This window comes from Finegoldia magna, assembly GCF_002243175.1.
In the GTDB taxonomy this organism is placed as follows: Bacteria; Bacillota; Clostridia; order Tissierellales; family Peptoniphilaceae; genus Finegoldia; species Finegoldia magna_J.
The window spans coordinates 1-111,921 of the sequence record NZ_NDYF01000002.1; the positions used below are offsets into that span (position 1 = coordinate 1).

General features: G+C 33.1%; 122 protein-coding genes, 2 tRNA genes, 1 rRNA gene and 1 pseudogene. 105 read left to right on the top strand and 21 right to left on the bottom strand.

Features of this window, described 5'->3' with window-relative positions; translation table 11 throughout:
• From tuf to B9N53_RS00245, 22 genes and pseudogenes are all read left to right on the top strand, one after another.
• Positions 1 to 170, top strand: a pseudogene (tuf, locus tag B9N53_RS00140) (elongation factor Tu); the annotation flags it as partial.
• Positions 171 to 252: 82 nt separating this feature from the next.
• The gene (locus B9N53_RS00145) at positions 253 to 636 is read left to right on the top strand and encodes an ATP cone domain-containing protein (RefSeq protein WP_094203181.1); all 384 of its coding nucleotides are present in this window, start codon (positions 253 to 255) and stop codon (positions 634 to 636) included.
• Between the two features lie 107 nt (positions 637 to 743).
• Positions 744 to 1,013 carry a hypothetical protein gene (locus B9N53_RS00150; protein ID WP_094203182.1) on the top strand — a complete coding sequence of 90 codons (270 nt, stop codon included), beginning with the start codon at positions 744 to 746 and terminating at the stop codon, positions 1,011 to 1,013.
• Between the two features lie 79 nt (positions 1,014 to 1,092).
• A complete protein-coding gene (locus tag B9N53_RS00155) occupies positions 1,093 to 2,331 on the top strand; it encodes a cell wall-binding repeat-containing protein (protein WP_094203183.1) in 1,239 nt (412 codons plus the stop codon).
• Between the two features lie 85 nt (positions 2,332 to 2,416).
• Positions 2,417 to 2,959 carry a hypothetical protein gene (locus B9N53_RS00160; RefSeq protein ID WP_094203184.1) on the top strand — a complete coding sequence of 181 codons (543 nt, stop codon included), beginning with the start codon at positions 2,417 to 2,419 and terminating at the stop codon, positions 2,957 to 2,959.
• 100 nt (positions 2,960 to 3,059) lie between these two features.
• On the top strand, positions 3,060 to 3,929 hold the full coding sequence (locus B9N53_RS00165) for a DUF2232 domain-containing protein (protein WP_094203185.1): 870 nt from the start codon (positions 3,060 to 3,062) through the stop codon (positions 3,927 to 3,929).
• On the top strand, positions 3,916 to 5,904 hold the full coding sequence (locus B9N53_RS00170; protein ID WP_094203186.1) for a DHH family phosphoesterase: 1,989 nt from the start codon (positions 3,916 to 3,918) through the stop codon (positions 5,902 to 5,904). Before B9N53_RS00165 ends, B9N53_RS00170 begins: the two co-directional genes overlap by 14 nt.
• A complete protein-coding gene (rplI, locus tag B9N53_RS00175) occupies positions 5,885 to 6,331 on the top strand; it encodes a 50S ribosomal protein L9 (RefSeq protein WP_094203187.1) in 447 nt (148 codons plus the stop codon). Before B9N53_RS00170 ends, rplI begins: the two co-directional genes overlap by 20 nt.
• A 33-nt stretch (positions 6,332 to 6,364) precedes the next feature.
• The gene (dnaB, locus tag B9N53_RS00180; protein WP_094203188.1) at positions 6,365 to 7,702 is read left to right on the top strand and encodes a replicative DNA helicase; all 1,338 of its coding nucleotides are present in this window, start codon (positions 6,365 to 6,367) and stop codon (positions 7,700 to 7,702) included.
• Positions 7,699 to 8,262, top strand: a complete 564-nt coding sequence (locus B9N53_RS00185; RefSeq protein ID WP_094203189.1) for a GNAT family N-acetyltransferase — start codon at positions 7,699 to 7,701, stop codon at positions 8,260 to 8,262. Before dnaB ends, B9N53_RS00185 begins: the two co-directional genes overlap by 4 nt.
• 4 nt (positions 8,263 to 8,266) lie before the next feature.
• Complete coding sequence (locus B9N53_RS00190; RefSeq protein ID WP_094203190.1) at positions 8,267 to 9,025, top strand: DnaD domain protein; 759 nt, start codon at positions 8,267 to 8,269, stop codon at positions 9,023 to 9,025.
• Between the two features lie 2 nt (positions 9,026 to 9,027).
• On the top strand, positions 9,028 to 10,005 hold the full coding sequence (locus B9N53_RS00195; protein ID WP_094203191.1) for an ATP-binding protein: 978 nt from the start codon (positions 9,028 to 9,030) through the stop codon (positions 10,003 to 10,005).
• On the top strand, positions 10,002 to 10,646 hold the full coding sequence (locus B9N53_RS00200; protein ID WP_094203192.1) for an NAD(P)H-hydrate epimerase: 645 nt from the start codon (positions 10,002 to 10,004) through the stop codon (positions 10,644 to 10,646). The genes B9N53_RS00195 and B9N53_RS00200 overlap by 4 nt, the downstream gene beginning before the upstream one ends.
• Before the next feature lie 721 nt (positions 10,647 to 11,367).
• Entirely contained in the window at positions 11,368 to 11,910 is a 543-nt protein-coding gene (locus B9N53_RS00205) for an ECF transporter S component (protein ID WP_094203193.1), read from the top strand.
• Complete coding sequence (locus tag B9N53_RS00210) at positions 11,894 to 12,580, top strand: radical SAM protein (RefSeq protein ID WP_094203194.1); 687 nt, start codon at positions 11,894 to 11,896, stop codon at positions 12,578 to 12,580. The genes B9N53_RS00205 and B9N53_RS00210 overlap by 17 nt, the downstream gene beginning before the upstream one ends.
• Before the next feature lie 64 nt (positions 12,581 to 12,644).
• A complete protein-coding gene (locus B9N53_RS00215; protein ID WP_094203195.1) occupies positions 12,645 to 13,349 on the top strand; it encodes a hypothetical protein in 705 nt (234 codons plus the stop codon).
• A gap of 57 nt (positions 13,350 to 13,406) precedes the next feature.
• The gene (locus B9N53_RS00220; RefSeq protein ID WP_094203196.1) at positions 13,407 to 13,634 is read left to right on the top strand and encodes a hypothetical protein; all 228 of its coding nucleotides are present in this window, start codon (positions 13,407 to 13,409) and stop codon (positions 13,632 to 13,634) included.
• Positions 13,635 to 13,646: 12 nt separating this feature from the next.
• Positions 13,647 to 13,829 (top strand): hypothetical protein, encoded by a 183-nt coding sequence (locus B9N53_RS00225; protein ID WP_094203197.1) that lies wholly within the window; start codon positions 13,647 to 13,649, stop codon positions 13,827 to 13,829.
• A 614-nt stretch (positions 13,830 to 14,443) separates the two neighbouring features.
• Positions 14,444 to 15,709, top strand: coding sequence for a serine--tRNA ligase (serS, locus tag B9N53_RS00230; RefSeq protein WP_094203198.1), 1,266 nt, complete (start codon positions 14,444 to 14,446; stop codon positions 15,707 to 15,709).
• A 27-nt stretch (positions 15,710 to 15,736) separates the two neighbouring features.
• Entirely contained in the window at positions 15,737 to 16,873 is a 1,137-nt protein-coding gene (locus tag B9N53_RS00235) for a glycosyltransferase (protein WP_094203199.1), read from the top strand.
• Positions 16,874 to 16,881: 8 nt separating this feature from the next.
• Positions 16,882 to 18,066 (top strand): D-alanyl-D-alanine carboxypeptidase family protein, encoded by a 1,185-nt coding sequence (locus B9N53_RS00240; protein WP_094203200.1) that lies wholly within the window; start codon positions 16,882 to 16,884, stop codon positions 18,064 to 18,066.
• Positions 18,067 to 18,089: 23 nt separating this feature from the next.
• Positions 18,090 to 18,165 (top strand) — tRNA-Arg (locus B9N53_RS00245).
• Between the two features lie 54 nt (positions 18,166 to 18,219).
• On the opposite strand, the gene B9N53_RS09160 is transcribed toward B9N53_RS00245, so the two are convergent.
• The 3 genes from B9N53_RS09160 to B9N53_RS00260 all read right to left on the bottom strand — a co-directional run bounded on the left by B9N53_RS09160 (position 18,220) and on the right by B9N53_RS00260 (position 20,768).
• Positions 18,220 to 18,714 carry an FxLYD domain-containing protein gene (locus B9N53_RS09160; RefSeq protein WP_094203201.1) on the bottom strand — a complete coding sequence of 165 codons (495 nt, stop codon included), beginning with the start codon at positions 18,712 to 18,714 and terminating at the stop codon, positions 18,220 to 18,222.
• Between the two features lie 87 nt (positions 18,715 to 18,801).
• Positions 18,802 to 19,530 carry a TIGR03915 family putative DNA repair protein gene (locus B9N53_RS00255; protein WP_094203202.1) on the bottom strand — a complete coding sequence of 243 codons (729 nt, stop codon included), beginning with the start codon at positions 19,528 to 19,530 and terminating at the stop codon, positions 18,802 to 18,804.
• Positions 19,531 to 19,532: 2 nt separating this feature from the next.
• Positions 19,533 to 20,768, bottom strand: coding sequence for a putative DNA modification/repair radical SAM protein (locus tag B9N53_RS00260; RefSeq protein WP_094203203.1), 1,236 nt, complete (start codon positions 20,766 to 20,768; stop codon positions 19,533 to 19,535).
• Between the two features lie 138 nt (positions 20,769 to 20,906).
• On the opposite strand from B9N53_RS00260, the gene brnQ reads away from it, so the two are divergent.
• The 6 genes from brnQ to B9N53_RS00290 all read left to right on the top strand — a co-directional run bounded on the left by brnQ (position 20,907) and on the right by B9N53_RS00290 (position 26,326).
• On the top strand, positions 20,907 to 22,184 hold the full coding sequence (gene brnQ / locus B9N53_RS00265) for a branched-chain amino acid transport system II carrier protein (RefSeq protein ID WP_094203204.1): 1,278 nt from the start codon (positions 20,907 to 20,909) through the stop codon (positions 22,182 to 22,184).
• Between the two features lie 65 nt (positions 22,185 to 22,249).
• Positions 22,250 to 22,603 carry a YkvA family protein gene (locus B9N53_RS00270; RefSeq protein ID WP_094203205.1) on the top strand — a complete coding sequence of 118 codons (354 nt, stop codon included), beginning with the start codon at positions 22,250 to 22,252 and terminating at the stop codon, positions 22,601 to 22,603.
• Between the two features lie 406 nt (positions 22,604 to 23,009).
• Positions 23,010 to 23,792 carry an ABC transporter ATP-binding protein gene (locus tag B9N53_RS00275; protein WP_094203206.1) on the top strand — a complete coding sequence of 261 codons (783 nt, stop codon included), beginning with the start codon at positions 23,010 to 23,012 and terminating at the stop codon, positions 23,790 to 23,792.
• Between the two features lie 47 nt (positions 23,793 to 23,839).
• Positions 23,840 to 24,961 carry an ABC transporter substrate-binding protein gene (locus B9N53_RS00280; RefSeq protein WP_094203207.1) on the top strand — a complete coding sequence of 374 codons (1,122 nt, stop codon included), beginning with the start codon at positions 23,840 to 23,842 and terminating at the stop codon, positions 24,959 to 24,961.
• A 9-nt stretch (positions 24,962 to 24,970) separates the two neighbouring features.
• Positions 24,971 to 25,729: an ABC transporter permease gene (locus tag B9N53_RS00285; RefSeq protein ID WP_094203208.1), complete on the top strand. Its 759-nt coding sequence runs from the start codon at positions 24,971 to 24,973 to the stop codon at positions 25,727 to 25,729.
• A gap of 57 nt (positions 25,730 to 25,786) precedes the next feature.
• A complete protein-coding gene (locus B9N53_RS00290; RefSeq protein ID WP_094203209.1) occupies positions 25,787 to 26,326 on the top strand; it encodes an isochorismatase family protein in 540 nt (179 codons plus the stop codon).
• 46 nt (positions 26,327 to 26,372) lie between these two features.
• Here the strand turns inward: B9N53_RS00290 and B9N53_RS00295 are convergent, their stop codons facing one another.
• Both B9N53_RS00295 and B9N53_RS00300 read right to left on the bottom strand, forming a co-directional pair.
• The gene (locus B9N53_RS00295) at positions 26,373 to 27,521 is read right to left on the bottom strand and encodes a hypothetical protein (RefSeq protein WP_094203210.1); all 1,149 of its coding nucleotides are present in this window, start codon (positions 27,519 to 27,521) and stop codon (positions 26,373 to 26,375) included.
• 59 nt (positions 27,522 to 27,580) lie between these two features.
• Positions 27,581 to 28,357 (bottom strand): TraX family protein, encoded by a 777-nt coding sequence (locus B9N53_RS00300; protein ID WP_094203211.1) that lies wholly within the window; start codon positions 28,355 to 28,357, stop codon positions 27,581 to 27,583.
• A gap of 82 nt (positions 28,358 to 28,439) precedes the next feature.
• Between B9N53_RS00300 and B9N53_RS00305 the strand changes: the two genes are divergently transcribed.
• The gene (locus B9N53_RS00305) at positions 28,440 to 28,778 is read left to right on the top strand and encodes an arsenic metallochaperone ArsD family protein (RefSeq protein ID WP_094203212.1); all 339 of its coding nucleotides are present in this window, start codon (positions 28,440 to 28,442) and stop codon (positions 28,776 to 28,778) included.
• 73 nt (positions 28,779 to 28,851) lie between these two features.
• Here B9N53_RS00305 and B9N53_RS00310 read toward each other — a convergent pair whose 3' ends face one another.
• Complete coding sequence (locus tag B9N53_RS00310; RefSeq protein WP_094203213.1) at positions 28,852 to 29,541, bottom strand: gamma-glutamyl-gamma-aminobutyrate hydrolase family protein; 690 nt, start codon at positions 29,539 to 29,541, stop codon at positions 28,852 to 28,854.
• Between the two features lie 98 nt (positions 29,542 to 29,639).
• Between B9N53_RS00310 and B9N53_RS00315 the strand changes: the two genes are divergently transcribed.
• A tRNA-Ser gene (locus tag B9N53_RS00315) sits at positions 29,640 to 29,729 on the top strand.
• 59 nt (positions 29,730 to 29,788) lie between these two features.
• Here the strand turns inward: B9N53_RS00315 and B9N53_RS00320 are convergent.
• Complete coding sequence (locus tag B9N53_RS00320) at positions 29,789 to 30,703, bottom strand: site-specific integrase (RefSeq protein ID WP_094203214.1); 915 nt, start codon at positions 30,701 to 30,703, stop codon at positions 29,789 to 29,791.
• A gap of 126 nt (positions 30,704 to 30,829) precedes the next feature.
• A complete protein-coding gene (locus B9N53_RS00325; protein ID WP_094203215.1) occupies positions 30,830 to 31,414 on the bottom strand; it encodes a helix-turn-helix domain-containing protein in 585 nt (194 codons plus the stop codon).
• A 112-nt stretch (positions 31,415 to 31,526) separates the two neighbouring features.
• Between B9N53_RS00325 and B9N53_RS00330 the strand changes: the two genes are divergently transcribed.
• From B9N53_RS00330 to B9N53_RS00370, 9 genes are all read left to right on the top strand, one after another.
• Positions 31,527 to 31,736 (top strand): helix-turn-helix transcriptional regulator, encoded by a 210-nt coding sequence (locus B9N53_RS00330; RefSeq protein ID WP_094203216.1) that lies wholly within the window; start codon positions 31,527 to 31,529, stop codon positions 31,734 to 31,736.
• 2 nt (positions 31,737 to 31,738) lie between these two features.
• Complete coding sequence (locus B9N53_RS00335; RefSeq protein ID WP_094203217.1) at positions 31,739 to 31,924, top strand: hypothetical protein; 186 nt, start codon at positions 31,739 to 31,741, stop codon at positions 31,922 to 31,924.
• On the top strand, positions 31,899 to 34,124 hold the full coding sequence (locus B9N53_RS00340; RefSeq protein ID WP_094203218.1) for a DNA primase family protein: 2,226 nt from the start codon (positions 31,899 to 31,901) through the stop codon (positions 34,122 to 34,124). Before B9N53_RS00335 ends, B9N53_RS00340 begins: the two co-directional genes overlap by 26 nt.
• Positions 34,125 to 34,422: 298 nt before the next feature.
• Positions 34,423 to 34,611: a hypothetical protein gene (locus tag B9N53_RS00345; RefSeq protein ID WP_094203219.1), complete on the top strand. Its 189-nt coding sequence runs from the start codon at positions 34,423 to 34,425 to the stop codon at positions 34,609 to 34,611.
• On the top strand, positions 34,605 to 34,802 hold the full coding sequence (locus B9N53_RS00350) for a hypothetical protein (RefSeq protein ID WP_094203220.1): 198 nt from the start codon (positions 34,605 to 34,607) through the stop codon (positions 34,800 to 34,802). Before B9N53_RS00345 ends, B9N53_RS00350 begins: the two co-directional genes overlap by 7 nt.
• A gap of 11 nt (positions 34,803 to 34,813) precedes the next feature.
• Positions 34,814 to 35,041, top strand: coding sequence for a hypothetical protein (locus tag B9N53_RS00355; RefSeq protein WP_094203221.1), 228 nt, complete (start codon positions 34,814 to 34,816; stop codon positions 35,039 to 35,041).
• A gap of 549 nt (positions 35,042 to 35,590) precedes the next feature.
• Positions 35,591 to 36,085: a capsid assembly scaffolding protein Gp46 family protein gene (locus B9N53_RS00360; protein ID WP_094203222.1), complete on the top strand. Its 495-nt coding sequence runs from the start codon at positions 35,591 to 35,593 to the stop codon at positions 36,083 to 36,085.
• Positions 36,086 to 36,101: 16 nt separating this feature from the next.
• Positions 36,102 to 36,941: a hypothetical protein gene (locus B9N53_RS00365; RefSeq protein ID WP_094203223.1), complete on the top strand. Its 840-nt coding sequence runs from the start codon at positions 36,102 to 36,104 to the stop codon at positions 36,939 to 36,941.
• Between the two features lie 86 nt (positions 36,942 to 37,027).
• Complete coding sequence (locus B9N53_RS00370) at positions 37,028 to 37,849, top strand: sigma factor (RefSeq protein WP_094203224.1); 822 nt, start codon at positions 37,028 to 37,030, stop codon at positions 37,847 to 37,849.
• 191 nt (positions 37,850 to 38,040) lie between these two features.
• Here B9N53_RS00370 and B9N53_RS00375 read toward each other — a convergent pair whose 3' ends face one another.
• The 5 genes from B9N53_RS00375 to B9N53_RS00395 form a co-directional block, all read right to left on the bottom strand.
• The gene (locus B9N53_RS00375) at positions 38,041 to 38,952 is read right to left on the bottom strand and encodes a DMT family transporter (RefSeq protein ID WP_094203225.1); all 912 of its coding nucleotides are present in this window, start codon (positions 38,950 to 38,952) and stop codon (positions 38,041 to 38,043) included.
• Between the two features lie 132 nt (positions 38,953 to 39,084).
• On the bottom strand, positions 39,085 to 40,029 hold the full coding sequence (gene msrB / locus B9N53_RS00380) for a peptide-methionine (R)-S-oxide reductase MsrB (RefSeq protein WP_094203226.1): 945 nt from the start codon (positions 40,027 to 40,029) through the stop codon (positions 39,085 to 39,087).
• 94 nt (positions 40,030 to 40,123) lie between these two features.
• The gene (locus B9N53_RS00385) at positions 40,124 to 41,521 is read right to left on the bottom strand and encodes a radical SAM protein (RefSeq protein WP_094203227.1); all 1,398 of its coding nucleotides are present in this window, start codon (positions 41,519 to 41,521) and stop codon (positions 40,124 to 40,126) included.
• Positions 41,522 to 41,671: 150 nt separating this feature from the next.
• Positions 41,672 to 42,229, bottom strand: coding sequence for a TetR/AcrR family transcriptional regulator C-terminal domain-containing protein (locus B9N53_RS00390; RefSeq protein WP_094203228.1), 558 nt, complete (start codon positions 42,227 to 42,229; stop codon positions 41,672 to 41,674).
• Between the two features lie 90 nt (positions 42,230 to 42,319).
• Positions 42,320 to 42,646, bottom strand: coding sequence for a carboxymuconolactone decarboxylase family protein (locus B9N53_RS00395; RefSeq protein WP_094203229.1), 327 nt, complete (start codon positions 42,644 to 42,646; stop codon positions 42,320 to 42,322).
• A 181-nt stretch (positions 42,647 to 42,827) separates the two neighbouring features.
• Between B9N53_RS00395 and B9N53_RS00400 the strand changes: the two genes are divergently transcribed.
• From B9N53_RS00400 to wecB, 12 genes are all read left to right on the top strand, one after another.
• Positions 42,828 to 43,781 (top strand): phosphate ABC transporter substrate-binding protein, encoded by a 954-nt coding sequence (locus tag B9N53_RS00400; RefSeq protein WP_094203230.1) that lies wholly within the window; start codon positions 42,828 to 42,830, stop codon positions 43,779 to 43,781.
• 62 nt (positions 43,782 to 43,843) lie between these two features.
• Positions 43,844 to 44,710: a phosphate ABC transporter permease subunit PstC gene (pstC, locus tag B9N53_RS00405; protein WP_094203231.1), complete on the top strand. Its 867-nt coding sequence runs from the start codon at positions 43,844 to 43,846 to the stop codon at positions 44,708 to 44,710.
• The gene (locus B9N53_RS00410; RefSeq protein WP_094203232.1) at positions 44,697 to 45,548 is read left to right on the top strand and encodes a PstA family ABC transporter permease; all 852 of its coding nucleotides are present in this window, start codon (positions 44,697 to 44,699) and stop codon (positions 45,546 to 45,548) included. The genes pstC and B9N53_RS00410 overlap by 14 nt, the downstream gene beginning before the upstream one ends.
• A complete protein-coding gene (locus B9N53_RS00415; RefSeq protein ID WP_094203233.1) occupies positions 45,526 to 46,203 on the top strand; it encodes a phosphate ABC transporter ATP-binding protein in 678 nt (225 codons plus the stop codon). Before B9N53_RS00410 ends, B9N53_RS00415 begins: the two co-directional genes overlap by 23 nt.
• Positions 46,204 to 46,229: 26 nt before the next feature.
• On the top strand, positions 46,230 to 46,931 hold the full coding sequence (locus B9N53_RS00420; RefSeq protein ID WP_094203234.1) for a response regulator transcription factor: 702 nt from the start codon (positions 46,230 to 46,232) through the stop codon (positions 46,929 to 46,931).
• On the top strand, positions 46,924 to 48,006 hold the full coding sequence (locus B9N53_RS00425) for a sensor histidine kinase (RefSeq protein WP_094203235.1): 1,083 nt from the start codon (positions 46,924 to 46,926) through the stop codon (positions 48,004 to 48,006). Before B9N53_RS00420 ends, B9N53_RS00425 begins: the two co-directional genes overlap by 8 nt.
• A gap of 251 nt (positions 48,007 to 48,257) precedes the next feature.
• Entirely contained in the window at positions 48,258 to 48,644 is a 387-nt protein-coding gene (locus tag B9N53_RS00430; protein WP_094203236.1) for a lactococcin 972 family bacteriocin, read from the top strand.
• An 86-nt stretch (positions 48,645 to 48,730) separates the two neighbouring features.
• On the top strand, positions 48,731 to 50,890 hold the full coding sequence (locus B9N53_RS00435; protein ID WP_094203237.1) for a hypothetical protein: 2,160 nt from the start codon (positions 48,731 to 48,733) through the stop codon (positions 50,888 to 50,890).
• Positions 50,891 to 51,574: an ATP-binding cassette domain-containing protein gene (locus B9N53_RS00440; RefSeq protein WP_094203238.1), complete on the top strand. Its 684-nt coding sequence runs from the start codon at positions 50,891 to 50,893 to the stop codon at positions 51,572 to 51,574.
• Between the two features lie 213 nt (positions 51,575 to 51,787).
• Entirely contained in the window at positions 51,788 to 52,930 is a 1,143-nt protein-coding gene (locus B9N53_RS00445; RefSeq protein WP_094203239.1) for a glycosyltransferase, read from the top strand.
• 13 nt (positions 52,931 to 52,943) lie between these two features.
• Entirely contained in the window at positions 52,944 to 54,170 is a 1,227-nt protein-coding gene (locus tag B9N53_RS00450; RefSeq protein ID WP_094203240.1) for a nucleotide sugar dehydrogenase, read from the top strand.
• A 54-nt stretch (positions 54,171 to 54,224) separates the two neighbouring features.
• Positions 54,225 to 55,316 carry a non-hydrolyzing UDP-N-acetylglucosamine 2-epimerase gene (wecB, locus tag B9N53_RS00455; RefSeq protein WP_094203241.1) on the top strand — a complete coding sequence of 364 codons (1,092 nt, stop codon included), beginning with the start codon at positions 54,225 to 54,227 and terminating at the stop codon, positions 55,314 to 55,316.
• Between the two features lie 114 nt (positions 55,317 to 55,430).
• Here wecB and B9N53_RS09195 read toward each other — a convergent pair whose 3' ends face one another.
• The 3 genes from B9N53_RS09195 to B9N53_RS00465 all read right to left on the bottom strand — a co-directional run bounded on the left by B9N53_RS09195 (position 55,431) and on the right by B9N53_RS00465 (position 56,001).
• Positions 55,431 to 55,604, bottom strand: coding sequence for a hypothetical protein (locus tag B9N53_RS09195; protein ID WP_002837401.1), 174 nt, complete (start codon positions 55,602 to 55,604; stop codon positions 55,431 to 55,433).
• 70 nt (positions 55,605 to 55,674) lie between these two features.
• Positions 55,675 to 55,824 (bottom strand): NADH azoreductase, encoded by a 150-nt coding sequence (locus B9N53_RS00460; RefSeq protein ID WP_094203242.1) that lies wholly within the window; start codon positions 55,822 to 55,824, stop codon positions 55,675 to 55,677.
• A 12-nt stretch (positions 55,825 to 55,836) separates the two neighbouring features.
• On the bottom strand, positions 55,837 to 56,001 hold the full coding sequence (locus B9N53_RS00465; RefSeq protein ID WP_002835797.1) for a hypothetical protein: 165 nt from the start codon (positions 55,999 to 56,001) through the stop codon (positions 55,837 to 55,839).
• Between the two features lie 810 nt (positions 56,002 to 56,811).
• On the opposite strand from B9N53_RS00465, the gene B9N53_RS00475 reads away from it, so the two are divergent.
• The 3 genes from B9N53_RS00475 to B9N53_RS00485 all read left to right on the top strand — a co-directional run bounded on the left by B9N53_RS00475 (position 56,812) and on the right by B9N53_RS00485 (position 59,271).
• Entirely contained in the window at positions 56,812 to 57,639 is an 828-nt protein-coding gene (locus B9N53_RS00475; protein WP_094203244.1) for a polysaccharide biosynthesis protein, read from the top strand.
• Positions 57,640 to 58,077: 438 nt separating this feature from the next.
• Complete coding sequence (locus tag B9N53_RS00480) at positions 58,078 to 58,689, top strand: MFS transporter (RefSeq protein ID WP_094203245.1); 612 nt, start codon at positions 58,078 to 58,080, stop codon at positions 58,687 to 58,689.
• A gap of 6 nt (positions 58,690 to 58,695) precedes the next feature.
• The gene (locus B9N53_RS00485; RefSeq protein WP_094203246.1) at positions 58,696 to 59,271 is read left to right on the top strand and encodes a hypothetical protein; all 576 of its coding nucleotides are present in this window, start codon (positions 58,696 to 58,698) and stop codon (positions 59,269 to 59,271) included.
• Positions 59,272 to 59,361: 90 nt separating this feature from the next.
• Here B9N53_RS00485 and B9N53_RS00490 read toward each other — a convergent pair whose 3' ends face one another.
• A complete protein-coding gene (locus tag B9N53_RS00490; protein WP_094203247.1) occupies positions 59,362 to 60,393 on the bottom strand; it encodes a M42 family metallopeptidase in 1,032 nt (343 codons plus the stop codon).
• Between the two features lie 133 nt (positions 60,394 to 60,526).
• Between B9N53_RS00490 and B9N53_RS00495 the strand changes: the two genes are divergently transcribed.
• From B9N53_RS00495 to B9N53_RS00535, 8 genes are all read left to right on the top strand, one after another.
• Entirely contained in the window at positions 60,527 to 61,024 is a 498-nt protein-coding gene (locus B9N53_RS00495) for a nucleoside 2-deoxyribosyltransferase (protein WP_094203248.1), read from the top strand.
• Positions 61,025 to 61,901: 877 nt separating this feature from the next.
• Entirely contained in the window at positions 61,902 to 63,158 is a 1,257-nt protein-coding gene (locus B9N53_RS00505; RefSeq protein ID WP_094203250.1) for an adenylosuccinate synthase, read from the top strand.
• A gap of 306 nt (positions 63,159 to 63,464) precedes the next feature.
• A complete protein-coding gene (locus B9N53_RS00510) occupies positions 63,465 to 64,055 on the top strand; it encodes a TetR/AcrR family transcriptional regulator (RefSeq protein ID WP_094203251.1) in 591 nt (196 codons plus the stop codon).
• 13 nt (positions 64,056 to 64,068) lie between these two features.
• Positions 64,069 to 66,123, top strand: a complete 2,055-nt coding sequence (locus B9N53_RS00515) for an efflux RND transporter permease subunit (protein ID WP_094203252.1) — start codon at positions 64,069 to 64,071, stop codon at positions 66,121 to 66,123.
• 11 nt (positions 66,124 to 66,134) lie between these two features.
• Entirely contained in the window at positions 66,135 to 68,468 is a 2,334-nt protein-coding gene (locus B9N53_RS00520; protein ID WP_094203253.1) for a hypothetical protein, read from the top strand.
• Positions 68,469 to 68,734: 266 nt separating this feature from the next.
• Complete coding sequence (locus B9N53_RS00525) at positions 68,735 to 70,465, top strand: proline--tRNA ligase (RefSeq protein WP_094203254.1); 1,731 nt, start codon at positions 68,735 to 68,737, stop codon at positions 70,463 to 70,465.
• Between the two features lie 141 nt (positions 70,466 to 70,606).
• Entirely contained in the window at positions 70,607 to 70,807 is a 201-nt protein-coding gene (locus tag B9N53_RS00530; protein ID WP_002837368.1) for a helix-turn-helix transcriptional regulator, read from the top strand.
• Positions 70,808 to 71,257: a hypothetical protein gene (locus B9N53_RS00535; protein WP_094203255.1), complete on the top strand. Its 450-nt coding sequence runs from the start codon at positions 70,808 to 70,810 to the stop codon at positions 71,255 to 71,257.
• A gap of 123 nt (positions 71,258 to 71,380) precedes the next feature.
• Here the strand turns inward: B9N53_RS00535 and B9N53_RS00540 are convergent, their stop codons facing one another.
• The 3 genes from B9N53_RS00540 to B9N53_RS09165 form a co-directional block, all read right to left on the bottom strand.
• The gene (locus B9N53_RS00540) at positions 71,381 to 72,445 is read right to left on the bottom strand and encodes a methyltransferase domain-containing protein (protein ID WP_094203256.1); all 1,065 of its coding nucleotides are present in this window, start codon (positions 72,443 to 72,445) and stop codon (positions 71,381 to 71,383) included.
• A gap of 37 nt (positions 72,446 to 72,482) precedes the next feature.
• Positions 72,483 to 73,319, bottom strand: coding sequence for an MIP/aquaporin family protein (locus B9N53_RS00545; RefSeq protein ID WP_094203257.1), 837 nt, complete (start codon positions 73,317 to 73,319; stop codon positions 72,483 to 72,485).
• A gap of 92 nt (positions 73,320 to 73,411) precedes the next feature.
• Positions 73,412 to 74,347 (bottom strand): helix-turn-helix domain-containing protein, encoded by a 936-nt coding sequence (locus B9N53_RS09165; RefSeq protein WP_158520782.1) that lies wholly within the window; start codon positions 74,345 to 74,347, stop codon positions 73,412 to 73,414.
• Positions 74,348 to 74,523: 176 nt separating this feature from the next.
• Here B9N53_RS09165 and B9N53_RS00555 point away from each other — a divergent pair, with 176 nt between their 5' ends.
• From B9N53_RS00555 to B9N53_RS00590, 8 genes are all read left to right on the top strand, one after another.
• A complete protein-coding gene (locus tag B9N53_RS00555; protein WP_094203259.1) occupies positions 74,524 to 76,284 on the top strand; it encodes an ABC transporter ATP-binding protein in 1,761 nt (586 codons plus the stop codon).
• The gene (locus B9N53_RS00560; protein WP_094203260.1) at positions 76,262 to 77,983 is read left to right on the top strand and encodes an ABC transporter ATP-binding protein; all 1,722 of its coding nucleotides are present in this window, start codon (positions 76,262 to 76,264) and stop codon (positions 77,981 to 77,983) included. The genes B9N53_RS00555 and B9N53_RS00560 overlap by 23 nt, the downstream gene beginning before the upstream one ends.
• 9 nt (positions 77,984 to 77,992) lie before the next feature.
• Positions 77,993 to 78,577: an MptD family putative ECF transporter S component gene (locus B9N53_RS00565; protein ID WP_094203261.1), complete on the top strand. Its 585-nt coding sequence runs from the start codon at positions 77,993 to 77,995 to the stop codon at positions 78,575 to 78,577.
• Positions 78,577 to 79,263, top strand: coding sequence for an energy-coupling factor transporter transmembrane component T (locus B9N53_RS00570; protein WP_094203262.1), 687 nt, complete (start codon positions 78,577 to 78,579; stop codon positions 79,261 to 79,263). The genes B9N53_RS00565 and B9N53_RS00570 overlap by 1 nt, the downstream gene beginning before the upstream one ends.
• On the top strand, positions 79,257 to 80,645 hold the full coding sequence (locus tag B9N53_RS00575) for an ATP-binding cassette domain-containing protein (protein WP_094203263.1): 1,389 nt from the start codon (positions 79,257 to 79,259) through the stop codon (positions 80,643 to 80,645). Before B9N53_RS00570 ends, B9N53_RS00575 begins: the two co-directional genes overlap by 7 nt.
• 53 nt (positions 80,646 to 80,698) lie before the next feature.
• Positions 80,699 to 81,661: a GNAT family N-acetyltransferase gene (locus B9N53_RS00580; protein WP_094203264.1), complete on the top strand. Its 963-nt coding sequence runs from the start codon at positions 80,699 to 80,701 to the stop codon at positions 81,659 to 81,661.
• Between the two features lie 96 nt (positions 81,662 to 81,757).
• Positions 81,758 to 83,098: an MATE family efflux transporter gene (locus B9N53_RS00585; RefSeq protein ID WP_094203265.1), complete on the top strand. Its 1,341-nt coding sequence runs from the start codon at positions 81,758 to 81,760 to the stop codon at positions 83,096 to 83,098.
• A 385-nt stretch (positions 83,099 to 83,483) separates the two neighbouring features.
• Complete coding sequence (locus B9N53_RS00590) at positions 83,484 to 88,871, top strand: Cna B-type domain-containing protein (RefSeq protein ID WP_158520783.1); 5,388 nt, start codon at positions 83,484 to 83,486, stop codon at positions 88,869 to 88,871.
• Positions 88,872 to 89,875: 1,004 nt separating this feature from the next.
• On the opposite strand, the gene B9N53_RS00595 is transcribed toward B9N53_RS00590, so the two are convergent.
• A complete protein-coding gene (locus tag B9N53_RS00595; protein ID WP_094203267.1) occupies positions 89,876 to 90,421 on the bottom strand; it encodes an HdeD family acid-resistance protein in 546 nt (181 codons plus the stop codon).
• Positions 90,422 to 91,229: 808 nt separating this feature from the next.
• On the opposite strand from B9N53_RS00595, the gene rpsJ reads away from it, so the two are divergent.
• The 35 genes from rpsJ to B9N53_RS00770 form a co-directional block, all read left to right on the top strand.
• Positions 91,230 to 91,538, top strand: a complete 309-nt coding sequence (gene rpsJ / locus B9N53_RS00600; RefSeq protein WP_094203268.1) for a 30S ribosomal protein S10 — start codon at positions 91,230 to 91,232, stop codon at positions 91,536 to 91,538.
• A gap of 74 nt (positions 91,539 to 91,612) precedes the next feature.
• Positions 91,613 to 92,242, top strand: coding sequence for a 50S ribosomal protein L3 (rplC, locus tag B9N53_RS00605; RefSeq protein ID WP_094203269.1), 630 nt, complete (start codon positions 91,613 to 91,615; stop codon positions 92,240 to 92,242).
• 15 nt (positions 92,243 to 92,257) lie between these two features.
• Complete coding sequence (gene rplD / locus B9N53_RS00610) at positions 92,258 to 92,881, top strand: 50S ribosomal protein L4 (RefSeq protein WP_002836109.1); 624 nt, start codon at positions 92,258 to 92,260, stop codon at positions 92,879 to 92,881.
• Entirely contained in the window at positions 92,881 to 93,171 is a 291-nt protein-coding gene (gene rplW / locus B9N53_RS00615; protein WP_002836110.1) for a 50S ribosomal protein L23, read from the top strand. The genes rplD and rplW overlap by 1 nt, the downstream gene beginning before the upstream one ends.
• Before the next feature lie 16 nt (positions 93,172 to 93,187).
• Complete coding sequence (gene rplB, locus B9N53_RS00620) at positions 93,188 to 94,018, top strand: 50S ribosomal protein L2 (RefSeq protein WP_094203270.1); 831 nt, start codon at positions 93,188 to 93,190, stop codon at positions 94,016 to 94,018.
• A gap of 12 nt (positions 94,019 to 94,030) precedes the next feature.
• Entirely contained in the window at positions 94,031 to 94,315 is a 285-nt protein-coding gene (gene rpsS, locus B9N53_RS00625; protein ID WP_002836113.1) for a 30S ribosomal protein S19, read from the top strand.
• 17 nt (positions 94,316 to 94,332) lie between these two features.
• A complete protein-coding gene (gene rplV, locus B9N53_RS00630; RefSeq protein ID WP_002836114.1) occupies positions 94,333 to 94,671 on the top strand; it encodes a 50S ribosomal protein L22 in 339 nt (112 codons plus the stop codon).
• A gap of 11 nt (positions 94,672 to 94,682) precedes the next feature.
• On the top strand, positions 94,683 to 95,417 hold the full coding sequence (gene rpsC, locus B9N53_RS00635) for a 30S ribosomal protein S3 (RefSeq protein WP_002836115.1): 735 nt from the start codon (positions 94,683 to 94,685) through the stop codon (positions 95,415 to 95,417).
• A gap of 21 nt (positions 95,418 to 95,438) precedes the next feature.
• On the top strand, positions 95,439 to 95,882 hold the full coding sequence (gene rplP, locus B9N53_RS00640) for a 50S ribosomal protein L16 (protein ID WP_094203271.1): 444 nt from the start codon (positions 95,439 to 95,441) through the stop codon (positions 95,880 to 95,882).
• Complete coding sequence (rpmC, locus tag B9N53_RS00645; protein ID WP_002836118.1) at positions 95,872 to 96,078, top strand: 50S ribosomal protein L29; 207 nt, start codon at positions 95,872 to 95,874, stop codon at positions 96,076 to 96,078. Before rplP ends, rpmC begins: the two co-directional genes overlap by 11 nt.
• A 5-nt stretch (positions 96,079 to 96,083) precedes the next feature.
• On the top strand, positions 96,084 to 96,338 hold the full coding sequence (rpsQ, locus tag B9N53_RS00650; protein WP_002836119.1) for a 30S ribosomal protein S17: 255 nt from the start codon (positions 96,084 to 96,086) through the stop codon (positions 96,336 to 96,338).
• A 24-nt stretch (positions 96,339 to 96,362) separates the two neighbouring features.
• Positions 96,363 to 96,731, top strand: a complete 369-nt coding sequence (gene rplN, locus B9N53_RS00655; RefSeq protein ID WP_002836120.1) for a 50S ribosomal protein L14 — start codon at positions 96,363 to 96,365, stop codon at positions 96,729 to 96,731.
• Between the two features lie 18 nt (positions 96,732 to 96,749).
• A complete protein-coding gene (gene rplX, locus B9N53_RS00660; protein WP_002841124.1) occupies positions 96,750 to 97,058 on the top strand; it encodes a 50S ribosomal protein L24 in 309 nt (102 codons plus the stop codon).
• A gap of 18 nt (positions 97,059 to 97,076) precedes the next feature.
• The gene (gene rplE / locus B9N53_RS00665) at positions 97,077 to 97,619 is read left to right on the top strand and encodes a 50S ribosomal protein L5 (protein ID WP_002836122.1); all 543 of its coding nucleotides are present in this window, start codon (positions 97,077 to 97,079) and stop codon (positions 97,617 to 97,619) included.
• A gap of 12 nt (positions 97,620 to 97,631) precedes the next feature.
• Positions 97,632 to 97,817: a type Z 30S ribosomal protein S14 gene (locus B9N53_RS00670; RefSeq protein WP_002836123.1), complete on the top strand. Its 186-nt coding sequence runs from the start codon at positions 97,632 to 97,634 to the stop codon at positions 97,815 to 97,817.
• 21 nt (positions 97,818 to 97,838) lie between these two features.
• The gene (gene rpsH, locus B9N53_RS00675) at positions 97,839 to 98,234 is read left to right on the top strand and encodes a 30S ribosomal protein S8 (RefSeq protein WP_002836125.1); all 396 of its coding nucleotides are present in this window, start codon (positions 97,839 to 97,841) and stop codon (positions 98,232 to 98,234) included.
• A gap of 26 nt (positions 98,235 to 98,260) precedes the next feature.
• Positions 98,261 to 98,800, top strand: a complete 540-nt coding sequence (gene rplF / locus B9N53_RS00680) for a 50S ribosomal protein L6 (protein WP_094203272.1) — start codon at positions 98,261 to 98,263, stop codon at positions 98,798 to 98,800.
• A gap of 14 nt (positions 98,801 to 98,814) precedes the next feature.
• The gene (gene rplR, locus B9N53_RS00685) at positions 98,815 to 99,177 is read left to right on the top strand and encodes a 50S ribosomal protein L18 (protein ID WP_094203273.1); all 363 of its coding nucleotides are present in this window, start codon (positions 98,815 to 98,817) and stop codon (positions 99,175 to 99,177) included.
• A gap of 20 nt (positions 99,178 to 99,197) precedes the next feature.
• The gene (gene rpsE, locus B9N53_RS00690; RefSeq protein WP_002837356.1) at positions 99,198 to 99,704 is read left to right on the top strand and encodes a 30S ribosomal protein S5; all 507 of its coding nucleotides are present in this window, start codon (positions 99,198 to 99,200) and stop codon (positions 99,702 to 99,704) included.
• 13 nt (positions 99,705 to 99,717) lie between these two features.
• Entirely contained in the window at positions 99,718 to 99,900 is a 183-nt protein-coding gene (gene rpmD, locus B9N53_RS00695) for a 50S ribosomal protein L30 (RefSeq protein WP_094203274.1), read from the top strand.
• A gap of 11 nt (positions 99,901 to 99,911) precedes the next feature.
• Entirely contained in the window at positions 99,912 to 100,361 is a 450-nt protein-coding gene (gene rplO / locus B9N53_RS00700) for a 50S ribosomal protein L15 (protein WP_002836133.1), read from the top strand.
• A gap of 1 nt (position 100,362) precedes the next feature.
• A complete protein-coding gene (secY, locus tag B9N53_RS00705) occupies positions 100,363 to 101,637 on the top strand; it encodes a preprotein translocase subunit SecY (RefSeq protein WP_094203275.1) in 1,275 nt (424 codons plus the stop codon).
• A gap of 10 nt (positions 101,638 to 101,647) precedes the next feature.
• Complete coding sequence (locus B9N53_RS00710) at positions 101,648 to 102,295, top strand: adenylate kinase (RefSeq protein WP_094203276.1); 648 nt, start codon at positions 101,648 to 101,650, stop codon at positions 102,293 to 102,295.
• 5 nt (positions 102,296 to 102,300) lie between these two features.
• Entirely contained in the window at positions 102,301 to 102,585 is a 285-nt protein-coding gene (locus B9N53_RS00715; RefSeq protein ID WP_002836136.1) for a KOW domain-containing RNA-binding protein, read from the top strand.
• A complete protein-coding gene (infA, locus tag B9N53_RS00720; RefSeq protein WP_002836137.1) occupies positions 102,566 to 102,781 on the top strand; it encodes a translation initiation factor IF-1 in 216 nt (71 codons plus the stop codon). Before B9N53_RS00715 ends, infA begins: the two co-directional genes overlap by 20 nt.
• 14 nt (positions 102,782 to 102,795) lie before the next feature.
• Entirely contained in the window at positions 102,796 to 102,909 is a 114-nt protein-coding gene (gene rpmJ, locus B9N53_RS00725; protein WP_002836138.1) for a 50S ribosomal protein L36, read from the top strand.
• 12 nt (positions 102,910 to 102,921) lie between these two features.
• Positions 102,922 to 103,272: a 30S ribosomal protein S13 gene (gene rpsM / locus B9N53_RS00730; protein WP_002836139.1), complete on the top strand. Its 351-nt coding sequence runs from the start codon at positions 102,922 to 102,924 to the stop codon at positions 103,270 to 103,272.
• Positions 103,273 to 103,287: 15 nt separating this feature from the next.
• The gene (gene rpsK / locus B9N53_RS00735) at positions 103,288 to 103,695 is read left to right on the top strand and encodes a 30S ribosomal protein S11 (RefSeq protein ID WP_002836140.1); all 408 of its coding nucleotides are present in this window, start codon (positions 103,288 to 103,290) and stop codon (positions 103,693 to 103,695) included.
• A gap of 55 nt (positions 103,696 to 103,750) precedes the next feature.
• A complete protein-coding gene (locus B9N53_RS00740) occupies positions 103,751 to 104,704 on the top strand; it encodes a DNA-directed RNA polymerase subunit alpha (protein WP_002836141.1) in 954 nt (317 codons plus the stop codon).
• A 13-nt stretch (positions 104,705 to 104,717) separates the two neighbouring features.
• On the top strand, positions 104,718 to 105,113 hold the full coding sequence (gene rplQ / locus B9N53_RS00745) for a 50S ribosomal protein L17 (protein ID WP_094203277.1): 396 nt from the start codon (positions 104,718 to 104,720) through the stop codon (positions 105,111 to 105,113).
• Positions 105,114 to 105,525: 412 nt separating this feature from the next.
• Positions 105,526 to 107,319: a serine hydrolase domain-containing protein gene (locus B9N53_RS00750; RefSeq protein WP_158520784.1), complete on the top strand. Its 1,794-nt coding sequence runs from the start codon at positions 105,526 to 105,528 to the stop codon at positions 107,317 to 107,319.
• A 154-nt stretch (positions 107,320 to 107,473) separates the two neighbouring features.
• Positions 107,474 to 109,447, top strand: a complete 1,974-nt coding sequence (locus B9N53_RS00755; protein WP_094203279.1) for a cell wall-binding repeat-containing protein — start codon at positions 107,474 to 107,476, stop codon at positions 109,445 to 109,447.
• 96 nt (positions 109,448 to 109,543) lie between these two features.
• The gene (gene rpsD / locus B9N53_RS00760; RefSeq protein WP_002836144.1) at positions 109,544 to 110,140 is read left to right on the top strand and encodes a 30S ribosomal protein S4; all 597 of its coding nucleotides are present in this window, start codon (positions 109,544 to 109,546) and stop codon (positions 110,138 to 110,140) included.
• A 100-nt stretch (positions 110,141 to 110,240) separates the two neighbouring features.
• Positions 110,241 to 111,476 carry a peptidoglycan binding domain-containing protein gene (locus B9N53_RS00765; protein ID WP_094203280.1) on the top strand — a complete coding sequence of 412 codons (1,236 nt, stop codon included), beginning with the start codon at positions 110,241 to 110,243 and terminating at the stop codon, positions 111,474 to 111,476.
• A 339-nt stretch (positions 111,477 to 111,815) separates the two neighbouring features.
• Positions 111,816 to 111,921, top strand: a 16S ribosomal RNA gene (locus B9N53_RS00770); the annotation flags it as partial.

Sequence of the window (111,921 nt, forward strand, 5' to 3'; positions counted from 1 at the left end):
CAGGAAATATCGCATTAGAAGAAGGCGTAGAAATGGTAATGCCAGGAGATAACGCAAAATTCATAATCGAATTAATCACTCCAATCGCAATCGAAGAAGGATTAAGATTTGCCATCAGAGAAGGCGGTAGAACAGTAGGAGCTGGCGTTGTTTCTAAAATTATAGAATAATTAAACCTTATTTAAGGTAGTAAATTTGACAAGCTGAGCATCCGTTTTTAATGGATGCTCTCATTTTTTAAAGGAGGATTTTATGAACGATTTAACAAAAATATTGTTTGACTATTTTAAGGATAACGATATAGACCCAAACAAAGTTGCAAATTTAATTGAAGATGCAAAGATCAATGTGCTTGATGAAATGTTCGGAGAAGAAGGAGAATGGGTGCTTAAAAAACTTGGCAGCGTTGAAAGCTTTGACAAGGAAAAAATCTTCCATTCAATAGCTCAAACATCCGATTCTGCTGGAGCAAAGATGAATACTTCTGATGTGAACATTATCGTTGAAGATGTGTTGAAGAAAATGAAATCCATCAAGAGAAACGTCTATCCAACAAAAGAAATCAGAGGATATGTCGAAGAAGCATTGAGAGAAGAAGGCTACAAAAAAGTATTAGAAGAATACCAAGATAATTAATGTGAAATGTGAGAGTGTAGATTATTCTACACTCTTTTTTGATAAAATTAAATATTAAAAAAATCTCAAATAGTGTATAATAATATTAAATATCAAAGGAGGAGTTTATGAACAAAACGAAAAACAAAAGCTTGTGGACACTTATCATTGGTGTGGTGTGTCTTGTCATTGCTTTTATATTGAAGGATTTTGAGTTTGGTTTCTTGGGGAATTTGAGACCGATAGGTTTTGTAACGATATATATTTGTCCGATTTTGGGAATAATTGGAATTGTGTTTTCTTTGATTGAAAAGAGCGTTGCGAGAGCTATTTTGAATTTTTTGTTGGTATTAGCTTTCCCAATAATAATGCTTTTGGGGCATTTATTTATTAAGTAATAAAAATCTAAAAATAATTAGTTAGAAATTTTAATATATTATGGTATCATAATAATATATTAAATTATCGGAGGAGAAAATGTTTATTAAAAATTTGAAAAAATTGACGGTAGCCGCATTGGCTGTTGTGTGTATGATTCCAGCTGGTGTGTCGAGCGCAAATGTTGAAAATGTGTCGAGAATTGCAGGAGAAGACAGGATTGCAACTTCTATTGAAATTTCAAAAGCGATGTTCAATGAATCGGATAATGTAGTGCTTGCTAGTGGATTTAACTTTGCGGATGCTTTGTCAGCGGGTCAACTTGCTGCGGCGTTAAATGCGCCACTTATTTTGTCAAATGATCAATTGGACAGTAGAACTAGCGATGAAATTGCTAAGTTAAAGCCAAAAAATGTGTACATTGTTGGCGGAGAAAATGCGTTGGGCTCAAATATTGAAGAATCTGTAAAATCCGTTGTTAATGATATTAACATTGAAAGACTTAAAGGAAACGACAGATACGAAACTTCAGTGAAGGTTATGGAAAAAACTAAAGAGTTTGTCGATGCAGAATATTTATTGATAGCAAGCGGCAAAAACTTCCCTGATGCTCTTAGTGCTACTAGTTTCATGGCTGATCACAAGGCTTTAATGGTTCTTAGCGATGGTAATTCTTATCCAAAATCCGATTTACAAGAAATCGCAATTGGTGGAGTTAACCAACTTCCTTTGAATGGTTTTACTGGTGAAAGAATTGCTGGAAATGACAGATACCAAACAGCGTTGGCTATAGCAAGACGTTCATTTGAAAATAATGAAAATGCTATATTGGCAAATTCAAAAGTTTTTGCAGATAGTTTGTCAGCAGTAAGCGTTGCGAAAAATTACAAAGCGCCTATTATTTTGACTGACAATGAAAATTTGACACAATCAACTAAGAGTTATTTAGAAAATATGAATTCTGTAACTATTATTGGTGGAGAAAAGTCTGTATCGAGCAATATATTTTCTAATCCTACTGCTGAAGAAGTAAATGAAATGAAAAGAATCGAAAATGAAAGAAAAGCTAGGGAAGAACAAGCTAGAAAGCAAAGGGAATTAGAACTTAAAAAGCAAGAACAAGCCAAAAAAGAAGCTTCTAAACCAACAAAACCTAACTACATTTACCAAGATGGATACGGCCCTGTAGGCGAAGGAAGAATTAAAGGAAATATGAATTCGATGATTTATCATCTTCCTGGACAAAGAGACTACAACAAGATTAAACCTAGTCATATAAGATATTTTAGAACAGAAAAAGAAGCTCGTGCTGCAGGTTTCAGAAGAGCTTTGAGATAATAGAGAGTGCTTCGTTATTAACGGAGCATTTTTTTATTGCAATAACAAATCTCATTTGGGTATATATATTGAAGGAAGTGATTGAATGAGAATTTTGTATGCGATTAAAAATATGGAGATTTGTATCAACAGTGTTGGTGCGAGAATTGAACATTTTAAAATAGAAGATGTGGATATGATTGACGATTTGAAAATCTGCATTCCAAATTACGGTGTGGACAAGACTTTTCGCTATCCAGAAGACGGACTTTTCGTAAATGAAGAATACGATGTTGTGAGCAAGTCTGAGGATATGTGCGTTCTAAGATGTGTGCGTGAGGGGATTGAAAGTTTTGTTGTGTACCAATTCACAAATGACAGTGTAGGCGTGAATGTAAATGTGATTAACGATTCTGATCGTACGATTAAGATGAATCCGGCAGTTGTGATTGACTGGAAAAATAATTTGGATAATCAAAATATTGTAAGTGAGATTTCTGGATACAAATTAGAATCTACAAGTGATTTTGTGGATGGAAATTGTTCGTATTATGTGTCAAATTTGAACAAGGATGCAGTTGGTTCGAAGTTTGCTTTGAAAAGCGGTGAGAAATGTTCTATTTCTGCTAAGATTAGGATAGTTTCGTGATTTATCGCCACACGTGGGATATAAATTTCTGTGATATTTTATGATATAATAATATGACAACGGAGGTGGGATTATTAATACGATTGATTATAGATCTTTAATGAGAATTTCATTAAAAGCTCTGATGATTTATGTTGTGAGCTTGTTTGTATTTCCATTTGGATTTATTGTGTTGCCTTCTTATTTTATTAAGTTAGGATTGGAAAAAGATAACAGGATGGCTCTGATATCTTTTGGTATATTTTTCGTGTTGAGTTTGCTTGTGTCAAGCCCTATGATTGCGATTCCTATCGGATTGTACATAATTTTGGTGTTTTATTCGATTTTGAATTTAATAAGTTCGGGATTTTCTGACACACAAGCTATAACGATTAGTTTTGTTGGGATATGTGCGTTCGTTGTGTTGACGAATTTGCTTTTGAAATTAAACGCGGACATGTCGATTGCAGATGTGATTAGCGTGAAGTTGAATGATTTCATGAAGGTTTTGAGTTCTGTGAAGATGGACGAAGAATTGATGAAGACTTTGACGGATTTGATGAATCAATCATCTAAGCTTATTGTAAGAGCTGTGTATGCAATTTTGGGAATTATCGCTTTTTACTCAAGTGTGTTGAATGTGTATATTCCACAAAAATCTAAGGAGCATCAATTTCACGATTTCAGAATAGATATGAAATTCACAAGCGCAATTGTTGGATTGGTGTTGATTTCGGGAATTGTTTATTTTGTGAACAGAGATTTGGGAAATTATTTGTTGTATAATTTGTCGATTTTCGGAATTTATTCATACTTATTGGGCGGGATTGCTTTGATGTTTTCTTATTTGAAATCTTTGTCGACGCCATTTAAGGTGTTGACTGTGGCGATTTCTGTTGCAATTCAACCGTTTATTTATATTTTGGCAGTCTTGGGAGCTTTGAACAGCTTCAAGGATTTGAGAAAGAAGGAAAGCAATGCAAGAGCTTAAATATTCACTGAAACATTTGATTGTGGAAGCAGTTTTGTTGGTGATACTTTCTACGATTTTATTTTATTTTCAAAATATCATAGGAACGTTGGCTTTTATCGCTTCGGCTTTTATGATTGTGGATCAATACACATACATCAACAAGAAGAACAAAAGGGTTGAGGACAAGATTATTAATCTTAACAACGAGTTTACAGATATTACTAAGAATGCTGTGTTCAAGGTTCCTTTTCCACTTTTGATTATCAACGATAAGAACAAAATCAGCTGGTTTAACACTTATTTTAAGGATTTGGCTGACGATGAGATTGAGATTTTTAACAATGAAATCGAAAAAATTCTGGATTTGAAGACTGTAAAAGACGACCAAGATCGCTTGGATTATTACGAAACGCAAGTTGACGGCAAGTATTACAGATTTTATCCAGTGACGATAAAAGACAGTGAAGACAAGGATTTGACTTTGCTTTACGGTATCGACAACACTGCTTTTATGGATGTTGTGACGCTTTTGGACGAAAAAAGACTGGGACTTGTCGATATTTTCATCGACAATTACGACGAAGCTCGTAACAGCATCAAAGAAGAGGAAAGAACGAGAGTGTTTTCTGATGTGGAAAATATTATGCAAGATTTTGCCAGAGAACACAACGCGTATATTAGAAAATACGAATCGGACAAATTCGTGATGATTGTCGAAAAGCACGAACTTGAAAATATTATGCAACAAAAATTTTCGGTGTTGGATATGATTAAGGATATCAAGAACACTAATAATGTTCCCGTTACTTTGAGTATTGGGGCGTCGATTATTGGCGATAATCCTTACGAAATTCACGAAAAATCCAGATCATGCTTGGATGTTGCATTAGGCCGTGGTGGTGACCAAGCGGTTGTCGACACGGGAGAATTGAAATATTTCGGCGGCAAGAACAAGGCTGTTGAAAAACGTAACAAGGTTAAGGCAAGGGTTGTGTCACATGCGTTGAAGAAGCTTATCGAACAAAGCTCGAATGTGTTTATTATGGGACACAAAAACCCAGACATGGACTCTATTGGGTCTTGTTTGGGAATGTTAGAAGCGTGCAAGATTAACCACAAGGAATGTTACATTATTTTGAATGAGGTTGGTCCTCAAATCGAAAATATTTACAATGCGGTTTTTGAAGAAAAACCAGATTACAAGAAATATTTTGTGAAGAATGCATTTGCGAAGGAAAATTGCAACAGCAATAGTTTGGTGATTATTTGCGACAATCACAGGAGAAATTCTGTTGAGTGTCAAGAAATTATGGATATTTCTAAAAATATCGTGGTTATCGATCACCACAGAAGGAGTTCCGATTATATCAAGGAAACTTCGTTGACTTATTTGGAACCTTACGCATCCAGTGCGTCTGAAATGGTGACAGAAGTGTTGTTCTATATGACAGAAAAACTAGAGATACCAAAGGTTGTGGCAGAGGCATTACTTGCAGGAATTACTGTGGATACGAAGAATTTCTTCTATCAAACAGGTGTTAGAACTTTTGAAGCGGCATCTATTTTGAAAAGACAAGGCGCTGACAGTGTCAAAGTTAAGAAACTTTTCAAGGATGATGAGAGAACTATCAAACTAAAATCAGATGTTATCGCTTCATCAAAAATGTACAAGAACAATATCGCCATCGGAAGATTGGAAGAAGAAGTGGACGAATCCATTTTGGTTGCGGCACAATCAGCAGATGATTTGCTCAACATTTTGGGAGTGGAAGCTTCGTTTGTGTTGGCGAAAATAAAGGATAAAATCCATGTTAGTGCGAGAAGTTTGGGCAAAATCTCCGTGCAATTGATTTTGGAAAAAGTCGGTGGCGGAGGTCACCTTACAAGTGCAGGTGCGCAACTAGAATGCAGCATGGATGAAGCAGAAGAAAAGATAAAACAAGCAATTGATGAATATATCAAGGAGGATACGGATGAAAGTTATATTGACTAGTGATGTAGATAAGTTGGGAAAAGCTGGCGAAATGGTTAATGCAAAGACTGGTTTTGCGAGAAATTTTCTACTACCAAATAAATTAGCTGTAGAAGCAACAAAAGAAAATATCAAAATTTGGGAAGAAAAACAAGCAGAACTAAGAGCGATTGAAAGGGAAAACATTAAAAACGCTAATGAATTAAAAGAAAAAATCGAAAATACAAAAGTTAAGATTATCGCCAAAACGGGTGAAGGCGACAGACTTTTCGGTTCAATCACTTCAATGGATATCGAAAAAGCATTGAAAGAGCAACACGGTTTGGATGTTGATAAGAAAAAAATTGAAATGAAAGACAACATCAAATCTTTGGGAACATTTAACGTTATAGTTAAGGTATACCCTGACATTAACGCTAACTTGGAAGTAATTGTAGACAAAGAATAATTTTAGAATACACGACAGAAAGGCGGTGAGGTAATGGAAAATCAACAAAATATTATGCCGTGCGATTTGGAAGCTGAGAGAAGTGTAATCGGTGCGATGATAATCGACGAGAGAGCTGTGGATGATGCGGCAGAAATTGTGGAGCCAGTGGATTTTTATTCTACGAAGTACCAAGAAATCTACAAGGCGATTTTGCAAGTAATTGACGAGAAAAAGCCTGTGGATTATATTACATTGGAAGATAAATTAAAATCCAATAATATGTACGAAATTATCGGCGGGATTGATGAGCTTATAAGCATTTCGGAAGCTGTAGGAAGTGCTGTGAATGTAAAATACTATGCAGATATTATCAAAAGCAAGGCGATTATCAGAAATTTGATGCGCGTGTCGCAAGATGTGATTGATATGTCCATTGCCAACAATTCCGTTGGCGAAGTTTTAGAATACGCTGAAAGCAATATTTTCAAAATCAGTCAGAACAGAAACCACCAAGATTTGGTTAAAATTCAAGAAATGTTGGAACCAACTCTTGCAAAGATTGGCGAAATGAGTATGAGCCAAGGACAATTAACTGGAGTTACAACTGGGTTGATTGACTTGGATAGACAACTTTCGGGGCTACAAAACTCAGATTTGATTTTACTTGCAGCGCGTCCTGCAATGGGTAAAACCTCACTTGCACTTAACATTGCATACAAGGCGAGTGTCAAACATCACGTTGCAATTTTTTCTCTTGAAATGAGCAAGATGCAATTGACTCAAAGATTATTGTCCGCACTTAGTAACATTAACTTGTCAGAACTTGTGTCTGGTAGAGTTACTGAGTGGACAAATTTGGGACAAGCAGCACAATTATTAGCAGAAACAAATATGCATGTCGATGATACTTCATCGATTTCATTGAATGAGCTTCGTTCTAAATGCAGAAAATTAAAAGCGCGTGGCGAATTGGATTTGGTGATTATAGATTATTTGCAACTTATGACGACAAACTCCAGAAGTGAGAACAGACAACAAGAAATCTCCACGATTTCAAGAGGACTCAAAGGATTGGCGAAGGAATTAAATTGCCCGATTCTAGCGTTGAGTCAGTTGTCACGTGCGCCTGACCAAAGACCGAACCACAGACCGGTCATGAGTGACCTTCGTGAATCTGGGGCGATCGAACAAGACGCGGATGTTGTGTTGATGTTGTATCGTGATGATTATTACGATCCTGAAACTGACAAGCCAAACATCGCAGAAATTATCGTCGCAAAACACAGAAACGGTCCAACGGGAACTGTGGATACTTTATTCGACAAGGAACACACGAAGTTTATGGATTTGGACAAACAAATGCCCGATGTAGGAGCGTTTGACAAATGATAACTACTGATAGGTTAACGTTAGAAGATTTTACATTGGACGATGCATTTGAAATCGAGCAATGGGGAAAACACACAGACGAACGACTAATCGATTACAACTTGTCCGATTTGGACGATTTTGAAATAAAAATGTGGTATCGCCAAAAAAGAGAAATGAAAACGCAAAAATATTTTGCGATTAGGGATAAATCCCGAAAATTGGTGGGATATGTGGGGCTGAAACAATACGACAAGTTCACGAAAACGGCGTTTTTGGGTATTGTTTTGGATCCAAATGAAATGGACAAATCATACGGCGAAGAATCCATAAAAGCTTTGATTAACATGGGATTTACAGTTTACGGGCTGGACAGGATTTTCTTAAATGTGAATAATTTCAACAAAAGAGCGATAAAATGTTACGAAAAATGTGGATTCAGGAAGTTTTGTAGTTACGAAGAAGTGTTCGAAAATCAAAGATTGGACACACATGATGAAGAATTCGATGAGTTTTTCATAGTCAAAGACGGGACAATTTTTTCGAAGAACACTACGATGGCGATTGATAATAAGAGGTGATTTTATGAAATATAGTGTAGAAAAATTTAAAATAGATTTGGGCGAAACACCTATTGAAAATATATTTTTGAATCAATATCTTCAAGTGGCCACAGGAAATCAACTAAAAGTGTATTTGTATGCCTACAAGCTTGCCAAGGATACCTCGGCGAATGTGGATATTTCAGACGAAGAAATCGCGAAGGCGTTGGATTTGACTGAAAGTGAAGTATCTGAGTGTTGGAATTTTTGGTTGGATGAGGGAATTATCAAACGATACACTGACGCACAAACGCAAACTAACCACACGGTTTTTTTGAGTTTGAGACAATTGTATCTTGGAATTACAAATCCTGAACCAGATGAATCTCAGAAGACTTACATTCCACAAAACAGTCAAGAAATCAAAGAAATGTTCAGAGACATCGAAGACATCAGAGATATGGAATTATCCAAATCAGAAATGGAAAGAATTTTGGAACACATTTCCACTTATCACCAAACACCCGAGTTGGTGGTTACGGCTTTTCATTATTGCACAACTAATCCGAATACGAAAAACAACACGAATTACGTTTTACAAGTTCTCAGAAATTGGAAGCTCGACGGTATCATGACGTTGGAACAATGGCAAGAAGAAAACAACAAAAAGCAACAAAGAAAAACCAAAAAGAGAACTTATTACAGACCGAAGACTAATGATATTGAAAACAAGGCTACAAATATTAACTCAAAATTTTTGAACGATTTTATCAAGAAATCAAAAGAGCAAAAGGATAAATAATAATGAGCTACGCAAAAGAAGCCAACAGAATATTGGAAGATTATAGAAATCAATCCAAAAAAGAATTGGACATGAGATTTGAGGAAGTTTTTCGAAATGTTCCAGAATACCAGGATTTGCTCCAACATAGAAATGAGCTTGGATACGAATATTTGAAAAAAAGCATCGGTGGCGACAAGGAAGAATTAAAAAACTTGGAATATGAAATCAAATCCATTGAAGAAAAAATGCACAAAATGCTCATACTAAGTGGATATCCGAGTGATTATTTGGAATTGAAGCATCACTGCGACAAGTGTGAGGATACTGGAGTTTACAACGGCAAAATGTGTTCTTGCAAGAAGACCATTATGGTCAACATTGCGCGTGATAAAAGCTCCCTTAACGAGCAAATGAAACAACAAAATTTCGAAAGATTTGATATAAACGTGTTTGACACGAAAAAAGACAGCTCACAAGGAATGTCCCAACGTGAAAACATGGAAGCAATCAGTGAGAATTTGAAATACTATTCCAAAAATTACACTAAAAATGCGAAGTCGCTATTGTTGTACGGACAAGTTGGAACTGGTAAAACATATTTGTTATCCTGCATGGCGAAAGAAATCATTGAAAACGGATATTCTGTGATTTATTTGTCCGCGATGCAATTGTTGAAGCAACTTTTTTCGATAAGATATCAGAATTTCAACGAAAAACCACAACCAGAAGTTGAGGATATTATCTACAACTGCGATGTGCTTATGATTGACGATTTGGGAACGGAAAATTCTACAGAAACCAACATCAGTTTATTGTTTGATCTGTTAAATTACAGAATTCAAAACCAAAAAACTACGATAATTTCGACAAATATCGACCTTGATGATTTGACAACACAATACGATCAGAGAATTTCATCCAGAATCAAGGGAGAATTTATACCGATACAATTTTTCGGCAGGGATATAAGAGAAGAGAGGTTCAAAAACGGACTATGATTTATGTAACAGCTGAACAAATGAGACAAATCGACCATTACACGATAAATGAAATCGGAATTCCATCGATTGTGTTGATGGAAAACGCCAAAGCACAAATCTCCAAACACGTTTTGGACAAAAAGTTTGCCAAAGCGTACGTGTTCGCATCTGTTGGAAATAACGGTGGAGATGGATTGGCAGTTGCAAGAGATATCTACAACGAAGACCGATTTGTGAAAGTGTATGTGATTGGGAAGATAGAAAAAGCGTCGACGGATTTTAAAATCAACTACGATATTTTGAAAAAATTGGACGTGGAGATAGAATTTGTAGACGAAAACACGAAATTCGACATCACAGAAAATGATTTGATAGTCGACAGCATTTTTGGAACGGGACTCAAAAGAGATATCGAAGGGATTTACAAAGATGTAATCGATATGATTAACGACACACAAGCATTTGTTGTGAGCGTGGACATGCCATCGGGACTGGATTCTGACGAAAATAAAATCCACAACGTGGCAGTAAAGGCTGACCTTCTGGTGACATTGCAATTACCGAAAAAGTCGTTACAAGACTATGAGGGAGAATATGTCGTGGAAAATATAGGTATACCAGAAAAATCAATTAAACATGTATTAAATAACGCTTCGTAAGAGGCGTTTTTTTAGTGGGGCAGGGGAAATAAAAGTTGCAAAACGCTTAATCGACTACGAAAATTGGTAAATTCTAATCTTGAAATCCTAAAATTTGAAGCATGCTTCGCTCAAGCGGTCAAATTTTGGCCGGATTTCTTCGATTGAATTTACTGCAATTTTCTCCGTATGATACGCTTATTTGCAAGCTTTTATTTGCTCATAAGTGAAAACACCTTACTAAGCTTTGCGCACTACATGTTTAATTGATAGAAAAAAAGAGGGAGATGTGTGTGGAATTTTACGAAATTTTCAACTCAAAATATGGTAGCAATAAAAAGTAGAAACCGATTTGGATAGGAATTTGTTATAACCAAAAACGTCGTAATAGAGCGAATCGTTCGGAAAAAATTGTTTTAAATTCAAGCGAAATAGAACGTAAAAATCGCGCTGTTTGAGCGTTAGCGAGTTCGCGATTTTAGTTTCATAAGCGTTGAATTTATCAATTTTTGTAGTCAGATGAGCGATTTACGAGTTTTTGAGGTTAATTTTTTTATATACAAACAAATCGGTTTCTACTTTTTTGCAACAAACTAATTTGCAATGAATTTTATTATTTGATAAAATTAGTGTTGCCTAGTTAAAGCTGAAATTTATTTCAGGACTTGTTTGAGAGCTCCAAGTATAAAAAAACAAGGCGTTATTTTTGAGTTCTCCTATATTTTATTAGGAGGTTTTTTTATTGAGAAAAACGAATACGAAATTGTTGACTACTATAGCGATTTGCATTGCAATCAACTGCCTTGGTGCTTTTATCGCTGTTAGTACGAAGGTTCCTTTGTTATTGGATCACATAGGATCTTTATTGGTGTGTATGTTATTTGGATGGAAATACGGTGTTGTGACTGCACTTTTATCGTCTGTTATGAACCAAATTCTTTTCGATCCATTTGCGCTTCCATTTGCACCTACGGGTATGCTTATGGTGTTTATGGTTGGTATTTTATACGAAAAAGGATATTTCAAGAAATTGCACACTATTCCTGCACTTTTATTGGCTGTGCTTCCAGGCGCTATTTTGGGTGCTATTATTCAAGGTTATATTTTTGGTGGGGTTACAAGCTCAGGAAGTGATGTTATTGTAAGATTTATGATTAACAAGGGAGTCAATCCAGCTGCGGCATCTTTTATCAACCAATATTTTATGGAATTTGTGGACAGACTTATTTCATTTACTGTTGTGATGACTGCTGTCAAGAGGATTAAGCTTGAATCGATACGCTAAGATTGAGGAAAAATTAAAACGCGAGATTGTGCTTTTGAAAGGCAGACCATGTTTTTGGGGCAAATGCACTTTTTGCGATTACATTGAAGACAATACGGTGGATATAGATGATGCTGTTCGTGAAAATCATGAGATTCTTCAAAATGTGACTGGTGAATTCGGTGTTTTGGAATGTATTAATTCGGGAAATGTGTTCGAACTTCAAGAACAGACGAAAATCGACATCAGAAATTTAATTCACGAAAAAAACATTCATACTTTGGTTTTCGAAGCGCATTATATTTTCAAGAATAGACTCCACGAAATCAGGGAATTTTTCGGATGCGAAGTTTTGTTTAAGACTGGAATTGAAACGTTCGATTACGATTTTAGAGAAAATGTCCTCAACAAAAATGCAAAATTTACTGATGTAAAAGAGGTGTCCGATTATTTTGATTCGGCGTGTTTAATGGTTGGAATCAAGGGTCAAACGAAGGAAATGATTGAGCGCGATATCGAGATTGGCCTTTCGAATTTCAAATGGATTACTATTAATATTTTCATCAATAATTCTACGCCGATTAAAAGAGATGATGAGCTTGTGAAGTGGTTTTTGGAAAATCACTACGATTTGAAAGACCATCCGAAGGTTGAAATGTTAGTTGAAAACACTGATTTGGGAGTTGGTTAAACTTCCGTCAGTGTTTTTTTGTTGGGTTTTAATATATAATAAGTTTAATAAGATTGGAGGGGTTATGAAGGACAAATTATTTAAAATCGTACTTGTGATTTTGAGTGTCGTATTTGTTGCATCTTGTTCGAAGAAAATGCCAGAAATGCCTGAAGAAAAAAAGGCGTATGTGGCAGATTATTTGAACGATGGGTTCAAGGGTGTGGACATTTCAAAAGACGGTAGGTTGGAAAAATCCGATGTCAAAAAAATCGCAGCAAATTTCAACAAGCCGTACGATTATAATGGCGAAGAGGTTGTAAATTCGTTGGATACATTTTTCTACGGGGAGAGCTTCGCATCACCACAAGATATTACGCTTAAAAATTTCGTGGCGAATTTTCCAAGCAAAGCGCTGGATCCAGAAAAGGATAAATCCCAAATAGATGAACTTAAAAAACAAAATCCAGATGCACTCAAACAAACAAGAGAAAACGCTAAGATTTTGAAAGTTGACAAGAATTTGGTGGATGCAGTTTTATTGAAATACGCAAATATTTCATCAGATGATGTCACAAACAAAGAAAATGTCGTGTATTCTAAGGATGACAATTCGTATTATGTAATGGAAAATGATGAAGAATGGGCGTTTGAGCCAGTGGTGTGCAAAGTCAATTCCAAGGAAATTATCTTGGAAGATGATATAAAATCAGAACTTAAACTGATACAAAAAGGTGGTAAGTTTTTTATAAAATCTTTTGAATTATCTCCTAATGCTTGTTGTGAATAAGAGATTATTGTGCTATAATGTAATAAAAGGTACTATACAAAGCAAAGGTAGGCAGTTATGATTACTTTAGCATTCGTAACATTGATAGTTATTTTATCAATAGTTTTCGCAGCTATTTTGGGAACTTTTGGTTTGATATTGGGATTAGGCGGCGCAATTGTAGGAATTTTGGTAGCGATTGGAGCTGTTGCCTACTCATTTTTGAAAGTTTTCATTAAAATAGCGTTAGCAGTGTTGGTAATTAGATTTATTTACAGAAGATTTTTCGCAAAAGAAGAAGTATAAAGGAAGTGGAGTATGGATAACAAATATTTAAAATACATTTTGTATATATTCTTGGCTATTTTGGCTTTGAATATTTTAATGGGAATTATGGGAATAACTGTTAGTATTTTGAAATTCTTGATGAAAGTATTCTTGGTTTTAGTTGTAATAGGATATGTGGCAAAATTTTTCCAAAATGCAGACAAAGATATTTAACTAATAACACTGAGCAAATCTTGTGAGATGAGCTTGGTGTTTTTTGTTAGCGAAAAAGTTTATTAATGGTGTTGCTAAGACTTAATAAAGCTTACAAATCTGATTAACATTTTGTACGTTTGTGTTTTTTTTTGAAAATTTATTGTATTCGTTAAATCATATTAGCGTTTTTGCTAAGAACATCATACGGAAAAAACAATCAGAAATTACAGCGAAGAGAACCGTCAAAAATCTCACTCGCGCCAAAGCGGAGCTTGCGCTTGAGATTTTAGGTTCACAAGCGATGAATTTCTTTGTTTTTGTAGTCAGATGTTCGTGCAAAATGCTAATATGAATATAAAAAACGTTGTAATTATGCTATACATTGACACAACAAGATTGTTTGTGGTAAAATATACATTAATATAGTTGAATATTGCAGTTGATGAAGAAATAGTAATTATTGGAGTAATTCAGAGAGCTTATGTGTGGTGAGAATAAGTTTATGAAAATAATGAATCTAACTTCTATGCGTTATTAGTTGAGAGAGCTTATGCTAATTAGGGTGGCAGTCGCGGAAACGTAATTTTCGTCCCTTGGTATGAGTTTTTTTATTGTTTTATAAGGAGAAAGTTATGTTAGATATTAAAAGAATTAGAAACAATCCAGAAGAAATCGTTGAAGCGCTTAAAAAAAGAAGAGGAGAATATCCTATTCAAAAACTTTTGGATACTGATGAAAAAAGACGTGAAGTTATTCAAAAAGTAGAATCAATGAAGGCGGAACAAAATAAGCTTTCTAAACAAGTTCCACAAATGAAGAAAAACGGAGAAGATACTACAGAACTTTTCAAAAACTTGAAGAAGTTGTCTGATGATATCAAATCTATGGATGATGATTTGAAAAACATCGACGAAGAAATCAGAGAATATTTGATGGAAATCCCAAACACTCCTAACAAAGATGTTCCGGTTGGTTTGGATGATACTGAAAACTTGGAAATGAGAAAATGGGGAGAACCTCGTAAATTTGATTTTGATATAAAAGCTCATTGGGATTTGGGTGTTGATTTGGATATTTTGGATTTCGAAAGAGCAACTAAGATTTCCAAATCAAGATTTAGTGTATTCAAAGGAAAAGGCGCACGACTTGAAAGAGCTTTGATGAATTTCATGGTTGATCTTCACACTGACAAGCAAGGTTACACTGAAATGAATACACCAGTGTTGATGAGTCCAAGTGCGATGATGGGTACAGGTCAAATTCCAAAATTCAAAGAAGATATGTTTTATTGCGAAAAAGACGATATGTATCTTGCTCCTACAGCAGAAGTTCCAGTAACTAATTTATTGGGAGGAGAAATTTTGGAACAAGGAAGCTTGCCAATTTACTACACGGCATTTACTCAATGTTTTAGAAGAGAAGCTGGAAGTGCTGGACGTGACACAAGAGGCTTGATTAGAAATCACCAATTTGAAAAAGTTGAAATGGTAAAATTCGTTGAACCAGCTACAAGTTATGACGAATTAGAAAAACTTACAAATAACGCAGAAGAAATCTTGCAATTATTGGAAATTCCATACAGAGTTGTTAGACTTTGTTCTGGGGATTTGGGATTCTCATCAGCAATGACTTACGACATTGAAGTGTGGATGCCAAGTTATAATAGATACGTTGAAATATCAAGTTGTTCTAACTTTGAAGATTTCCAAGCAAGACGTGCAAATATTAGATATCGTGACGAAAATAATAAGCCACAATACGTTCACACATTAAACGGTTCAGGACTTGCTATTGGACGTTGCTTTGCAGCTGTAATCGAAAACTATCAACAAGCTGACGGAAGTATAAAAATTCCTGAAGTGCTACAAAAATACACAGGATTTGATATAATAGACTAGTAAACTAAAATTAAGATAGGAAAAGAAATGAAGGCTTATATAATCGCTAGAGGATATCCGACGGATAAATACAAAATGAACGGAATATTTGAATTGGATCAGGCAATTGCACTAGCCAAAAAAGGCGTTGAAGTTGTGTTGATTGCACTTGATTTCAGATCACTTAGACGTTTTCGCAAATATAAAAGTGAATATTTTATAAAAGACAATGTCAAAGTGTATTCCTTTCATTTTCCGATTGGAAGATATATCTTCAAAAGCCTTTATGACTTTTCTTATTTGGTACTTAGACATTTCTACAAAAAAGTGGAGCAAATCGAAGGAAGACCGGATGTAATTCACACTTATTTTACAGACCAGGGATATTATACATCCAAACTTGCAAAAGAGTTGAACATTCCATTCGTACTTACAGAATGCAATTCCGTTGTAAACCAAGATACTATCAAACCTTCTTATAGGAAAATCGCCGAAGAAACATACGACAGAACTGACGGACTTATAACTGTAAGCCCCAAATTCAAAGAGAAAATCAAAGAAGAATTTGGAAAAGATTCTACAGAAATTGCGATTATTCCAAACCTTACGATTTTCAAAAACAACGAGAATTTCAAACGAGGAGAAATCTTCAACATCGTATCCACTGGAAATGTAATAACGACAAAAGGTCCGAAAGAATTAATCGAAGCTTTTAACATAGCTTTTTCAGAAGATAAACATGTGAAGCTTACGATTTACGGGGACGGATTTTTGAGAAAACCGTTACTTAAAATGGTCGAAGAGTTGAATTTGACAGACCAAGTATTTCTTCCTGGACTTACTAAAAGAGAAAAAATCGTTGAAGGCTACAATAATGCGGATATGTTTTGTTTGTATTCGTATTCAGAAACTTTTGGGTTGGCGTATTTGGAGGCATTGTCCGCAGGTCTTCCTGTGGTCGCAAGTAAATGCGGTGGGCCAGAACATTTAATAAATGAAGAAAATGGAATATTGGTTGATAGATTTAACGTTGAGAAGTTAGCCGAAGCGTTAAGATATATGCACGACAATATTGAAAAATACGACAGAGAGAAAATATCACACGATATCAAAAAAGTATATTCCGAAGAAAATATTACAGATGATGTAATAAAAGTGTACGAAGAAGTTATATCGAAAAGATGAGGTGAGAAATGAAGAGTATTAAAAAAATAATACCCTTAATGTTAATACTTGCTATTGTATTTCAACCTGCATTATCTAAAGCGGACTCGAAGTTGGGATTTGAAGACAAAGTAAACTCGTATTACACAATTGAACAGGATTATTCCCAAGAGTTGTTGAATTACAACGAAAACAAGCCTTTTGCTATAGCATCCTTAACTAAAATAATGACTTATGTTTTGGTTATGGAAGACATCAACGCAAACAAATACAAACTCGACGATAAAATCAAAATCCAAACACAATACAATAAGCCTGAAGCGAGTACTATACAACTTAAAAAAGGCGAAGAATTAACTGTAAATGATTTGATAAGAGGAATGATGATAGTCAGTGGGAATGATGCCGCAGACGAATTAGCTGTGAAATCAGAAGGATCTGTGGGGAAATTTGTCGAAAGAATGAACAAAAAAGCAGCCGAATTGGAATTGAAATCTGCGAAGTTTTATTCTGCATCAGGTTATCCTGAAAACGACAAGGAAAATATGATGAGCGCAAAAGATTTGGCGAAATTAACCACATATACAATCAACAATTACCCACAAGTTTTAAATTACACAAAGACACAAAAACTTAGTATGCCGACTAGAAAATACGAAGGCGTGACTACAGTTCCATTTTTAGGCAAAATCGAAGGTGTCGACGGATTTAAAACAGGAACAACAGAAAAAGCTGGATACTGTTTGATAACTACGATGAGCTTGAAACCAGACAAACCCAACAACAAAATAGTATCTGTTTTGATGGGAGCTCCCACAAAATATGATAGAAATACTTACCAAAAAATAATACTGGAATACGTCAGAAATTCATTTGAACCAATGAATATATTAAACAGCGAAAAGCCAATCGAAACGAAATCAGTCAACAGCGTTGTGGACAAAAACGTTGAGATTTATCCGACAGAAGACGTATCCATTTTGTATAATACAAAAACTGGTCTGCAACAAAAAGTCGACATCAAAAAAGATTTGAAAGCTCCTTTGAAAAAAGGACAAATCGTAGGGAAAGTTGTAATCGACACTGGAAAAGGTGACAAAAGAGAAGTAAGTCTCGTTGTCAAAAAACCTTACGAAAAAGCAGATACATTAACTAGAATAAAAAGAAGTGCCAAATACACTTACGAATTGTTAGAAGCACTTCTTGCATCATAAGCCGATTTGATTCGGTTTTATGTGCTTCCATAATTAAGCTGGATATAATACCCCCCTCCTAAGGGGGCATCCCCGGTTCGAATCCGGGTGGGAGTACCAAAAATCCCTGAGCATTGTTGCTCAGGGATTTTTTTGAAGTTTATTAGCATTGTATTAAAATCCTGATACTTTAGGATCTTTTAAGTCAACTTTTACATCTTTTTCTGTTCCTAAATATACAGCTTTGAATTTCCATGTTTTGTCTTTCTTTAGTTCCGTAACATTAGCGAAAGCTGAATCTAATTTATTTCCGTCTTTATCATATACAGGAAATTCAATTTGAATATATCCTTTATCAGAACCGGAGTTATTTTTTAATACACCAGTTACATATGTTGAAAATTCATCTGATTCTTGTTTTACTTGAGTCAATTCATATTTTGGTTTTTCTGGTTCCTTAGTTTCTTCTTTTTTTTCTGTTTTATTAGCAGATTCTTCCGTTTTAGTTTGTTCACCATTAACTGTAGTTTCTGGCTTCTTGCTGCCTTGAGATGCTACTGCAATAATAACTATAACTATAAGTGCCCAAAACCATACCTTTTTATAAAAAGGTTTTTTCTCTTTCATTGTGTATTCTTTTCCGTCTTCTCCCTTAACTGTCTTCTTCATTTTTTTCCTCCTAAAATTTTATCAATAAATGAAAATATGTAACATTTATTAATACTATTATACAAAAAATTTAGGGAAAATCAAAATTTATACTTTATTTTTCTCCGGTAAATATTTCCAGTATCTTTTAGGCATATTATTCTGCATAAGTTTGAGGTTTTGACGTTCTTTTATCCCGACTGAATTGTAGAATTCTATCCAGCAATCTTCAAACATTTTCTCTTCATCAGATTCTTCTTTGAAAATTTCTTCTACATCGTAAAATGCCAAATCATTGTCCACATATATTGCACACTTATTTCTTTTTTTGTCGTAAATCACAAACTTTTCATTTCTCAATCTGTTTTTGAAATGATAGGTGAGTAATTCCAAAATGTCGTTGTTTGGTTCGAATTCTGCGAATAAGAAGTTGTCTTGGATTTCTTTGAATCTAAGAAGTCCTTTATATGCGTGAAGTTCTCTTGTTGAATATTTGCACAGACTATTGAATAGGACAGCGATTTTGTCGGAAGAGTTGATGAAGTTGTAGCCGTATGTGTACATATTTTTGATTGTCTTAGCGATAATGGTCGATTTGTCGGGATTTTCTGAGACGAATGCGTAGTTGATGCTACGATAAAAGTTGAATCCGAATTTGTCTATTATCGATTTTTTCACACGTGATGATTTTTCAGTATTTGTTTCAACGTATATGTCATCATTCAAAAAATCCAATTGATCTGATTTCACAACGATAATTGAATTTTCAATGTGTTTGTACTGTTCAAAAATCACCGTAAACAAGCCGTCTAAGCTGTTGTCATAACTGTATCTCATATTTACTCCAAAAAACTAAGTTGTGTTACATTTTTTCCTTCTTGTATTCTCAAAATATCCAGCAAATCGTCTTTTGTGCTGTATTTTTGTCCGCGGTATACTCCGTTTACAAGTATGAAGTTCTTCGCTTTTTTCAGTGAGATTTTAAGAGAGATCAAATCGTCGTAGCTGAGGTTGGCAAATTTTCTCGCATTTATAATTCTCATAGCATATGTTGGACCGAATCCTGGAACACGCAGAAGTTCTTCATAAGATGCGCGATTTATTTCTATTGGAAAGTTCGCTACATTTTGCACTGCCCAGAATGCTTTGGGATCTAATGTCAAATCAAAAAACGGGTTTTGTTCGTTCAAAATTTCGTTTGATTTGAATTTGTAAAATCGCATCAGCCAATCTGCTTGATACAACCTATGTTCACGTAGCATGGGAACTTTTTTGATTCCATCTGTATATTTCGATTTGATTACAGGGACAAATCCCGAATAGAAAACTCTTTTGAGCTTGTAATCTTCATAAAGGCTACTTGCTTTGTTGATAATTGTAAGATCCGATTCACGACCTGCTCCGACTATCATTTGAGTGGATTGACCAGCTGGTAAAAACAAAGGAGTTTTTCTGATAGTTTTCCTGTCGATTTTGTACTGAGTTATGGATTCGTTAATAAAATCCATCGGTTTTTCGATGGACTCATAAGTTTTCTGAGGAGCGAGCATCTTCAAGCTGGATTTTGTTGGAAGTTCTATGTTGATACTCATACGATCGATAAGTTTTCCTAGTCTTTCGATTAATTCTTCACTTGCTCCGGGGATTGCCTTCATGTGAATGTATCCGTTGAATTTTTTCTCATTACGAAGAATTTCCGCAACTCTTATAAGCTTTATCATCGTATGGTCGGGACTTTTTACAACTCCACTTGACAGGAATAATCCTTCTATGTAATTTCTTTTGTAAAAATTTATAGTCAAATCAGCTACTTCTTCTGGAGTGAATTCTGCTCTTTCGATGTCGTTTTCTTTTCTGTTGACGCAGTATTCACAACTGTAAATGCATTTGTTTGTGAGTAAAATTTTAAGTAGTGAAATGCACCTTCCGTCTTCAGACCAGCTGTGACATATTCCAGAATTGTGTGCTGCTCCGATTCCGTCAGAGGTATTTTTCCTTTTTGAACCACTAGAAGAACAACTGACATCGTACTTGGCAGCGTCTGATAATATTGATAATTTGCGTTTTAATTCCATAAGATCACCTATTCGTATTTTATAATAAAACAAACATTCGCACAAGTTTGTTTTTTATAAAAATGTTGTTATCTGGAAGAAATTGTGGTAGAATTGTAAGAACTAATAAAATTTTAAAATATTTATACAGAGGTAATCATGAAAAATAAGAAATTAATATTCGTTAGTGGATTCGCACTATTTTCGATGTTTTTTGGAGCGGGGAATTTGATATTTCCACCGTTTTTGGGTAACAAAGTAGGAGATCAGTATTTGATTGCGACATTAGGATTTTTGCTAAGCGCAGTAGGACTGGTTTTCTTGGGATTACTCGCAGCGACAAAAAGCGGAGGAACAATTGAAAAAATCGGCAACACTATAAGTCCGCGATTTTCACTAATATTCTCGACGATAATTATGCTTGCGATTGGACCTGGACTTGCAATTCCAAGGACTGCAGCAACAACAGTAGAAATAATTCAAAAAGGATTTTTCAAAGGAGCAAATTCTGTTTTGCTCACGGTAGTATTTTTTGCTTGTGTGTATTTATTCGTCAGAAAACCAAGCAGCATAATAGATAATTTGGGAAAAATTTTGACGCCGTTGTTGATTGCAACTCTTGTCGTGATTATTTTCAAAGGAATAATATCTCCCGTTGCAACGCCCGTGAATACATATCAAATTCAAGTCTTCCAATCAAGCTTTGAAGAAGGATACCAAACCATGGATGCGTTGGCATCATTAGTATTTGCTATTGTAGTTACCAAAGGATTTATGGGAAACGGAATTACAGATGACAAAACAATCAAACAATACACAATAAAAGCATCAATCATAGCAGCTATAGGACTTTGCTTCGTATACGGAGGATTGATTTACCTCGGAGCTGCCACATCCAAGTTCAACCTAGGAAATGTCGAAAGAGTTGATTTGTTGTTATACATTTGCTATCAACATTTGGGGATTTTGGGAAAAGCATTAATCTGCGTTGCAATGGCATTGGCATGCCTCACAACAGCGATTGGACTTACAACAACAGTCGGACAATTCTTCAGTGATATGCTAAAAGACAAAACAAACGGAGTTATCTCATACGATTTAATCATAATAATATCCACAGTTTTCAGTGCGTTCTTCGCAGTAGTTGGCGTCGAAAAAATACTAAAAATTTCAGCGCCATTTTTGACAGCGATATATCCTGTGGCAATAGTTTTGATTTTCTTGAATTTGTTCAAGCAAAATACATTTTCACGAAACGTAAAATTAGGCTCCATAATAGGAGTGTCGATTTACGCGGTTATAGTATTACTTAACGGATTCAAATTGGATTTCGGTTTGTTGAAAACAATCGAATCAGTATTTCCAATGCAAGTCAAAAGTTTTATTTGGATAATTCCAGCAATCATCGGTGGATTTATAGGAAAAATCAAAAAATAAATTGTAACTATTATGTAATACGATATATCGTGCAATGTATGGTATAATATATTTGAGGTGAGTTAATGATTAAAAAATTATTAGGATTGAAGAATGAAATACCAACATTGTGGTATGCATTTTTTAATAAACAAACACCATTATTGTCGAAAATCGTATTGGCATTGTCAGTGCTTTATGTAGTAAGCCCAGTGGATTTCGTGCCAGATTTCGTCGCTGGATTGGGAATCTTGGATGATTTAATCCTCGCTCCATCATTAATGATGGTCGCAAAGAAATTCATCCCAGAAGACATCATCGACACCAGTGAACAAAAAGCAGAGCAACTAAACTCCAAACTAAAAATAGTTGGAATAGTCGCAGGAGTAGGGATATTACTATTGATAAGCTTTTTGATTTACAAAAATGTGGTGAAATAGTTATTGAAATTTTAAATAAATAAAGCATAATTTGAAACAAAAATAGATTCATAAGTTATTTTAAGCTGCAGATATTCATTATCTGTGGCTTTTTTCATGTGTGTAAGTAAGAAAAACGATAAATTTATGTAAAATATTAAGGAATATTTATTGTAATTTTAAATAAATGACGAAAAATACATTGGGAAATTCAAGAAAAATAGGAAGTTAATTTATAAATATAAGTAAAATCATGAATTTAAGGAGTATAAGTTCAATTTTAGGTATTTTAATAAAATAGAAATGATAAATAATTTATAGGCTAGATTTATAAATGATTTTATGAAAAGATGACAAATCATCGAAACGTGATAGACTAGATAAGTAAATTTATGAGATAGAAAAATATTTATCAAGCAGGTGCTAAATGAGTTATATTACTGTAGAAAATTTGGGATTTTCTTACGAGAATAATTCTAGGAAGATTTTGGAAGGATTAAATTTAGAGGTTGATTCTGGAGAATTTGTGTGCATTTTGGGGAAATCAGGATGTGGCAAGAGCACTCTTCTTAGGCTTTTATCTGGTTTGGAGATGCCTACATATGGATCTATAAAATTAAATGACACAGAAATCAAAGAGGCAGGACTTGATAGGGCTGTAGTATTTCAAGATTATGGATTATTTCCATGGTTTAGTGCTGGTGATAATATCTCGTTGGCATTGAAACAAAAATATCCAGACAAATCAAAGTCTGAAATCAAAAACATGGCAATGGAAGCTTTGAAAAGTGTTGGCTTGGAAGAAGATATTTACTATAAACTTCCTAAGGAGCTTTCAGGTGGTATGCAACAAAGGTGTGCGATTGCACAAGCTTTTTCACTGGATTCTCCAGTGCTTTTGATGGATGAGCCGTTTGGAGCTATTGATGCTGTTACTAGGGCGAATCTTCAGGATTTAATTATTAATCTATATAATAATGAAGATCAGAAGAAAACTGTGTTCTTTGTAACACATGATGTTGACGAGGCTATTTTGTTGGCAAACAGAATTGTCGTTTTGGGACAATCTCCCAGCAAGATTATTTTTGATTTGAAGTTGGATAAGTCTACTGTTATGACTAGGGAAAATCAATTCAACGATAAGAAAACTATTGAGCTTAGGAATCTTTTGATTAAAAAGATTAATGAGGATATTTCAAATAAATTATAGTAGACTATTGATTTAGTTTATTTAAATAAAATTTTATGGGGGTACTTATGAAAAAGAAATTATTGATTGTAATGAGTCTTATTTGTTGCTTAGTATTTGCTTCATGTTCTAATAACAACGATAAAAAAGACAGTGAAACACAAAATAAGACAGAAGAAAAGAAGGAAGAAACTTCAAAGGATTCTTCTTCTAATGATGAGAAGGAAGAAACTGTAGTTAAATGGAATTACGGAACAAGTGGTAATGTATTGGTAACTATAGCTGAACAAAAAGGTTTCTTTAAGGACGAAGGAATCAAAATAGAACCTGTATTTGCTACAGAAAATGCAGATGCGTTATCTCTTTTAGCATCAGACAAGGTTGATGTTGTATCAAACGCCGGTACTTCAAATCCACTTCAACAAATTTCAGCTGGTGTAGATTTGACAATTTTTGGTGGTCATATGTTAAATGGTGCAATGCCTGTTATCGCTAAAAAAGGAACTAAATGGAATGGAATTACTGATTTAGTTGGTAAGAAAGCAGCAATTAACCCACAATACTACGCATTTACTGGTGCGTTGATGGATGCAGGTGTTAAAGATCCATTGAAGGAAGTTGATTGGGTACAAATCACAAAATACAATGATGCAATGGCAGCTGTTGTTAGGGGAGATGTTGATTACGCACTTTTAGGAACTCAACAAAACCAAGCAGTTAAAAATATGAAAGACATTGAAGTGGTTACTTATCAAAGTGATGTAATGCCTAACTATTCTTGTTGTAGATTGGTAGCTAAGACAAAATACATCAACGAAAATCCAGACACTGTTAAGGCTATTTTGAGAGCTTTAATCAGAGCACAACAATATTATGAAAGCAACAAACAAGAAGCTGTTCATATGTTAGCAAAACAAATCAAAGCTGACGATGCATTTGTAGCAGCTTATATGCTTGACGAACACTACGATGTTCACATTGACCCATTGAAAAAAGGTGTTATCAGAGCTTGGGATATTTTGGACAAGACTAATTTCTTAGATGCAAAAGCAAAATCAATTAACATTGAAGACAAAATCAATACTGATTTGTACAAACAAGCCTTAGAAGAAACTAAAGAAAAATACGGAAAAGAAGATCCTAAATTCTACGAAAGCTTAGAAAAATTCTTTGAAGAAAACGACAAATAGAGGTTTGTTTTGGATAAGGTAAAGGAGTTTATTCGAAAATATTGGATTACTGTGTTGATTTTCGTATCATTAATAGTTGTGTATATATTTTTGACAGACAATCACATGGTAAATCCATACCTTTTTCCGAGTAAAGAATCGATAGCTCAAGCATTTCACGAAGATAAATCAGTTTTGTTGATTAATATGTTTTCATCATTCGGTTTAATGATTCCATCCATCGTTTTATCGTTGATAATAGCGATAGGTTTGGGAACATTATTGGGAATGAGCGAAAGATTAAGAGAAGTTTTACATCCTGTAATATATGCTTTTAGTGTTATTCCATCGATTTTATTGTCACCATTTGTGTTGATGTTAGCGCCAAATTTGTGGTCTGCTTCATTGTTTTTGATAATTTATGGAACGGTGTGGACTACGATTTTTGCGACAATCACTGGAATAATGACAATTGACAAAAGATATTTGGACAAGGCGAAGACATTAGAAATCAAAGGATTTGACAAACTTGTCAAAGTTATACTTCCAGCAGCAAGTCCTTCAATATTAGCAGGGTTTGTAAGTTCGTTGAGAAGTACATTTGTAATGTTGGTTTACGCAGAAATGTACGGCTCCAAATACGGAATGGGATTTTTCGTAAAAAAATACACTGATTTTGGATTGTTTAATCATGCTTGGGTAGGATTTATATTTTTGGTTATAGTTTTAGTTGTGGTAATGCAAATATTTGAACTAATCAAAAAAAGAATTCTAAGCTGGACAATTTAAATCAAAGCGCGCTGTGTGGCGTGCTTTTTTTATGGTATGATAGTTTTGAGGTGAGATATGGAAAAGTTTAATGTGAATAAAGACGATATGATAATTTTGTTGATCGATTTGCAAGAAAAATTGGTGCCTGTTCTTCACGACAATGAATACGTGCTTAATCACACTAAGGCTGTGTTGGAGATGGCGAGAATTTACGATATTCCTGTGATTACGACACGTCAATATCCGAAAGGACTTGGAGATACTGTAGAATGCTTGAAAGAATATGAAACGAAGGTATTCGACAAGGTAGATTTAACTGCAAAGCTTGATGATGTTATGAATGAAATCGAAAAAACTGGAAGGAAACAAATCGTAGTTGTCGGAGCGGAAGCTCACATTTGTGTCTACCAAACGATACGTGATTTGATTGACGAATATAAAATGATTGTGCTTGAAGATTGCGTTACAAGCAGACGTGTTGAAAATAAAATGAATGCTATTCAAAATTATAGAGAGATGGACTGTTTGGTAATCAATTCTGAAACGTTGATTTTCGATATTTTGAAAAGAGCGGGAAGTCCTGAATTTAAAACTTTGTCCAAACTAATCAAATAAAAAAACAAATCCAACTTTACTTTCTAAAAAGCAAAGTTGGATTTTTTTATCCTAACAATAAATACAAGAAATGTGCGCTGATTCCAGCTGCTACTCCTCCTATCGTGTGAGATAGAATTGCTTTTGGTGCGAGTTTTCTGGCGTTTAATGTGTCCATCATTCCAACATGTGTGGACAAATATCCTGACCAGCACATTCCAAGGGCTGTGAAAACTGCGATATCATTTCCAGTGATTAAATTTTTCTCCAATAATTTTGGAACGAGTCCAAGCGCTGCTCCGACACTTCCCAAAGCTGTAAGAGGAAATGCAATGCATTCTGATGAGGTGAACCCAAACAATGGTTTCAAAATGGGATTTAGCAATGCTCCAAGTTTTGGAATCAAACCGACTCCTTCGTAAGCCGCTCCAGTGTAGACTACGGTTCCGTTTTCAACAGTTCCAGTTGATGTGAGTATCATAACCAATGTGCAAATCACAACTACTCCAGGAATAATGTCCATCCCAGCTTGTACACCGGATTTTCCACCCTCAAGCATTGAATTTAAAATTCTCTCCATCAAAGTCGAATCTTCTTTTTCTTCGACGATTTGTTTTTCTTCAAATTCCACTTGTTCATCTGTATCGGCGTAGTATTTTTTCGTGAAATGCATCATAATTCTTACAGAAACAACAGATCCCACGACTGCTCCCAAAACTCCGAGGGACGCCGCCTTGAAAAATTCCGTACCATTTCCAAGAGAAGACATAAAAGTCCACACGATAAATCCCATTCCGAATGAAGTTCCCAAATTGCACAACGTAGGAAGCTGATAATTCTTAAAATATTTGGCAAATCCTTTGTCCTTTGCAAGTCCAATGATTGCCGGATTATCCGACAAAAAAGTCGTCAATATACCAAGCGCCGAAGCACCAGGTAAATTGTAAAGTGGTTTCATAATAGGGCTGATGATCTTGTTGATTAGCGCAATAACTCCAAATTCGCTTAAAAGCTTGGATAACGCACCTGTTAAAACTGCGATTGCCATTATGAAAAACACAGTGTTAAGCAGCAAATCGTGCGCCGTTTTCATCAAAGTATTAAACATATTGCCAAGACCCATAACTTTTGCAATGTAGCCGAAAAGTCCGAAAACGACAGCGATTGTCACAAAAGATTCCAGCGAAATTTCACTTTGTTTTTTAGTTTTTTTCATAAAATTCTCCATTAAAAGTATAATATATAATTCTAATGTATTTCAGCTTAAAATTCAAACTATAAAATGAAATCACGAACGAAACTTATCAATAACAAATGAGCTGGATAGAAAATGTAGAATGCCCATTTGTTGATGTTACCTTTTTTGCCGTTGTAAAAGTGAATAATGGGAATCGACAGATACACGAACAAATACATATACGCTTCGAAAAAATATCCGAACAATATCGCTATGTAAGTGTTTCTTCTGGAAGATGAGCCCAAATACAACAAAAACACAGCTAAAATTCCAAGCATAGAATAATCTGTGTGGTAGTAATTGGCGATTACACAGAATATGGCTACGGAAATTAATTTTAAAATCGCCTTCACGAAATTTGATTGGTCGAATTTATCGATTTTTTCTATGACAAATATAAGACATGCAGAAAGTGCCAACGTGAAGAACACATTTTGGTGATAAAAATCGAACATTTCACCACTAATCGCCAAATCAAAAGGAATTTCCGAAATAATCGCAAACGAAAACAACCTTACGATGTATTTCTCCACGCTTCTAGTTAGAAACATTCCATTTACGATTAAAAATGCGAAAATCGGAAACGCAATTCTTCCGATAAAAAGCATTAACGCTCCTACTGTGACTCTCCAATCAGATGATGTGAGTGTCATCGCAGGATAAATGTTGAATTTTTGAAGCATATTGCATTGCACAATGTGACTGATAAGCATGGATATGCAGGCAATTACTTTCAGCCCAGAACTTGATATTCCATTGTCTCTGTGCCAAATATCCAAATATTTTTTCCTTTGGGTTTCGTTTAAAAGTTGCATGATAATCTCCTTGAATTTGTTACAACTATTTTATCACAAATAAAGCACATTATTATCTGATATAATTATAATAGGTGATAGTATGAAAATGATGATTTTTGAGAACAAAGTAGACGAGAATAATTTGTTCGAAAATGAAATGGATAATAGAAATTCTGTTATGTTGTCATTTTTCTTGCAACAATTGAAAACGAAGAAAGTTGTTGTCGACAGGTTCAAATTAAACAAGAATCCCGAAATGTTCGAACAACATGATATTTCACAGAAAATTGACGACGGAATGAAACTTCCAATCACAGTTGTAGATGGAAATGTTGTGCTTTCGGGAAGATATCCAAAAAGCTATGAAATATTGGATTTTCTTCACATAGACAGAAATATTTTCAACCAAGCTTACGTGAACGATAAGCGTAAATTCTGATAAGATTTTTTCCTAAGTTTTAGGAAAATAAAAAACCTGTGACAATCACAGGTTTACATAACACTTTTTGAATCTATTCTATTGAATCCAAAAACATTTTGACAATTTCATGACCTTGGGATAAAGTATCTAACGCCATTTCGGGATGGTATTGCACTCCCAGGAAGAACTTTTTGTCCTTAACGTATGCCGCTTCCACTATATCATCAGAAGATTTTTGCAACACTTCTAACTCATCTGCCACATCTTTGATCGCTTGATGATGAAGGCTATTCACATAAAACTTGTCGCCGAATTTTTCTTTGAACATTTCGTAATTTGTAACTTCGTGAACCAAATCATTGTATGGTTTGTCTTGGGAATGAATGATGGAAATGTCCTTTTGTTTTTTCAAATCTTGGTACAAAGTTCCGCCCAAATACACATTCATTATTTGTAGTCCACGACAAATTCCCAATGTTGGAATGTCTTTTTTGTAGCAAATATCCATCAAATTAAACTCCAATTCATCGCGTACGTTTGAAGAAATTCCACATTCCAAAATTTTGTCTTCGCCATAATATGATGGAGCGACATCAATTCCACCTGTGAACACAATTCCGTCCAATCTGTCGACGATTTCTTCCAAGAATTTCCTGTCAGAATTAAACGAAAGAATCACTGCGTAAGCTCCGTTTTTTTCAATAAGTTCAATGTATTTTCTAAGCATAAAAAGTCTGTTTTCTGCCACATCGTAAAGTGGTGTTAGTCCTATTATTTTCATATTTCCTCCAATTATATTTCAATATTATTATATCAAAGATAAAACAAAAACACATTTTTTGATTAAATCAACAAAAGTGCTATAATATTATTATATTTGGAGAAATATCGAAGTGGTCATAACGGGGCGCACTCGAAATGCGTTTGGGATTATTTCCCACGTGGGTTCGAATCCCACTTTCTCCGCCAAAAACACCTATAGACCGCTATTTTTAGCGGTCTATTTTTTTAAAGGTACTAAAAAGGTACTAATTGTTTAATTTATTTATATTTTCTATCAGATTATTTTCATCAGTTGGAAAGAAATGACTATAAGTATTTAATGTCATTTTTATATCTTTATGTCCCAGTCTTTTAGCGACCAGTACTACATTTACCCCTTGACTAATTAAAAAACTTGCATGGCTATGTCTAAGTCCGTGAACGTGTATTCTAGATATTCCTGCTGTTGCACTTGCTTGTCTAATACCTTTTTCAATGAATTGTTTTTCCCAATCAAATACATAGTCTGATGAATCTATATTATAACAATGGTCTTTATATTCTTTTAATTGGTTTATCGTCGTATCAGGTAGTTTAATGATTCTACTCTCATAGGTTTTTGTTGTTGTTACAATGCTTTTACCGTTTATTCGTTGTAGTGATCTATCTATTAGTATTGTCTTATCGTTAAAATCTATTTTATTCCATGTGAGAGCGTATAATTCGCCCTTACGCATACCAGTCCAATATAATAAATTAATAGCTGTTTTTGATTTTAAATCTGTTATATTGTCTATAGCTTTTAGGTATTCATCATATGTCCAGTATCTCATTTTGTTTGGTATTTCATTAGGTACTTTAGCGTAACCAACTATTTTACATGGGTTAATTCTTAATCCATAGAATCTAACAGCATGATTCAACACTGCTGATATTTCGCCCTGTAGTCCTTTTATGTATGTTGATCTAAAGCCTGATTCTATCATTTTGTTTTGCCAATTAGATATATCTTTATTGGAGATTTTATTAATTGGTTTGTTTTTGAAATATGGTAATATTCTTTTATACCTACATTCTTTTTTATCTCTTGATGATATTCTTAATTTGGGGTATTTATCTTTTTTGTATATTTCTAGAAATGATCCAAATGTTATATCGGGTTCAAATTGTTTTGATAACAAAAAATCTCTTTCCCATTGTTGAGCGTCTTTTTTGAATGTAAATCCTGATTTTTTTTTTTTTGCTTTTTATTTCCCTCGTGATCAAAATAATAAAATTTACAGTACCATTTATTGGTCTCACTGTTTTTATATGTTGGCATTCTTATCCTCGTCTAATAGCTTTTTAAGTTCATCTATTTGATCGTAAATAAAAGATTTACCATTAACTGATAATTCTATTGCGTTCCATAGTTCGGTCAATTTTTCAGAAATTTCTTTAAATTCATCAGAAACGCCCCATCTTACTACGGATTCTATTTTATCGGATTTTAAGTTTGAATAATACAAACCATTCTGTAGTCTTAAAGGGATCACGTCCGCATGAATTATAAGATAGCGAGTATCATTTACAATTGAGACGTATTTAACTGGATCAGGACCATAATATTCATCACCATGTTGAGCTATGCTCCATATAATCTTATTACTTTTAGTTAGTTGAATTAATATTTCTATTAATTCAATTTCAGGAGTTTTATTTTTTGCTGCGAGAAGAATTTCTATTGGAACGTCAAGGGCATTAGCTATTTTTTGTAAATTTTCTTCGCTTGGATTGTTGGTACCTTTTTCAATTAAAGACATAAAAGCACCCGATATTCCGACTTTATCGGCTAACTGTTTTTGTGTCATGCCTTTTTCTTCTCTAATCCTTTTTATATTTTCATTCAACATTATAAATCACCTCTTAATATTAACTTAATTATATAATCTAAATTAATACTTGACAAGACTTAATTATTAAGTTAATATATAATTAAGTTAACAAGAAAAGGAGGTGCAAACATTGAGAGTTTTTTTAAATTGTAGAAAAATCAATATCCTGTTATATGATAGGAGAATGACGCAAAAAGAATTAGCTAAAAGAATCAATAAGAACAAGATACACATTAATCAAGTCATTAATCGTGGATCATGTAACTATGATACAGCTATTTCTATAGCTGAAGGCTTGGGTGTATCTATTGATGAAATACTAGAATATAAGGAGGTTTAATTATGTTATTGAATGTAGCACAGGTACAAGATTTATTGAGTATTCCACAATCTACAGCATACAAGATTATAAGGGATTTAAATGCTGAATTAAAAGAGCAAGGGTACATTGTACTACGTGGTAGAGTTGAAGAAAAGTATTTAAAAGAAAGGTTTAGATTAGATGACAGAAAGGGAATTGAATGTTAGTTTTGGCGAAGATTTTAGAACAAAATCTGTAGAATCAAAACATATCACATGGAGTGATTTTATTGATGAGATAAAAGAGTTCAGGGTTATTAATTACAGTCACGAAGATTACAAACAACTTGATAGGAATACTAAAAGTAATTTGAAGAATGGGAAGTATTTTATATTTGGTAAGTCTAATGGTGGAAGATGTGAAAAGGACATAATAAGCCGTGAAGGTTTAACTTTAGATTTTGATGAGTGCAGTTTTGAAGATATGAATAACACGATTACAAGGTTAAAAGAATCAAAAATAAACTATTGTCTATATACTACAGCAAGTTATAACGGAAATAATGGAAAGTTCAGAATCGTTATTCCGTTTAATAAAGCTATAGACACAAAAGATTATAGAAGTATAGCGATAAATTTTACTAAGAGCCTAAATTTACCTGTAATTGATGAAGCAAGTTACAAACCTGCTCAATTATTCTTTTATCCTTGTTCTTTGCTTAATGTCAATCCTATTTTTGATTATAGAATTGATGGAGAGTATATAGACGTTAGTTTATATCATAATAATATTACACATGGAAATAATAAGCAAGAAGAACAAAAAGAAAGCAATACAACGGCTAATAATACGTTAAATGTACCCAAGCCATATGATGATACCAATGTGTATAAATATGACCGTGAGACAGCTTTATTGTTGGTAAAAAAATATGTTGATAATGAGATTAACAAGGCTGATAATTACGAATTTTTCATTCCAATGCTGATGAGTATAGTCAAAGGTGTTAGGGATAAAGAAATATCATATTATACGGGATTAGCAGCAGTTGAAGTATTAGCTAAAGGTAATAGTGATTGGGCAGAAGATAATAGAAAGAAATTCATATATGAATACAAAAACACGGATATTAAAACAAAATACGGTTTTAGTGATAGATACGATTTTAATCCAATAGATAATAAGGGTAAAAAGAATCTAAAGCTATTAGCTGAAAATATTTCAAATCTTATAATGAGCGATTTTAAGGTTGTGAAATATGGGGAAGATATCTATTTCTATAACGGTAAAATCTATTCAAATGATTTGAACCAATTAAAAAGAATCATATATAACAAGGCAAAGGGCGAAAGGAGTACCTTTATTGATGAAGTTCTAAAACAAATCGATTATAGATGTCGCTATATTCCTGCTGATACACCCATGAAAATAGCTTTAAAAAATGGATATTTGGATAATGGAGAGTTTTTCCCAGTTATTTATGAGGATTTTACACCATATAGGATAGATGTTAATTATTATGAGGATTGTGAACCCGTTAAAATTGTTGATGATTACATTGACAAGTTGACAGATAATGATTCAGAATACAAAAACCTATTGCTGGAAGTGTTAGGACATACATTGATAGTTAATAGTGAGTTCAAGAGGGCTGTTGGTAAATTTTTTATTTTTATTGGAGACGGTGGAAATGGAAAAGGCACATTATTAGAAATCATTACTGAAATTTTAGGGAGAGATAATGTGTGTTTTTTATCTATAAAAGACCTTGCAGATGATCGTTATTCTAGTTCAATACGTGGTAAACTTGCTAATCTAGGAGACGATTTACAAGACCAATCAATAAACGATAAAGACATGAAGATTTTAAAAAACATTTCTACATGCGACAGTTTTACAACTAGAAGATTATACAAGGATCCCGAAAAGATAAAACCTACTACTACATTGATATTCACATCAAACCATTTGATTAAATCATTTGAAAAAGGAAAATCCTACCGTAGGCGTGTAATGTGGTTACCCATGTATTCAAAAGTTGAAAAGGTAGATCCTTATTTCATCAGCAAGCTTACTACTGATAAAGCACTAGAATATTGGATATTCTTGTTCATAAAAGGTTACAAGAGATTATACTCAAATCGTAATTTTACAAGTAGTATGTCCGTAAATAACTTTAATGAGAACTACCACAAGGAAAATAACCCAGCTTTTTTGTATATTGAGGATAAAACAATAGATGACTTTTTACACAAACCTGTTAATGAGGTTAATTGGGACTATGAGGTATGGTGCAATAGAAATGATTATTCTTGTAATAAAAATTTTTTGCGAGAGGCATTGAGCGAGAAATGGGGATTAACTAACCTAGGACTTAAAAGGATTAACGGAATACCAACAAGAGTTTACGAGAGTACAGCAGTGTAAAAAATATATTTTAAAATGTTACTTTGTAACGAAAATGTTACACACCATATTGGTGAAATTTAAACGTTTACAGGGTTAATGTAACATGTAACATTACTATTCTATAAAAATAAAAAAAATATATATACACCTATATAACAACATGCTGAGATTACAGCGTAGAAATATATAGGAAAAAACTTTTATAGTGTATTTTTGTGTTACTTTGTTACAGTTAACAGAAATGGCTAAATGGCAACAACACAAACAACATGCTGAGGTAACAAAGGTTACACCATAAAAAAATGAGGAGGTAATAATGCGACAAATAATGATTTTAGATTCGCCAACTATGCAAGCATTACAAGAAAAAGTTAATAGTAGGATATTAAAAAATAATATTCAATATGTTAGAGATATTCAAATAAAAAATATAAGTGATAGATGGATAGCGTTTATAATTTATGATAAACCATATAATCAATTGAGGAGTGAAAAACAATGTTAGAGATTAAGGGATTTATGGCAGATAACCAAGATGATTTAGATAATCAAGTAAAAGATTTTGTTATTAATACAATTGATAAGGATTGGGGATGTATCGATGATGTAATGATCATTGACAATAGATTCACCGGAGGTATGCTGATTTGCATATTGATTTATGACCCAGTAGGCGTGGTAACAGATATAAATTAGGGGTATTTAATATGAGTAATATAAAAACAAATAAAAGTGATGTACTTGATAATGTAATGGTTGATTTATTGTATTTGAGAACATTTGCGAGAGTATGCGAGGACAATATGATTGAAATAATTGACGAAATCAATCAAGGAATTACTCCAGTGGAGAGATTGGAAGATGTATTGCATTTAACGGAATTAAATTGCAGTAAAGTAAATAATTTGATTAATGTTTTAAATAATGCAAAATAATAAGGATTACGGGGTACTATGATATGTACCCTGTTTTATTTCTTTAATTTGAAAATTACACACAAAAAAGTCAAAAAAAGTCAAAAAATGTCAAGTTTGGGGGGGTACTATAATGTACTCCCTTTATTTTTTTACCGATAAGAGTTACACGCCCTAAAAGATTATTATAAAATTGTTGGAAAATGTTGGTATAAAATCCTACATAGACGGGAGGCTAATAAAACCTAAGTTTTATGTGTAGGTTTTTATTGGATTTTATTGAATTGTTTTTACTACTACATTTTACTGCATTTTACTGCATTTTACTATATATCGCTGTATTTAACCTGATAAAACCTAACATTTTATCTGGAACGTTATCATTTGATAATAGGAAAACCTACGAAAACCTACGATTAAATTAGTATTATAACTGTATGTGATACATTAAACTACATATAATTATTTTAGTTAAAAAGATGATTAAAAAAACAAGAAGTAATAAAATATAATTGTAAATAATTTTTTCTTTTCAATAATTTACAAATACTATTTTAGGAGGATTCCACGATGGAAGAATTAAAAACTCAAGATACAGAGGAATTAAAAACTGATGAACAGGTAGAAGACGTTACAGACGATAACAACGATGAACAAGCTAGGTTATACACACAGGAAGAGGTTGATAAAATCGTTAAGAAGAGATTAGGGAGAGAACGTAACAAGTTCGAGAAGACTAAGAATAAACTTATCAATGAAAGTGAGTTTTCAAGCGATTTAATAGAACGTGAAAAAGCTGTAACATTAAAAGAGATGAAATTTGAATACGCTTTAAAAGTACAAGACGAGGGCTTGCCTTTGGAACTTGTAGATTATATTGACTATTCAGATCCAGAAAACGCTAATAATAGCTATAACGGGATTGTAGGGTTGTTTAAAGAAAAGCTTAATAAAGCCGTCGAGGTTAGAGTTAAAGAACAGCTTAGGGGTAGTACTCCAAAAAGGATGAGTTCATCATATAATCCTGTTGATTCTAGAATTAGCGAAATATTTAAAAAGAAATGAGGAAGTAATAAAATAAATGGCTATAGATTTAGTAACAAAATTTAGTACTAAAGTTGATGAACAGTTTGCTGAACAATCCAAAACGTCATTAGTAACTAATAATGATTATAATTGGAATGGAGCAAAAACAGTAAAGGTATATACTGTTAACACTGTTGCGATGAATGACTATGACAGGAACGGAACAGAAGTCAACGGTACTAAAATATCAAGATATGGAGATGTTAAGAGTTTAGATGCAACAACAAAAGATTATACAGTTACAAAAGATAGATCTTTTACATTTGCAATTGATAAACTTGATAATGACGAGACACAGGCTGTTTTGGAAGGTGCTACAGCATTGGCGAGACAGCAAAGAGAAGTTGTCATTCCTGAAGTTGATAGCTATGTATTTAATAAAATGACAAGCGACGCGGGAACAACTGTTAAAATAGCATTAACAGAAAAAAATATTTATAATGAGATTTTAAAGGCTAATGAGGTATTAGATGATAATCTAGTACCTGAAAGTAATAGAATTCTTATTGTAACACCATCTACCTATGTTATGTTAAAAAAGAGTGGTTTCATTAAAGACAATGAAATTTCACAAGATATGTTGAATAAGGGTGTTGTTGCCATGATAGATGGTTTAGCTGTTATGAAAGTACCAAAAACGAGATTGCCAAAAGACTTTGGTTTTATGGTTTGCCATCCAGTTGCAACGGTTGCCCCTGTAAAATTAGAAGAATACAAAATACATGAAGACCCACCATATATAAGTGGATCACTGGTTGAAGGAAGAATTGCATACGACGCATTCGTATTGGAAAATAAGAAAAAAGCTATATATTATGCGTCTATCGGTGCATAAATAATTATGTCTTTTCAATTTTATATTTTGACACATTAGGCGGTACTGATATTGAGGTATCGTCTAATTTTATTGTGAGGTAGATAATGGAAATTACATCAAAGGATATCAATCAGTCTATAAAAGAATATCAGGAGTTAGGGAGACCACAGGCATATAGGAATATTATTGCCATGTCTAATATTAACCTAATGAAATGGGTTTTAAATCGTTTAGGGTACTATAATCTACCTAATATTGATAATGAGGAATTAGAACAAGAATCATTTATATTAATGCTGAACGCTATAGATAAATTTGATGTATCGAGAGGTAGTTTCTCAACTTATTTATTAGTGTATCTAAAAAACTCATTAAGAAAAGTACTACAATATAATCAAGATGTATCACTAGAACAGCCTATAAATGACCTAGACGGAGAAGAAATAACGCTCCAGGACACCATGCAAGACGATAAAACAACATCAGAGGTATTAAACATTGAGCATAAAACATTAGATACTTATGTTAGAAATGAAATAAAAATAACTTTAGGCAAAGAAATTACGGATATAGTTTTTTATAAATATGGTATTGGTTCATCTGTTAAAACTATAAAACAATTAGCACACATTTATAATATGACTGAAAAAGATATTAATAAAATACTCATAAAAGCAAGGCGAAGATTGAGGAATAATAAGGATCTATATTATTACTTAATGGACTACACAAACAGAGAGTATCATTATGGAGGGTCTATTATATTATATAGCGGTAGGACAAACAAAATAAAGGATACTACAGGGGACAGTGCTGTATGGTTTTCAGAATTAAAAACAAGAATAGAAAATGATTACTACATAAGAGAAGAAAAAAAAGAATTACAAAAACAAATTGACGATTGGTTAAAGAAAAAAAGGTACTAAAAAGGTACTAAAATATTTGATAGACTGTTAAAACTGATAAAAAAACACGTATAATAGAAAAAACAAACGTGTATTTTACAACGTATTGACGGTATGGGAAATAAATCCTTGTTCCCACTTTCTCCGCCAAAACAAAGACAGATAGCTGTAATTAGCTATCTGTTTTTTAATTGGTACAAAAAAAGTACTATTTATTCTACAGTTATTGTGTTATTTTTCAAAAACGAAAGTTTTGTTTCGCTGACCAAAATCGCTGCGAAAATAAAAACAAATCCGATTACTGAGAAAACTGTCAATGATTCGATTCCGATAAGTACAGGAATTAAAATTCCAAATATGGATTCGAATCCCAAAATAATTGCAGCAGTGGATGGGTTTGTGTATTTTTGTCCGATGTTTTGAAGTAATAGTGCAACGGCGGTACACATTACTGCTAAGTACAATAATTCCATCACAGATCTTGAAGTTACGACAAGATTTGAATTGTCTTCTACTACAATTGTAGTTATCCAAGACAACACAGCCGCCATTATAAATTGCAATATCGTCATGACGATAGGATCACGACCTCTTGCAAGTGCACTTACTGCGATTATGTGCGATGCGAACAACAACCCGCTAAGTAAAGCTAGTAAATCTCCAAGCCATGCCAATGGATTATCCACGTGAGCGCTTGATCCTGAAAGCGATATGAAAAATATTCCAGTTATACACAAAGCTGCCGCCGACAAATTATATCTGTCTGGTCTTTGCTTGAACACAATCCAACCCAAAAACGGTACGATTACGCAATAAGATGCAGACAAGAATCCACTTCTTCCTGGATCTGCGAATTTTACGCCCAGAGTTTGTGATGAATACGCCATGAACAAAAATATTCCTATCAAAAGTCCGTTTTTTATGTCGTCAAATTTTGCTTGGCGAAGTCTCTTCCAGAAAATGATTGATAATAAAATAGCTGCCAACGTAAATCTTATCGCCAAAATAAAGTTGGGATTGAATGTTTTGGAAGATTGCTTAACCACAGTCAAAGAACTTCCCCAAAGGATAGCTACTATTAATAACGCTAATTTAGCAAGTAAATCTGCTTTCTTTTTATCCATTTTTTCCTCCTCTTATTTAATTTCAGATATATTATCCCAGTTTTCGTACGATTTGTAAACACCTAAACATGCACAATAAATTAATTTGCACACAAAAAAGGAGGAACAGTGTCCTCCTTGTGATTTTCCGATTTATACGAACGGAATATATTGTGAATATCCTTCTTCTTCCATCTTTTCTAATGGGACAAATCTCAAACTTGCACCGTTGATGCAATATCTAAGACCGCCCTTTTCACTAGGACCATCGTCGAACACGTGACCCAAATGACTGTCAGCGTGTTTGCTTCTAACTTCAGTTCTAACTCTGGATAATTTGTGATCGTCAGAATAATTTACAGAACTTGAAGTGATAGTTTTCGTAAATGATGGCCAACCACAACCCGCATCGTATTTGTCCTTTGAAGAAAACAACGGCTCACCGCTTACGATGTCGACGTAGATTCCTCTTTTGTCAAAATCGTTATACGAAGATGTGTGAGGGCGTTCAGTCGCTTCGTTTTGAGTAACCCTGTAGCTCACATCGGATAGATTTTGTTTCAATTCTTCATCGGACATTTTTTTGTATTCAGTCGTATCCAAATCCTCATCAAAAGCATTCAAATTGATGTGACAATATCCGCCAGGATTTTTGTCCAAATAATCTTGGTGATAATCTTCTGCTAACACAAAGTTTTCTAATCTTTCAACCAAAACAGTTAGCTTTTCATCGTATTTTGTTTGAATGTAATTCATAACGGAATTGATGATTTCCAAATCTTTTTCATCTTCGTAGAAAATACCAGTTCTGTATTGTTCGCCAACATCATTTCCTTGTTTATTTACAGAAATTGGATTGATAATTCTGAAATAGTGAAGCAAAATTTCTGCCAAATCCAATCTGTTTTTATCGTAGACAATTCTCACCGTTTCTGCGTGATGAGTTTGTTTTACTTTTCTGTAGTCGGTGTCTGTTCCGTCGCCATTCGCATAGCCTGTGTCAGTATCAATGACGCCTTGTAATTTTTTGAAATAAGCTTCCACTCCCCAAAAACATCCACCAGCCAAATAAATTGTACTTTTTTCAATAAATCTCATATTACACCTCTTAGAAAATTATACCCAGTTAAATATTTTTTATTCAAGAAAAATTTGCATATAAAAAGCAGCTATTAAAAGCTGCTCATTGAAATTATTTTGATTTCATTGTTTCTTGGCGATTCATTGTGTGATATGAACCCTTGAATCTTTCCTTCTTTGGGCTTTTGTCCCAGATTTCTTCTGCTTCAACTTCCCAGTTTTTCGCATATTCATCGCAGTTACCACAAAGTGAATCTACAGTTTGCTTAGATTCCAAATCAGTAGACTGAGCATCAGTGCTATGAACCATTTCTCTAAGTTCGTTTGGATTTTCAAGCATTGGACAAGGCATCAACATATTATCGTTGAATGGTTGACCGTCGTGATATTTTGTAAATAGGGGAGCTCTCAAACAATCCAACAAAGATTTTTCTCTGATATTTGAATCACTGTAGTGAATGAAAACGCAAGGTTCTACATCGCCGGATGCATTAATGTGAAGATATCTTCTTCCACCTGCAATACAACCTCCAACATATTCAGCATCGTTTTGGAAATCCAATGCGAATAATGGTTTTTCAGCTCTGTATTTTCTTAGACGTTCGATAGTTTGTTTTCTTTGCTCAGGAGTTGGTAATAATTCTGTTACCGCAGCATTTCCAACTGGCATATAGTGGAAGTACCACACGAAATACGCACCTAACTCTATTAGGTAATCGTAGTATTCTTCGCTTGTAATTGAATCAAAGTTTTGGGAAGTGTAGCAACAAGAAATACCGTAAATCAAATGGCGTTCTTGTAGCATCTTCATAGCCTTGATTACTTTTTTATAAACACCTTCGCCACGTCTACCATCAGTTGCTTCTTCAAAACCTTCAAGTGAAATTGCAGGAATGAAATTACCAACTCTTTGCATCTCATCAACGAAATCTTCGTCAATTAAAGTTGCATTAGTAAAAGATAAGAATACACAGTCGTTGTGTTTTTCACATAATTTGATCAAATCATCTTTACGCACAAGAGGTTCACCGCCTGTGTATATGTACATGTAAGTTCCCAATTCTTTTCCTTGAGTGATGATAGAATCAATCTCATCATAGCTTAGGTTTTGTTTGTAGCCGTATTCAGCAGCCCAACATCCAGTACATTTTAAGTTACATGCAGATGTAGGATCCAACAAAATCGCCCATGGAATATTGCAATTGTATTTTTCTCTGTATTTTTGTTGAGTTTGCCATCCCAAAACAGACGCATTCATAAAAAAGTTATACGCTACTTTTTTCATTTGGTTTTTGTCTACTTCTTGAAAAATTTTCATCACAAAACTATGGTAAGGGTGATTTTCGTCTTCAAAAACTTCCTTAATAGTTTTAATTTGTGGTGCAAAATCTCCGTGAGAAAGGTTTTCGGCCCATTCGACTAATTGTACACCTCTTTTTTGGGGATCCTTCGCAACGTAATCGAATACCTTATCAAATCCATATCTTTTTCCAGCTTCTAGAATTTTCATATAACCACCTTTTCATATATTAAAATTTTTAAGAATCAGTTCAATAGATATATATCTTAACTTCATTGTATCGCAAACGTTAATCAAAGTCTTTGGGCAAAACTATATATTTGCCTAAAAATCTAACAAAAACTACAAAAAATCCAATAATTAATTCATTTTACTCCTTGTTAATGAAGATTTAACAGTATCTTTTAATAAAAATCCAATCCTTTTAATCTTCTCTTCGATATCCTCATCCATTCCAGAATTCAGCCATCTGATAACTAAATCCGTAATCGCACTTTGAAAAAACTTAATAACAATCTCCTTATCATCCTTCTTCGCATGAATCTCCTTGTCCACATTTTCTACGTAAGTTCTCATAATCTGTCCCGATTTATTGTACAAATAATCAGACAAAGTTTTTCTGGAAATAGAATTGTAAATGTGGAAAATCGCAGTTTTGTTCTCCACAGCAAACTGAAACTCTTCTATAAAATTATCCTCCCAAGAAATATTATCCGATTCATTCAACACTCTCTTAAGTCTTATTTCAAAAATCGTGTCGATAATCTCGTTCAAATCTCTGAAGTGATAGTAAATCGTGTTTCTATTAATACCACATTCTTCAGCTAATTTTCCCACCGTAATTTTATTCAGAGGCATTCTATTGAGAAGATTGATTAAATTTTCCATTATCATTTTCTTCGTGTAATTCGCGTTCATAAACTCCCCCTTTTAACATAATCATATTCCAAATCCAGAAAAATTTCCACAAAAAAACTAGCTGCAGACAATGCAGCCAGTCAACCACAATTATTTTAATAATTCTTCAGCAATTCTCAAAGATTTTCCAGCGTAAACTGTAGCAGGGCCACCACCCATAGCAACGCAAACTTCCATCATTTCTGAGATTTCTTCGATTGTACAACCAGCATCAATACATCCCTTAGTGTGATGAACGATACATCCGTCGCATTTTACAGTAATTCCGATTGCAAGAGCTATCAATTCTTTTTCCTTCAAAGATAATTTTCCGTCTTTAAAAATTTCTCCACACATACCAGTAAAATTCTTAGCTACATCTGGTAAATGTTCTCCAAATAATTTTGAGTTTTCAGCCAATACTTCTTTACTATCCATAAATTACCTCCTATTTTTTCGACAATTTGCATTGCCTTTGTAATATAATCTTATCAAATACAACGTACAAAATCTTAATTATAGAAGATTTCAATAAATGATGGAGGATTTATAGCGTTTTCATATAAATAAAAATAAAGTTTATGTGATATAATATAACTATAAAATTTAGGAGGGTAATATGAAAAAGCTTTACAAATTATTAGTTTTGATGATGGTTATGGCGATAGGATTCACAGGATGTGCCAATAATTCTGACAAAACTAATTCTAATGAAAAAACCGCAGAAAAAACTGAAGAAAAAGAATCAAAAGAAGATTCAAAAGCAAAAGAAAACTACGAAATCAGCTTCAGTGGTTCATCTACTCTAGCACCTGTTATCAGTAAGATTTCAACAACTTTTATCGAAAAGAATGTTACTTGGGATAAGGTAGATTCTTCATTACCAGACAAGAACATAACTATTTATGTATCAGCTGGTGGATCTGGTGCAGGAGTAAAGGCTGTGTTGGACAACGTTGCAAACTTCGGAATGTTAGCGCGTGAAGTAAAAGACAAGGAAAAAGAAAAAGTTAAAGATTACAAAGAATACAACTTGGGATTAGACGCATTGACACTTGCTGTTAATCCAAAAAATAATGTAATTGCAGCAAAACAAGGTAACTTAACTAAGGAAGAAATTGTGAAGATTTTCTCCGGAGAATACAAAAAATGGAGCGATGTAGACCCATCACTTCCACAAGAAGATATCGTAGTTGTAACTCGTGATTTAAGTGGTGGTGCACACGAAGTATTCCAAAAGAAAGTTATGAAAGATGTAAAAGTTAGACAAGATGCAATACAAGCACCAACTATGGGAGCTTTGGTTTCTAAGATTATCGAAAATCCAAATGCAATTGGATACGCATCATTTGGTATCGCAAATCAAAACAAAGGCAAACTAATTCCTTTGAAAGTTGATGGCGTTGAACCTACAGAAGAAAATATTTTGAATAAATCATATTACATTTCAAGACCTTTAGTCATTATGAAGAGCGGCGATTTGACAAAAACGGAACAACTTTTCATAGATTATCTAAACTCAAAAGAAGGTAAGGAAACTATAAAAGATATGGGATTCATTCCTAACAAATAAATTCAAAAGCAAAGTGATATCACTTTGCTTTTTGTACATAATAGCAAAGTTGAGGGGTCGTTATGAGAACAAAAAACAACATATTTAAAACTTTGGTGTATATTTTTGCTTTCTTTTCCATAGCTTTATTATTGATACTGATAGGATTTATGTTCAAAGAATCACTTCCTTTTTTCAAACAATACAGCGTTAATAAGTTTTTGTTAGGAAATTTGTGGGATTCTATGGATGGAAGTTTCGGAGCTTTCAATATAATTCTGGCAAGTTTTTATATTGCACTGTTGGCTTGTGTATTTTCATTTCCAATTAGCTACGGATTATCGCTTATGATTGTGTTTTACACAAACAATAAAGTGAAAACTTTAGTGAGTTGGATAATCAGAATTCTTGCGGGAATTCCTTCGATTATTTACGGATTTTTCGGGTTGTTTGTAATCGTGAAATTCTTTGAGAAAAACTTCGAAATGGCAGCAGGAGAATCGGTGTTCGCAGGAAGCGTTATATTATCCATAATGATTTTGCCTTATTTTGTGGAAGTGTTGACTGAAACTTTTGAAAAGATAAAACAAAAATACAAAAGACAATCGGACTGTTTTGGAATTAGCAAGGAATATTTCATCAGAAAAATCGTACTCAAACAAAGTCTACGAAGTGCATTCAGTGGCTTCGTACTTGCGTTTTCAAGAGCGATTGGAGAGACTATGGCAGTGATGATGGTGATAGGAAACGCGCCAATATTTCCGAAATTTTCCTCGAAAGCAGAGACTATCGCTTCATTGATTGCATTGGAAGTGGGAATGAGTGAAGCGGGAAGTTTGCACTATCACGCGCTTTATGCGTGTTCATTTGTGCTTTTGGTTTTCGTGATTATACTGGATATAATACTTTTTGTTACTAAAAAGAGGACTGATAATTATGACGAAGTTTAAGGATTTTTTGATTAAATTGTGGGTGTATTTATCATTTGCAGTAGTGTTTTTCTTCGTGTTCAAGATTTTTTATTTTTTAATATCAAAAGGGATATCGTCTGTTAATTTAAAATTTCTGACACAAAATCCTCAAGGACTTCCTCTTGGAACTACGGGTGGAATAAAATCCAGCATAATTGGATCTTTTTGGTTGATGATAATTGCAATGGGAATTTCAACATTATTGGGTGTTTTTTGTGCGATTTACAGAGTTTTTTATTGCAAATCTGAAATTTTGAAATCAGTAATTACATTAATAATACAATGCATCGCATCCATTCCTTCAATAATAATTGGGATGTTTGTGTACGGATTTTTCATAGTAACACTTAACATATCCAAAAGTTTACTCACAGCATCCATCGCACTTTCGTTGATTGTGTTTCCATTTGTAGAAGTGAATATCGAAAAATCAATCGCAGAAATCAACAAAAACACAATCAAAGACAGTTTTTCACTCGGAATTGACAAGACTTATATGATAAGAAAACTCGTAATGCCAATGATTTCTAGAAATATCATCACGATTTCGCTATTGGCAGGAAGTTATGCGATAGGAGCGACAGCGCCACTTCTACTCACAGGAGCGGTGTTCATGAATAATTCCGTTGGATTGTTCAAGCCAGTAACAGCGCTGCCTTTTCATTTGCACATGCTACTTAGCCAATCGATCGCAATCGAGAAAGCCTACGCGACGGCTTTGGTGCTTATCATGATATTGATAATTCTACACATATTAGCTTATGTGGTGCTAGTATTTTCGGGAGGTAAAATAGTTGAGCATATTACAAATAAATAACCTAAACATATCCTACAAAGAAAAAAATATATTACAAAATGTGAATTTGACCGTTGAAGAAAACGAAATAATCAGCATAATGGGAAATTCTGGATCGGGCAAATCCACATTCTTGTCTTGTTTGAACGGATTTTTGACAGAAAATGGCGGACAATATTCGGGACAAATATTATTCGACGGCACAGACATCTCACAATACAAACTAATTGATTTGAGAAGACAAATCTCAATGTTGTTTCAAGATTCCACAGTATTTGACATGTCCATTGAAAAAAATCTCACATATACATTGGAATATTTTTTAGGCAAAAATTACGACAAAAAATCAAAAATAGAACAAATACTCAAAAGCGTGAACTTGTACGAAGAATTAAAAGACAATCTGAAAATGAATGCCAACAAACTATCCGGAGGACAAAAACAAAGACTTTGTATCGCCAGAATGCTCACGACAAATCCAAAAATATTAATATTTGATGAACCTTGCTCATCTTTGGATTTGCAAAACACATTGGCAATAGAAAATCTTTTGAAAAACTTGTCGCAAAACTACACCATCATAATTTCAACCCATAATACAGACCAAGCAAAAAGAATTTCTGATAGAATTCTTTTCATTGAGGATAAAAAACTGGTTGAACACAATGAAATATAATAAAAGATTTAAGGACGAGAGAAAATATGAGAATTATGGTAGTTGAAGATGATATTGATTTATCAGAATTAATTAAGATGTATTTGATTCCAGAAGGATGGGAGATAGATATTTTTCATACAGGTAAAAAAGCAGTAGAAAGTTTCGATCAAAATCACTATGATTTAATATTATTGGACTTATTGCTTCCAGATATTAATGGATTTGAGATATGCAAACAAATACGAGAAAAATCTACAATTCCAATAATTATGCTGACGGCTTTGGAAGATTCGATTCATAAAGCGCAAGGATTAAACATGGGTGCAGACGACTATATCATAAAACCATTTGATCCAACAGAATTAGTCGCTAGGATTAAATCCAATCTTAGAAGAAGTTATGAATTTTCTGCTGTAAAATCTGTAAACTATGAAGAATACGAACCTGACGAACTAGTTGTAGGAAATTTGCGTTTAAACAGAAAAACTCATAAAAGCTTTTACAATGAAATAGAAATAACTTTAACGCCGAAAGAATTCGAAATTTTGTGGCTGTTGATGGAAAAACCTGATGATGTTCATAATATGGACGAAATACATTATAGAATATGGAAAGATGAAGTGCTATCAACAGAGGTAAATCCTGTTATGGTGCATATAAGAAGAATACGAAGTAAATTTGAAAAACATGGAATACGTTCAATAATAAAGACAATTTGGGGAGTGGGGTATAAGATTAATGCGTAAAGAAAATTCATATATTAAAAGAATTATTCTGTATCAATGTTTATGGATAGCTGTTGGAATTTTTATTACATTTGCTTTTCATCAATTGATAGATAGTTTGATAATTTATAATATCGATACAGAAGCCGAGTTAAGTCCAATATATAAGATTTATTTTGGATTTGGTAATTACTTTTTCATTATGCTAGGGGTAATCTTCATAATCATCGGATGCTTTTACATTCAGAATAAAGAATTCGAAAAATATCGCGAGTATTTTGAATCTGGAATTAAATATATTAAAGGCGAAGTACCTACTATTGGAGAATTCCACGAATCTTTATCTAACGAAAGATTGGATTTCATTAATATTAGAAAACTCATTTTAGAGATGGAAAATAATTATGAACTAGCATATAAGGAAAAAACAGATTTGCTGACGTATTTGGCACACGATATCAAAACTCCACTATCAAATTTATTGGGTTATTCTACTTTGCTTTACGATGAAGATAATTTAACTGATGAACAGCAACGAAAGTTTATAAAAGTTATCTATGAAAATGTGAAATCATTAAATAGTTTGAGCGAGGATTTCTTCTCTTATTTGAAATTCAATTTGAATGAAATCCCTATTAATATCAAAAAGTTTGATGCAGAGCTATTTTTAAAACAATGGGAAGAAGAAAGAAAAACATTGGTAAACGATAACGTTTTGGATATTAGATTTGCAAATGCTTCCGGCAAAGAAATTAATACAGACCCTGAATTACTCGTGAGGATTTTGGATAATTTGGTATCGAACGCGACCAAATACTCAAAAAAGGGTACGACCATAATTGTTGAAGTTGAGATAAAGGATAAATCATTAAATTTGACGGTTAAAAATGAAATCGAAAATAATTTAAACGTAGATTGGAAATTGGTGAAAAATAAATTTTATCGCGGAGATATGTCACGAAATCGCATAAAAAACAATGGATCTGGAGTTGGACTTACAATTGTAAATGATATTGTGACACATTTGAATGGAAAATTTGATTTGTGCAATAAAGATAATTGGGTAATTGCAAATGTAATTATTCCCGTATATTAAAAAGAAAGAAAAAAGCAAGAATTAATACAAGAAAACTTAATCTCTTATTTTCAAGACTAACCTATAATGAATTTATAAGGTTAGTTTTTTATTTACATAGCTATAGTAAATCAAATAATTGTTTATAAAACATAAAAAGGGGATGATTTGTTATGTGATTTTCTGCATTTATCAGATGAAAAATAACATTAAAAATCTATTACAATTATTTTATTATTGACTAATGAATATATTTGAAGGGAGAAAATTATATGAAAAAACTAGTATTATCAGCTTTATTATTGTCGGGATTGTTGTTTACTTCTACAGGAACTGTTTATGCACAAAATAATAGTGACTTACCATATGTTAAAGGGTTAGGATATGAAGTAGAAGTATTGGAAAATGATGAAAATGAAATTACTTTTTATAGCTATGATAGTGGATGGAAAAATTTCTTAGGTGGTAGATGGAGACATGGAGTTAATTCAAGTCAAGTATGGTCAAATTTTGATCATAGCTACAAAACACACAAGACTACTGTAAGAGGTTCACAAGGGAAATACTCTTATTCAGGATGGGTTGGTGCTGGTAGAAGGGCATCAGCTTCATGGGAAAAAGCATTTACAGGAAACAGAGCATGGGCTGACGTTAAATAAACTATGTAATGATTCAGAAGTTCCAATTTGAGATTACGAAGATTGGAACTTCTGTTTTTAAATAGATTCATAGAAGGGAATAGGTTATGAAAAAAGTAATAGGCTTATTAACATTTTTATTTGTTTTTGTTGTAGGATTAGGATTTTTCTATAGTAAAGATTCATGTGTTATGGAGTTTTTTATAAGAGAATTTAATACTACCGTAAATGTAACTACTAAGCCACAAAATATTGAAAATAATATCATTGAAATTCAGAAAATTGCGAAGAAAAATAAAATTAGTTTCATCAAAGAAGTATACATACCTAAAAATTCTTTAAAAGAAAAACAAAAAATAAATATATTTATTTACCTTGATGATGCTACGTGGTTTAAGAAATCATTTAAGAATATTGATATCGATGAAAATGACAATGGTATTAATAAGTTCAAAAATGTAAATAAGAATAGCCTTTTGACTAGTAAAAAAATTGATTTTATTGATTATTCTAAAATTGAAAATCTTACTTTTAATGGAGATTATCATATTAAAGGAACACCTTCTAATGTTCAGAAATTTATCAATGAATTAAATAGTAGACAAGATTTGGGCATTGATACGAGTGTTGATAAATCTTTTTCAGTTGCCAGTGAAGTTACTCAAAAACAAGCCATATTATACGTAATGCTTATTTTAGTAATTATTTTTGCTTTATTATTTAGCATTGTAATTTATAATTCATCACTTTCTAAGGAAATATCGATAATTTCTCTATTGGGTCATGATAAATTGAGTTTTTGCTATAAAAAGGCAATGAATTTGTTGGAAATTCCAATATTGATTTCTTTGATAGGAATGTTTAGCTTTTTATTTTATTTGACAAACCCAGACTCAATGATCGGATTTTTAATATCTATCAAACCGATATTATTATTACTTGGAGTAATAGGATTTACATTGATACTATTCTATTTTCTTATGCTTTACTTTAGAGTTAAGAATGTTAGCACTATTTCGTGGTTAAAAGGCTACAAAAAAAGATATAAAATAAGTCCTGTGATTTTTAAAGTTATTTCATTTTCTGTTGTCCTGTATCTTTTTGTAGTAACAGTGTTTGGATTAAGCGATTATGTTACTTCTACTTCATATTTTGATGCATGGGAGAAATCGAAGAATTATGCAAATATAGCTTGTGCATGGCCGTGGACTTATGTTGAAAATGATGATAAATTTGAAAAAATAGTAGTACCTAAATTAAATAATTTATGGGATGAATTAGATTCTAAAGGGGCAATACTATTTTTCGCACCAAATATCCAATATGTAAATGATGATGAATACTTAAATAATCAGGTTTTTATGGGAAGGTATGCTTATATCAACAAAAATTACCTTGAACTAAATAACTTAGTTGATGAAAAAGACAAACCATTAGCTAAATATACGCCTAATTCTAATGAATGGATTATATTTGTACCTGAAAATATTTCAATAACTGATAATGATAGGCAAAATATAAGAAAATCACATGTGCTTAATTGTACGACTAAACAAGACAATGTCAGTGAGAAGTATATTAAAATTAAGGAAAAGCAGCATGTTTTTACATTTGATAGTCAGCAAAAAATAAATAATCCAGATATATTGAATTATGCTTTGATTATGGTTAATGGAAAAGAATTAGTGCCTACTGGAGAGATTAAACTACCATCATTGGTTAACGGGAAGTTTCATCCTTATATTTCAAATCCTACTAAATGCTATGAATATTTAAAACCAGTTATTCAAAAAACAGGATCGTCTCCTTATATACTTTACGTTACAAGCGTTTATGATGAAGTCATTGAAAAAATAGAAATGTATAAGACGGAAACTATTATTTATCTTTTAGGGTTTTTACTATCGGTTTTAGTATTGTTTGTAACGATAAAAATAGATGGAGAATCATATTTTTATAATTACGGACAAAAAATCTACGTTTCTAGATTGCTGGGATATGGTTTTAAATCTATCCATAAATCTAAATTAATTCAGATTATAGTTGGATTTATCGTAAGTGTTATTATTTGTTTTATGATAATACTTTTTACGATATATTTTAGAAGTTTTGGATTTTTTGAACCAAGAGATGGATGGAATTTAAGAAAATTATTAATTTGTCTAATAATGTCAATTATTAGCATTATTATTTGTTTCATGTATGAAATTATTAACGTAAAAAAGAACGAAAAAAGTTTAGTGACAAAGATAAAGGAAGGTAATTAAATGAATATTGATAAACCTCAAATATCATTGAAAAACATATCGAAAAAATATGGGAACCATAAAATATTAGAAAATATTAATCTTGACATTTATCAAGGAGATTTTATTTGCATTTTTGGGAAAAGTGGTGGTGGCAAGACAACGCTATTAAATATAATTGGAACGCTTGAAGAATATGATGAAGGGGAATTGATTTGCTTTTCTAAACATAATCCAATTAGAAATGGAAAAGAATCTGAACTTTTACGAAGGTATAAAATAGCATATCTTTTTCAAAACTTTGCTTTAGTTGATAATATGACAGTTCAAGAAAATTTGAATTTGGCAGTAAAATACAGTAGAAGTACAGATAAAAAATCAATTATAAAAAAAGCTCTTATGAATATGGGAATAGAAGACAAGCTTAAATCAAAAATATTTGAATTATCAGGTGGAGAGCAGCAAAGAGTAGCTCTTGCGAGAAATATGGTTAAGCCATACGAAATAATGTTAGCAGACGAACCGACAGGATCGTTAGATAGTGAAAACAAAAAGATTGTAATTGATACACTTGTAAAACTAAACAAACTGGGGAAAACTATAATTGTTGTTAGTCATGATAAAGAATTTGAAAAAATTGCGCACAAGAATTATATTATTGAAAACGGAACATTAAAACAGCTGAGATTTACTGTGGAGAAATAATAGAATATTTGGAATTATAATATCAGGTTATTATTTCAAGGATCTGATACACAAAACTTTTCACATACTTCAATTATCCTACGTGCTATTTTTGCAGGTAGGATTTTTTTATTCAATCCCTAAGAAATTCTAAAGATTACAGAAAAAATAAGCAAATTTAATGAAGTTGTGATATAATTTTAACTGTTAAATATATTAATAGGATGATGAAAAATGGAAAAATTAAATCAAAAAAAATACACTTTTTTGATTAATACGACGCCTCCTCCTAGACTTATCAAAAGAATGGATCTAGTAAAAGAAAAGTTCGATTTGTATGCTATTTGTTGGGATAAGGGGACAGATGAAAAATATGATTTCAAGCGTGATTTTTGCAAGAAGGAAATAATCAACATAGATGCTGACAACAGTAACCCTATGAAAAGACTTATTCCAACTTACAAATTCTCACAAAAAGCTTATAAAATATTGGAGAGAATTAAACCGGATTTAATTCACGTCCAAAGTTATGATATGCTAGAGATAGCTACAAAATACAAGAAAAATAACGACAACAAGGTTAAGATTATATACGAAGTACCGGATATTCACAGATATTTGACTGATGACAAGAAGAATTTCCCGATGAATATTGTGTCTTCTGTCTTGAAAAAAAGAGAGAACAATATGCTTTCATTCGTGGATTTGATGATTGTGACTAGTATGAAATTCTGGGAACATTTTGAAGGGAAATACAGCAAGGATAATTTGGTGTTCATGCCTAACATTCCAAATTTGGAATTATTCAAGGATTATGATAAGTTAAGGGTGAAAAACCAACACGATACTTTCACTGTAGGATACATTGGTGGGCTAAGATATTTAAACGAATTGAAAAAGCTTACGAAAGCTATGGATGGTTTGGGAATGAATTTGATGATGGCAGGTTTTGAGAGTGGAACTTACTTCAAAGAGCTTGCTGAAACAAAAGATTTCATTGAATATCGTGGCAAATTTTACTATGACGATGAGATTGCAGAGCTTTATTCGAAATGCGATTGCATATTCTCAGTGTACGATGCGTCGATGAAGAATGTTAGGATTGCACTTCCGAACAAATTATACGAATCCATTCACGCAGAGCTTCCTATAATTGTCGCAAGAGACACTTATTTGTCGGAGGTTGTGAACGAATGGAATGTGGGAGTTGCGGTTGATCACGAATCAGATGAGGAAATGAGAAATGTTTTGCTCAAACTTAGAGATGACCAATCATTCTACCACACGCTTCAAGAAAACTGCAGAAAGATGCAATCAGAATTAAATCCACAAAAAAATAACGAAAGATTATTAAATAGAATAGAAAATTTATTTTAAAGGAGAGAATATTATGATTAATGTAATTGGTTTAGGTTACATAGGTCTACCTACAGCGTTGATGCTATCAACATCAGGCAACAAGGTGGTTGGAACAGATATTAAAGAAGAAGTAATTGAAAAATTAAAGCATAAAGAATTAACTTTCGAAGAAAAAGGAATGGATGAGCTTTTCGAAAAAGCTTTGAATTCAGACATCACTTTTTCATTAAAACCAGTGTCCACTTCTTTCTATATTATTACAGCACCAACTCCATACGATCCTGTATCTAAGAAATTGGATTGTTCTTATGTAGTAAAAGCTGTAGAATCAGTTTTGGAACCTGCAGAAGAAGATGCGATTATAGTTGTTGAATCAACAGTTTCACCGGGAGCTATCGACACATATGTCAGACCTGTTGTTAATAAATACATGGAAAAATCAGGCAAGAAATTAAACTTGGTTCACGCTCCAGAAAGAATTATTCCTGGTAACATGGTTTATGAATTGGAACACAACGCTAGAACAATCGGAGCTGACGATCCAAAATACGGCGAAAAAGTTAAAGAAGTGTACTCAACGTTCTGCAAAGGTGAAATCAATCTAACTAACATCAAAACTGCTGAAATGACAAAGGTTGTTGAAAATACATTCAGAGACATCAACATTGCATTCGCAAACGAATTGGCTAAGATTTGTCGTCAAGGTGGACTTGATGTCAATGAAGTTATCAAAATTTCTAACAAACACCCAAGAGTTAACATTCTTTCACCAGGACCTGGTGTAGGTGGACATTGTATTTCAGTTGACCCATGGTTTTTAGTTGGAGATTATCCACTTCTTACTGAAATAATCTACAAAGCTCGTCAAATCAACGATTCAATGCCAGAATATGTTCTTAGACGTGCTTACAATATTATGCAAGAAAACAACTTAAAAGATTTTTCAAGAGTTGGTATTTACGGATTGACTTACAAAGAAAACGTAGACGATGTCAGAGAATCTCCAACACTTCAATTGTTACAACACCAAAAAGAACATTTGGGAGATGGACTAAAAGTTTACGATCCAATGGTAAAAAGAGAAGTTGTGGAAAATCAATACCACGATTTGAACAAATTCTTAGACGATGTTGATTTTGTAATCGTGATGATTGGTCACGACGAAATCAGAGAAAACATGGATGTATTAAAAGACAAAGTTGTACTTGATACAAGAAACATCGATGTTGATAACAAATACAATTTCTACAAATTATAAAACAAATCAAAGGGCGCTAAATTTGCAGCGCCTTTTTTTCAAAAGAGGTAAAAAATGAAAAAAGTAATGGTGGTTTTTGGGACAAGACCAGAAGCGATTAAAATGTGTCCACTTGTAAAAGAACTCAAAAAAAGAGACGAATTCGAAGTTTGTGTACTTGTAACTGGACAACACAAAGAAATGCTACGCCAAGTATTGGACGTTTTTGAAATCAAAGAAGACTATAACTTGGATATCATGAAAGAAAAACAAAGCTTGTTCGATGTTACCACAACTATTTTAGACAAAATAAAATCTATATTAGAAGAAGAAAAACCAGACATTGTCTTGGTTCATGGGGACACTTCGACAAGTTTTGTTGCAGGGCTTGCAGCATTTTATTTGAGAATACCAGTAGGTCATGTGGAAGCTGGACTTAGAACTTACAACAAATACTCTCCATATCCAGAAGAATTCAACAGACAAGCAATAGGATCGTTGGCAGATTTCCACTTCGCACCGACTACGACTGCAAGGGATAATTTGCTACGAGAAAACAAAGACGAATCCAAAGTTTTCGTAACAGGAAACACAGTAATAGATGCACTTCAAACAACGGTGCGTGACAATTATTCTAACGAAAATTTGATTGAAGACAAAAAAATGATTCTTCTAACAATGCACAGAAGGGAAAACTTGGGAGAATCTATGAAGAATTCCTTTAGAGCAATCAAAAGAGTTGTCAACGAAAACGAAGATATTTATGTGATTTATCCGATACATTTGAATCCAAAAGTACGAGAAATCGCAAACGAAGTATTCGACAATCATCCTAGAATCAAACTCATCGAACCATTGAATGTAGTTGATTTTCACAACTTTATGCAACAATCATTCTTCGTAATGACAGATTCAGGAGGAATTCAAGAAGAAGCCCCAGCACTTGGAAAGCCAGTCTTGGTGATGAGAGACACAACAGAAAGACCAGAAGGGGTAGAGGCAGGAACACTAAAATTAACCGGACTTTGTGAAGAAGACATTTACAACGAAATGACAAAGCTTCTTTCCGACAAAAATGAATACGACAAAATGAGTGAAGCCACAAACCCTTACGGAGATGGCCACGCATCGGAAAGAATCTGCGACATTTTATCAAAAAATCTATAAATCAAAAAATCCAACTTCGTACGAAGTTGGATTTTAAATTTAAACGTCAAATAAATTTGATATGTTAACAGATTGGATTTTCTCAATATCTTAATCTGGAATTGAATTATTTAACTAAGCTTGTTTTCTGCTCTTTCTTGATTTTCTTTCAGAATTGAAAAGAGGATTAACTCTTTCGTAGAAGTCATTCATTTGTGCAAAATTCATACTTGCCATGTTTGAGCTTAAGCTTACTGTACAGTTTTTACCGAAATTTCTGATTTGTTTTTGTGTTGTTTTTGTGAACATATTATTTTCCCCCTTATTAATTGTTTATTATTCTTTTAAGATGTTACTATTTGTTTAATTTGTTTAGTTATTACGCTTGTTTTTTGTTCTTCTTTAATTTTCTTGAACCAAATAGAGGTGCTATTCTTTCGTATAAATTATCCGCTTGAGCAAAATTCATGCTCGCCATACTTGTGTTAAAACTAATTTGTGAACTTTTTCTAATAATATTTTTTCTCATAAATTTTACCCCCTATGCGTTTTTTCTGTTTTTGAAGATTCTTCTTGATCCAAACAATGGAGAGAATCTTTCATTAAAATGATCGACACTTGCGAATGTCATTGAAGACATATTTGTGTTCAAACCAAGAGATGTTTTCTTTGCAAAATCTAAATATTTTCTGTTATTCTTAATCATTTTAGTTCCCCCTCATTTAATATTTATATGTTATTTTCCATTCGATAATAAATGAATATTCAACGAACAGAAATTATCGAGTTTAATATTCATGGGATATCCAAATGATAATTCATTTCATATCCCTCATTGCATTAAGTATTATATAACCATAAAACAGCTATGTCAAGCACTTTTTCAAAGTTTTTTGAAAAATTTTTGTAAAGAAAAATTAGGAAAACGAATGATTTTTGTGAGTACCGTTTTCACAGAAGGCTTATTTTTATTCGATAAATATTTTTTTAGGAAAACAAATGTTGATATGTTCAAGTTTCCTAAGAAAAATAAAAATTTCCCAGTTACTCAATGTTTTCCTGCAATTTTCCTGAAAGAAAACAGATAGCATTTTAAAAAATTGGGAAAATTTTTTGAAAAGTTGATAATGTATATTGGTGGTTGCGAAAAAATTTAGCAGAATAAAGCTGAATTCAGTTTTAAAAATAATATGATTTTTTATATAGACAATTTAAAAACAATATGCTATAATTTAAAAATCTAAAAAATAAGTAGGGATATATGTTAATTGACGATGAAAGTAAAATAAAAATGTTATCTAAAGAGATGGTAGAAGTTATATCATATTTAATATAGAATTGGATTTGATTTATTTATCTTTATGAATCAAACAAACGCTTCCAATAAATTCTGCGGAAAATGTTTTACTCACCCATAGATGCCGTTAATACATATAATTATAGCTAAAATTCTGAAAATATTATAGGGAATTTGACGATAGGGTTTTGAAAATATAAATGATATAAGGAGTAAAAAATGAAGGAAAGAGTACTTATTACAGGAGCTTGTGGAACTGTTGGTAAAGAACTTTTAAAGTATTATATAGATAAAGATGATTATATCATAGCTATAGATAATAATGAAAATGATACTGCCATTTTAGAAAAAAGTATTAAACATGAAAAGATTAAATTTATTCCATTAGATGTATATGATGAATATACACTAAACATTATTGATAAATTAAGGCCGACTGTAATCATACATTCCGCTGTACTGAAAAATACTTATTACAATGAAATCTATAATAAGTATTATCATGATATTAATGTAAATGGGACAATAAAACTTATATACAGAATGATTGATTCGAAAGATTTAAAAAGATTTATTTTTCTTTCCAGTGATGAAGCGTATAATCCAACCAATTTTTTTGGAAAAGATAAACTAGAAGTTGAAAATATTTTAAAAAAAATTAAGATAAATGGAAAAGTAATACAATCAGTTAGATTTCCGTTTATAGTCGAAAGTAAAGGTTCAGTTTATAATATTTTTAAGAAGCAGGCTGAGAATAATTTACCACTTACAGTAACTGATAAGAACGTAAAAAAGATTGCAGCTAATTTAAGTAGTTTTATTGTTACATGGAATGATTTTTACAATAATGTATGTGAAAATGGAGTATTTAACTTTGATATTGGAAAGGAAATATCGATATATAACTTAGCTAGTGACATAATAGCTAAGACTAATTCAAATAGTAAGATAGAGATTATCGGGTTAAGAGAAGGAGAAGTTTTAAAAAAGAACATAATAAAATCAAAAGAGCATAAGGTTCGAAATAATATTTTTAAAATACATTAATAAATGTATCATTTAAAATTTGTTGATAAATGAGATTGCGAGATAGTTTATATATAAAAAATATAATAAAAAAACGATGTAAATAAATTTAATGTTTTCAGTGAAATATCAGAAATAAAGATAAAAACTATTTAAGATTCTAATTCGAGAATATAAACTTTAAACAATAATGACTTTCAAGAAGCATTGAACGATATTATAGGTGATAAAATAAAAAAACGTTAAAAGTAGAAAATATTTATGTATTTGTGATGTAAACTTTGTAAGTGTATAACACTTTAATATATTAAATTTAAGAAATATAAGGAGTATGAAATTAAAGAAAGAACAAATTTTATTATAGACATAGGAATGCCACCGTTGGTAGAAGAATTAAAATCGTATGGAGGAAATGTTGTAATCTTAAAAGAAAGAGAAAACATGACCGAAGATTAGTTTATGAATAAAAAAAACAATAAAAAATTTCTTTTTGTTGGGGCTACAACTACGATATTGGGCAATAAAATCTTTGATTTTGCAAATAATTTTCTGATTTCGAAGATTAGTCCTAAAACATCATTTCTATTGGCGCTGTATCAGTCATCAGAATTAATCATATCTATTCTATTAAATTTAATAGGAGGAGCGATATCAGACTTTACAAGCAAGAAGAATAAAATAGTTATAATATCAGACCTCTTATCAGGTATTTTTGTTTTATCTATATTATTTTTACAAAAAACAAGTTTACCAATGTCTGCTGTTATTATTTCAGTAAATATATTACTTAGTATAATTTCATCGTTTAATGCGCCATCGGCAAAGGCATTAATTAAACACTATATTGATAAAGATGAGATTTCTAAGTTTAACTCATGTTTGCAAATAGCAATTCAAATCATAAAAGTAATTACTCCTATATTCACGATTTCATTGATAAAAGTCATAGGATATAGGAATATTATTCTGATAAATGCATTTACATTTTTCTTATCATCGTTTTGTGAATACAATTTAAAAAGTGATGAAGAAATACAGTTTAAGAGTAAGAGTGAGAAGAAAATCATTTAAAATATCGTGGAAGGTATCCAATATCTACTGCAACAAAAGAAAATATTAAATCTTATAGTAACATCATCACTAGTAAACTTCTTTTTAGCTGGATATAATTTATTTTCACCTTATTCAAGAAATTTGTTTGAAAGTTCTATTGATCCGTATGCGATTTTTCTTTCGGCAGAAGCTGCGGGAGGTATGATAGGGGGAATAATAGCTTTAAAAATCATTAGCTCAAATTATTCACGAAAATCGTACGATTTTTTAATTCTTTCAGGGTTATTCATAGTATTATATTATTTTGTTATGAAACTTTTTAAGAACATTATAATTGCTATGATTTGTATAGTATTGTTTAATTTGTTCCTTACTATTTATAATATTTCATTTTTTACAGGAATAAATGAAGATGTTGATTCGAATTATATAGGAAGAATATTTTCAATAGTTTTTACAGCCGCTCTAGCCTTTATGCCTATTGGATCATTCGTTTTTTCATGGGCATTTAGTGTAAAATCAATGAACCAATATTTGTTTATTGGTATTGGAGTTGTTGCTATATCAATGGTTGCAAAGAAAATTTATATAAAAGGTTGATTTACTAAATTTTAGAATAGTAAAAATAAAACCAAGAATGTATTGGATTATTAATACGTTCTTGGTTTTTTATTTAAAGTAAGATAAAATTTATTTCTTGTCTTCGATGTATTTTATACACAAATCGATAGATGCTTGTAATCCTTCTTGGTGAGTTCTTTCCATTGCGTGTGATGCATCAACACCAGGGCCAATCAAAGCAACTCTTAGATTATATCCTGCAGCTAAGGCTGCTGATCCGTCTGATCCGTAGAATGGATAGATGTCAACTGCGTGAGGAATATTATTTTCTTCGCAAATTCTAACTAATCTTTCTTTTAATTCTAAATCGTAAGGACCTGTAGAATCTGCTGCACAAATTGTTGTCTTAAATTCAGAAGATGTTTGACCGTCTCCAGGAGCAGCCATGTCAACAACGATGAATTCGTCAGTTTCTTCTGGAATTCCGTAACATGCACCGTGTCCAACTTCTTCGTAGTTTGAGATGAAGAAGTTAAGTGTGTGTTTTGGAGTTATGTTGTTTTCTACAAAATATCTTACAGTTTCATACAATACGTATACACAAGCTTTGTCATCTAAGTGTCTTGATTTTACGAATCCACTTTCTGTTAATTGAGTTCTTGAATCTAAATAGATGAAATCACCAACGTTGATTCCAAGTTTTTTTACATCTTCAGCTGATTCAACTTTTTCGTCGATTCTGATTTCCATTGTCTTGGCGTTTCTTTCGTTGCTTTTAGCTTCTGGGCCGTAAACGTGAACTGATTGTTTGTCGTTTAAGCAAGTTCCAGTGTATTTCTTGCCAGACATTGTGGAGATAGTTACATATTCATTTTCAACAGAGTTGTATGCGTAACCACCAACCAAGAAAGTTTTTAATCTTCCATTAGGTTTGATTTCTTTGACCATCAATCCCAACGTATCCACGTGAGCTGCGAATGTAGATTGTTTTTCGTCAGTTTCTCCACGAAGAGTAACAACCATTGCACCTTTGTTAGTGAAGTTGATTTCAACTTTTCCTAATTCTTCGAATTTTTTTCTAACTTTTTCCATAACGACTTTAGTGTCGCCAGATGGAGAAGAAGTCATTAAAATTTCTTGTAAAAAACCTAAATTTTCCATATTGAGAACCTCCTAAAATATATTTTTATGATACCACATATAATCACATTGTTTCAATCGTTTAAAGTGAGGGTTAATGTTTTAACTAAAATTTTACGCACTAAATATATGATAAAATTAATTGAGGTGAAAAATGAAAGGATATTTTGCATCGCATTTCTTCAACGACGCTATGTTTCGTTGGACTGAAGATTTGGCGAGATTTATAGAGAAAGAAGTGGACATTGATTTGTATGTGCCACAACGAAATGATTCGATAAACAACAAAAAAGACAATGATGCTACAATTACTGACATCGACATCGCAAGAAATGACATGGCGAAGTTAAAAGAAGCTGACGTTTTGATAGCTTGTCTTGACGGATTGTCGATTGATGATGGTGTTGCAGGAGAAATCATGGCTTTTTCGGTGATGAAAGATTACGAAGAAGAATACAAATTGACTGACAAGAAGAGAATTATCATTGGATTTGTCACAGATATGAGATATTTGGGAACTGGCGAGAACAAATTATACAGAAACCAAATGATAATTGGCCAAGTTAAAGATAAGGGATACTTCATTGTTGGATATCCAAATACCGACGATTACAAAAAAGAAATCGTAGATATTATTAAAAGAGAATATTAGAAAAAGCTAGCTAGAAATAGCTAGTTTTTTTATTGACAAATGATAAATCAAAATTTATTATATAAGTGATAAGAATATTCACTATCAAAAAGGAGAAGAATGAAAAGCAAATACTTATCTACAATAAGCAAATTAGTTTATTTGGTAACATTAATTTTACTGTTTATAATTAGTAAAAAAAATATTCAGATACAAAAATTTACATTGATTCTTATCATGGGAATTAATATTTTTAGTTTTGTAGCAGCTTTATTTTTATCGGAAATATCAAAAAAGTTAAAATTTGGATTAATTTTGGCTTTGGTAATTTTTTATATAGTTTTCGTGACTTTAAATATGATTTAATAGAAAATTGAAATATTCTTATCGTAAGATATCGAAGTTCTCATTAAATTTGTTGCAGTAGCAATTTAATGAGAACTTTTTGTTTTAACTTTAAGGGAAAAAGAGTTTATATTATAAGTAGCAAATGATGTAGACAAACCTTCATGCACGAATATCTAGACTACAAAATTTGTTGATTTCTAAATCTCAAAATCCTAAAATCGCAAGCACACTTCGTTCATGCGATGCGATTTTTTGACGGATTTCTTCGATTTGAAATCAAATCAAATTTTTCCGTATGATATTCTTAGCATGAACGGTTTGCTACTTTTTCTCTGAAAATTAATTTTAATCACAGAAAACGGGAAGGATTTATAATAGAAAATTTCCACTTGGGGTATAATATTGTTGAAAATGTAGTTTCAAAATAACAAATTGGATAAATTACGGATTTTACACTATTTTTAAATGGCGGAATATGGTATAATTAGTAGTTGTGATTTGTAGTTAACTTAACAGTTAAATGAATCTAATAATTTGAAAGGAAGTTGTTATGAATAAATTAGCGATAATTGGTGCACAATGGGGAGACGAAGGTAAGGGAAAGGTTGTAAATTACTTTTCCAAATTTAATGATATTATTGTAAGATCTTCAGGTGGTGCCAACGCAGGACATACTATTTATTTTAAAGACAAAAAGTACGTACATCATTTACTACCATCAATAACTTTTGACACAGATTCTAAGGGATTCTTGGCAAAAGGAATGGTAATCGAATTAGAACAAATGATTGAAGAGTTGAAGGTTTTGGAAGCTGATTTCCCAGGAATTTCCAAGAGATTTATGGTCGATGTAGAAACATTTATCGTTCTACCTTACCACAAAGAAGAAGACGGATTGTTGGAATCTATGAGAAAAAATCCTATCGGAACTACAAAAAGAGGTATCGGACCAGCTTATCAAGACAAAGCTGCTAGACAAAACGTTAGAATTATTGATTTGTTTGACGATGAATTGTTAAGAGAACGCGTTGAAGAAATAGTTTATTTGAAAAACAACATCTACGAAAGCAAAATGCACATCGATGTCGATGAAACAGTAAATTATTTGCTTGACAAGTTCGACCAATTATTAAAATTGGGCGTTACATTCACATCAGCATCTGAAATCGAAGAAGAAATCAAAAATAAAAAAGTTCTTTTCGAAGGTGCACAAGGAATCATGCTTGACTTAGATTCAGGAACATACCCATACGTTACATCAAGCACAACAACTGCTTACAGCGCATCAGCAGCAGATGTTACATTGACTGATGATGACACAATCATGGGAGTTGTAAAAGCATACACATCCAGAGTTGGAGAAGGAGAATTCCCAACAGAATTGTTCGATGAAGAAGCAGATAAGCTTAGAAAATTAGGCAATGAATTCGGAGCTACAACTGGAAGAAACAGACGTGTAGGTTGGATTGACCTTGCACAATTACGTTATGCAATCAAAAAGAGCAAAATCAACTCAATTGTCATGACAAAAGCAGACGTATTAAACGGCTACGATAAAGTAAAAGTATGCGTTGGATATGAAATTGACGGCGTTGAACAAAAAATGCCATTCATTTCAAATGATTTCAAAAAAGCAAAACCAATCTACAAAGAATTTGACGGTTGGAATGATGTGTTTGAAGTAAACTTCTTGAAATACATGACATTCATCGAAAAAGAATTAGACACAGAAATCTCTTATGTTTCTTATGGACCAAAAACTGAAGAAATTATGCAAAAAAGAGATTTTATTATGAATATAAAATAAAATATTACAAATTATTCCGTGGATTAGCTTCGCGGAATTTTTTTTGCCCAAATTTAATTGGACTCAAAAAAACCAAAAAAATTTCCCGAAAAATGTTACAAAATTTCAAAAAAATTGTTTTATGAAATTGAAAAATATCAAATAAAAACGAAATTTGCAAAATAAATGTTGGATTTTCAACGTTTTAAATCGAAAAAATAAAAATAAAAAAATTTAGGAAAAATGTTGAACATAGTTCAAAAAAGTGTTACAATATAAAACGTCAAAAGAAATGAACGGTGTTCAATAGATGAAAGGAGGTTAGTTGTGTCGTATTTGGACGAAAAGAAAAAAGATAATAAATTACAAATAATTCAGTCTGCAGTTAAGATGTTTGAGAAAAAAGGCGTTGATAAGACGACTATCAGAGATATTATGAGCAACACTGATTTGGGATTGGGAACTTTTTATTCTTATTTTAAGGATAAGGAAGATTTGAAGGAACAAATCGTCCTGAAGAAGCTTACAGATTTGGTGGTGGAAACTGAGAAGAAGTGCACACAAGAAGATCATGTTGAAAGATTTATTAGTTTTTTGGATTATATTATTGATTATTATATTGCTAATCCTTTTGAGTTTGAACTTGTTGCGAGTAATTTGAACTGGGCGTTGTATGCTAAGGTAGAAAATGATAAGAGATTTTTTGAAACAGACACTGCTCTGAAATATATTTTGAACAAGTATTCACAGTTGTTCTCAAAGGAATATTCTGATTCACAAAAATTATATATTCTTTCTTTGACGATTGAGACTGTGATTTCAACTTGTAAGCTTGCAATCAGAAAGGATTCCATTTTATCTATTGATGAAATGAAGTCTGTTTTGGTTGAAGTTATTAAACAAATTTTAAATAGATAAGGGTGATTTTTACATGAAGAAATTTTCAGAATTTATAGCTAATCATCCTAAGTTAGTGCTTTTGGTTATGACTTTGTTGTTGATTCCATCAATAATTGGTTACAAGGCAACAAATATCAATTACGATATTTTGTCTTATTTGCCAACTGATTTGAAATCAACTCAAGGTCAAACTATTTTGGACAAAGATTTCAAAAATGCAGCTACTGGGATGTTGATTTTAAAAGGCACGGACAACGATGCCGAGAAATTAAGAGAAGAAGTGCAAAAAATAGACGGGGTTGAGGATGTTATATCTAAGACTTCAATTTTAGGGCCAACTGTTCCTAACGAATTTTTGCCAGATGATATTAGGGATGTGTTCTATGCCAAAGATAGTACTCTAATGATGGTTAAGTTTAGTGAATCGTCATCTTCAATGAGAACTATGAAGGCGATAGATCAAATCAAACAAATCGAGTCCAAAGAAAAATACTTGAGTGGTATTAGTGCTCTTGTAAAAGATACGAAGGATTTGATTGACAAGGAAACGCCGATTTATGTAATGCTTGCTGTGGCACTTGGACTTGTGGTGTTGAGCTTGACGAATGAATCGACTGTAATTCCATTCGTATTTATGTTGAATATAGGATATGCTGTTATTTATAATTTTGGGACTAATATATTCTTAGGACAAATATCCTACATTACTAAGGCGATTGCAGCGGTGTTGCAACTTGCCGTAACGATGGATTATTCGATTTTCTTGTATCATAGATATGCAGCGGAAAAGAAAAAGAGAGACACACATAAGAAGGCAATGGCAAAAGCTATTGAAGCGACATTCTCATCGTTGTTCTCATCTTCACTTACAACCTTTGCAGGATTCTTGGTTTTGATATTGATGAGATTATCGTTGGGTAAAGATATCGGTCTTGTAATGAGTAAGGGTGTATTCATCGGACTTTTATCTACTTTGGTTGTTCTTCCACCAATGCTACTTCTTACAGAAAAAGCTGTGGACAAATACAATCACAAAGTATTACTTCCAGAATTTACAAAATTACCAAACTTCGTCGTAGACAAGAGAAAAGTGTTGGCATTAGTATTTGTAGTGTTGTTCATTCCAGCAATTTATGGATCTGTAAACACAAAATTATACTACAACTTGGATAGATCATTGCCACAAGATTTGGACTCCATTGTATCTCTTAATAAAATGAAGAAAGACTACAATATGGCAAGTACTCATTTTATCGTTGTAAAAGATAATTTATCTAATACTGCTATGGATTCTATGATTGATGAGTTAGAACACATCGACGGTATCAATTCGGTTGTCGGAACGAATTCAATCACAGGTGTTACAATTCCTGCGACATTCTTGCCAGACAAACTCAGAGATAACTTCGTAAAAAACGGCTACGAAATGCTTATGGTTAATTCAGAATACCAAACAGCATCTGATAAAGTGAACAAACAAATCACACAAATGCGTGATGTAATAGCAAAACACGACAAGGACGGATATTTGACAGGTGAAGCTGTTCTTACAGACGATTTGACAGATATTTCCGATCAAGACTTCAAGATGGTTAACATAGCATCATTAATTGCAGTATTCATAATCATCGCAATATCGTTCAAATCATTTGGAATTCCAGTTGTATTGATAGCAGCCATAGAACTTGCTATTCAAATCAACATGGCAATCCCATTCTACTTCAATCAAACAATTCCGTTTATCACATCAATCGTAATCGGCGTAATTCAATTAGGATCTACGATAGATTATTCTATATTAATGACGGACAGATTCTTGTTCGAATATCGAAAGACTAAAGATGTAAATGGTTCGTTGAAAACATCGGTAAGAGAAACATCCAGATCAATTGTTACAAGTGCTTTATCATTCATGGCAGCGACAGTTGGTGTAGGAATTTATTCAAAAATGGAAATAGTATCCACAATATGTACGTTACTTGCTAGGGGAGCAATCATCAGCATGCTTGTAATCATAATATTACTTCCAGCAATATTGAGCGTTACATTCCCATTTATCAAGAAAACAACTAAAAATTTAGCGTAAAGGAGCAGACTATGAAGAAAAATATTGAAAAAATCTTAGCCTTGTCATTAGTATCTTCAATGACATTTGCTAATCTATCATTTGCAGAACAACAAGATTTAATCAAAAAATCAGAAACAGTTTATGTAACAGTAGAAGGCAACGAAATCAAAGACAAATCAGTTTCTGTGTGGTTAAATTCAGATAAAAATATAAAAGCAAACGACAAATCTAATTTGAAAAATGTAAAAGATTTGAAAACAGACAAAGAACTAAAATCTGAAAACGGATATTTGAAATTAGATGAAAACAAAAAAGACATCTACTACAAAGGTGATACTGACAAAAAACTTCCAGTGGATATATCTGTAAAATATTTCTTGGATGGAAAAGAAATGAAAGCTTCTGAGTTAGAAGGAAAGTCTGGTCATTTGAAGATTGTAATCAATTCTAAAAACAACAGATACGAAGCCAAAACAATCGATGGACAATCAAAGAATGTTTATTCACCATATGTTGTTGTAGCAGCGATGACATTTGACGATGAAAAAGTAAACAACATCACATCAGACGATATCAAAGTTGTAAAAGACGGCAAGAACGAAATAGTAACTACAGTGATGACACCAGGTATGAAACAAAATTTGAATGGAATTGTAGAAGACAAAGAATTGGACAAATTCAAAGACGAAGTTTCAGTTGAAATGGACATCAAAGAGTACAAACCAGTAGAAATCTACTCCGTAATCACTAACGAATTCTTCCAAGAAAAAAAGAATATCGATTCATTAGATAAACTTCAAAACGGCGTTAAAGAATTACAAGATAATTCACAAAAACTTGTAGATGCATCAGTTAAATTATCTGAAGGACAAGACAAACTAAACTCAGGAATTTCACAAATGCAAACAGGAGTTACAAAACTTCACAATGGTTCACAAAAACTTGCATCATCTACACAACAAATGCAAGGAAAATTCTCAGGAATACAATCGAAAGTAGGCCCTATCCAAGGATATGTAGCTCAAATGAATGACGGTAGTTTGAAATTGTACAACGGAATTTCTGACTACACAGCTGGCGTAGCTAAAATCAAAGAAAATACAGCCAAAATAAAAGAAGGATCCGAAAAATTAGCCAAAGGTGCTACTGATTTGGACAACGGAGTTGGCAAATTAAAAGATGCGACTTCACAATTAAGAGCTGGAACTGAAAATATGAAAGAAATGACTGCGCAAAAAGATCAACTACTTGAAAAATCATCACAATTATCAAACGGATTGAATGGTTTGGCAGGAAGCTACGGTCAATTAGCAGATACAGTTGAACAAATTTCGGGAAAATCTGCACAATTAAAAGATTCAAGCGCACAATTCAACGAAAAATTACAACAAGTTGCACAATTAGCAGGTGGTGCTGATGGAAGTGCAAATGCAGAAAAAATCGCACGTGGACTTGAGAGCTCAGCTGAAGGATTGAACAATGCAATCCAACAATTACAAGCAAACAACGAAGAAGGACAACTAAACGACACAATAGCATATCTTCAAGCACAAAAAAATGTAATGTATGCACAAGCAGAATCCATCAGAAATGCTGGTTCACAAAATGCTGGGCAACAAAAATTACAAGCTGCATTAAATGAATTAGCTCAAAGTTCAAGCGCATTGTCTCAAGGTAACGCTGATTTATCAAATGCACTTATGAGAACATCTGCCGCTATGAATCAATCCAAAGCAAAACTAGTAGATTCTTCTAACCAATTATCTCAAGGATTGGGACAAATGGGTGGTGCATTGAACGGCGCAGATGGATTATCAACATTAAAAGATTCCATCGACAAACTTGACGATGCAACAGGTCAAATCAAAGGCGGATCACAAACATTAAAAGAAGGAACATTGCAAAACGAAAAAGCAATGGCAATGCTTTTGAATGGAATGGAAGAATTGGACAAGAATTCAAGTGCGTTAGTTGAGGGCTCATCAAAATTATCTGGTGGCTTACAAGAATTCAACAAACAATCAGCTCTTTTATCTTCATTGTCACAAATCAATGAAAAAGCAATCATTCCAATGAGTAACGCAATCAATATGTTAAATGATGGACTTGGAAAATTAGATTCATCAACTGGACAATTAAAATCAGGTAGCGAAAAGCTTGCTTCTGGACAAAAAGAATTCAGTTCCAAATTAAAAGAATACAAAGAAAAAGGAATTGATGAATTATCCAACAAGACAAAAGATTTGAACAAATTCAAAGACATCATCGATGCTATGAGTGATTTGGCAGTTAAAGATTCTTCATTCACAGGAACAGACAATAATTTTGAAACAAAATCAAGGATTGTCGAAAAAATAAAATAGTAATCTTTACAAAAACATTCTATTCTGATACAATCTAATGTATCGATGAAGAGAATATTAGTTCTATACGATTTTTCAGAGAGAAAGTGTAAGGTGCGAACTTTCAAATACGATAGGATGAACCTAACTCGGAGAGTATGTCAAAATCATAGGGTTGTCACCTTATAACTAACAAACTAGAAGTGGTATAGCGATCCTTCGTCTTCGTGACGGGGGATCTTTTTTTAGATACATATTAGCTACTAAAAGAAAGGAACATGTAAATTATGAGAATGAATAAATTTTATATGCCAACTTTAAGAGAGGATCCACAAGATGCAGAAATAGCAAGTCACAAATTGTTATTAAGAGCTGGCATGATCAGAAAAACAGCAGCAGGATTGTACAGTTATTTGCCATTGGGATATCGAATTGTAAGAAAAGTTGAAAATATCGTTCGTGAAGAAATGGACAACTACGGCTCACAAGAAATCCACATGCCAGTAACTCAACCTCGTGAAATCTGGGAAGAATCTGGAAGATGGAAGACATTTGGACCAGAAATGTTCAAGCTCAAAGACAGAAACAATCGTGAATTCTGCCTTGGACCAACAGCCGAAGAATATTTTACAGATTTGATAAAAGGTGAAATCAAAAGCTACAAGCAACTTCCACTTAATATTTACCAAATCCAAACAAAATACCGCGACGAAAAAAGACCTAGATTTGGAATCAATCGTTCCAGAGAATTTTTGATGCAGGATGCTTACACATTTGATGTAGACGTAGAAGCGATGGGTGAAGCTTACATGAACATGTGGAGAGCGTATGAAGTTGTGTTCAACAGACTTGGCTTGGAATATAAAATCGTAGCCGGAGACAGTGGTGCCATGGGAGGTAACAGTTCACACGAATTCATCGCGCTTAGCGATGTAGGTGAAGGCGTGATTTGCTACAGCGATGACAGTGATTTCGCAGCTACAGATGAAAAAGCTTACGTGTACTATCAAGTAAACGATGAAAATGTAGAAAAACTTTCATCAGAAAAAGTCCTCACACCAAACTGCAAAACAATCGAAGAAGTAAGTGATTTCTTGAATGTAGATGCAGCACATTGCTTGAAAGCTGTGGATTTGATGGTAGAAGGAAAACCTGTGATTGTGTTTATACCAGGAGATCGTGAACTTAATATGACTAAGTTGATTGGATATTTGAAATGTCCTGAACACGAAATCGAAATGATGGAAGAAAAAGACATCCTAGCTTTGAACAGTTCACCAGGATTTACAGGTCCAATCGGACTAGATTGCAGAATCATAATCGACTCAAGAGTTACACAAATGAAAAACTTCGTCGTTGGAGCGAATGAAGAAAACTGCCACATCAAAAATGTGAACTACGGAGATGATTTCGAAGGAGAAATCGTGGAAGATTTGTTGATGGTACAAGAAGGAGACATCGACCCTGAAACAAAATCTCCACTTAAATTCAAAAGAGGAATCGAAGTTGGAAATATCTTCCAATTGGGACAAAAATATTCCAAGAGCATGAATGCAACATTCTTGGATGAAAATGGAAAAGAGCAATTCTTCTGGATGGGATCATACGGAATCGGCGTTACAAGAAGTGTCAGCGCAATTGTGGAACAAAACCACGACGACAAGGGAATGATTTGGCCATTAGTTGTAGCTCCATATCACGTAATCATCACAGTTGTAAACACAAAAAATGATGAACAAAATACACTTGCAGAAAAACTTTACGAAAAATTACTTCTTCAAGGAGTAGAAGTTCTACTAGATGACAGAAAAGAAAGAGTCGGAGTCAAATTCAACGACCGTGACCTAATAGGAATTCCACTAAGAATAACTGTTGGAAAGAAAGCAGACGAAGATATAGTAGAATTTTCAGAAAGAAAAACGCTTGAAAATGTTGAAATGTCATCTCAAGAAGCTTACGACAAAGTAATGGAAATCATCAACGCTAACTTAAAATCAGTTGGTGGATTGTACAGATAATTTAATTTGATTTTAAAACGAAAACTACGGGCGGGTATTGCTCGTAGTTTTTTTATTTAAGGAAATGCAAAGTTTACTTGACAAAAAAATGCAAAGCATACTATACTAAAGATGTAAAGTGAACTTTGCAAAGGAGCAAAAATGAAAAATATTATTTCACAATTAAGAAAAGAAAACAAAATTACTCAGGAAGAATTGGCGAATGAAGTTGGAGTGACAAGACAAACTATCACATCTATAGAAAACGGAAAATACATCGCATCGCTACCACTTGCATTCAAAATCGCAAAATTTTTCGAAATGAAAATCGAAGACATATTTACAATGGAGGAGGACGATTAAATGAAAAACTTACAAAACTACAGAAAAGAAATAGCGCGTAGAATATCTTTGCTAGTAATATTTTGCGTCATAGCTCTCTTAGCTATTGTTCTAGCAGTGGTCTTTTTGAAAGATATATCACCAGCGAACGCAGACACAACAGATTATGTTCTCGGATTTTTCACAGGAATAGAACTAGTTTGCATATTTTACATGGGATGTTTGATAAGAGCCTACAGAGACGAAAAATATCTAAAAGAAATGTATACAAAAGAAACAGACGAACGTGAAATATTAATCAGAATGAAATCCGGAAAAGACATCGTACCAATATTGTCATTAGTCATAGCAGTAATCGCCTGTGTTATGTCTTATATAAACTTCGAAGTGTTCATAGCACTTACAGCAGTAGCCATCGCGCAAATAATAATAACATTGATATTGAAAATATATTGGAGCAAGAAATTGTAGTGATAAAATTTTTTATCTCGCCACATTTGATTTATCTACGCCAAATCGATAAAATTGGCGAGAAAAAACGTGATATTAGCGCAATCAAAAAAGCTGTGAGTTTTCTCACAGCTTTTGTTGTTGTTAGCAGCAGCAAGATCCGCCGTCGCAGCCACAGTCGTCTGTAGCAGGTGCTCCTGCATCGCCACAACCGTCGAACAAGCCAAAGTGTTTGCTTCTGTCTCCGACTACGTCAAAGTATTTTCCGAATCTTGTATCTTGTACCATTGCGCAGCTGTTTTCACACACTGCCATTGGTAGATCTACGAAAAATCTGTGGTGGTCGTCTAGGTCGAAGTAATGTTCGCTTCCTAATATTCCTCCACGATATGTTGCAAATTGTCCGTATTGTTCACATTTATCTTCAATAATTCCTGGTAATTTTATTGCTCTGATTGTTCTTGATGTGAAGTTTACGTTGCCTACTAATTCTTCTATTTTTCTATTTTCTATAGGTGCTTTTGTAATCTTAGTGTATCTGAAATCTTCCCAGCCGATTTTTCTTAGAAGTCTTCTGAAATCTTCAACATACATCGCTCCTGCTAGGCATTCTCCACGTAGTACAGGGTTTTGGTAGATTTCATCTGGTACTCTTCTGTCCGCGAAGATGTCTGAGAAGTATAATTCTCCACCTTTTTTCAAAACTCTCCACACTTCTTTGAACACTTCTTCTTTGAATGGGGAAAGGTTGATAACGCAGTTACTGATTACAACATCGATTGATTCATCTTCGATTCCGATTGATTTCAAATCTTCGATGTATCCTTTTTTGAATTCTACGTTTGATTTCTTGTAGCCAAATTTTTCAGCCATTTGATCTTGGTATTTCTTAGCGAAGTTCAATTGGTCATCAGTCATGTCGACTCCGATTACTTTTCCATTTTCGCCAACTAATTTTGAAGCTACATACACGTCAACTCCAGTACCGCATCCCAAATCCAATACAGTACATCCTTCTAATGCTTGTGGGATTGGAGAGCCGCATCCGTAAAATCTTTTCAAAATTTCAGGATTTATCATTCCTCTTATTTTCTTGATATAAAGTGGCATAGTGTCTTGGCAACTACAGATTTGTGTTTCCATTTGTCCTTCTTTTTCTGTAGTTATGTTGCTATAATATTCTGATACTTGTTTTCTAATGTCTTCCATAAATACCTCCTATTGTTACTCTAATATTATTATATCATTAATTGCAACCGCAACTATTTTTTGAGTTTTGCATTGGTTCGATTACTTTTGTAAAGAAAATCGCTGCAAGTCCTGCCCCGATTAGTGGTGCAAGTACATAAACTATGAATGCATCCATTGTGAATGCGATGTTTTTCCATCCAACAAAATACGCCACGATTCTTGGGCCGAAATCTCTTGCTGGATTAAGTCCTGCATCAGTCATAGGTCCAATTGTACATATCAAAGCGGCAACTGTTAGACCGATAAATAATGGAAACAAATCGTCGCTTGGTCTACCTATGTTACAACCTTCAGTCATTGAGAAAATAATCATAACCAAAATGAAAACTCCAAGTGCTTCTGCGAAAGCCGCAACAGGCATACTGATTACGCCGTTTGCTGTGTTAGGAAACACTTCAATCCAAATACTTGATGCTGGCGTTGCCACATCCATTGTCAAGTTAGCAGCATCTAAGCTTTTCTTCACAGAATCTGCAAAAAACACCCATAATGCACTGGCTGCTAAGATAGCCCTAACAAATTGACCTAGTATGTATACAGGGAAATTCTTCCATGAACATCTTTTGGAAACGCACATTGCAAAAGTAACTGCAGGGTTGAAGTGCGCACAAGACAAGTTTCTAGTAGCGTAAATCGCAATATCAATTGCAAGACCCCACACGATACCAACTTGGAACGGACCTGTGTGTGCTTGGTACAATGTAGCCGTGGCTACAGAGCCAATTCCTAAAAAGCACATCAAAAATGTACCGATAACTTCTCCTGTAAATCCTTGAATGAGGCTTTCTTTCGTCACGACTTCGCAACAGCAATTGTTTTCTTCTGAACTCATTAGTTCACCTCCAGAAATTATTTAACGATAAATATTATCGTAATTTTATTGTATATTATAAAACAAACAACGTCAATAGATATTTACATTTATTATATCTTATATTTTCTTATATTATTTGGAAGGATTTTTTTGTATCTAAAAAAAAGACTACTAAATCGACTGGCTGAAGTGTATCCTACTGATTTAGCTATTTCCTTGATTTCTAAATCAGTGGTAAGAATAAGATTTTCAGCGATATTCATTCTTTTTCTTTGAGTATATTCAGTGATACTCATGTGGTATTTTTTCTTAAATGTTGATTTTAATTTTGTTCCACTCATTAGAGATAATTTTTCTAAGAATTCCTGTGAAATATCAAATGCGTAATGATCATTTATATAGTTTGCGACGTTTTGTATTGCTGTTAGATCAGAATCAGAAATAACACTTTCTTCTAAATTGTTCGATGCATCAATAATGATGCTCAGCCATTCCCTTGCTTTTGCTTCGAAAAAAAGATTAATGCAAGGTTCTTGCATTTTGCAATTTAATATTTCTCCAGCAATTATAGATAATTTGTCTGAAATAAAAGGCTGTGTCTTCTCAAAAATATGCATTATTTCTTTTTTGCTAAAATCAGGAGTGTATTTGTCAAACATAGATTGTTTAAATTTTAATCCTATCATCAACAGCTTTGAATTAGCATGGAGAATATATCTTTGATTTAAATTGTCGGTACTCATTACAAAAACGGTATTTGGTTCTAAAACATTATAAGGGGTTAGCCATTCTCCGCTTCCTTCGATTAAATAATTAGAAAATACGCTTATGTAATCGGTCATATCGGGGATACGATTTACAATATAATCTTTTTTTATAAAAAAATCATGGATATCTATATAAAAATCTTCTCCCTCATAGAAGCAATAATATCCAGAATATCCAGCTTCTGAATCTGCGTAAAATAATTTTCCCACTGGATTGAAACGATCTGTATTCTCACACAATTTACAATCAAAACACTCTACAATTTTTGAAAAGTCCATAATAACCTCCGATAATACGATTAGACAATAATACAAAAAGACTTTAGTTTCTTGTATTATTGTATCAGTTATTTTACTAGAGTACAATAATAACATAGGACTTAAAGAGTTGTTTTTTTAACTTTATATGATAATGAATATCATAAACAAGTCTAATAATGTTTTTAGGAGGGACAATGAAGATATATAAAAAACTTTTTAAATATGTACCTAAAGAAAAATATTTAGGTTATATTTCAATTTTATTTTCAATTGTATCAGCTGTTTTTACAGTAGCAGGATATTTATGTATTTACAAATTTTTGGATATGCTTTTAGTAAAAAACAATCTATTGTTGGCAAAAACGATGGCTATTAAAACGGTAATATATTTATTTTTAGGGGCGATTATCTATTTTTTGTCTGGTTATGTGTCACATAAGCTGGGATTTAGATTAGAGACTAATCTGAGAAAAAGAGGAATAGATGGTTTGGCAAAATCTGGATTTAGAGTCTTTGATATTAAGGCATCAGGTTATATTAGAAAGACAATAGATGATAATGCCGCCCAAACACACACTATAATAGCACATATGATACCAGATAATTCACAGGCTATTATTGTTCCAATAGGTGCTATAATTTTAGGATTTATGGTTAGCATAAGAGCTGGATTATGTATAATTCTTTTGGTAGCTGCATCATCAATCATTTTAACTAGGATGATGGGAGAAAAAGAGTTTATGAAAATTTATCAAGAATCATTGAATAAATTGAGCGCAGAATGTGTGGAATATGTAAGAGGAATGCAAGTTGTCAAGATTTTTGGTGGTAGTGTAAAATCATTCAAATCTCTTTATAATTCTATTAAAGAATATTCGGAATATGCATACAATTATTCTGTAAGTTGCAAAAAACCTTATGTATGGTATCAATGGATATTTTTTGGATTAGTCTCGATTGTAATAGTACCGTTGATTTTGTTTACTGACATTCACAAAAATCCACGACTATTGACTGTTGAAATGATAATGATTCTGTTTATCTCAGGAGTTTTGTTTTCATCGTTCATGAAAATAATGTATTTAAGTATGCATATTATGCAAGCTAATACTGCTGTGGATAAATTGGAAGAATTGTTTGATGATATGCAAAAAGATAAGCTTGATTATGGTGATAAAGTCAGCTTTGAAAATTATGACATAGAATTTGAAAATGTAAGCTTCAAATACGATCAAGATTATGTACTTAATAATTTGAGTTTCAAATTGGAACAAAACAAATCATACGCTCTAGTAGGAAGTAGTGGTTCTGGAAAAAGCACAATCGCAAAATTAATTTCTGGTTTTTATAAAGTAAATAGTGGATGCATTAAAATTGGAGGAAAACCTATTGGCGATTACACACAACAGGCTATTATAAACAATATTGCTTTTGTATTTCAAGATTCAAAATTATTCAAGAAAACCATATTTGAAAATGTTGCAATGGCAGACAGGGATGCTACTTATGGAGATGTTATGAATGTTTTAGAACAAGCAGAGTGTAATAGTATTTTGGATAAGTTTTCTGAAAGAGAGAATACTTTAATAGGAAGTAAAGGAGTATATTTATCTGGAGGAGAAAAACAAAGAATTGCCATAGCAAGAGCTATGCTAAAAAAATCTAACATTGTCATTATGGATGAAGCGAGTGCTGCTATTGATCCGGAAAATGAGCATGAATTACAGAAAGCTTTTAAAAATTTGATGAAGAATAAAACTGTAATAATGATTGCCCATAGGTTATCGAGTATTAAACATTTAGATGAGATATTGGTATTTGATAATGGAGAAATAGTTGAAAGAGGAACACATGATGAATTGATGAAAAAAGACACGAAGTATAAGAAATTACAAAAATTATACGAAGAAGCTAATGAGTGGAGGGTTAAAAATGAAGAAATACTTAAAAAATAAATTCGCCCTAACGGATTCAGGAGCTAAAGATGTTTTAAAAGCTTCTTTGAATTGTTTTGTAGTGTATTGTTTAAATATGATGCCTGCATTTTTGCTGATGTTTTTATTAGATGATATATTGATATCAAACCATAGAAGCAATAAGTTTTATTTAATATTTGCGATTTCTTCTTTGGTTATTTTGAATTTAATGCTTAGAGTTGAATATGAAAGTTTGTATAATACAACTTATAAGGAAAGCGCTAATTTGAGAATTGAATTGGCAGAAATTTTGAGAAAATTACCTTTGTTTTATTTTTCTAAGCACGATATATCGGATATTTCTCAAACTATAATGTCTGATATAGAAGGAATTGAGCATGCTATGAGTCACGCAATTCCCAAAATTGTTGGGTTTTTATTGTTTTTTCCGATAATCTCAATAATGATGTTCAAGGGAAATGTAAAATTAGCGTTGTCTGTTATTCTCCCTACGGTTTTGGGGCTAGGATTAATGGTGGTTTCTAAAAAAATCCAAATTAAAGGTCATGATAAGTATTACAAGGTATTAAGAGAAAATTCAGAATATTTTCAAGAAGCAATAGAACTTCAACAGGAAATCAAAAGCTATAATGCAATGAGACGTATGAGAAGATTTTTGTATCAAAAGATGGAGCAATCTGAAGCTGTGCATATAAAAGAAGAAGCTAAGTTGGTTACTATATTAGGATTTTCTTCGATATTTGGTTTTTTAAGTTTAGGAATTGTAATTCTAGTAGGGATTAACTTATTGATTTCCAAAGAAATAAACATTTTATATTTATTGGGATATTTGTTTGCTGCTATGAAAATAAAAGATGTAGTTGATGCTTCGAAAGAAGAAATGGCAGAGATATTTTATTTGTCACCGAAGATAAAAAGAATTAAAGAAATAAGGGATTTTGATTTCCAAAAAGGAGAAGATGTTGAATTAAACAATTTTGACATAGTGTTAAAGAATGTAAGCTTTTCGTATGATGAGGATACACAAGTTTTAGATAATATAAGCTTTACTGCGAAACAAAACGAAGTAACAGCTTTGGTTGGACCTAGTGGATGTGGAAAAACAAGCGTTCTTAGATTAATATCGAGATTATATGATTACGATGAAGGACAAATTTTAATAGATAGCAAGGAAATTAAAAATATTTCTACAGAATCTCTGTTTTCAAAAATATCAATTGTATTTCAAGATGTAGTTTTGTTCAATAATTCAGTTATGGAAAATATTAGACTAGGAAGACAAGACGCTACAGATGATGAGGTGATTAGGGCAGCTGTTTTATCTGGATGTGATGAGTTTGTTTCAAAGATGGAACATGGATACGATACGGTTATTGGAGAAAACGGAACAAAAATTTCAGGAGGAGAGCGCCAAAGGATATCCATCGCTAGAGCTTTTCTAAAGGATGCACCTATTTTGATTTTGGATGAAATAGCGGCTAATCTTGATGTTGAAAATGAGAAAAAAATCCAAAAAAGCTTGAATAAGCTTATGGAAAATAAAACCGTAATAATAATTTCTCACAGAATGAAAGCTATTGAAAATGTGGATAAGATAGTCGTTATGAAAGATAAAAAAGTAGATAGTATTGGAACTCATGATGAACTTTTAGAGAAATCACAAGTTTATAAAAAATTGATAGATAACTCAAAGATGGCAGAAGAATTTACTTATTAGGAGACGAAAATGGAAAATAAAAAGTTAGAGATAAAAGATTTGGTTACGATAGGAGTATTTGCTGTAATTTATTTTGTAGGGATGTTTGCGGTTGGAATGATGGGAGTTGTTCCTATACTATTTTTGGTTTATCCTACTGTTCTTGGTATTGTAATGGGTATAGTTACAATGCTTTTTATGGCAAAAGTTAAAAAACCTTGGGCATTAGTGATTTTTGGAATGATTAGTCCTTTAGTAATGCTTTTGGGCGGACATACTATTATTGTAATCATCAATTCGATAATATTCGTGTCTATTGCGGAATATATTAGAAGAAGTGGTGACTTTGTATCTAAAAAGAAAAATGTAATAGCAAATGGCGTGTTTAACATGTGGATATGTGGCTCTCTAATGCAAATGCTATTGGCCAAAGACAAATACATGCAAATGACAAGACCTATGATGGGAGATGCATATGCGAATGCATTAGAAAAACTAATAACATATCCTAATATGATTTTGGTATACATCGGTGCATTTGTGGGAGGAATTATTGGAGGATTGTTGGGATACAAATTATTGAAAAAACACTTTGTTAAGGCAGGGATTGTATAATGGATAATCGTCTGACATATAATGTTAGAGTTAATCCTGTTACAAAAATTTTCGTGTTGATTTTGATTGGATTTACGTTGCTAAAACCTATTTCCGAGATATTCTTGATATTAATCGTATTATTTTATTCGATTTTGTTTTGGATAAATAGAGATAGAAAATCGGCTGTAAAGAACTTGGTTGTTTATTTGTTGCTGTGTAAAATGCCGAATCTAGTTAATTTAAGTGGAGTACATCCAATTGTTAAGGTGTTTTTAAGTGTGTTTTTTATAGCTAAGATATTTTATTTACCCTATCTTGCTGGGAAATACTTCGTTTTTTCATCAGATGTAGCAAGTATTATATCATCGATGGATATGATTAAAATCCCTCAACAAGTGAGCGTACCATTATCTGTTGTGTTTAGATTTTTTCCGTCATTTAAACAAGAACAAAAAAATATTAGGATGGCTATGAAAATTAGAGGCATCAGTCTCAAAAACCCTATAAAATATTTAGAATATGTGATGATTCCTCTTTTGATAGTATCGTGTACTATTGCAGATGATATTGCAAAAGCTGCGGAAACAAAATGTATAGCAAAACCATGCAAAAAAGAAAGGTACTACAAAGTGGGATTTGGAATTTATGACTTTTTGTATGTTGCTATAATAATCTTGCTATTAGTGGGAGGATTAATATGGTAAAAATAGAAAATTTGAATTTAACTTATCCAAATGGTAAAAAAGCTTTAAAAGACATCAATTTGGTAATAAAAAAAGGAGAATGCGTACTTTTAACCGGATCTAGTGGTTCTGGTAAATCATCTATAATCAGCAGTATTAATGGAATAGCAACAAATTTTAATAACTGTTCATATACTGGGACGATACTAGTGAACGGAATGGATATAAAAGATAAAAGTTTGTGGAAAATTTCTGAGATAGTTTCGTCGGTTTTTCAAAATCCCAAGACGCATTTTTTTAACGTAAACACAACTTTAGAGTTATTGTTTTATCTGGAAAATATTGGGTTAACAAAAGATGATATGGATAAAAGACTTGAAGAAATGTTGCAGATTTTTCCGATAGAGAATCTATTGAACAGAGATATATTCAAGCTTTCTGGAGGAGAAAAGCAAATTCTGTCAATAGCAAGCTCTTTTATTTCTGGAAATGAAATCTTGGTGCTTGACGAACCATCATCGAATTTGGATTATAAAGGCACGAAAATTGTTGGAAAAATGTTGGGGATTTTGAAGTCAAAAGGCATAACTATGATAATTGCGGAGCATAGACTATATTATTTAATGGATGTTGTGGACAAGGTTTTTGTTATTGATTCAGGAGAAATAAAAGAAGAATATTCAAAAAAAGAGTTTGGGAAATTATCTAGGTTAGAATTAAACTCCAGAGGGTTGAGAAATAATAAAAAAGATGAGATAGAAATTCCTGTAATGAAAAACTCTGTAATATACAATATAAATTTATTAGTAGATAAGTATTCTGATAAGACTGTGAAAATAGACGGTATTGGATTTGATTATGGTAAGATTTACGGAGTTGTAGGCAATAATGGTATTGGGAAAAGCACTTTAATAAGAGATTTAATAGGATATAGAAAAGCTTTAAAAGAGGACATATCATACGAGAACAAAAAGCTAAACAGAACACAAAGACTAAACATTAGTAATCTAGTCATGCAAGATGTTAATAACCAGCTATTTGCAGATTCTGTAATGGAGGAGGTAGTTCTTTGTAATTCTATTTCAGATAAAAAAAGAATTGAAGAGGTTTTAAAACGATTAAATTTGTGGGATGTTAGAGATGAGCATCCGATGAGTTTATCGGGAGGACAAAAACAAAGAGTTGTAATCGCACAAGTTCTGTTGTCAAAAGATAAGATGATATTTTTTGATGAGCCTACCAGCGGAATGGATTATAAGAACATGGTGGCAATATCAAATTTGATAAAACAAGTTTGTAAAGAAAATAAAATAGTTGTTATAGTATCCCATGATGTTGAGTTCTTGAATGAGACATGTGATTATATATTAAAATTAGAAAATTACGTAGAAACTTCCTTTTAATTAAGGAAGTTTTTATCTTTTGATGATATCATATATAAAAAGGAAGTGAAATTATGAAAACTGACAAAATGATTTTAAGAAAATTTACGATAAATGACGCAGAAAAAATGTATGAAAACTGGGCAAGTGACATCAGAGTTACGAAGTTTTTGACGTGGGAGCCTCACACATCAATCCACCAAACTGAAAGTATAATTAAACAATGGATAAATGACGACAAGGATGTGTACTTTGCGATTTGCAACACTGATGATGAAAACATCGGCTGCATATCTGCATCAATAATTAAGAAAAATCCGAAGACTTACGTTATCGGTTATTGTTTAGCTTATGATTATTGGTCACAGGGAATAATGACTGAGTCTTTGAAACTGATGATAAAATATTTGTTTGAAGAAAAACACGCCGTACGAGTTGAGGCCACACACGACAGGAGAAACTCTGCAAGTGGCAAAGTTATGATGAATGCTAACATGAAATACGAAGGATGCCTCAGAAAATCAGCCACAAACAACCAAGGCGTCGCAGATTCTTGTATGTATTCAATGATTGACGAAGAATATGAATGTGATTTTTTGATTCCTGAATTTGATGAGTTGAATTTCAGACAAGGATTATTGGCAGATGAAAACACGATGAGTTTCAACCAAAAATACGGTGGAGCTATTGATTTTCCAGAAGACAAATGGCAAAGTTGGTATGACAAATGGATAAATTCTGACGACAGATTTTACTATTACATTATGGGTCATAACAAGCCTATAGGAGAATGTTGTATATATAAGGAAGATGATAGGTGGATTTGCAGTTTAATTGTAAAAGACGAATACAGAAACAATGGCTACGGGAAAAGAGCGTTGATGTTTTTGATCGATTTGGCAAAAAAATTAGACATAGATGAGCTTTACGATAATATAGGTACCTGCAATCCTTCGTTGAATTTGTTTTTGAGCTGTGGATTTGAAGTTGTATATACTAATGAAGAATATTCAACTGTGAGAATTAAGACACGCTAACTTGTATTAAATTTTCTGTAGTAGTATGATGTAGTATATAATTTTATTTTTAGATTGAGTATTAGAATTAGATTGAACGATAGAATGGATGATTAGATGAAGAATAAGAATTTTTACAAAAGAGCAATACAGGTGGCGTGGCCGTCGGTGTTGGAGAGCTTTTTCATTGCGCTTGCGGGAATTATCGACACGTACATGGTGTCGTCGATAGGAAGTTCTGCAGTCGCAGCTGTAGGTCTTACAACACAACCCAAATTCATAGCGTTGGCGATATTTTTCTCCATAAACATCGCTACGTCGGCACTTGTTGCAAGACGTCTTGGAGAAGAAGACAAAGAAGGAGCGAACAGGATACTTGTCACAGCGATTATCATGGGGCTCGTGCTAACGGTTGTTATAAGCACTGTGATGGTGTATTTCTCGGATAGCATTCTGAGACTTGCCGGAAGTAACTCAGACACGCATACTGATGCGCTGAATTATTTCAGAATAATCATGGGAGGAATGATTTTCTCCGTGGTGAGTATGGCGATAAATGCAGCACAAAGAGGATCGGGCAACACTAGAATTGCGTTCACGACTAACTTGGTGTCAAGTGTTGTCAATATATTTTTCAATTACTGCTTGATAGGTGGTAATTTTGGTTTTCCGAAAATGGAAGTTTCTGGAGCGGCACTTGCGACAGTACTTGGAACAGTCGTAAGTAGCATTATGTGTATCAGATCGCTTTTCAGAAAAGATGGTTTCGTACAAATCAAATATATTTTCAAAAAGAAAATCAAGCCAACAGTTGAAGTATTCACAAGTATCGTCAAACTTGGAACCAACTTGTTCGTTGAAAACATAGCCATGAGAATAGGATTCTTGACAACGGCATTGATGGCAGCGGGACTTGGAACGGACACATTTGCAGCGCACAACGTAGGAATGAATCTTCTAAGTATTTGCTTTTCGTTTGCGGATGGAATGCAAGTCGCAGCAGTCGTTCTGACGGGATCAAGCCTTGGCGCTGGTAAGAAAGAAAACGCGAAGATTTACGGCAAAGTCTGCCAACGAATCGGGCTTATGATATCTTTGGTACTATCTGTGATATTGTTGTTATTTGGAAAAGGAATATTCCGCTTGTTCTTCGACAAACTCTCCATCATAGAAACTGGAGAAATCATCGCAAGATTCATCACAGTAATAGTCCTACTACAAATCTCACAAATCATCTACGGTGGATGTTTGAGATCAGCAGGAGATGTAAAATACACACTCATCTCTTCAATCATAAGTGTAACAATCATAAGAACAGCAGTAACATACATCCTTGTATCTGTGTTTAACATGGGAATCGTGGGAATATGGCTAGGAATCTTCTCCGACCAATTCTCCAGATACATGTTCAACTCCATCAGATTCAGACAAGGTAAATGGGTTAACATTAAAATATAATTGGAATATAAAAGTCGCCTCGTGAGGGGCGGTTTTTTGATGCAATAAAACGAATATCTAGAGCGAATATATGTTAGAACGCTTGGTCGATTTATTAACTAGTTTTATCTAGAAAATTTGTTTTAAATCTTTAACGCTTATTCTATATTTTTGAATTATAGATAATGAAATAATTCAGATTTAAATTATTGTAGTTTTTTATCTTTGGTTTATTGATAAAACTTTAAAGGGATGATTGTTTTGTTAAACTTAAATTTGATATATTTAATTTGGGTTCTATGGTATAATATAAAATAAATATAGTATTATATATTCACTGAAATGACACATGATATACATGAGTAATTTCAAAGAAATATTAAAAAAGAAAAGGAGGAAAAACATTATGCTAAAAAGTAAAAGGTTAACAGCTTTTTTTCTAGCTTGTTTAATGCTGCTGGGCACAATTTTTCCAGCTGGAAAAACGTTGGCTCAAGACGAAAAAGAGTTGGTTAAAACAAAAATTAGCATGAAAATCAAAGATCAAAAAGGTAATACTATTATCTTAAATGATAAAACTAAGGAGGTGAAAAATTGTCGATTAGAAATAGACTGGGATGCAAGTGAATATAAAGCGGAAATTAATGAAGGAGACTACTTTAATATAACACTTCCAAAAAATTTCGAGGCAGCTGAAAGTAATTTTGCAATCCGTACTCCTGATGGCGTTCAAGTCGCAAACGCACATGTAAATAGGCTGAATTCTGAAGAGAGAGATACTCTAAATGTAGTATTTACAAGACTTGTAGAAGATAAAACGGATGTAAAAGGTAGTGTTTCTATTAGAGGCAACGTACTAAACACAAACACTCCTATTGGAGATAAAGAATCAAAAATTAAAGAAAATGAAACATCGACTAAAAAAACGATGAACTATAAAAATAATGAAAATAAATCAACAGATGGAAAATGCTCTAATATTGAACTTAGTTTAGATATAGAATCATCAGATAAGACAGAATATTACGGAAAGGATATAATCCAAAGTAGAGTTGTTATTGATGGTAAGGGACTTGAGGACGAAGTTGAAGGTTTATATTATGATATTATATTCCCTTCTGAAGAGTTTCCAATAAGAAACGATATAAACTGGGATCCTATTGATGTGACAAGATGGGAAGACCCAAATAATCAAGGGAAGTATATAGATTCTACAGCTACTATCCAAAATTATCCTATGATTGATAGGGTGGAAAAGAGAGTAGAAGACGGCAAGACTATTTATAGAGTTTATTTAAAAGCCATAGATTCGACCACTACTTTAAAAATACCTTATACCTTTAGTTTTAAAGATAACATTACACCACCAGATTATAAATTCCAACCAGAAGTTAAGCTTTATGATGCCAATGGATGTCTTGTAAAAGAAGCAAAAGATAAAGTTTATTCTATTAAATATGCTGACTTTAGGGGAAGAAAATTAGTTAACCTATCTAGTGAAAAAGATCAAATGAATTATGGTGGTAGTGAAGATAAAAACAATCCTCGCAGAATATCAGAAGATGACACAAGACCTGTAAACTTCCAATTCCAGTTAGAAGCTATCAATGGTGGATACAGAGGAATGAATGCAAGGGCTCTTAAAAGTTTTGTAATCACTGACACTTTACCAACTTATACGGATAAGGATGGAAAAGAAAGGACAGCTGAGTTTAGACCAGAAGAAAACCCAGGCTGGGTGCTTTCTGCAGATGGAAAGACTGTAACTTATAATCTTAATGAAAGAAAAAGACATAGTAATAATGACGGAGAATTTTTAAATGGTGGTGCTGCAGGTGACCTATATGAAGAAGGCGTTCAGTTAAAGTTACGCTTTCCAGGAGCAAAAACCAATTCAAAGGATACTCCAAAAGATGATAGGATCTATTATGACAATAGTGTTGATATAGAAGCAAAACCATATAACCCAAGCAAAGGAGAAGTCTACAAGGCTTCCGCTAATTTAAGCTTTCAATTGACATCTGACCCATTAGATAGGAAGGGCATATTTTGGAAGAATAACGAATATGATGCCGGAATACTCTATCCAGAATCACCAGCCAAGACTTATTATGATCCATCAGGTATGGCTACAGCGGAAGTAAATTATAGCGTTTATCTACAAAATAGAACATCTGATCCTATGAAAGATATAGTCATCATTGAAGATGCTAAGAATTTTGATTCCAGATTTTATGTGTCAGGTGTATCGATACCATATCAAGCTTTACCTAATAAATATAATTTGAAACCTGAGCAGTATGAAATAAGGGGTATTAAGTCAGATGGAACTTATGATATTATAACTGATCAACTAATAAATAAAATTACTCAGGAAGAAGCAAAAAATATAAGAAGGCAAGTTCTTGATGGAAAGATAGAAAGAGAAAATGCTCCAGCTTTAAATCCAGAGTATGAAAGAGTTGAGATACATTTAAAAAATTACGAACTGCCAGTAGGTGCTCAGCTTAAATTAGATGTAAAAATGAAGTACAAGGATCCTTTTAAGGTTAAATTTGAACAAGATAAGGCTCTTAACAATACAGCAGAGGTAATGTTTAAATCCGGGGGAGATAAATACGCTTTTACAGCGTCAGCAGATAAATATCTAATACCAATAGAAGAGTCTGTTAAACTTTATAAGAACACCAATTACGTAGGTAATACGACGCCTAAAGTTGGAGATAAGATTAGATATGATATAGAATATGATTTTAGAGGGTTGTCTGACCAAAGAGAACTTTCGAACTTGACGTTTGTGGATTTATTGCCAGAGGGTGTAAGTACAGATCAAAAAGAATTAGGTTTGTGGGTTATTGATACCGGAGGTGGATTTAATTATAAATATGAGCTGGTAAAGAATTACAATAATACGGGTAGAGATGCTCTTATTTTAAAATTTGATAACTTTTTAGTGGGCGACCTTAGGACTATTATTGGTAAGAGATTGAAATTTAATTTTTATGGAAAAATTAACGAGAATATTGTTCCAGAGAAGGCAATTACAGAAAAACTTAATAATGACAATATAGTATATTCTTACTTCAATGATGACCAATCTGTGCTAAATCCTAAAGTTGGTGATCCGTTGTCATCTACAGTGGTTGTTGATAAACTTGATATAAATAATAATGGTAAGACACATGACTCTATCTTGATGGCGAAGTCAGATGTAAAATCTATTTTGGCACAGAGTGTAAAAAGTATTAAAAGAATAAGAAGTATAGAGCCGATAGAAGAAAATGGGGACCTTGTATATGATAGGGCATTTTCATTAGATACAGTTACTAATTATGCTGATAAAGCCAATGATAAATTAGGTAGGTTTGAATATCAACTGAGAGTAAATAACTATATAGAAGAGCCTTTAAAGAATTTAGAAATTTATGATATCCTACCAAGTTTTGTAGATGGAAATAACAAATATAGAAATAAGCTTGTCGATGAAATAAAAATCTATAAAGCTGGTAAAGATGTAACAAGTGATTTTTCTGTTTTTTATACAACAGATAAAAATCCTTCAGAAGATCCAGTAAAAGCTGTAAAAAGTCAAAATTGGGTTAAGAATCCAACATCTTATGAAGATATAACCGCTATAAAGATACTCAGCAATAATAATCCTGTCTTAGGAGACTATGAAACCATAGATATAAGGCTTCAAATGAAGGCTCCAGAATATCCTGGTAACAATAATCTCAATGATAAAGTTGCAACGAACAGCTTTTTTGTAAGATATGCGGAAGATGGAAATTTTGGAGAATCTAATTCTGTTACGAATGGCTTAATAAGAAGAAAAAATGTTAGCGTAGAAAAAAATTGGGAAGATGATAATAACAAAGATGGTAAGAGACCAGATAAAGCAACAGTTAAGTTATTAGCAAATGGAGCTGATACAGGCAAAGAATTAGTTTTAACAAAAGATAATAATTGGAAAGGTACTTTTACAAATCTAGACGAATACAAGGATAAAGAAAAGATTGTCTATACAGTAAAAGAAATTGACGAAAAAGATGGTAGCATTACCATTGGAGACAACAAGTACCAAGTAAGTTACGGCGGAACAGAAGAAGATGGTTTTACAATAACAAACAAGTTAGAGGAAAAATCAAGCCCATGGACACCAATAACACCATCAAAGACAGACATCAAAGTAGAAAAAGCATGGGAAGATAAAGATGGAAAAGAAATAGCAGCCCCAGTAGAAAAAATAGAAGTAGAACTCTACAGAGATGGGAAAGCTACAGGCAAAAAGCTAGAACTAAACAAAGCCAACAAGTGGCGTGGAGAATTCAAAGACTTAGATGTATTGGAAAAAGTAGACTCAGAAAAAGCCTACGAATACACAGTAAAAGAAGTCGGCGAAGAAAATGGCAAAGTAGCAATTGGTACGAATAAATATCAAGTAAGCTATGAAGGAAACGCAAAAGATGGTTTGAAGGTAATCAACAAAGAAGAGCCAGAAACACCAGATAAACCAAAAGATCCAGACAAACCATGGACACCACTAACACCATCAAAAGAAGACATTAAAGTTGAAAAGATCTGGCAAGATAAAGATGGCAAAGTTATAGACGCTCCAGAAGACAAGATCGAAGTAGAACTCTACAGAGATGGAAAATCTACAGGCAAAAAGCTAGAACTAAACAAAGCCAACAAGTGGCGTGGAGAATTCAAAGACTTAGATGTAGTAGAAAAAGTAGACTCAGAAAAAGCCTACGAATACACAGTAAAAGAAGTCGGCGAAGAAAATGGCAAAGTAGCAATTGGTACGAATAAATATCAAGTAAGCTATGAAGGAAACGCAAAAGATGGTTTGAAGGTAATCAACAAAGAAGAGCCAGAAACACCAGATAAACCAAAAGATCCAGACAAACCATGGACACCACTAACACCATCAAAAGAAGACATTAAAGTTGAAAAGATCTGGCAAGATAAAGATGGCAAAGTTATAGACGCTCCAGAAGACAAGATCGAAGTAGAACTCTACAGAGATGGAAAATCTACAGGCAAAAAGCTAGAACTAAACAAAGCCAACAAGTGGCGTGGAGAATTCAAAGACTTAGATGTAGTAGAAAAAGTAGACTCAGAAAAATCCTATGAATACACAGTAAAAGAAGTCGGCGAAGAAAATGGCAAAGTAGCAATTGGTACGAATAAATATCAAGTAAGCTATGAAGGAAACGCAAAAGATGGTTTGAAGGTAATCAACAAAGAAGAGCCAGAAACACCAGATAAACCAAAAGATCCAGACAAGCCATGGACACCGCTAACACCATCAAAGACAGACATCAAAGTAGAAAAAGCATGGAAAGATAAAGATGGAAAAGAAATAGCAGCCCCAGTAGAAAAAATAGAAGTAGAACTCTACAGAGATGGGAAAGCTACAGGCAAAAAGCTAGAACTAAACAAAGCCAACAAGTGGAGTGGAGAATTCAAAGACTTAGATGTATTGGAAAAAGTAGACTCAGAAAAAGCCTACGAATACACAGTAAAAGAAGTCGGAGAAGAAAAAGGCAAAGTAGTTATAGGAAACAATAAATACGAAGTAAAATATAGCGGAAGCATGAAAGATGGATTCACTATAACTAACAAAGAAGAGCCAATAATTCCGCCAACACCAATAACACCATCAAAACAACAAGCTAGAAAATTACCGAAATCAGGAAGTACAATGGAGTTATTTACTCTTTCAGTGGCTGGATTGATTTCGGCGACAGGAGCTTTTTTGGAATCGAGAAAAAAGAAGAAAAGATAAAGCTACTATAAGTAAATCTAACATAAAATTATTAGTTTAATTAACTAGTTTTTTAAGATGTGTAAGATTGTTAAAATTTTTAAACAAAGGATGTTTATGATGGGAAGATGATGTAACCTGTACAGTAGAACTAAATATTAGTTAAGTTAATACGCTTGACATGTACCCTCTTTACTGATTAAACTGGTAAAGAGGGTATTTTTATGTAATGCAGTTAGAGGATGTGCACAATTGTATAGACAAGAAAAATGGTATGATACACCAAAAAAATTTAAAGAAAAAATTTACGTAATGATCAGATTATGATTTAGGTCAGAAAAACTACATAGAAATAAAGAATAATAATATTAATTAGACTGCTGATAAGAAACTATAGATTGTATCTTAGGTGTTTTCAAGAAATTTGTTAAGTATGTATCGATTGAGCATGCAATTAATTCAGAATATTTTTATACGTAGATCAATAATTACAAAGTTTATGGATATACTAGACTGTGGTTAAATAGAAAGGTCATAAATCTAATAATACTTCCATTAAATAGCTTAATGAATTTGAAATACAAGAACTTATAAGATTTAGAACAGAAAATGAATATAAAAGTCGGAAATAAAGTGATAAAAAGAATCTCAGAACTGCATTACCCGACTCAAGGTGAAAAAAGTGGTAACCGTAAAGAAACTAAAAAATGTGTAGAGGGTATGTGAAAAGTTTTGTATATCAGCTCCTCCTGATAGGTTGTGAGCTGATATTTTTTTGATTTAAAAAAATATTACTAAAATCTGAAAGTTCAGATATTTGTAACCTAATTTTGGCACAATTAAACTAAAAGGTCAAGATTTTTCAAATCTCCCTTTTGCCTAATTGTATTTTTTAAAAATTTGAAGATTTCTGTCAAGAGCTGGTCGTCAGACTAGGGCTATGTCTTTACTATTAACTGGAAGATTCAAATTATTCCATATTCTTCATTACAGAGATTCTTTATTCATAAACTATTTCTCAGCTACTAACGCATAGTTTTAGTATATTGCTTAAAAGCGTATGCAATATACTTTACACCACAAATTGTAAAATACACTCCGATTAAATATACAACCGTAAAAGATGCTCTTAAAGGGTTGTACAACATCATAATTCCAAGAATTAAAGTAATAATATTAATTATGATATTAAGATGGTAAAGTCCACCTGGAACAAACCTTAGATATCTTCCGAAACTAATATCGTTGATTGAATCGATAATAAACCAAATCGAAAACACATACGGAATGATCGATACAGCAGATTCGACATTAAAAACAAGAATGAGTCCAAGTATTATATCTATTATGCTTATCCAAAAGAATAATTTTATGTTCAGTCTTGTAAAATCTTTTATCTTTTTATAAATAAAAACTCCGCCTACGCCTTTAACAATCGCAATTATTCCAAAATAAATCACCAGACTCGCTAAGCTGGCATATGGATTTTTAAAAGCAATGAATGAAACTATAATAAAACAAATACCTGTTATAAGAGAAATCCAATCAACTGATTTCTTTTCTTCTACCATAGTAATACCTCCTTAAATTATTGATATATTTTATATACCCAGATTTAAAGAATATAATTCACTAAATATTAAGAAAATTATTAACAACGACTTTGTCGCAAGTTAAAACGAAAAATGTCTAGCGAAAAATTACTTGCGAAACTTTTTAGCAATAAAAATAAAAATTGTTTTAGCTAAGAATATCATTCGTAAAAAATAACTACAAATTCTAGCGAAGTGAACCGTTAAAAAATCTCACTCGTGCCAGAGCGAAGCTCGCACTTGAGATTTTAGGTTCACAAGTTTTGAATTTGTTTATTTTTGGAGACAGATATTCGTGCTAAATTATTTTTGCTTTTGATATACACTTGGCAAGCTAGAGCATTTTTGTTTTTAAAAATAAACGTGCTAAATTATTTTTGTTTTTGAGATACGTTCAGCAAGTCAAAAAATCCGTAAATTATCTGGAAAATTTCCCTCAAAACTCATTTTATTTCGCAGCCCTTTTATTATATAATAAGGAAGAAAACAAATTTTTCGTAAAAATCTATAAATTTTACAAAAAAACTTCAAAAAAGTGTTGACATTGTTGTATAGACAATGTATAATACCAGTTGTGCCTAAAGTTAGTAAGCGTAGAAGTGGAAGGTTGCTCGGGAAACGTGATTAATCTTCCGAGGTAATTTTCACCGAGAAGTCCTACACGATTAGGGCGATGGGTTAAACTTTTTAAAAAAGTTTTTTAAATTTTAGGTCACTGTACACCCGGGAGGGTGTATGAATATAACCCAGCAAGACGCTTCTTCAAAAATATAGAGGAGGTGCCTAAATGGCAAATCAAAAAATCAGAATCAGACTAAGAGCTTATGATCACGAATTAATCGATCAATCAGCTCAAAAAATCGTTGAGGCAGCTAAGAGAACTGACGTTAAAGTATCAGGTCCTATTCCGTTGCCAACAGAAAAAGAAGTTGTTACAATCTTAAGAGCTGTTCACAAATACAAAGATTCAAGAGAACAGTTCGAACAAAGAACACATAAGAGATTAATCGATATCATTAATCCTAACGCAAAGACATTGGAAGCGCTTAAAAAACTTAACCTTCCTGCCGGCGTAGATATCGAAATTAAACTTTAATCTTAGTATGATTGTAAAGCAATCCGCTGTAAGTAAATTTTAATGTGGATATCACACTATAGGAGGTGTACTCAATGAAGAGTATTTTAGGTAAAAAAATCGGAATGACTCAAATCTTCAACGAAGATGGTAGTGTTGTTCCAGTAACTGTCATTGAAGCGGGTCCAATGGTTGTTACACAAATCAAAACTAAAGAAAAAGAAGGATATAACGCAATTCAAGTTGGTTACATCGAAAAGAAAGAAAAACATGTAAACCAACCAATGAGAGGTCATTTTGGCAAAGCAGGCGTTTCATTCAAGAAACACTTACAAGAGTTCAAAATAGGTGATGACGAACAATTCAACCTTGGAGATGAAATCAAATTAGATATTTTCCAAGACGGAGATGTTGTAGATGTTATCGGTATTTCAAAAGGTAAAGGAACTCAAGGTTCAATAGTTAGACACAACTATGCAAGAGGACCTATGGGACACGGCTCTAAATCACACAGAGTTGCAGGTGCAAGAAGTGCGGGATCTTATCCAGCAAGAGTATTCAAAGGACGTAAAGGTTCAGGAAAGATGGGCCATGACCGTGTAACTGTTCAAAACTTGAAAATTGTTAAAGTTGACAATGAAAGAAACTTACTTCTTATTAAGGGAGCTGTTCCAGGAAACAAAGGTGGAGTAGTTACTGTTAGAGAAGCTATTAAGTCAAAATAGGAAGGAGGATGAAACATGCCTAAAGTTCAAATTTTAAACCAACAAGGAGAAAATGTTGGAGAATTAGAATTAAATGAAGCCATTTTCGGCGTTGATGTTAATGAGCACGTTGTTTACGAAGTAGTTAGAAATCAACTTGCTAATAAAAGACAAGGCACACAATCTGCTAAAACTCGTAGTGAGGTAAGAGGTGGAGGAAAGAAGCCTTGGAGACAAAAAGGTACAGGTAGAGCAAGACAAGGATCTATCAGATCTCCACAATGGAGAGGTGGTGGGGTAGTATTCGCTCCAAAACCTAGAGATTACAGCTACGCTGTTCCTAAGAAAGTTAGAAGACTTGCAATCAAATCAGTATTAACTGACAAAGTTAATGACAATGAAATGATCGTTTTAGATAAATTAAGCTTAGATGCTATTAGCACTAAAAAAGCTGTTGAAGTATTAAAGAATATTAAAGCAGACAAGAAAGCTTTAGTAGTTGTTGATAAAAATGATGATACACTTTACAGATCATTTAGAAACATTGAAAATGTAGCTATTTGTGAAGCTAGATTAATCAATGTATATGATTGTTTGAAATACAACTCATTAGTTATTACAACTGATGCTGTTAAAATTCTTGAGGAGGTGTTTCAATAATGAAATCACCATATGATATTATTTTGAAACCAATTATTTCTGAAGATTCTATGGAAAAAATGGAAGACAAGAAATATGTATTCAAAGTAGATAAAAATGCGAATAAAATAGAAATCAGAAACGCTATCGAAAAGATTTTTGATGTTAAAGTAAAATCTGTTAACACTATGAACGTTAAAGGAAAAGTTAAGAGAATGGGCGCTCACAGTGGTAAGAGATCTGATTGGAAGAAAGCTATAGTTGCATTAACAGAAGATTCAAAAGAAATTGAATTTTTCGAAGGAATGTAATTAAGGGGGTAAAAACATGGCAATAAAAAAATATAAACCGACTTCTGCCGGTGTACGTGGTATGAGTGTTTTATCATTTGATGAAATCACAAAAACTACTCCTGAAAAATCATTAACTGTTAGCTTAAACAAATCTGGCGGAAGAAACTCTTATGGTAGAGTAACTACTCGTCACAGAGGCGGCGGAGCTAAGAGAAAATATAGAATTATAGATTTTAAAAGAAACAAAGATGGTATTAAAGCTGTTGTTAAATCAATCGAATACGATCCAAACAGAACAGCAAACATCGCTTTGTTACAATACGAAGATGGTGAAAAGAGATACATCATCCAACCACAAGGTTTAAAAGTTGGAGATGTAGTTGAAAGTGGTGCGGATGTAGATATTATCCCTGGTAATGCTCTTCCATTAAGAAGCATTCCAGTTGGTACTACAGTTCACAACATTGAAATGAAAGTTGGCAAAGGAGCTCAATTAGTTAGAACAGCTGGTGCTGAAGCACAACTTATGGCTAAAGAAGGCAAATTTGCACAATTAAGATTACCATCAGGAGAATATAGATTAATTCACCTTGACTGCAGAGCTACTGTAGGACAAGTTGGAAATATCTCTCACGAATTGGTTACAATTGGTAAGGCTGGACGTAACAGACACTTAGGTAAGAGACCTTACGTAAGAGGTTCAGCAATGAACCCAGTAGATCACCCTCACGGTGGTGGTGAAGGTAGAGCACCAATCGGTAGACCAGCTCCTTCAACTCCATGGGGTAAACCAGCACTTGGACTTAAGACTCGTAAGAAAAACAAAAAGTCTAATAAGTACATTGTAAGAAGAAGAAAGAAATAACGGAGGGATAGAATGAGTAGATCACTTAAAAAAGGACCTTTCTGCGATGAACACTTAATGAAGAAAGTGGAAGAACTTAACAAAAACGATGAAAAGAAGATTATTAAAACTTGGTCTCGTCGTTCTACAATATTCCCTAACTTCGTAGGTCACACAATTGCAGTTCACGATGGAAGAAAGCATGTACCTGTTTATATTACTGACGATATGGTTGGTCATAAATTAGGAGAATTTGTTCCTACAAGAACATACAAAGGTCACATTAAAAACGAAAAAACGAGTAAGGTTCGTAATTAATATAAGGAGGTATGACAATGCAAGCTAAAGCTATAGCGAAATATGTACGTATTTCTCCTCTAAAAGTTAACTTTATATGCAAAGAAATTAGAGGTAAACAAGTTGATGAAGCCCTTGCTATATTGAAATTCACTCCTAAAAAAGGTGCTAGAATTTTAGAAAAAGTGCTAAATTCAGCAATTGCAAACGCAGAACACAATTTTGGATTAAACAGAGAAGATCTTTTTGTATCACAAGCATACGCTAATAATGCTCCAGTAATGAAAAGATGGAGACCAAAAGCTAAAGGAATGGCTTATCCAATCCTTAAAAGATCAAGTCATGTTGGCGTAGTTGTAGAAGAAAGAGAATTATAAGGAGGAGTCTGATGGGTCAAAAAGTTAATCCTAAAGGATTAAGAGTTGGTGTTATCAAAGACTGGGATTCAAGATGGTTTGCAGATAAAAAAGATTTTAGTGATTATTTAGTAGAAGATCACAAAATTCGTGAACTAATCAAGAAAGAATCTTTCAGCGCTGGTATTAGCAGTATAGCCATCGAAAGAGCATCAAACAAAATTAAAGTAACTATCAACACAGCTAAACCTGGTATGGTTATTGGCCGTCAAGGTGCTGGCGTTGAAGAATTAAAAAATAAATTAGAAAAATTAACAGGTAAGAAATTAATCATAAATGTAGAAGAAATTAAGTTCCAAGACTTAGATGCACAATTAGTTGCAGAAAACATCGCAAGTCAATTAGAAAGACGTATTTCTTTCAGACGTGCAATGAAACAAACAATGCAAAGAAGCATGAGAGCAGGAGCTTTGGGTATTAAGACTATGGTTTCTGGTAGACTTGGTGGAGCTGATATGGCAAGAAGCGAAGGATACAGCGAAGGAACTATTCCTCTTCAAACTCTAAGAGCTGCAATCGACTATGGATTTGCAGAAGCGGACACAACTTATGGTAAGCTTGGTGTTAAAGTTTGGTTATACAAAGGTGAAATGTTACCTGGTATGACAGAAGAAGATTTACCTGTTTACAAAAACAAAAAAAACGACAAAAACAAAAAAAGAAGAAATAATAACAGAAAAGGTAAATCCCAAGCAGCTAAAAACTAATTCGAGAGGAGGAAATATTCTATGTTAATGCCTAAAAGAGTAAAATACCGTAGAGTTCATAGAGGCAGAATGAAAGGTAAAGCATTAAAAGGCAATACTTTAACTTACGGTGATTATGGTATACAAGCGTTAGGTTCTTGTTGGTTAACAGCTAATCAAATAGAAGCAGCACGTCGTGCTATGACAAGATATATAAAAAGAGGCGGTAACATCTGGATTAAAGTTTTCCCAGATAAGCCAGTGTCAAAGAAGCCTATCGGTATTCGTATGGGTTCAGGTAAAGGAGCTCCAGAATATTGGGTAGCAGTAATTAAACCAGGTAGAGTATTATTTGAAATGGCAGGTGTTCCTAAAGATGTAGCACGTGAAGCTATGAGACTTGCTCAACACAAACTACCTATCAAAACTAAATTTATAACTCGTGAAGAGTTCGGAGAAAAGGACGGTGAAGCTGATGAAAACTAAAGAAATTCGTAATCTATCAGATCAAGATTTACAAAAACAATTAGAACAATCTAAAAGTGAATTGTTTAATCTACGTTTTCAATTAGCTACTGGGCAATTAGAAAACCCTATGATGATAGGACTTGTAAAAAAAGATATAGCTCGCATTAAGACTATTATTAGAGAACGTGAGCTAAACATTGGTAAGGAGGCTTAACAATTATGGAAAGAAATATGAGAAAAACCATAGTTGGTATAGTTGTTTCAGATAAGATGGATAAGTCAATTGTTGTAGAAGTTAAGACACTTGTCAAAGATCCTAAATACGGTAAACAATTAAGAAAAACAACTAAATTTAAAGCACACGATGAAGAAAACATTGCTGGTATCGGCGATAAAGTTAAAATAATGGAAACAAGACCTCTTTCTAAGACAAAGAACTGGAGACTTGTAGAAGTTATAGAAAAAGCTAAGTAATTCTTATTACGAAAGGAGAATTTTATGATTCAACAAGAAAGTCGTTTGAGAGTTGCAGATAACTCTGGTGCAAAAGAACTACTAGTAATAAGAGTTTTAGGTGGTACTAAAAGAAAGTACGCAGCTATCGGAGACATCGTAGTTTGCTCAGTTAAATCTGCACAACCGGGCGGTATGGTTAAAAAAGGTGATGTAGTAAAAGCTGTTATCGTAAGAACAACTAAACCATTGGGAAGAGCTGATGGAAGTTACATCAGATTTGACGATAACGCAGCTGTAATTATAAAAGATGATAAAAATCCAGTGGGAACAAGAATTTTTGGTTCAGTAACTCGTGAATTGAGAGCCAATAACTTCATGAAAATAATCTCATTGGCACCTGAAGTATTATAATTGGAGGTGTAAAGAGATATGAAGATCAAAAATGGAGATACTGTAATAGTTATTTCTGGTAAAGACAAAGGAAAGACTGGAAATGTTATTGAAGTATTAGCCAAACAAAATAAAGTGGTAGTAGAAGGAGTTAACATAGTTACTAAACACCAAAAAGCTAACGGACGTGGTGTTGAAAGTGGACTAATCAAAAAAGAAGCTCCTATTGATGTTTCAAACGTAATGTATTATGATGCTAAAAACAAGAAAGGCACAAGATTAGGTTACAAGTTTGAAGACGGTAAGAAGGTTAGATTTATGAAATCTAACAACGAAACTATTAAGTAACATAAGGAGGGTATAAACTTGACTTCCAGATTAAAAGAAAAATATACAAATGAAGTTGTTCCTTTCTTGGTTGAACGTTTCAAATATGAAAACATCATGCAAGTTCCAAGATTGGAAAAAATCGTGCTTAACATGGGTTTAGGTTCTTCAAAAGAAAATCCTAAAGCTATCGAAAGCGCTGTTAAAGAATTAGAAACAATTACAGGACAACACCCAATTGTAACAAAAGCAAGAAAATCTATCGCTAACTTCAAACTTAGAGAAGGAATGAATGTTGGTGTTAAAGTTACATTACGTGGTGAAAAAATGTATGATTTCTTAGATAAATTTATGAACATTTCTCTTCCACGTGTAAGAGACTTTAGAGGTATTTCTTCTAAATCATTCGATGGTAGAGGAAACTATGCTGTAGGTATCAAAGAACAATTAATATTCCCTGAAATTGAATACGATATGGTAGATCAAATTAGAGGTATGGATATTGTGGTCGTTACTACTGCAAACACTGACGAAGAAGCTAAGGAATTATTAGACAAAATGGGAATGCCATTTAAGAAATAAGGAGGAGTTTTAGTGGCTAAAAAATCAATGATCGCAAAACAAAAAAGACCTGCAAAGTTTAGCACGAGAGAATATAACAGATGCAAAATTTGTGGTAGACCTCACGGATATTTAAAGAAATATGGCATCTGCCGTATATGCTTTAGAGAATTGGCTTATAAAGGCGAAATCCCTGGCGTAAGAAAAGCAAGCTGGTAAGAAAGGAAGGAGGAAGCTTTTATGATGACTGATCCTATAGCAGATATGCTAACAAGAATAAGAAACGCGGTTAATGCGAAACATAAAGTTGTTGAAGTTCCTGCATCTAATATCAAAAAATCAATAGCACAAATTTTATTAGATGAAGGATTTATCGATGGTTTCAATGTTACAGATGATGGTAAACAAGGAATCATTACAATAGATTTAAAATATGGTCCTAACGAAGAAAAAGTAATTTCAGGTATCAAGAGAATATCTAAACCTGGACTTCGTGTCTATGCCAGAGCAAATGAAGTTCCTAAGGTTTTAGGCGGACTTGGTATTGCTATTGTCTCTACATCAAAAGGCCTTGTAACTGATAAAGTTGCTAGAAAAGAAGGTATTGGTGGAGAAGTAATTTGTTACGTATGGTAACACAAACATTATAAGGAGGTTTGACCATGTCAAGAATTGGATTAAAACCAATTGAAATTCCTAATGGCGTTGAAGTAAAAATAACTGAAGACAATTTGTGTACTGTAAAAGGACCAAAAGGTGAATTAGTTCAACAAATGCCAAAGGAAATGATTATCAAAGTAGAAGATAATACAATCACAGTTTCAAGACCTTCAGACATTAAAAGACACAAATCACTTCATGGTTTAACAAGAACTCTTGTTTTTAACATGATTGAAGGTGTTACTGAAGGATTTAAGAAAACTTTAATTATAGAAGGTACTGGTTACAGAGCAGCAAAACAAGGTAAAAAATTAGTGTTAAACTTGGGATACTCTCACACAATTGAAAAAGAAGATCCAGAAGGAATCACTGTTGAAGTACCAGAACAACACACAATAATTGTAAGTGGTAACGACAAACAACAAGTTGGTAACTACTCTGCAAAAATCAGAGACCTAAGAGGACCTGAACCATACAAAGGTAAAGGTATCAGATATGAAGATGAACATATTAGACGTAAAGTCGGTAAAACAGGTAAGTAAGAAAGGAGTAAGGTATGTTTAAGAAAATTGATAAAAATGCAAATAGAGTTAAAAGACATTTACGTATTCGTAAGAACCTTACAGGAACTTCTGAAAAACCAAGATTATGCGTATTCAAGTCTAATACTAACATCTATGCACAATTAATCGATGATGTTAACCACAACACATTAGTAGCTGCATCAACATTAGATAAAGATTACAAAGGCGAATCAAAATCTAACATGGAAGCTGCAAAACTTGTTGGTGAATTAATCGGTAAGAAAGCTATCGACAAAGGCATTGAACAATGCGTATTTGACAGATCTGGATATTTATATCACGGAAAAGTTAAAGAATTAGCTGAAGGTGCTAGAAGCGCCGGACTTAAATTTTAGTGCAAGGGAGGTATTTAGTATTGGAACTTTTAAATAAAGAAATAGAAGGTTTAGAATTAGAAGAAAGAGTTGTAAATATTAACCGTGTAGCTAAGGTTGTTAAGGGTGGTAGAAACTTTAGATTCGCAGCCCTTGTAGTAGTTGGAGATAAAAACGGACACGTTGGTGTTGGTATTGGTAAAGCACAAGAAGTACCAGAAGCTATCAGAAAAGCAAGCCAAGATGCTAAAAAACACATCTTCACAGTTCCTATCGTAAACACAACTATTCCTCACCAAGTAACAGGAATATTCGGTGCTGGTAGAGTATTATTGAAACCAGCTGGAGAAGGTACTGGAGTTATCGCAGGAGGTCCAGTTCGTGCGGTATGTGAATTAGCAGGTATCAAAGACGTTCGTTCTAAATCATTGGGAACATCAAACCCTCAAAACATTGTTAATGCAACTGTAGAAGGACTTAAATCACTTAAGACAGCTGAACAAGTAGCTAAATTAAGAGGAAAGTCTGTAGAAGAAATTTTAAAATAAGGAGGGCTTTTAAGTGAGTAAATTAAAGATCACTCTTAAAAAGAGCAAAATCGGTAGAATTGAAAAACACATTAGAACTTGTGAAGCCCTTGGACTTCATAAAATCGGACAATCAGTAATCAAAGAAGACAATGATGCAGTACGTGGAATGATTAGACACATTGCATTCATGGTTGACGTAGAAGAAGTTAAGTAGGAGGTGTTATAGTGAAATTACACAACTTAAGACCTGCTAAAGGTGGAGAAGTAAAAGCAAGAAAAAGAGTTGGTAGAGGTTACGGTTCAGGATTAGGACACAATGCTGGACGCGGTAGAGACGGACAAAACTCAAGATCAGGCGGAGGCGTAAGACCAGGATTTGAAGGGGGTCAAATGCCTTTATTCAGAAGACTTCCTAAGAGAGGCTTCAAAAACCACTTCGCAAAACAATACGCTGAAATCAACATCAGAGACTTAAATTGTTTTGAAGATGGCGACGAAATAACACCAGAAATCCTAGCAAACGCAGGATTCTTTAAGCCAGTTAAGGCAAAAGACGGCGTTAAGATTTTAGGTGACGGAGAATTAACTAAGAAATTAACTATAAAAGCTAATAAATTTACTAAATCAGCTGAAGAAAAAATTACAAAAGCCGGAGGAAAGGTAGAGGTGATTTAAGATGCTTAAAACCTTAAAAGACGCATGGAAGGTTTTAGACATTCGTAAAAGAATCGGCTTTACTCTACTAATGGTTGTAGTTTTTAGATTAGGTAATGCAATACCGGTTCCTTTTATGGATAAGGCCATTATCAAACAAATAATGAGCGGTCAAGAAGGCGGAATAGTTTCTTTATTGAACCTATTAAGTGGGGGATCATTGAGACAAATGAGCATATTCGCTCTTTCGATATACCCTTACATTACCGCTTCAATCATTCTTCAACTTTTAACAGTAGCATTTCCTAGATTAGGAGAACTTACACGTGAAGGTGAAGAAGGAAAGAAGAGAATGGGTAAATACACTAAAATCTGTAGTATAATTTTGGCATTCATACAAGGATATGCTACAGTTAATGGTTTATTTAACAGAGCAATCGTAGACAAAAGCTTTTTAACAGGATTTGTTATACTAATAAGCTTGGTAGCAGGATCAATGTTTCTAGTATGGCTAGGAGAAATGATTACTGAAAGAGGTATCGGTAACGGAATTTCAATCTTGATTTTCATAGGTATCATTTCAAATATGCCAAGACAAATCGGTACAATGATTTATCAATCTAGACAAGGAATGTTATCTTGGTGGAAAATATTACTTTTTGTACTAATAGCGATTATAATATTAGTAGTAGTGGTATTAATTAACCAAGGTGAAAGAAGAATTCCTGTACAATACGCTAAAAGAGTAGTAGGAAGAAAAATGTATGGTGGTCAATCAACTCATATTCCAATCAAAGTTAATATGGGTGGTGTAATGCCAGTAATCTTTGCATCAGCAATCTTACAATTACCACAAACAATAGCATTATTATTCGGCAAAGACATGCCAGTATGGTTAGCCCACATATTCACAGTACAAACAACATCAGGGTTAGTTATCTTTTCAATAGTAAACATGTTATTGATTATAATATTCGCATTCTTCTACTCAGCAATTCAGTTCAACACTGTTGAATACGCTAAGAACTTGCAACAATATGGCGGATTCATTATGGGAATTAGACCTGGTAAACCAACAGGCATGTATCTAAAGAAAATTTCTGATAGAGTAACATTTATAGGCGCAATCATATTAGCGTTAGTAGCATCAGCACCAATGCTAATATCAAAAGCTATAGGAATACAAATCCTATTCGGTGGTACATCAATCATCATCGTAGTAGGTGTAGTATTAGATACTGTAAAACAAATGGAAAGTATGCTAACTATGAAACACTATAAAGGATTTTTGAAGTAAGGAGTTTATAATGAGATTAATATTATTGGGACCTCCGGGAGCAGGTAAAGGAACTCAAGCTAAAAGAGTTATTGAAGAATTTGATATTCCTCACATTTCAACAGGTGATATTTTCAGAAAAAATATCAAAGAAAAGACAGAACTAGGTCAAAAAGTTGAAGGCTTACTTGCAGAAGGAAAACTTGTACCTGATGAATTAACAATAGAAATAGTTTGGGACAGATTAGATCAAGAAGATTGTAAAAACGGATTCTTACTTGACGGATTCCCAAGAACAATCCCACAAGCCGAAGCTCTTGATGAAGGACTAGCTAAGAGAGGATTGAAACTAGACCGCGTATTAAACATAGACGTTGACAAAGATTCTCTTGTAAAAAGACTTTCAGGAAGACGTGTATGTCCAAACTGTGGTGCAAGCTATCACATTGATAACAACCCTCCAAAAGTTGAAGGAATATGTGATGTATGCCAAACTCCAGTAATCCAAAGAGAAGACGACAAAGAAGAAACTGTACTAGATAGAATCAAAGTTTACGATTCACAAACTAAACCTTTAGTAGACTTCTACAACAAACAAGATTTAGTATTCACAGTTGACGGAACTCTTCCAATAGATGAAATCACTAATAAGTTAGTAACAGAATTAAAAAAAGGTTAGAATTAATGAGCCAATACAACAAACTTGAAACAGGACAAGTTGTTTTAAGTACTTGTGGTCGTGATATGGGCAAACTACAAATGGTTTTGGAAATTCTTGACGATTCTTATGTATTGGTAGTAGATGGAAAACAACGTAAAATCGAAAAACCAAAGAAAAAGAAGATCAAACATCTTCAAAAGTACAACAAAAAGTTGCAATTAGAGAATTTAACAGATAAGAAACTAAGATATATGTTAAACAATTTAAAAAAGGAGGATCAAGACAAGGATGTCCAAAGAAGTTATTGAATTAGAAGGAACAGTAGTAGATGCTCTTCCTAATACGGTATTTAAGGTAGAACTTCAAAATGGCCATGTAATAACAGCTCATATTTCAGGCAAATTAAGAATGAATTATATAAGAATTCTTCCAGGAGACAAGGTAACGGTTGAATTATCACCATACGATTTGGATCGTGGAAGAATAACATGGAGAAAGAAATAAACGGAGGTTAAGCAATGAAAGTAAGACCATCAGTTAAAAAAATGTGCGAAAAGTGCAAGATTATAAAAAGAAAAGGTCGTGTTATGGTTATTTGCGATAACCCTAAACACAAACAAAGACAAGGTTAGTAGGAGGTATAAATGGCAAGAATTCAAGGTGTCGACTTACCAAATGACAAACGTGTAGAAATTGGACTAACTGCAATTTATGGAATAGGTAGACAATCATCAAATAAAATCTTAGCTAAATTAGGAATCAATCCTGACACAAGAGTAAAAGATTTAACAGAATCTGAATTATCTGATATCAGAACTGAATTAGATAACTATCTTACTGAAGGGGATTTACGTCGTGATGTAGCAATGAACATCAAAAGATTAAAAGAAATCAACTGCTACAGAGGATCAAGACACAAAAAAGGCCTTCCAGTAAGAGGACAACATACAAAGAACAACGCAAGAACTCGTAAGGGTCCTAGAAAACAAGCATAGAGAGGGGGAAATTAATTGGCACTAAAAACTAAAGGCGCAAAACGTAACGTTCGCGGTAAAAAAAGAGTAAAAAAGAATATTGAAAAAGGTCAAGCACACATTTCTTCTACATTCAACAACACTATGGTATGTTTAACTGACCTTAACGGTAACGTATTAAGCTGGGCTTCTGCTGGACAATTAGGATTCAGAGGATCTAGAAAATCAACTCCATACGCTGCACAACAAGCTGCTGAAGAAGCTGCTAAAAAAGCTATGGAACACGGATTAAAGACTGTTGAAGTTTATGTAAAAGGACCAGGTTCAGGAAGAGAATCTGCAATTAGAAGTTTGCAAGCTTCTGGACTTGAAGTTAGCTCTATTAAAGATGTAACTCCAATCCCTCACAACGGTTGTAGACCACCAAAGAAGAGAAGAGTATAACACATAGGCTTAATTCAGGATTTCCTGATGGGACTTGTCGAAGGAGGCTGTATTTATGACTGAACAATTAGATACTAAAATAAAAATCGTTGAATTAGATGAACAAAATAATTACGGTAAATTTGTCATAATGCCACTGGAAAGGGGATATGGAACTACTCTAGGAAACTCTCTAAGAAGAGTTTTATTATCATCATTACCAGGAGCTGCTATATCAAAGATAAATATCCAAGGTGTAGCTCATGAAATGTCTACGATTAAAGGTGTCAAAGAAGACGTACCTGAAATAATTTTGAATTTAAAAGGTATCGCTGTAAAGAAATACAATGAAGAACCTATATCATTAAATGTAGACATAAAAGGTCCATGTGTTCTAACAGCTAAGGATATTTTAGTTGATACTGATTTGGAAGTTAAAAACCCAGATCACTACATTGCAACACTTAATGAAGACGCTTCATTGGAAATGCAAATCACAGTTATCAACGGAAAAGGCTACAAAATATCTGAATTTAACAAAACAGACGAAGATATTATAGGAGATATCGCTATTGACTCACTGTTTAGCCCTGTGAAAAAGGTTAATTTCACAGTAGATAATGCCAGAGTTGGCCAAGTAATTGATTACGATAAGCTTACGATAGAAGTGTGGACTAATGGAACAATTAGACCACAAGATGCCTTAAGTGAAGGAAGCAACATCCTAATCAATTGCCTGGAATTATTCAGTGAATTACCTAACTACGAGTGTAATACAAACAGTGACGACGAAGACAATCAAAAAGATAAAGAAACTCAAATGGGCATCAATATCGAAGAATTAGATTTCTCTTTAAGATCATTTAACTGTTTGAAAAGAGCAAATATCAATACTGTAGGAGATATCGTATCTCATACAAAAGCAGATATGATGAAAATAAAGAACTTTGGTAAAAAATCCTTAGACGAAGTTGAAGAAAAACTTCAAGAAATGGGCCTTGCATTTAAAGAAGAAATAAAAGACGAATAAAGGAGGATAGACATTGGCTAACTTAAGAAAATTAGGTAGAAGAACTGATCACAGAACAGCAATGTTAAGAAACCTAGTTCAATCATTGTTCGAAAATGGAAAAATCGAAACAACAGTTACTCGTGCAAAAGAAGCTAGAAGAGAAGCTGAAAAGATGATTACACTTGGTAAAAAAGGTGATTTGAGCGCTAGAAGAGAAGCTCTTAAATATATATACAAAACAGACGTTGTACACACATTGTTTGAAGAAATCGCACCAGTTTATGCTGACAGACAAGGTGGATACACAAGAATCTTAAAATTAGGACCTCGTAGAGGAGACGGTTCTGAAATGTGTATACTTGAATTAGTAGATTACACTAAAAAAGAATCCTCAGAAGAAAAAGAAACAGTGAAAGCTGACAAATAGAAAATAACTAAGCATTTGCTTAGTTATTTTTTTTTATGGTATGACGGGCATATTCTAATGCTGGGGTGAAAATTTCTACAGAGCGTAGTTACCGACGAATCTAATAGCGACTTGCAAGTTTTAGATGGTGACATCTAGGATAGAAGAACAGGTAGCGAAATCGTGGCTTGACGAACAGAAACAGAATATAAGGCATAACAGGTGGGCAAGCTAGATTAAAGATGGCAAAGACCCAAAAGGTAACCGTAACCCCAAGGCGTAAATTCTGCAAGTAAATGATAAAAGTATCAGAACTTATCCCGTGAGGTCTCACTATACTTATGGTTTAAAATTTACTTTAGTTTAATCATTATTTAACATGAAAATGAGACAAGTGTGTTACTATACTATAAAAGTATTGCGGAGGTGTATAATGAAAAATTTAAAAGGGTTATTTAGCAAAGTACTAGTATTTTTTATGTTGATTAGTATAATTAGTCAGATTACTATGGTTAAGGCCGCTGCAAAGACTTTGCCTTCAGGACTAAATTATAGTGAATTACCTAGGGAAATAGAAGATTATGTTAATAAACATAGTGACACAACTTGTGGAATGAATGTTATTGTTTATGATAGTGATGAAACAATTTATGAAAATTCATTTGGTTATGTGGATAAAGAAGCCAAATTAAAATCAGAGTTGGATTCTGTGTATGAATGGGGTTCAATATCCAAACTGTTTATATGGGTAAGTGTTATGCAGCTTTATGAACAGGATAAAATCGATTTAACTGAAGATATAAAAAAATATTTACCTGATGATTTTCTTAAGAACTTGAGTTTTGAAAAACCTATAACTATGCTAGATCTTATGAATCATAAAGCAGGTTTTCAAGATACATATTTTATACAAACGCCAAATGCCTCTGATATAAAAAGTCTTGAAGAAGCGCTTCAAACAAGACAGCCAAAGCAAGTATATGAACCAGGAGAACATACTGCCTATTCAAACTGGTCAGCTGCACTTGCAGCTTATATAGTTCAAAGAATTTCTGGAATGGATTATGTGGACTATGTTCATAAGAATATTTTTGAACCACTAAACATGAAACATAGTTCTATAAGTCCAATATATGCGGACAATGATTGGGTAAGAAGTGAAAGGCTTAAGTTAAAGTGCTATGACACTGAGGGTGAGATTATCGATGGTGTAGGTATGTACTATATTCATCTTTATCCTGCAGGAAGTGCAGCTGGAACTATAAATGATTTAAAAACTTTTGCTCAAGCAATTATGCCTAATGAAAAGAACCCATCACCACTATTTAAAAAGCAAAGCACCCTAGAAGAAATTTATAAAGCCACAAGTTTTTATGGATCCACCAAAATTCCGAAGAACTATCATGGCTTCTTCTCAAGTGAATATGGTGTTGAAACCATTGGACACGGTGGAAACACTTTTGGATGTTCGTCAATGTTACAATTCGATCCCAAAAGTGGAGTTGGAATGGTAGTAATGACTAATCAAGCTCATGAAACTATTTATAACTATGAGATGTATGAACTTATTTATGGAAAATTCACAGATTCTAAGCTTGCTCAAATCAAAAGGAAAGTACCAAAAGGACTCATTCTAAATACCCGTGGAATACTCAAAGGGCCACTTTCATTTATGGGGGCTATGGGTGTGAGTTCCTACAGTGAAGAAGATTTAGAGAATTGGTGGTATGAGGAAGATGGTGTTGTTGAGACTCAGTTTTCAGACTTTATTACATCTACACCAAAGGCTATAACTAATGTTCTGTGCATGTTATTTTTTATAATTGCAGGAATCTATGGAATAGTTAAACTAGTTGTTGGTGGTTTTATTATTGATTTTCTCAAAAACAAGAAAGAAGGATTAAAAACAAAACCGCTTCGTAAGTATTCCTATATCTTATGTGGTCTGATGGGGATAACGTTAATTAATTTAGTGGTAATTTTTATGCGCCTTAATAAGGGATATAGAACTGGCGATATTGGTAGCGTAGAATCCTATATAATTCAAAGTGTGGTATTTACTGTCTTAATGATACTTATGGCAATTTCCATTTTTGTGGGAATGAAAAAATATAATGAGGAATCTACAAAAAAAGAAAAACATAAGTTTTTTATTACAAGTCTTTTTGCTATAACGCAATGCTTAGTGATTTTAAGTTTTGAAATGTATAAGTTTTGGGGATTCTAAAACATCATGAAAAGGAAAATAGTCTAAAAACATCTACATTTGTAGGTGTTTTTTTATGCCTAATTGCAAAATTAAAAACATAGGATTATAATAAAATAAAGAATAATTTGTTAGTTAATAATGAATAATTCAAAAAATTTATTGGGAGGAACCTATGAATAAAAAAATAGTAGCTGCACTAACTTTATCAGCGTTGTTGTTATCTACAAACTCATTCGCTTCAAATGAAAAACAAAAGTTAGATGCAATCGAAAAACTTGGTCTAAAAATCGATCAATCCATCGATAAGACCAACCTAGCTGATGAAATCAAATTACAAAATGGAATAACATTGAAATTTGACAAAGAAGGAAAACTTGTAGGAATTGATGCGCTTTCTAGCACGGAAAAGTTGTTATCAGGAAAATCAGACGACAAATTCGAAGATTACTTAAACAACACAATAGCTAAGCTTAAAAAAGATGGCTACATTCCTGAAGGATACAAATTAGTCGACAAACAAGACATACTTGATAATGGATACAAAGTTGTATTTGAAAAAGAAAATTCATTTAATGTCAAAAATCCGTACAACATTATAACAGTATCATTTGACAAGAAAACAAACGAACTCAAAACATTCAACAAAATTGAAAAATTTGAAGTGACAAAAGCTCCTTCAGTAAAGCTTGAAGATGCAAAGAAAATTGCAATCGAAAAACTAAAAAGCATCAAAGATTTTGATGAAACAAAAGTAGAATCAGAAACTACTGTAGTTGATATTGACAAGTTACCAACTAAATTCGCACAAAACAAAGGCTTAAAAGTTTCTTATGTATTCGAATACGAAGGAACAAAAGTATACGTAGATGCCAATACAAATGAATTGTTGGGAGCAGATAAGCTTAAATCAGACGACAACACACAAAGTACAAAACAATACGTAGTATCCAGAATTAACGGCAAGGATAGAATAGACACATCAATCCAAATAGCTAAAAGCTACATCAAAACATCAGAATTCGCAATCCTTGCGAACCAAAACAGCTTCCCAGATTCACTAAGTGCAACAGTTCTATCTAAAAAATACAACGCACCAATATTGTTGACAGATGCAACAACAGCAGACAAAGGATTAATCCAAGAAATCAAAAGATTACAAACAAAATACTTTGTCAAAATAGGTGGCGAAAAATCTATCAGTAACGAAGTAGCCACACAATTACTACCAGAAGGAAGTAAAGTAAAATCATACAAAGGTGCTGACAGATATGCTACAAACGCCGAAATCATCAAAGAATTCAAAGACGCAGATACTTGTATCATAGCAAGCGGCGAAAATTTTGCAGACTCACTAAGCATTGGCGCATACGCAACTAAAAACGGATACCCAATCGTATTAGTACAAAAAAATAAAATCAACGACGTAACAAAACAAGCACTAAAAGATTCCAAAATCAAAAAATGCTACATCGTAGGTGGAGAAAACTCCGTATCCAAATCATTAGAAAAAGAATTACCACAAGTAATTGAAAGAATCGCTGGCAATGACAGATACGAAACATCACTTAAAATAGCTGACAAATTCTACAAAGACGCACAAGGAGCATACCTTGCAAGTGGAGAAGTATTTGCAGATAGCTTGGCAATCAACCCAATCGCTGCAAGATTTGATGTACCATTGATTCTTACACCAAAAGACAAACTACCACAAAAAACACAACAATACCTTGAAAACTCAAAAATCATTCAAGTAGCTATAATAGGTGGAGAAAAGACAGTATTCAAGGAAATTCAACAAGAATTAGCCAAAAACAACCCAAACGTTGCAACATCTGTTAAGTTGACATACACAAAAGACGGTAAGAAAGTTACAAGAGAACTTACTAACGCCGAAGCTAACGAATTAGCAAAATTAATGAATGAAAACAAAAAACATGTAACAGGTGAAAGATTAAAAAGCATATTTGACAATTACTTTACACTAGTAGCAGCTAATGGAAAAACAAAAGTAGCAGTATCAGTAAATATCGAAAAAGATGGGGTTGTAATAGATGATGCAATCCTTGAAAAAGGTGCTACACTTAATAAAGACAACGACCTTGCAAAACAATACATTAAATTCATCGAAAATTTACACCAAAATTAACACAAAAAATGTTGAAAAACAAACTTATAGGTGATATAATAGCGTTGGCTTAAAAAATTATCGCGGCAAATAATTTTTTAATGGAGATGAATATTAATGGCAAGAATGATGGGACCTAGATTTAAACAATCTAGAAGATTAGGTCTAAACGTATGCGGTCACCCAAAAGCTAACAAAAGAATGGGTAAAGGACTTGGAAGAAACGACAAGAAGTTAACTGAATATGGTATGCAACTTCTTGAAAAACAAAGATTAAGAGCATATTACGGAGTAAACGAAAAACAAATGCACAAATACTTCGAAAAAGCCCTTAACAACAAAGAAGGTCTTACAACTGGGGATGTAATGGTAAGACAATTAGAAACTAGATTAGACAACCTAGTACTAAGAGCTTCATTTGCATCATCAATCAGACAAGCAAGACAAATGGTATCTCACGGTTTAATCAGAGTAAACGGTAAAAAAGTAGATATCCCTTCTTACCAAGTAGCTGAAGGATCTGTAATCGAATTGAAAGAAAAATCAAGATCAAATGAATTGTTCAAAGAAAACTACGAAACAAACTTTGCACAATCATTACCTTACATTGACAAGGAAGAAAACTTCAAAGTAACATTGACAAGACTTCCTGAAAGACAAGAAATTCCAATCGAAATTACAGACTCATTAATAGTTGAGTTGTACTCAAGATAATCAAAAGGCGAGTTATTATACTCGCTTTTTTTATTGCAAACATTGATATATACTCAAATTAAAAGTACAATAATATTAATCATAAAAAAAGGAAAATCAAATGAAAAAACGAGCACTCATAACCACAATAATATTCTTATTTCTAGTGTATTTTAGTGGAACGACATTCTTCGCATTCTACGCACTACCTAACACATACGTCAACGGTTACAACATGAGCTTTGTCGAAAAATCCAAAATAGTCGACAGAAACGCAGACATCAGAACACTTACAATAGGCGCCACTGACAACCGTAAACTCATAATAGATGCAAAAGAAGTGGATTTCAACCTAAAAATACCGGAAGATTTTAAAATAGAACAAAACCCATTCTCTTGGCCCTTGTCATTCTTCGACACCAAAAAATACAACATCAACTTTGACTACACAATTGACGAAGACAAACTCAACAAGAAAATCTACCAAGCACAGCTTAACAAAAACGCCAAGAAATCGTACAACGCCTACATCAGTTACTTGGATGACGAATACACGATAATATCAGAAGAAGTCGGAAACGAAATAGATACGAATAAACTCAAAGACACCATCAAAAAATCACTCTTAGAACAAAAAGAAGACATTACACTCAAAAACGAATACATCAGACCAACAGTCTACGCAAACGACTGGAACATCATACGCGCCAAAAACAAACTCAACAAACTCAAAGACATCGAAATAAGCTTTGATTTCAACGACACAATCCACAAACTCAAAGGCGCACAACTTCGTGACATGATGGACTTTGATGAAGAGGAAGGATTTGTATATAAGGACAGTGAAATCGAACACTATGTAGATGATTTGAAAAAAGAAACCGATACCTACAACAAACCACACACAATAAACACAGTAGAAAACAAAACAATCACACTCAACGCCGTTGACTACGGATGGGAAATCGACAAACAAAAAACAGTCGAACTTATAAAACTCACACTAGATGATGCAGAAGATAAAACCATCGAACCAGTGTATTCGAAACAAGCCAAGTCCAGACTCAAAAACGACATTCAAGACGAATACATTGAAATCGACCAACAAAACAAAACACTATACTATATCAATAACTACAAAATCACAAAAAGTATACCCATCAAAATCACACAACCACTCCCAAAAGGAATCTACAACATAGAAACCAAAACAAAAGGATACGCCAAAAACTACACGCTGGGATTTTACAGACACACAATATCTACAGAACAAAACTCTGACATACAAGCAAATCCCAACCTGTTAGAAAGCATTTATTATGATGTGACAGACAACATAGCAGTAATAGTGTATTAAAGTAAAATAAAAGTAAAAAAATTTTAAAATTCACTTGACATTATAGTGCAAACTTGATAATATATATAAGCACTCAATTGTTTAGTGAATTTTTTAATTAAAATAAAAACTAAAAAACACTTGACAATAAAGAAATACAAGAGTATAATGTAATAGTTAGCTCACAAAACGCGAACTTCAAATAAACTTTGAAAATCACGTTTTAAAATATATTTCGTGAGTATAGAACCTTAATAAATTAAATAAAGTAAATACTTTGAGAGAAGTACAAACCAAACAATAATTCGGTGAGAATAAAAAAAGCAAAAGTCAGCTGAAAAGCTAGCTTCAAACAAACATTAAATTGAGAGTTTGATCCTGGCTCAGGACGAACGCTGGCGGCGTGCTTAACACATGCAAGTCGAACGGGATTTAGTAAACAGAAGCTTCGGTGGAAGATTACTAA

Bases quoted from the DNA above. Each gene is read 5' to 3' on its own strand.
- B9N53_RS00145 (WP_094203181.1), top strand. From the start codon at position 253: ATGAACGATTTAACAAAAATATTGTTTGACTATTTTAAGGATAACGAT.
- B9N53_RS00150 (WP_094203182.1), top strand. From the start codon at position 744: ATGAACAAAACGAAAAACAAAAGCTTGTGGACACTTATCATTGGTGTG.
- B9N53_RS00155 (WP_094203183.1), top strand. From the start codon at position 1,093: ATGTTTATTAAAAATTTGAAAAAATTGACGGTAGCCGCATTGGCTGTT.
- B9N53_RS00160 (WP_094203184.1), top strand. From the start codon at position 2,417: ATGAGAATTTTGTATGCGATTAAAAATATGGAGATTTGTATCAACAGT.
- B9N53_RS00165 (WP_094203185.1), top strand. From the start codon at position 3,060: ATGAGAATTTCATTAAAAGCTCTGATGATTTATGTTGTGAGCTTGTTT.
- B9N53_RS00170 (WP_094203186.1), top strand. From the start codon at position 3,916: ATGCAAGAGCTTAAATATTCACTGAAACATTTGATTGTGGAAGCAGTT.
- rplI (WP_094203187.1), top strand. From the start codon at position 5,885: ATGAAAGTTATATTGACTAGTGATGTAGATAAGTTGGGAAAAGCTGGC.
- dnaB (WP_094203188.1), top strand. From the start codon at position 6,365: ATGGAAAATCAACAAAATATTATGCCGTGCGATTTGGAAGCTGAGAGA.
- B9N53_RS00185 (WP_094203189.1), top strand. From the start codon at position 7,699: ATGATAACTACTGATAGGTTAACGTTAGAAGATTTTACATTGGACGAT.
- B9N53_RS00190 (WP_094203190.1), top strand. From the start codon at position 8,267: ATGAAATATAGTGTAGAAAAATTTAAAATAGATTTGGGCGAAACACCT.
- B9N53_RS00195 (WP_094203191.1), top strand. From the start codon at position 9,028: ATGAGCTACGCAAAAGAAGCCAACAGAATATTGGAAGATTATAGAAAT.
- B9N53_RS00200 (WP_094203192.1), top strand. From the start codon at position 10,002: ATGATTTATGTAACAGCTGAACAAATGAGACAAATCGACCATTACACG.
- B9N53_RS00215 (WP_094203195.1), top strand. From the start codon at position 12,645: ATGAAGGACAAATTATTTAAAATCGTACTTGTGATTTTGAGTGTCGTA.
- B9N53_RS00220 (WP_094203196.1), top strand. From the start codon at position 13,407: ATGATTACTTTAGCATTCGTAACATTGATAGTTATTTTATCAATAGTT.
- B9N53_RS00225 (WP_094203197.1), top strand. From the start codon at position 13,647: ATGGATAACAAATATTTAAAATACATTTTGTATATATTCTTGGCTATT.
- serS (WP_094203198.1), top strand. From the start codon at position 14,444: ATGTTAGATATTAAAAGAATTAGAAACAATCCAGAAGAAATCGTTGAA.
- B9N53_RS00235 (WP_094203199.1), top strand. From the start codon at position 15,737: ATGAAGGCTTATATAATCGCTAGAGGATATCCGACGGATAAATACAAA.
- B9N53_RS00240 (WP_094203200.1), top strand. From the start codon at position 16,882: ATGAAGAGTATTAAAAAAATAATACCCTTAATGTTAATACTTGCTATT.
- B9N53_RS09160 (WP_094203201.1), bottom strand. From the start codon at position 18,714: ATGAAGAAGACAGTTAAGGGAGAAGACGGAAAAGAATACACAATGAAA.
- B9N53_RS00255 (WP_094203202.1), bottom strand. From the start codon at position 19,530: ATGAGATACAGTTATGACAACAGCTTAGACGGCTTGTTTACGGTGATT.
- B9N53_RS00260 (WP_094203203.1), bottom strand. From the start codon at position 20,768: ATGGAATTAAAACGCAAATTATCAATATTATCAGACGCTGCCAAGTAC.
- brnQ (WP_094203204.1), top strand. From the start codon at position 20,907: ATGAAAAATAAGAAATTAATATTCGTTAGTGGATTCGCACTATTTTCG.
- B9N53_RS00270 (WP_094203205.1), top strand. From the start codon at position 22,250: ATGATTAAAAAATTATTAGGATTGAAGAATGAAATACCAACATTGTGG.
- B9N53_RS00275 (WP_094203206.1), top strand. From the start codon at position 23,010: ATGAGTTATATTACTGTAGAAAATTTGGGATTTTCTTACGAGAATAAT.
- B9N53_RS00280 (WP_094203207.1), top strand. From the start codon at position 23,840: ATGAAAAAGAAATTATTGATTGTAATGAGTCTTATTTGTTGCTTAGTA.
- B9N53_RS00290 (WP_094203209.1), top strand. From the start codon at position 25,787: ATGGAAAAGTTTAATGTGAATAAAGACGATATGATAATTTTGTTGATC.
- B9N53_RS00295 (WP_094203210.1), bottom strand. From the start codon at position 27,521: ATGAAAAAAACTAAAAAACAAAGTGAAATTTCGCTGGAATCTTTTGTG.
- B9N53_RS00300 (WP_094203211.1), bottom strand. From the start codon at position 28,357: ATGCAACTTTTAAACGAAACCCAAAGGAAAAAATATTTGGATATTTGG.
- B9N53_RS00305 (WP_094203212.1), top strand. From the start codon at position 28,440: ATGAAAATGATGATTTTTGAGAACAAAGTAGACGAGAATAATTTGTTC.
- B9N53_RS00310 (WP_094203213.1), bottom strand. From the start codon at position 29,541: ATGAAAATAATAGGACTAACACCACTTTACGATGTGGCAGAAAACAGA.
- B9N53_RS00325 (WP_094203215.1), bottom strand. From the start codon at position 31,414: ATGTTGAATGAAAATATAAAAAGGATTAGAGAAGAAAAAGGCATGACA.
- B9N53_RS00335 (WP_094203217.1), top strand. From the start codon at position 31,739: ATGTTATTGAATGTAGCACAGGTACAAGATTTATTGAGTATTCCACAA.
- B9N53_RS00340 (WP_094203218.1), top strand. From the start codon at position 31,899: ATGACAGAAAGGGAATTGAATGTTAGTTTTGGCGAAGATTTTAGAACA.
- B9N53_RS00345 (WP_094203219.1), top strand. From the start codon at position 34,423: ATGCGACAAATAATGATTTTAGATTCGCCAACTATGCAAGCATTACAA.
- B9N53_RS00350 (WP_094203220.1), top strand. From the start codon at position 34,605: ATGTTAGAGATTAAGGGATTTATGGCAGATAACCAAGATGATTTAGAT.
- B9N53_RS00355 (WP_094203221.1), top strand. From the start codon at position 34,814: ATGAGTAATATAAAAACAAATAAAAGTGATGTACTTGATAATGTAATG.
- B9N53_RS00360 (WP_094203222.1), top strand. From the start codon at position 35,591: ATGGAAGAATTAAAAACTCAAGATACAGAGGAATTAAAAACTGATGAA.
- B9N53_RS00365 (WP_094203223.1), top strand. From the start codon at position 36,102: ATGGCTATAGATTTAGTAACAAAATTTAGTACTAAAGTTGATGAACAG.
- B9N53_RS00370 (WP_094203224.1), top strand. From the start codon at position 37,028: ATGGAAATTACATCAAAGGATATCAATCAGTCTATAAAAGAATATCAG.
- B9N53_RS00375 (WP_094203225.1), bottom strand. From the start codon at position 38,952: ATGGATAAAAAGAAAGCAGATTTACTTGCTAAATTAGCGTTATTAATA.
- msrB (WP_094203226.1), bottom strand. From the start codon at position 40,029: ATGAGATTTATTGAAAAAAGTACAATTTATTTGGCTGGTGGATGTTTT.
- B9N53_RS00385 (WP_094203227.1), bottom strand. From the start codon at position 41,521: ATGAAAATTCTAGAAGCTGGAAAAAGATATGGATTTGATAAGGTATTC.
- B9N53_RS00390 (WP_094203228.1), bottom strand. From the start codon at position 42,229: ATGAACGCGAATTACACGAAGAAAATGATAATGGAAAATTTAATCAAT.
- B9N53_RS00395 (WP_094203229.1), bottom strand. From the start codon at position 42,646: ATGGATAGTAAAGAAGTATTGGCTGAAAACTCAAAATTATTTGGAGAA.
- B9N53_RS00400 (WP_094203230.1), top strand. From the start codon at position 42,828: ATGAAAAAGCTTTACAAATTATTAGTTTTGATGATGGTTATGGCGATA.
- pstC (WP_094203231.1), top strand. From the start codon at position 43,844: ATGAGAACAAAAAACAACATATTTAAAACTTTGGTGTATATTTTTGCT.
- B9N53_RS00410 (WP_094203232.1), top strand. From the start codon at position 44,697: ATGACGAAGTTTAAGGATTTTTTGATTAAATTGTGGGTGTATTTATCA.
- B9N53_RS00420 (WP_094203234.1), top strand. From the start codon at position 46,230: ATGAGAATTATGGTAGTTGAAGATGATATTGATTTATCAGAATTAATT.
- B9N53_RS00425 (WP_094203235.1), top strand. From the start codon at position 46,924: ATGCGTAAAGAAAATTCATATATTAAAAGAATTATTCTGTATCAATGT.
- B9N53_RS00430 (WP_094203236.1), top strand. From the start codon at position 48,258: ATGAAAAAACTAGTATTATCAGCTTTATTATTGTCGGGATTGTTGTTT.
- B9N53_RS00435 (WP_094203237.1), top strand. From the start codon at position 48,731: ATGAAAAAAGTAATAGGCTTATTAACATTTTTATTTGTTTTTGTTGTA.
- B9N53_RS00440 (WP_094203238.1), top strand. From the start codon at position 50,891: ATGAATATTGATAAACCTCAAATATCATTGAAAAACATATCGAAAAAA.
- B9N53_RS00445 (WP_094203239.1), top strand. From the start codon at position 51,788: ATGGAAAAATTAAATCAAAAAAAATACACTTTTTTGATTAATACGACG.
- B9N53_RS00450 (WP_094203240.1), top strand. From the start codon at position 52,944: ATGATTAATGTAATTGGTTTAGGTTACATAGGTCTACCTACAGCGTTG.
- wecB (WP_094203241.1), top strand. From the start codon at position 54,225: ATGAAAAAAGTAATGGTGGTTTTTGGGACAAGACCAGAAGCGATTAAA.
- B9N53_RS09195 (WP_002837401.1), bottom strand. From the start codon at position 55,604: ATGTTCACAAAAACAACACAAAAACAAATCAGAAATTTCGGTAAAAAC.
- B9N53_RS00460 (WP_094203242.1), bottom strand. From the start codon at position 55,824: ATGAGAAAAAATATTATTAGAAAAAGTTCACAAATTAGTTTTAACACA.
- B9N53_RS00465 (WP_002835797.1), bottom strand. From the start codon at position 56,001: ATGATTAAGAATAACAGAAAATATTTAGATTTTGCAAAGAAAACATCT.
- B9N53_RS00475 (WP_094203244.1), top strand. From the start codon at position 56,812: ATGAAGGAAAGAGTACTTATTACAGGAGCTTGTGGAACTGTTGGTAAA.
- B9N53_RS00480 (WP_094203245.1), top strand. From the start codon at position 58,078: ATGAATAAAAAAAACAATAAAAAATTTCTTTTTGTTGGGGCTACAACT.
- B9N53_RS00490 (WP_094203247.1), bottom strand. From the start codon at position 60,393: ATGGAAAATTTAGGTTTTTTACAAGAAATTTTAATGACTTCTTCTCCA.
- B9N53_RS00495 (WP_094203248.1), top strand. From the start codon at position 60,527: ATGAAAGGATATTTTGCATCGCATTTCTTCAACGACGCTATGTTTCGT.
- B9N53_RS00505 (WP_094203250.1), top strand. From the start codon at position 61,902: ATGAATAAATTAGCGATAATTGGTGCACAATGGGGAGACGAAGGTAAG.
- B9N53_RS00515 (WP_094203252.1), top strand. From the start codon at position 64,069: ATGAAGAAATTTTCAGAATTTATAGCTAATCATCCTAAGTTAGTGCTT.
- B9N53_RS00520 (WP_094203253.1), top strand. From the start codon at position 66,135: ATGAAGAAAAATATTGAAAAAATCTTAGCCTTGTCATTAGTATCTTCA.
- B9N53_RS00525 (WP_094203254.1), top strand. From the start codon at position 68,735: ATGAGAATGAATAAATTTTATATGCCAACTTTAAGAGAGGATCCACAA.
- B9N53_RS00530 (WP_002837368.1), top strand. From the start codon at position 70,607: ATGAAAAATATTATTTCACAATTAAGAAAAGAAAACAAAATTACTCAG.
- B9N53_RS00535 (WP_094203255.1), top strand. From the start codon at position 70,808: ATGAAAAACTTACAAAACTACAGAAAAGAAATAGCGCGTAGAATATCT.
- B9N53_RS00540 (WP_094203256.1), bottom strand. From the start codon at position 72,445: ATGGAAGACATTAGAAAACAAGTATCAGAATATTATAGCAACATAACT.
- B9N53_RS00545 (WP_094203257.1), bottom strand. From the start codon at position 73,319: ATGAGTTCAGAAGAAAACAATTGCTGTTGCGAAGTCGTGACGAAAGAA.
- B9N53_RS09165 (WP_158520782.1), bottom strand. From the start codon at position 74,347: ATGGACTTTTCAAAAATTGTAGAGTGTTTTGATTGTAAATTGTGTGAG.
- B9N53_RS00555 (WP_094203259.1), top strand. From the start codon at position 74,524: ATGAAGATATATAAAAAACTTTTTAAATATGTACCTAAAGAAAAATAT.
- B9N53_RS00560 (WP_094203260.1), top strand. From the start codon at position 76,262: ATGAAGAAATACTTAAAAAATAAATTCGCCCTAACGGATTCAGGAGCT.
- B9N53_RS00565 (WP_094203261.1), top strand. From the start codon at position 77,993: ATGGAAAATAAAAAGTTAGAGATAAAAGATTTGGTTACGATAGGAGTA.
- B9N53_RS00570 (WP_094203262.1), top strand. From the start codon at position 78,577: ATGGATAATCGTCTGACATATAATGTTAGAGTTAATCCTGTTACAAAA.
- B9N53_RS00575 (WP_094203263.1), top strand. From the start codon at position 79,257: ATGGTAAAAATAGAAAATTTGAATTTAACTTATCCAAATGGTAAAAAA.
- B9N53_RS00580 (WP_094203264.1), top strand. From the start codon at position 80,699: ATGAAAACTGACAAAATGATTTTAAGAAAATTTACGATAAATGACGCA.
- B9N53_RS00585 (WP_094203265.1), top strand. From the start codon at position 81,758: ATGAAGAATAAGAATTTTTACAAAAGAGCAATACAGGTGGCGTGGCCG.
- B9N53_RS00590 (WP_158520783.1), top strand. From the start codon at position 83,484: ATGCTAAAAAGTAAAAGGTTAACAGCTTTTTTTCTAGCTTGTTTAATG.
- B9N53_RS00595 (WP_094203267.1), bottom strand. From the start codon at position 90,421: ATGGTAGAAGAAAAGAAATCAGTTGATTGGATTTCTCTTATAACAGGT.
- rpsJ (WP_094203268.1), top strand. From the start codon at position 91,230: ATGGCAAATCAAAAAATCAGAATCAGACTAAGAGCTTATGATCACGAA.
- rplC (WP_094203269.1), top strand. From the start codon at position 91,613: ATGAAGAGTATTTTAGGTAAAAAAATCGGAATGACTCAAATCTTCAAC.
- rplD (WP_002836109.1), top strand. From the start codon at position 92,258: ATGCCTAAAGTTCAAATTTTAAACCAACAAGGAGAAAATGTTGGAGAA.
- rplW (WP_002836110.1), top strand. From the start codon at position 92,881: ATGAAATCACCATATGATATTATTTTGAAACCAATTATTTCTGAAGAT.
- rplB (WP_094203270.1), top strand. From the start codon at position 93,188: ATGGCAATAAAAAAATATAAACCGACTTCTGCCGGTGTACGTGGTATG.
- rpsS (WP_002836113.1), top strand. From the start codon at position 94,031: ATGAGTAGATCACTTAAAAAAGGACCTTTCTGCGATGAACACTTAATG.
- rplV (WP_002836114.1), top strand. From the start codon at position 94,333: ATGCAAGCTAAAGCTATAGCGAAATATGTACGTATTTCTCCTCTAAAA.
- rpsC (WP_002836115.1), top strand. From the start codon at position 94,683: ATGGGTCAAAAAGTTAATCCTAAAGGATTAAGAGTTGGTGTTATCAAA.
- rplP (WP_094203271.1), top strand. From the start codon at position 95,439: ATGTTAATGCCTAAAAGAGTAAAATACCGTAGAGTTCATAGAGGCAGA.
- rpmC (WP_002836118.1), top strand. From the start codon at position 95,872: ATGAAAACTAAAGAAATTCGTAATCTATCAGATCAAGATTTACAAAAA.
- rpsQ (WP_002836119.1), top strand. From the start codon at position 96,084: ATGGAAAGAAATATGAGAAAAACCATAGTTGGTATAGTTGTTTCAGAT.
- rplN (WP_002836120.1), top strand. From the start codon at position 96,363: ATGATTCAACAAGAAAGTCGTTTGAGAGTTGCAGATAACTCTGGTGCA.
- rplX (WP_002841124.1), top strand. From the start codon at position 96,750: ATGAAGATCAAAAATGGAGATACTGTAATAGTTATTTCTGGTAAAGAC.
- rpsH (WP_002836125.1), top strand. From the start codon at position 97,839: ATGATGACTGATCCTATAGCAGATATGCTAACAAGAATAAGAAACGCG.
- rplF (WP_094203272.1), top strand. From the start codon at position 98,261: ATGTCAAGAATTGGATTAAAACCAATTGAAATTCCTAATGGCGTTGAA.
- rplR (WP_094203273.1), top strand. From the start codon at position 98,815: ATGTTTAAGAAAATTGATAAAAATGCAAATAGAGTTAAAAGACATTTA.
- secY (WP_094203275.1), top strand. From the start codon at position 100,363: ATGCTTAAAACCTTAAAAGACGCATGGAAGGTTTTAGACATTCGTAAA.
- B9N53_RS00710 (WP_094203276.1), top strand. From the start codon at position 101,648: ATGAGATTAATATTATTGGGACCTCCGGGAGCAGGTAAAGGAACTCAA.
- B9N53_RS00715 (WP_002836136.1), top strand. From the start codon at position 102,301: ATGAGCCAATACAACAAACTTGAAACAGGACAAGTTGTTTTAAGTACT.
- infA (WP_002836137.1), top strand. From the start codon at position 102,566: ATGTCCAAAGAAGTTATTGAATTAGAAGGAACAGTAGTAGATGCTCTT.
- rpmJ (WP_002836138.1), top strand. From the start codon at position 102,796: ATGAAAGTAAGACCATCAGTTAAAAAAATGTGCGAAAAGTGCAAGATT.
- rpsM (WP_002836139.1), top strand. From the start codon at position 102,922: ATGGCAAGAATTCAAGGTGTCGACTTACCAAATGACAAACGTGTAGAA.
- B9N53_RS00740 (WP_002836141.1), top strand. From the start codon at position 103,751: ATGACTGAACAATTAGATACTAAAATAAAAATCGTTGAATTAGATGAA.
- B9N53_RS00750 (WP_158520784.1), top strand. From the start codon at position 105,526: ATGAAAAATTTAAAAGGGTTATTTAGCAAAGTACTAGTATTTTTTATG.
- B9N53_RS00755 (WP_094203279.1), top strand. From the start codon at position 107,474: ATGAATAAAAAAATAGTAGCTGCACTAACTTTATCAGCGTTGTTGTTA.
- rpsD (WP_002836144.1), top strand. From the start codon at position 109,544: ATGGCAAGAATGATGGGACCTAGATTTAAACAATCTAGAAGATTAGGT.
- B9N53_RS00765 (WP_094203280.1), top strand. From the start codon at position 110,241: ATGAAAAAACGAGCACTCATAACCACAATAATATTCTTATTTCTAGTG.